Annotated in this window: 112 protein-coding genes and 5 pseudogenes (2 of these 117 only partly in view); 48 read left to right on the top strand and 69 right to left on the bottom strand. The window is 50.2% G+C overall.

Features of this window, described 5'->3' with window-relative positions:
• From pagD to msgA, 4 genes are all read left to right on the top strand, one after another.
• Positions 1-170: the 3' portion of a virulence protein PagD gene (pagD, locus tag ACE15A_RS09135; RefSeq protein WP_380913452.1), read on the top strand. 94 nt of this gene lie to the left of the window's left edge; only the last 170 of its 264 coding nucleotides appear in the window; its start codon lies beyond the left edge, outside the window; its stop codon occupies positions 168-170.
• A gap of 130 nt (positions 171-300) precedes the next feature.
• Positions 301-513, top strand: coding sequence for a cold shock-like protein CspH (cspH, locus tag ACE15A_RS09130; protein ID WP_023247953.1), 213 nt, complete (start codon positions 301-303; stop codon positions 511-513).
• Positions 514-1061: 548 nt separating this feature from the next.
• Positions 1062-1583: a ricin-type beta-trefoil lectin domain protein gene (locus ACE15A_RS09125; protein ID WP_023247952.1), complete on the top strand. Its 522-nt coding sequence runs from the start codon at positions 1062-1064 to the stop codon at positions 1581-1583.
• Positions 1584-1794: 211 nt separating this feature from the next.
• Positions 1795-2034, top strand: a complete 240-nt coding sequence (gene msgA, locus ACE15A_RS09120) for a virulence protein MsgA (protein ID WP_023247951.1) — start codon at positions 1795-1797, stop codon at positions 2032-2034.
• 92 nt (positions 2035-2126) lie between these two features.
• Here the strand turns inward: msgA and ACE15A_RS09115 are convergent, their stop codons facing one another.
• Complete coding sequence (locus ACE15A_RS09115) at positions 2127-6281, bottom strand: S6 family peptidase (protein ID WP_064055912.1); 4155 nt, start codon at positions 6279-6281, stop codon at positions 2127-2129.
• Positions 6282-6902: 621 nt separating this feature from the next.
• Positions 6903-7088, bottom strand: a complete 186-nt coding sequence (locus ACE15A_RS09110) for a hypothetical protein (protein WP_129382406.1) — start codon at positions 7086-7088, stop codon at positions 6903-6905.
• Positions 7089-7636: 548 nt separating this feature from the next.
• Here ACE15A_RS09110 and ACE15A_RS09105 point away from each other — a divergent pair.
• The 5 genes from ACE15A_RS09105 (at position 7637) to ACE15A_RS09085 (ending at position 14700) form a co-directional block, all read left to right on the top strand.
• Positions 7637-8389, top strand: coding sequence for an SDR family NAD(P)-dependent oxidoreductase (locus ACE15A_RS09105; RefSeq protein ID WP_023247949.1), 753 nt, complete (start codon positions 7637-7639; stop codon positions 8387-8389).
• 362 nt (positions 8390-8751) lie between these two features.
• A complete protein-coding gene (gene pliG, locus ACE15A_RS09100) occupies positions 8752-9153 on the top strand; it encodes a g-type lysoyme inhibitor PliG (protein WP_023247948.1) in 402 nt (133 codons plus the stop codon).
• A 543-nt stretch (positions 9154-9696) separates the two neighbouring features.
• Positions 9697-9987 (top strand): Bor family protein, encoded by a 291-nt coding sequence (locus ACE15A_RS09095; protein WP_023247946.1) that lies wholly within the window; start codon positions 9697-9699, stop codon positions 9985-9987.
• Positions 9988-10480: 493 nt separating this feature from the next.
• On the top strand, positions 10481-11428 hold the full coding sequence (locus ACE15A_RS09090) for an omptin family outer membrane protease (protein WP_023247945.1): 948 nt from the start codon (positions 10481-10483) through the stop codon (positions 11426-11428).
• 245 nt (positions 11429-11673) lie between these two features.
• Entirely contained in the window at positions 11674-14700 is a 3027-nt protein-coding gene (locus tag ACE15A_RS09085; protein WP_255135958.1) for an SET domain-containing protein, read from the top strand.
• Between the two features lie 10 nt (positions 14701-14710).
• On the opposite strand, the gene istB is transcribed toward ACE15A_RS09085, so the two are convergent.
• Entirely contained in the window at positions 14711-15508 is a 798-nt protein-coding gene (istB, locus tag ACE15A_RS09080; RefSeq protein ID WP_000544830.1) for an IS21-like element IS21 family helper ATPase IstB, read from the bottom strand.
• A complete protein-coding gene (gene istA / locus ACE15A_RS09075) occupies positions 15508-16680 on the bottom strand; it encodes an IS21-like element IS21 family transposase (protein ID WP_000952373.1) in 1173 nt (390 codons plus the stop codon). Before istA ends, istB begins: the two co-directional genes overlap by 1 nt.
• Before the next feature lie 101 nt (positions 16681-16781).
• Between istA and ACE15A_RS09070 the strand changes: the two are divergent.
• The 3 genes and pseudogenes from ACE15A_RS09070 to ACE15A_RS09060 all read left to right on the top strand — a co-directional run.
• Positions 16782-16985 (top strand): annotated as a pseudogene (locus ACE15A_RS09070) (SET domain-containing protein); the annotation flags it as partial.
• A 458-nt stretch (positions 16986-17443) separates the two neighbouring features.
• Complete coding sequence (locus ACE15A_RS09065) at positions 17444-17740, top strand: hypothetical protein (protein WP_023247943.1); 297 nt, start codon at positions 17444-17446, stop codon at positions 17738-17740.
• A 15-nt stretch (positions 17741-17755) separates the two neighbouring features.
• Positions 17756-18067 (top strand): E3 ubiquitin--protein ligase, encoded by a 312-nt coding sequence (locus ACE15A_RS09060; protein WP_023247942.1) that lies wholly within the window; start codon positions 17756-17758, stop codon positions 18065-18067.
• Between the two features lie 78 nt (positions 18068-18145).
• Here ACE15A_RS09060 and ACE15A_RS09055 read toward each other — a convergent pair.
• A pseudogene (locus ACE15A_RS09055) lies at positions 18146-18220 on the bottom strand (isocitrate dehydrogenase); the annotation flags it as partial.
• 62 nt (positions 18221-18282) lie between these two features.
• On the opposite strand from ACE15A_RS09055, the gene ACE15A_RS09050 reads away from it, so the two are divergent.
• Complete coding sequence (locus tag ACE15A_RS09050; protein ID WP_219914862.1) at positions 18283-18381, top strand: hypothetical protein; 99 nt, start codon at positions 18283-18285, stop codon at positions 18379-18381.
• A gap of 271 nt (positions 18382-18652) precedes the next feature.
• On the opposite strand, the gene ACE15A_RS09045 is transcribed toward ACE15A_RS09050, so the two are convergent.
• The 4 genes from ACE15A_RS09045 to ACE15A_RS09030 all read right to left on the bottom strand — a co-directional run bounded on the left by ACE15A_RS09045 (position 18653) and on the right by ACE15A_RS09030 (position 22176).
• Positions 18653-19720 (bottom strand): acyltransferase, encoded by a 1068-nt coding sequence (locus ACE15A_RS09045; RefSeq protein WP_157720645.1) that lies wholly within the window; start codon positions 19718-19720, stop codon positions 18653-18655.
• 347 nt (positions 19721-20067) lie between these two features.
• The gene (locus tag ACE15A_RS09040) at positions 20068-21186 is read right to left on the bottom strand and encodes a hypothetical protein (RefSeq protein WP_053509480.1); all 1119 of its coding nucleotides are present in this window, start codon (positions 21184-21186) and stop codon (positions 20068-20070) included.
• A gap of 19 nt (positions 21187-21205) precedes the next feature.
• The gene (locus ACE15A_RS09035; protein ID WP_137330539.1) at positions 21206-21562 is read right to left on the bottom strand and encodes a hypothetical protein; all 357 of its coding nucleotides are present in this window, start codon (positions 21560-21562) and stop codon (positions 21206-21208) included.
• A gap of 14 nt (positions 21563-21576) precedes the next feature.
• On the bottom strand, positions 21577-22176 hold the full coding sequence (locus ACE15A_RS09030) for a hypothetical protein (protein WP_137330540.1): 600 nt from the start codon (positions 22174-22176) through the stop codon (positions 21577-21579).
• A gap of 143 nt (positions 22177-22319) precedes the next feature.
• On the opposite strand from ACE15A_RS09030, the gene ACE15A_RS09025 reads away from it, so the two are divergent.
• On the top strand, positions 22320-23348 hold the full coding sequence (locus tag ACE15A_RS09025) for a WavE lipopolysaccharide synthesis family protein (protein ID WP_023247937.1): 1029 nt from the start codon (positions 22320-22322) through the stop codon (positions 23346-23348).
• A gap of 32 nt (positions 23349-23380) precedes the next feature.
• On the opposite strand, the gene ACE15A_RS09020 is transcribed toward ACE15A_RS09025, so the two are convergent.
• The 12 genes and pseudogenes from ACE15A_RS09020 to icd form a co-directional block, all read right to left on the bottom strand.
• Positions 23381-24238 carry a glycosyltransferase gene (locus tag ACE15A_RS09020; protein WP_023247936.1) on the bottom strand — a complete coding sequence of 286 codons (858 nt, stop codon included), beginning with the start codon at positions 24236-24238 and terminating at the stop codon, positions 23381-23383.
• Positions 24235-24990 (bottom strand): ABC transporter ATP-binding protein, encoded by a 756-nt coding sequence (locus ACE15A_RS09015; RefSeq protein WP_023247935.1) that lies wholly within the window; start codon positions 24988-24990, stop codon positions 24235-24237. The genes ACE15A_RS09020 and ACE15A_RS09015 overlap by 4 nt, the downstream gene beginning before the upstream one ends.
• Positions 24991-24992: 2 nt before the next feature.
• Positions 24993-25730: an ABC transporter permease gene (locus tag ACE15A_RS09010; protein ID WP_283956624.1), complete on the bottom strand. Its 738-nt coding sequence runs from the start codon at positions 25728-25730 to the stop codon at positions 24993-24995.
• Between the two features lie 54 nt (positions 25731-25784).
• Positions 25785-26489, bottom strand: a complete 705-nt coding sequence (locus tag ACE15A_RS09005; protein WP_023247933.1) for a glycosyltransferase family 2 protein — start codon at positions 26487-26489, stop codon at positions 25785-25787.
• A complete protein-coding gene (locus tag ACE15A_RS09000) occupies positions 26486-28030 on the bottom strand; it encodes a phosphotransferase (protein ID WP_023247932.1) in 1545 nt (514 codons plus the stop codon). The genes ACE15A_RS09005 and ACE15A_RS09000 overlap by 4 nt, the downstream gene beginning before the upstream one ends.
• A complete protein-coding gene (locus ACE15A_RS08995; RefSeq protein WP_023247931.1) occupies positions 28027-28401 on the bottom strand; it encodes a capsule biosynthesis phosphatase in 375 nt (124 codons plus the stop codon). The genes ACE15A_RS09000 and ACE15A_RS08995 overlap by 4 nt, the downstream gene beginning before the upstream one ends.
• A 12-nt stretch (positions 28402-28413) precedes the next feature.
• A complete protein-coding gene (locus ACE15A_RS08990) occupies positions 28414-29208 on the bottom strand; it encodes a hypothetical protein (protein WP_129382405.1) in 795 nt (264 codons plus the stop codon).
• Between the two features lie 27 nt (positions 29209-29235).
• Positions 29236-29551: pseudogene (locus tag ACE15A_RS08985) on the bottom strand (NAD(P)-binding protein); the annotation flags it as partial.
• Positions 29541-29678 (bottom strand): hypothetical protein, encoded by a 138-nt coding sequence (locus ACE15A_RS08980; RefSeq protein ID WP_164984571.1) that lies wholly within the window; start codon positions 29676-29678, stop codon positions 29541-29543. The pseudogene ACE15A_RS08985 and the gene ACE15A_RS08980, both read right to left, overlap by 11 nt.
• 159 nt (positions 29679-29837) lie before the next feature.
• Positions 29838-30578 (bottom strand): transport protein, encoded by a 741-nt coding sequence (locus ACE15A_RS08975; protein WP_070804689.1) that lies wholly within the window; start codon positions 30576-30578, stop codon positions 29838-29840.
• A gap of 518 nt (positions 30579-31096) precedes the next feature.
• Positions 31097-31663: a tyrosine-type DNA invertase gene (locus ACE15A_RS08970; RefSeq protein WP_000824704.1), complete on the bottom strand. Its 567-nt coding sequence runs from the start codon at positions 31661-31663 to the stop codon at positions 31097-31099.
• A gap of 437 nt (positions 31664-32100) precedes the next feature.
• Complete coding sequence (gene icd, locus ACE15A_RS08965) at positions 32101-33351, bottom strand: NADP-dependent isocitrate dehydrogenase (protein ID WP_000444464.1); 1251 nt, start codon at positions 33349-33351, stop codon at positions 32101-32103.
• A 171-nt stretch (positions 33352-33522) separates the two neighbouring features.
• Here icd and rluE point away from each other — a divergent pair, with 171 nt between their 5' ends.
• The 8 genes from rluE to ACE15A_RS08925 all read left to right on the top strand — a co-directional run bounded on the left by rluE (position 33523) and on the right by ACE15A_RS08925 (position 41372).
• Positions 33523-34176, top strand: coding sequence for a 23S rRNA pseudouridine(2457) synthase RluE (gene rluE, locus ACE15A_RS08960; protein ID WP_023248266.1), 654 nt, complete (start codon positions 33523-33525; stop codon positions 34174-34176).
• Positions 34177-34185: 9 nt separating this feature from the next.
• Positions 34186-34647 carry an NUDIX hydrolase gene (locus ACE15A_RS08955; protein WP_053509495.1) on the top strand — a complete coding sequence of 154 codons (462 nt, stop codon included), beginning with the start codon at positions 34186-34188 and terminating at the stop codon, positions 34645-34647.
• 53 nt (positions 34648-34700) lie between these two features.
• A complete protein-coding gene (gene mnmA, locus ACE15A_RS08950) occupies positions 34701-35807 on the top strand; it encodes a tRNA 2-thiouridine(34) synthase MnmA (RefSeq protein WP_053509497.1) in 1107 nt (368 codons plus the stop codon).
• An 86-nt stretch (positions 35808-35893) separates the two neighbouring features.
• Positions 35894-36535 carry a high frequency lysogenization protein HflD gene (gene hflD, locus ACE15A_RS08945; protein ID WP_053509585.1) on the top strand — a complete coding sequence of 214 codons (642 nt, stop codon included), beginning with the start codon at positions 35894-35896 and terminating at the stop codon, positions 36533-36535.
• Between the two features lie 3 nt (positions 36536-36538).
• The gene (gene purB, locus ACE15A_RS08940; protein WP_023248262.1) at positions 36539-37909 is read left to right on the top strand and encodes an adenylosuccinate lyase; all 1371 of its coding nucleotides are present in this window, start codon (positions 36539-36541) and stop codon (positions 37907-37909) included.
• A 126-nt stretch (positions 37910-38035) separates the two neighbouring features.
• On the top strand, positions 38036-38707 hold the full coding sequence (gene phoP, locus ACE15A_RS08935; protein WP_053509587.1) for a two-component system response regulator PhoP: 672 nt from the start codon (positions 38036-38038) through the stop codon (positions 38705-38707).
• Entirely contained in the window at positions 38707-40170 is a 1464-nt protein-coding gene (phoQ, locus tag ACE15A_RS08930) for a two-component system sensor histidine kinase PhoQ (RefSeq protein WP_053509499.1), read from the top strand. The genes phoP and phoQ overlap by 1 nt, the downstream gene beginning before the upstream one ends.
• Positions 40171-40250: 80 nt before the next feature.
• On the top strand, positions 40251-41372 hold the full coding sequence (locus tag ACE15A_RS08925) for a cupin domain-containing protein (RefSeq protein WP_053509501.1): 1122 nt from the start codon (positions 40251-40253) through the stop codon (positions 41370-41372).
• A 131-nt stretch (positions 41373-41503) separates the two neighbouring features.
• On the opposite strand, the gene pepT is transcribed toward ACE15A_RS08925, so the two are convergent.
• The gene (pepT, locus tag ACE15A_RS08920; protein ID WP_053509503.1) at positions 41504-42730 is read right to left on the bottom strand and encodes a peptidase T; all 1227 of its coding nucleotides are present in this window, start codon (positions 42728-42730) and stop codon (positions 41504-41506) included.
• A gap of 250 nt (positions 42731-42980) precedes the next feature.
• Between pepT and potA the strand changes: the two genes are divergently transcribed.
• Genes potA through potD form a run of 4 tightly spaced genes read left to right on the top strand, consistent with a single transcriptional unit; the run spans position 42981 to position 46805 of the window.
• On the top strand, positions 42981-44117 hold the full coding sequence (gene potA / locus ACE15A_RS08915) for a spermidine/putrescine ABC transporter ATP-binding protein PotA (protein WP_023248258.1): 1137 nt from the start codon (positions 42981-42983) through the stop codon (positions 44115-44117).
• Positions 44101-44958, top strand: a complete 858-nt coding sequence (gene potB, locus ACE15A_RS08910) for a spermidine/putrescine ABC transporter permease PotB (RefSeq protein WP_023248257.1) — start codon at positions 44101-44103, stop codon at positions 44956-44958. Before potA ends, potB begins: the two co-directional genes overlap by 17 nt.
• Entirely contained in the window at positions 44955-45734 is a 780-nt protein-coding gene (potC, locus tag ACE15A_RS08905) for a spermidine/putrescine ABC transporter permease PotC (protein ID WP_053509505.1), read from the top strand. Before potB ends, potC begins: the two co-directional genes overlap by 4 nt.
• Before the next feature lie 24 nt (positions 45735-45758).
• Positions 45759-46805, top strand: coding sequence for a spermidine/putrescine ABC transporter substrate-binding protein PotD (gene potD, locus ACE15A_RS08900; protein WP_023248255.1), 1047 nt, complete (start codon positions 45759-45761; stop codon positions 46803-46805).
• 84 nt (positions 46806-46889) lie between these two features.
• Here the strand turns inward: potD and cobB are convergent, their stop codons facing one another.
• From cobB to lolC, 5 genes are read right to left on the bottom strand one after another with little or no spacing between them, the layout of a single operon-like run.
• On the bottom strand, positions 46890-47711 hold the full coding sequence (gene cobB, locus ACE15A_RS08895) for a Sir2 family NAD+-dependent deacetylase (RefSeq protein ID WP_023248254.1): 822 nt from the start codon (positions 47709-47711) through the stop codon (positions 46890-46892).
• A 17-nt stretch (positions 47712-47728) separates the two neighbouring features.
• Complete coding sequence (nagK, locus tag ACE15A_RS08890; RefSeq protein WP_023248253.1) at positions 47729-48640, bottom strand: N-acetylglucosamine kinase; 912 nt, start codon at positions 48638-48640, stop codon at positions 47729-47731.
• A gap of 28 nt (positions 48641-48668) precedes the next feature.
• Complete coding sequence (lolE, locus tag ACE15A_RS08885) at positions 48669-49913, bottom strand: lipoprotein-releasing ABC transporter permease subunit LolE (RefSeq protein ID WP_023248252.1); 1245 nt, start codon at positions 49911-49913, stop codon at positions 48669-48671.
• Positions 49913-50614: a lipoprotein-releasing ABC transporter ATP-binding protein LolD gene (gene lolD, locus ACE15A_RS08880; RefSeq protein WP_001033714.1), complete on the bottom strand. Its 702-nt coding sequence runs from the start codon at positions 50612-50614 to the stop codon at positions 49913-49915. Before lolD ends, lolE begins: the two co-directional genes overlap by 1 nt.
• Positions 50607-51806, bottom strand: coding sequence for a lipoprotein-releasing ABC transporter permease subunit LolC (gene lolC, locus ACE15A_RS08875; RefSeq protein ID WP_053509506.1), 1200 nt, complete (start codon positions 51804-51806; stop codon positions 50607-50609). Before lolC ends, lolD begins: the two co-directional genes overlap by 8 nt.
• Positions 51807-52143: 337 nt before the next feature.
• Here lolC and mfd point away from each other — a divergent pair, with 337 nt between their 5' ends.
• Both mfd and ACE15A_RS08865 read left to right on the top strand, forming a co-directional pair.
• Complete coding sequence (gene mfd, locus ACE15A_RS08870) at positions 52144-55590, top strand: transcription-repair coupling factor (protein ID WP_129382403.1); 3447 nt, start codon at positions 52144-52146, stop codon at positions 55588-55590.
• A gap of 147 nt (positions 55591-55737) precedes the next feature.
• Positions 55738-56703 (top strand): L,D-transpeptidase family protein, encoded by a 966-nt coding sequence (locus ACE15A_RS08865; protein ID WP_023248249.1) that lies wholly within the window; start codon positions 55738-55740, stop codon positions 56701-56703.
• A 164-nt stretch (positions 56704-56867) separates the two neighbouring features.
• Here ACE15A_RS08865 and bhsA read toward each other — a convergent pair whose 3' ends face one another.
• Positions 56868-57125: a multiple stress resistance protein BhsA gene (gene bhsA / locus ACE15A_RS08860; RefSeq protein WP_023248248.1), complete on the bottom strand. Its 258-nt coding sequence runs from the start codon at positions 57123-57125 to the stop codon at positions 56868-56870.
• Positions 57126-57365: 240 nt separating this feature from the next.
• Between bhsA and ACE15A_RS08855 the strand changes: the two genes are divergently transcribed.
• Entirely contained in the window at positions 57366-58001 is a 636-nt protein-coding gene (locus tag ACE15A_RS08855; RefSeq protein WP_023248247.1) for a TetR/AcrR family transcriptional regulator, read from the top strand.
• Positions 58002-58074: 73 nt separating this feature from the next.
• Here ACE15A_RS08855 and ACE15A_RS08850 read toward each other — a convergent pair whose 3' ends face one another.
• From ACE15A_RS08850 to hinT, 8 genes are all read right to left on the bottom strand, one after another.
• A complete protein-coding gene (locus ACE15A_RS08850) occupies positions 58075-58614 on the bottom strand; it encodes a glycine zipper 2TM domain-containing protein (RefSeq protein ID WP_001043449.1) in 540 nt (179 codons plus the stop codon).
• A gap of 178 nt (positions 58615-58792) precedes the next feature.
• The gene (gene ndh / locus ACE15A_RS08845; protein WP_023248246.1) at positions 58793-60097 is read right to left on the bottom strand and encodes an NADH-quinone dehydrogenase; all 1305 of its coding nucleotides are present in this window, start codon (positions 60095-60097) and stop codon (positions 58793-58795) included.
• 246 nt (positions 60098-60343) lie between these two features.
• Positions 60344-60886 (bottom strand): alpha/beta hydrolase YcfP, encoded by a 543-nt coding sequence (gene ycfP / locus ACE15A_RS08840; RefSeq protein ID WP_023248245.1) that lies wholly within the window; start codon positions 60884-60886, stop codon positions 60344-60346.
• Positions 60887-60910: 24 nt separating this feature from the next.
• On the bottom strand, positions 60911-61936 hold the full coding sequence (nagZ, locus tag ACE15A_RS08835; protein WP_023248244.1) for a beta-N-acetylhexosaminidase: 1026 nt from the start codon (positions 61934-61936) through the stop codon (positions 60911-60913).
• Positions 61937-61946: 10 nt separating this feature from the next.
• The gene (thiK, locus tag ACE15A_RS08830) at positions 61947-62771 is read right to left on the bottom strand and encodes a thiamine kinase (protein WP_064055753.1); all 825 of its coding nucleotides are present in this window, start codon (positions 62769-62771) and stop codon (positions 61947-61949) included.
• Positions 62752-63390 carry a penicillin-binding protein activator LpoB gene (gene lpoB / locus ACE15A_RS08825; RefSeq protein ID WP_023248242.1) on the bottom strand — a complete coding sequence of 213 codons (639 nt, stop codon included), beginning with the start codon at positions 63388-63390 and terminating at the stop codon, positions 62752-62754. Before lpoB ends, thiK begins: the two co-directional genes overlap by 20 nt.
• Positions 63391-63403: 13 nt before the next feature.
• Complete coding sequence (locus tag ACE15A_RS08820; protein WP_023248241.1) at positions 63404-63778, bottom strand: YcfL family protein; 375 nt, start codon at positions 63776-63778, stop codon at positions 63404-63406.
• 2 nt (positions 63779-63780) lie between these two features.
• A complete protein-coding gene (gene hinT / locus ACE15A_RS08815) occupies positions 63781-64140 on the bottom strand; it encodes a purine nucleoside phosphoramidase (RefSeq protein WP_023248240.1) in 360 nt (119 codons plus the stop codon).
• Between the two features lie 341 nt (positions 64141-64481).
• Between hinT and fhuE the strand changes: the two genes are divergently transcribed.
• A complete protein-coding gene (gene fhuE / locus ACE15A_RS08810; RefSeq protein WP_053509513.1) occupies positions 64482-66656 on the top strand; it encodes a ferric-rhodotorulic acid/ferric-coprogen receptor FhuE in 2175 nt (724 codons plus the stop codon).
• A 141-nt stretch (positions 66657-66797) separates the two neighbouring features.
• Here fhuE and ptsG read toward each other — a convergent pair whose 3' ends face one another.
• The 14 genes from ptsG to yceD all read right to left on the bottom strand — a co-directional run bounded on the left by ptsG (position 66798) and on the right by yceD (position 79450).
• On the bottom strand, positions 66798-68231 hold the full coding sequence (gene ptsG, locus ACE15A_RS08805; RefSeq protein ID WP_023184882.1) for a PTS glucose transporter subunit IIBC: 1434 nt from the start codon (positions 68229-68231) through the stop codon (positions 66798-66800).
• Positions 68232-68525: 294 nt separating this feature from the next.
• Positions 68526-69323: a metal-dependent hydrolase gene (locus tag ACE15A_RS08800; RefSeq protein WP_023248238.1), complete on the bottom strand. Its 798-nt coding sequence runs from the start codon at positions 69321-69323 to the stop codon at positions 68526-68528.
• Positions 69324-69333: 10 nt separating this feature from the next.
• Positions 69334-70338, bottom strand: a complete 1005-nt coding sequence (holB, locus tag ACE15A_RS08795; RefSeq protein WP_023248237.1) for a DNA polymerase III subunit delta' — start codon at positions 70336-70338, stop codon at positions 69334-69336.
• Positions 70335-70976, bottom strand: a complete 642-nt coding sequence (gene tmk, locus ACE15A_RS08790; protein ID WP_053509515.1) for a dTMP kinase — start codon at positions 70974-70976, stop codon at positions 70335-70337. The genes holB and tmk overlap by 4 nt, the downstream gene beginning before the upstream one ends.
• Entirely contained in the window at positions 70966-71988 is a 1023-nt protein-coding gene (gene yceG / locus ACE15A_RS08785; RefSeq protein ID WP_053509517.1) for a cell division protein YceG, read from the bottom strand. The genes tmk and yceG overlap by 11 nt, the downstream gene beginning before the upstream one ends.
• Positions 71989-71990: 2 nt before the next feature.
• Positions 71991-72800, bottom strand: coding sequence for an aminodeoxychorismate lyase (gene pabC / locus ACE15A_RS08780; protein WP_053509519.1), 810 nt, complete (start codon positions 72798-72800; stop codon positions 71991-71993).
• Between the two features lie 123 nt (positions 72801-72923).
• Positions 72924-74165: a beta-ketoacyl-ACP synthase II gene (gene fabF / locus ACE15A_RS08775; RefSeq protein ID WP_023248234.1), complete on the bottom strand. Its 1242-nt coding sequence runs from the start codon at positions 74163-74165 to the stop codon at positions 72924-72926.
• Between the two features lie 85 nt (positions 74166-74250).
• On the bottom strand, positions 74251-74487 hold the full coding sequence (gene acpP, locus ACE15A_RS08770; protein WP_000103754.1) for an acyl carrier protein: 237 nt from the start codon (positions 74485-74487) through the stop codon (positions 74251-74253).
• Between the two features lie 277 nt (positions 74488-74764).
• Positions 74765-75499 carry a 3-oxoacyl-ACP reductase FabG gene (gene fabG, locus ACE15A_RS08765; RefSeq protein WP_000007236.1) on the bottom strand — a complete coding sequence of 245 codons (735 nt, stop codon included), beginning with the start codon at positions 75497-75499 and terminating at the stop codon, positions 74765-74767.
• Positions 75500-75511: 12 nt separating this feature from the next.
• Positions 75512-76441: an ACP S-malonyltransferase gene (fabD, locus tag ACE15A_RS08760; protein WP_053509521.1), complete on the bottom strand. Its 930-nt coding sequence runs from the start codon at positions 76439-76441 to the stop codon at positions 75512-75514.
• A 15-nt stretch (positions 76442-76456) separates the two neighbouring features.
• Entirely contained in the window at positions 76457-77410 is a 954-nt protein-coding gene (fabH, locus tag ACE15A_RS08755; RefSeq protein ID WP_023248232.1) for a beta-ketoacyl-ACP synthase III, read from the bottom strand.
• Positions 77411-77489: 79 nt separating this feature from the next.
• Entirely contained in the window at positions 77490-78569 is a 1080-nt protein-coding gene (gene plsX / locus ACE15A_RS08750) for a phosphate acyltransferase PlsX (protein ID WP_001518286.1), read from the bottom strand.
• Between the two features lie 134 nt (positions 78570-78703).
• Positions 78704-78877 (bottom strand): 50S ribosomal protein L32, encoded by a 174-nt coding sequence (gene rpmF, locus ACE15A_RS08745; protein ID WP_000290727.1) that lies wholly within the window; start codon positions 78875-78877, stop codon positions 78704-78706.
• Positions 78878-78928: 51 nt separating this feature from the next.
• Positions 78929-79450: a 23S rRNA accumulation protein YceD gene (gene yceD / locus ACE15A_RS08740; RefSeq protein WP_053509523.1), complete on the bottom strand. Its 522-nt coding sequence runs from the start codon at positions 79448-79450 to the stop codon at positions 78929-78931.
• A gap of 197 nt (positions 79451-79647) precedes the next feature.
• Between yceD and ACE15A_RS08735 the strand changes: the two genes are divergently transcribed.
• The gene (locus tag ACE15A_RS08735) at positions 79648-80232 is read left to right on the top strand and encodes a nucleoside triphosphate pyrophosphatase (protein WP_023248230.1); all 585 of its coding nucleotides are present in this window, start codon (positions 79648-79650) and stop codon (positions 80230-80232) included.
• A 108-nt stretch (positions 80233-80340) separates the two neighbouring features.
• On the opposite strand, the gene rluC is transcribed toward ACE15A_RS08735, so the two are convergent.
• Complete coding sequence (rluC, locus tag ACE15A_RS08730) at positions 80341-81294, bottom strand: 23S rRNA pseudouridine(955/2504/2580) synthase RluC (RefSeq protein ID WP_023248229.1); 954 nt, start codon at positions 81292-81294, stop codon at positions 80341-80343.
• Between the two features lie 573 nt (positions 81295-81867).
• Here rluC and rne point away from each other — a divergent pair.
• Positions 81868-85071: a ribonuclease E gene (gene rne / locus ACE15A_RS08725; protein WP_053509525.1), complete on the top strand. Its 3204-nt coding sequence runs from the start codon at positions 81868-81870 to the stop codon at positions 85069-85071.
• A gap of 257 nt (positions 85072-85328) precedes the next feature.
• Here rne and flgL read toward each other — a convergent pair whose 3' ends face one another.
• The 11 genes from flgL to flgB form a co-directional block, all read right to left on the bottom strand.
• Positions 85329-86282 carry a flagellar hook-associated protein FlgL gene (flgL, locus tag ACE15A_RS08720; RefSeq protein ID WP_053509527.1) on the bottom strand — a complete coding sequence of 318 codons (954 nt, stop codon included), beginning with the start codon at positions 86280-86282 and terminating at the stop codon, positions 85329-85331.
• Between the two features lie 14 nt (positions 86283-86296).
• Positions 86297-87958 carry a flagellar hook-associated protein FlgK gene (gene flgK / locus ACE15A_RS08715; protein ID WP_129382402.1) on the bottom strand — a complete coding sequence of 554 codons (1662 nt, stop codon included), beginning with the start codon at positions 87956-87958 and terminating at the stop codon, positions 86297-86299.
• Between the two features lie 64 nt (positions 87959-88022).
• Positions 88023-88973, bottom strand: coding sequence for a flagellar assembly peptidoglycan hydrolase FlgJ (gene flgJ / locus ACE15A_RS08710; protein WP_023248225.1), 951 nt, complete (start codon positions 88971-88973; stop codon positions 88023-88025).
• Positions 88973-90070: a flagellar basal body P-ring protein FlgI gene (locus ACE15A_RS08705; RefSeq protein ID WP_023248224.1), complete on the bottom strand. Its 1098-nt coding sequence runs from the start codon at positions 90068-90070 to the stop codon at positions 88973-88975. Before ACE15A_RS08705 ends, flgJ begins: the two co-directional genes overlap by 1 nt.
• Positions 90071-90081: 11 nt before the next feature.
• Entirely contained in the window at positions 90082-90780 is a 699-nt protein-coding gene (flgH, locus tag ACE15A_RS08700; RefSeq protein WP_023248223.1) for a flagellar basal body L-ring protein FlgH, read from the bottom strand.
• 56 nt (positions 90781-90836) lie between these two features.
• Positions 90837-91619, bottom strand: a complete 783-nt coding sequence (flgG, locus tag ACE15A_RS08695) for a flagellar basal-body rod protein FlgG (RefSeq protein WP_000625851.1) — start codon at positions 91617-91619, stop codon at positions 90837-90839.
• A 13-nt stretch (positions 91620-91632) separates the two neighbouring features.
• Positions 91633-92388, bottom strand: a complete 756-nt coding sequence (locus ACE15A_RS08690; protein ID WP_129382401.1) for a flagellar basal body rod protein FlgF — start codon at positions 92386-92388, stop codon at positions 91633-91635.
• 20 nt (positions 92389-92408) lie between these two features.
• Entirely contained in the window at positions 92409-93626 is a 1218-nt protein-coding gene (gene flgE / locus ACE15A_RS08685) for a flagellar hook protein FlgE (protein WP_053509529.1), read from the bottom strand.
• 26 nt (positions 93627-93652) lie between these two features.
• Positions 93653-94351, bottom strand: coding sequence for a flagellar hook assembly protein FlgD (gene flgD / locus ACE15A_RS08680; protein WP_023248220.1), 699 nt, complete (start codon positions 94349-94351; stop codon positions 93653-93655).
• 11 nt (positions 94352-94362) lie between these two features.
• On the bottom strand, positions 94363-94767 hold the full coding sequence (gene flgC / locus ACE15A_RS08675) for a flagellar basal body rod protein FlgC (protein WP_023248219.1): 405 nt from the start codon (positions 94765-94767) through the stop codon (positions 94363-94365).
• Between the two features lie 3 nt (positions 94768-94770).
• Positions 94771-95187 (bottom strand): flagellar basal body rod protein FlgB, encoded by a 417-nt coding sequence (flgB, locus tag ACE15A_RS08670; protein ID WP_023184862.1) that lies wholly within the window; start codon positions 95185-95187, stop codon positions 94771-94773.
• A 157-nt stretch (positions 95188-95344) separates the two neighbouring features.
• Between flgB and flgA the strand changes: the two genes are divergently transcribed.
• The 3 genes from flgA to flgN all read left to right on the top strand — a co-directional run bounded on the left by flgA (position 95345) and on the right by flgN (position 96816).
• Positions 95345-96004: a flagellar basal body P-ring formation chaperone FlgA gene (flgA, locus tag ACE15A_RS08665; protein WP_023248218.1), complete on the top strand. Its 660-nt coding sequence runs from the start codon at positions 95345-95347 to the stop codon at positions 96002-96004.
• Positions 96005-96095: 91 nt separating this feature from the next.
• Entirely contained in the window at positions 96096-96389 is a 294-nt protein-coding gene (flgM, locus tag ACE15A_RS08660; protein WP_023248217.1) for a flagellar biosynthesis anti-sigma factor FlgM, read from the top strand.
• 4 nt (positions 96390-96393) lie between these two features.
• Positions 96394-96816, top strand: a complete 423-nt coding sequence (gene flgN / locus ACE15A_RS08655; protein ID WP_000197544.1) for a flagella biosynthesis chaperone FlgN — start codon at positions 96394-96396, stop codon at positions 96814-96816.
• A gap of 82 nt (positions 96817-96898) precedes the next feature.
• Here the strand turns inward: flgN and murJ are convergent, their stop codons facing one another.
• From murJ to rimJ, 4 genes are all read right to left on the bottom strand, one after another.
• Positions 96899-98434, bottom strand: a complete 1536-nt coding sequence (murJ, locus tag ACE15A_RS08650; RefSeq protein ID WP_023248216.1) for a murein biosynthesis integral membrane protein MurJ — start codon at positions 98432-98434, stop codon at positions 96899-96901.
• A gap of 301 nt (positions 98435-98735) precedes the next feature.
• Positions 98736-99659 (bottom strand): Gfo/Idh/MocA family protein, encoded by a 924-nt coding sequence (locus tag ACE15A_RS08645; RefSeq protein ID WP_053509531.1) that lies wholly within the window; start codon positions 99657-99659, stop codon positions 98736-98738.
• Position 99660: 1 nt separating this feature from the next.
• Positions 99661-100308 (bottom strand): YceH family protein, encoded by a 648-nt coding sequence (locus tag ACE15A_RS08640; protein ID WP_023248214.1) that lies wholly within the window; start codon positions 100306-100308, stop codon positions 99661-99663.
• Positions 100309-100347: 39 nt separating this feature from the next.
• Positions 100348-100932: a ribosomal protein S5-alanine N-acetyltransferase gene (rimJ, locus tag ACE15A_RS08635; RefSeq protein WP_000468203.1), complete on the bottom strand. Its 585-nt coding sequence runs from the start codon at positions 100930-100932 to the stop codon at positions 100348-100350.
• A gap of 236 nt (positions 100933-101168) precedes the next feature.
• On the opposite strand from rimJ, the pseudogene mdtH reads away from it, so the two are divergent.
• From mdtH to ACE15A_RS08585, 10 genes and pseudogenes are all read left to right on the top strand, one after another.
• Positions 101169-102377, top strand: a pseudogene (gene mdtH, locus ACE15A_RS08630) (multidrug efflux MFS transporter MdtH).
• A 63-nt stretch (positions 102378-102440) separates the two neighbouring features.
• A complete protein-coding gene (gene grxB / locus ACE15A_RS08625) occupies positions 102441-103088 on the top strand; it encodes a glutaredoxin 2 (RefSeq protein ID WP_023248212.1) in 648 nt (215 codons plus the stop codon).
• Positions 103089-103212: 124 nt separating this feature from the next.
• Positions 103213-103774, top strand: a pseudogene (locus tag ACE15A_RS08620) (lipoprotein).
• Between the two features lie 104 nt (positions 103775-103878).
• Positions 103879-104925 (top strand): dihydroorotase, encoded by a 1047-nt coding sequence (pyrC, locus tag ACE15A_RS08615; protein ID WP_053509535.1) that lies wholly within the window; start codon positions 103879-103881, stop codon positions 104923-104925.
• A gap of 73 nt (positions 104926-104998) precedes the next feature.
• Positions 104999-105244, top strand: coding sequence for a DNA damage-inducible protein I (dinI, locus tag ACE15A_RS08610; RefSeq protein WP_001217763.1), 246 nt, complete (start codon positions 104999-105001; stop codon positions 105242-105244).
• Between the two features lie 290 nt (positions 105245-105534).
• Positions 105535-105789 carry a biofilm formation regulator BssS gene (bssS, locus tag ACE15A_RS08605; RefSeq protein WP_000414441.1) on the top strand — a complete coding sequence of 85 codons (255 nt, stop codon included), beginning with the start codon at positions 105535-105537 and terminating at the stop codon, positions 105787-105789.
• A gap of 111 nt (positions 105790-105900) precedes the next feature.
• Entirely contained in the window at positions 105901-107019 is a 1119-nt protein-coding gene (gene solA / locus ACE15A_RS08600) for an N-methyl-L-tryptophan oxidase (RefSeq protein ID WP_053509537.1), read from the top strand.
• A gap of 40 nt (positions 107020-107059) precedes the next feature.
• Positions 107060-107173: a YceO family protein gene (locus ACE15A_RS08595; protein ID WP_001253281.1), complete on the top strand. Its 114-nt coding sequence runs from the start codon at positions 107060-107062 to the stop codon at positions 107171-107173.
• 262 nt (positions 107174-107435) lie between these two features.
• Entirely contained in the window at positions 107436-108008 is a 573-nt protein-coding gene (locus ACE15A_RS08590; RefSeq protein WP_023246049.1) for a cytochrome b, read from the top strand.
• Complete coding sequence (locus ACE15A_RS08585; RefSeq protein WP_064055754.1) at positions 108005-108580, top strand: YceI family protein; 576 nt, start codon at positions 108005-108007, stop codon at positions 108578-108580. Before ACE15A_RS08590 ends, ACE15A_RS08585 begins: the two co-directional genes overlap by 4 nt.
• Positions 108581-108631: 51 nt before the next feature.
• On the opposite strand, the gene ACE15A_RS08580 is transcribed toward ACE15A_RS08585, so the two are convergent.
• Complete coding sequence (locus ACE15A_RS08580) at positions 108632-109684, bottom strand: rhodanese-related sulfurtransferase (protein WP_064055755.1); 1053 nt, start codon at positions 109682-109684, stop codon at positions 108632-108634.
• 219 nt (positions 109685-109903) lie between these two features.
• Here ACE15A_RS08580 and ACE15A_RS08575 point away from each other — a divergent pair, with 219 nt between their 5' ends.
• The 3 genes from ACE15A_RS08575 to ACE15A_RS08565 all read left to right on the top strand — a co-directional run bounded on the left by ACE15A_RS08575 (position 109904) and on the right by ACE15A_RS08565 (position 112643).
• Entirely contained in the window at positions 109904-110824 is a 921-nt protein-coding gene (locus ACE15A_RS08575) for a Kdo(2)-lipid IV(A) acyltransferase (protein ID WP_023246047.1), read from the top strand.
• Positions 110825-110972: 148 nt separating this feature from the next.
• Positions 110973-112187: a multidrug efflux MFS transporter MdtG gene (gene mdtG, locus ACE15A_RS08570; RefSeq protein WP_053529980.1), complete on the top strand. Its 1215-nt coding sequence runs from the start codon at positions 110973-110975 to the stop codon at positions 112185-112187.
• Positions 112188-112268: 81 nt separating this feature from the next.
• Positions 112269-112643 (top strand): MysB family protein, encoded by a 375-nt coding sequence (locus ACE15A_RS08565; RefSeq protein ID WP_023246045.1) that lies wholly within the window; start codon positions 112269-112271, stop codon positions 112641-112643.
• On the opposite strand, the gene ACE15A_RS08560 is transcribed toward ACE15A_RS08565, so the two are convergent.
• Positions 112644-112871 carry a YceK/YidQ family lipoprotein gene (locus ACE15A_RS08560; RefSeq protein ID WP_023246044.1) on the bottom strand — a complete coding sequence of 76 codons (228 nt, stop codon included), beginning with the start codon at positions 112869-112871 and terminating at the stop codon, positions 112644-112646.
• A 97-nt stretch (positions 112872-112968) separates the two neighbouring features.
• A protein-coding gene (mdoH, locus tag ACE15A_RS08555; RefSeq protein WP_023246043.1) for a glucans biosynthesis glucosyltransferase MdoH crosses the window boundary here: on the bottom strand, positions 112969-115343 show its 3' portion. The gene runs 169 nt beyond the window's last position; the window shows 2375 of its 2544 coding nt (coding positions 170-2544); the start codon falls outside the window, past its right edge; the stop codon is at positions 112969-112971.

Raw genomic sequence — 115343 nt, 5'->3', positions numbered from 1 at the left:
CATGGGAAATTTTTATCTACGATTTTGGTAGTAAGACCCCGCAACCACCTGCAAATACCGATAAAAAGCAAACCAGGAAAATCAGTTCACCGTCCTGCTCTACTACAAAACCCATGATGCCCACGCCAATTAACGGATCTAAAAAAGAGAATACTTTCTCCAGAAAGTAATGCCATTATTTGCGATGGTGTCAATAGACTACTTTTAGCCGTCCAGAAATCTTTATTGCTATTAAATATAGCTGGTATTATTTTTCCTGACGTGTATAGTGCGCCTCGTTATCCCCTTTAAGGAATTTGTTTGTCTCGTAAAATGACAGGAATTGTCAAAACTTTTGATTGTAAGAGCGGTAAAGGTCTCATCACCCCCTCCGATGGCCGTAAAGATGTTCAGGTCCACATTTCAGCATGTAACCAACACGAAGCAGAAGCGCTTATCCCAGGTATACGCGTTGAGTTCTGTCGTATTAATGGCCTCCGTGGACCTACTGCCGCCAACGTTTATCTTTCATAATTCATAATTCTGCATTTTTTCAGAAAAAGTGAATAAGGTCGTTATGGCCCGGGCGTTCGGCTGTTTATTTAAGGTGTCTGGCTGATAGTGCTAATCGTTCATATTATACGTTAGAAATTAATGAACTACCTTTACTTTTGCCTGATCATAAGCACATACATATAGCTCCGTAGTCTGGAATGAAATTTTGCTTAAAAATACCGCAGGATATCGTCATTGACAAAAATCTAAAGGGTTTATTTTATCAGTGATATCCCACCCCCTCTTTTATCGCATATCGGATGTCAGCAAATCCTCTCGCGTTGTTTAACGCAGAGAAATGTACAACCGTTTTCCGCTGTGATAACATTTAATATTACAACAGTATCCAATGCTATATACCTATCGTCGTCTGAGTTGCTTCCTGGTTGACTGCGTGCAATTAACCGAATTATTTATGTAAGTCTATCAGAATTCTCTCTATTGCCACCTCGACACCAGGTGATATCCAGTGGGTATAAACCACTTAATATAGTTATAACACTATTTATTTTTAGGGTAATAATTGAATGGCATTACTTTCAGGAAAAACCACTCTGGTTCTCTGCCTCTCCTCTATTTTATGTGGGTGTACGACTAACGGCTTACCCGCCCCTTATAGTATTAATTTATCGTTCCCGGTCATTACACAAAACCAGATTAATTCCGGCGGTTATTACATAAATGATGCGGAACAGATTCGGACAACAGATGGTTTGTGCCTTGATGCTGGCTCAGAGCAACAGAATCATTTGACGCTGCAGGAGTGTAAACATGTGCAATCTCAGCTTTTCTCATTTCACCGCGACAAAATCACGCATGGTGAGAAATGCCTGGATGCTGCGGGACAGGGTACGAAAGAAGGCACGCCAGTCATTCTTTATTCATGCACGGGTAATGATAACCAGCGCTGGTTCACAGATGATAACAACATTAAGGGGAAACAGAGCCGAAAATGCCTGGGCACGAATAGCATTATTGTCAGAAAAGGCGACCCGGTTGTATTGGCCGATTGCGATTTCAGCCGCGCCCTGGAATTTACCATCAGGTAGCAGGTACCTACAGGATACCTCCGTGAAAACAGAGCGGCTAACGTCATAGCACAGCAACAGGTTGGCAGCTTTCACTTTTATGTTCTGTTAATTTAATTTGATGTCCGCACCGTTAACCACCATCAGGATGACAAAACGGTGGCCAGACCTTGACACTGGTTATATACCCAGTTTAAATACTGTTTATCTAACCAGTAAAAAGGAAATGGCGATGTTCGTCGAACTCGTTTATGACAAGCGAAACGTTGAAGGCCTGCCGGGGGCACGAGAAATTATCCTTAATGAACTCACAAAGCGCGTACACCGGCTCTTTCCCGCGGCACAAGTGAAAGTTAAACCAATGCAGGCAAACGCATTAAACAGTGACTGTACAAAAACCGAGAAAGAACGGCTGAACCGTATGCTGGAAGAGATGTTTGAAGAGGCCGATATGTGGCTGGTTGCAGAATAACTATTTTTCGCCCCCTGCGAAAGTACAGTATGTCCGGGAAAAAACAGCGCCCTAAGGCGCTGTTTGTGAGGATATAACGCAAACGCCGCCACTCAGAACATATAGCGGAAGTTAGCGTTTATGGCATGATCAACATTATATTTGCCAAATGCCGACTGCTCCAGTTCCAGACCAAAACGGACATTGTCCTTCACCTGCGCATTCAACCCCACGTTGTACAGCATTCTGCTGTCCTTTTTACCGGTAAAACGTTTCTCTCCGGATGCATCGCGTAGCGCCGTCTCGCCATTGGCCACCAGGTCAAACTGATAATCCACGCCAGTACGGGCCGTAACGCTCCAGTCCTTTCCACTGAACGTTTTCCCCAGAGCCACGCCTGTACGCCCTATCAGCGGATTATAGGTCTTGCTACGCATCGACACATCCATGCCGTTATCATTCCATTTCAGCGTCGTTCCGGACACGGTTCCGTATACCAGTTCCGCCTGTGGCTCAATGTACAAACTTTCTGTCAGGTGGTAGCGATATCCGCCCTCCAGACCGGCATACCATGAGTGTGTACCGTAATTCCGTTTGCCCAGACCAGCAAATCCGGCATTATAGTCATTATCATGGTGGATATACTTACCGATAACGTCCATATATATCCCCGAATCAAACATCACAGATGCGTACAACCCACCGCCGAGCGAATGCGTGTCGCCGCTATAGGCCCGACCGCTGGCGCTGCTATCGGTATAACTCATCAGGACACCGGTGAATAAGTCAGCCTCTGACAATCGGTGTTTTTTATCAAACCCCGTTTGCAAATGGGTGTAGCGATCAGAATATCCGGCGTCACCGGTTCCGGCGCCGTTCATGATACGTACCCACATCCCATCCTCGCCCTGAGTATCACGCAGATCCCCCATACGCTTATTCAGATTATTCACTTCGGTCATGAAGTTTTTATATCCCATGCCCATAAAGCTGTTGGCCGACGTGGCTGACCCTTTGTCCGGCGCGGATTTAAACCCGTCCAGTACCCACTGTATTTTGCCATCCTGCTCTGTTGTGTGCAGGGTCGGCGTCACCAGACTAAAACCGGTCACCCGCTCTGCGGCCTTAAACATCGCTGGATTTGTCCCCGCCGGGGCGCTGACCAGTGGAATATTCAGGGATTCTTGCCCGGACGGTTTTTTCAGGAAGTTCACAAACAGGGTGTTGTCCCGACCCTCTGCTTTCTGGTTCACTACAATCTTGTCACTGTCCTTCAGGTCCGTTCTGAGTGCAAAAGCAGACTGGCTGGCCTGTAATGTGTCGGTAGTCAGAGTGTGAAATCCGCGCCCGGTAAAGCCGGCCAGCGACCGGGTCATACTCAGTGCCCCTATACGAGAATCACCAGGCATCTGCCACTGCGTATCCGTCATCGCCATTCGCCCTTGCGGGGCGCTGACATTACCCGAATAAACATTACGAAAGCCATTGAACAGACTGTACATCATCTGCTCTTCCAGGGGCAGATTATCCGCCAGGGCGACATTTTCACTACTGCCAATGGTAATACCTGCATCACCCTCTGCCCGGATATCGCCGGTAACAAAGGTGTAAGGAGAGAACTGTAGTTCACTCGCGGCGCCCAACTGATAACCCGCGCCATAATTGGTGGAATAAAACGCCGGACTCATCTGTCCGGATTGGCTACCTGCAGGCGCGCCTGCCAGACTCAGCGTAGCGGCTGGTCCGACAATAACGTCTGAATCACTCCACCACCCCCCGGTGGCGGTCAATCGAGCCCCCTCCTGAAGAGTCAGTGACGTGTTGCCGAACCGGCTGTAATCATCCAGCTTCGCATGACGCGAGGAAACGGTGACGACGCTATCCTGACTTTGGATACTGCCAGTGAAAATTTCACGTACGTCCAGAGTTGACTGCTTGCTAAGCGTCACTTTCCCGACATAGCGGCTCATGTCCGCCTCCTGTCCGGCAACCGAGGTTCCCTTTTGTGGCGTCACTTTTGTGCCATTCCCGTCATTCAGGTCGATATACAAATTTGGCGTACCCAACGTCACGGACGAATGAACAGCCTCAATATCCCCATTCAGCGACGCGTTTCTGGCCAGGCCGAAATCGGTATTGTTCAGCAACAGCGTTTTCAGACGAAATGTCCGGTTCTCCCAGTCAGGCTGATCAAAAGACGTGGGTTGATTTCTGACAGAATCATCACCAAGGGATTTTAGTTTATCAGTCAACCATTTACCGTTATAAGCATGGATAACTGGATGGCCCTGGAACGTCAGTTGACCACCAGATTGCATCAACTTGCCATCTGGCGTATCTATATTGCCGTCAAAAATAAGGCCGCCGTTACTGTGAGAGGTATCAATATTAAGATGAATATTGCCAGTGATATTACCGTGATAAATTCGATCATCGACAGGACGCCGTGATTTTACCCGCTCAACGGCCTGCGTCTCATTGTGTCCAACATACTCCCAACTGTCGTTGTCTGACTGATTGACAGGATAATATCCATATCCTTTTTTCTTCTGGATAAAATAATCCACTGTATGGGCGTAAGGGTTATTATATTTATACAATAACCCGGCAGCACCGCCGGAAGATTTATTTTTATCCCAGTCATTAATAGTCACCGTCATGTCCGTGAGGGGCTTAATTGAAACTGTGGCAAAGGTATCGCTGGTATTAATGATGTCCGCACCATTATCCGCGGCGTTAACTTTATGAAAAGTGACGTCATTGCCATTGACATCAAGCCGGCCTCCCCTGAAGCCCCAGCTAATGTTATCAGGATTCACCTGTCGGCTGTCGGTAAGAACCACCGTGGGTCGGCCACTGGCGATATTCACCGAACTGAAGGCCTGAACATTTCCGTCCTCATCCGGACGCTGAGCCAGAATAACTGTACCATCCCCAACCTTCAATCCGCCCGGGTTAATACCAGTACCATTGACCTTTAGCACGCCCTCGCCGACCTTATGCAAGTTGTCGCCCTGAACCCCGTTCACCTGCCAGTTCACCTCTGCATCCCGGGTAATATCCAGACCTGCGCCCTTCCAGGTGGAACCGTTCGTGGTGAATACCGTATAATTATGGTTAAAGGACAGCGCCCCCGCGCCCTGGTTAACCGTGTCTTCCAGTACAATCTGACCGTCAACACCATTGAATACCAGATTTTTACCCGCATTCAGGTTGGCGCCTTTCTGGCCATGCATCTGATAGACAGTCTCTTGCTGGGTAAGCGTTCCTGTACCATCTGTCGAGTCAAACGCCCAGCGCAAGGGGCCTTGTCCGGCCATAAAAGTTACTGGCGCATCGGTATCGTCCTGAATGGCCTGATTTACAAAATTCGCATCAACCACTGCCCAGTTAGTGCCGCCGCCGCCGCCGGAACTATCCACCCCGACAATGACCCACTTTTGTAAAACAGAATCATAGGCGAATAAAGGTGAACCACTATCACCACTGCGTGGGTGTGTTCCCATCGGCCCCTGCGCCAGGCTATACAACTGGTTATTGGTATTGGTACTGATCATCTTGCCCTGATCATAAGACCCCAGTGAGCCCGCCGTTCCGCCGGTCAGATAACTGTATGCGCCGGAAATTGAGGTGATATGGCCATTTGTATCTCTAATTTCCTGGGTTCCGGACCCTACCCGGTAAAATGCGGGATAACGATTTTTATCACTATAAGCGCCAGACACCATCCCCGACTGTGTCATCAAAGAAGGCTCGACTTCTGTGACTAATTTATTTAAACGTGGGGCATGAAAATCTCGTCCAGGCTGATTATTCCTGTCAACAAGACGATACCCATTCTCGCCATCACCAAAACTGACACTCTGATAGCCGCCATTATGTTTTACGCTCACGATATACTGTGGCGAAACAAGTGTGGCAACCGCTGACTGATGATTGGCACTGCTGAAATCGGGCATTGGAACATTATTCAAATAGCCAATAACCGCGCCTGTTTTGCTGTAAATAGGGATATTCATACTGCCTGGCGTAAATTGCCCTTTATTCTCCGCAAAATCTCTTATTGTCTGGTAGGGGATATCATACCTGACGACTGAGGCCAGCGATGTAATTGAATATCCTAAAAAAAGGGTGTTAATAATAACTGATGGAATAAATTTTTTTATCAGACCTGTGCGAGAAGATTTTTTTACATGAGTTGCCAGTTCTGAAACAGGCACAAGAGCACCTTGTCTGACACTATACTTCAGAGCGTATATTTTATTCATGGATAATCCCTGTATATTTTATTATACAATACGAGTTGGATGTCAGTCCTGACATTAGAAAACGTACCAGCTATAAAAATGATTGGCAATAGAATACCATAAATGAAAAATATTTTTTTACATTCGTAAGTTTTTACTTTCGAAAATATATCACACACTACCAAAAATGGTAGTAAATAGAGTTTGCATTAAAGCACTCGATTTACCACATCGCCACAGACAAAAAAATCTCATAAAATAAAATCACCGAAATACTGTTTCATCAAAAAACACATACCTGGAAGATAATATAGTTCTGGTTTTCCGATCCCAGTACATATTTCATAAATCGCCACAGTACCAGCCCCAATAACGACCTGATGCTCTTCGTTTTTGGCAAGCCACTCGGCCAGGACACGCGAGTGCCGATGGACATAATGTAAAAGAAGAGAATAATAAACGGTGGCAGACTTCCTCAGCAGGAGGCGCTATGCGAAGTATCGGGGCCGCCATTCATTTGCGCTCACCGGCAAGTAATAGCGTCTCCCCGACTTCAGCCGAATGAAGAAACGTCGCCGTCGGACAGGCTGAAGTACTTTTTGAGGCTGAAAACACTGGCATCTCCGGGACAGCAGGATAACCTCACCGCAGACGAATGCCCGGAACCGGTGAAACCATCTGCACGATTGCCTCCGGTAAAAGCAGCACCCCTTCCCCTGTCACACTTTCATTGAGCGACCAGGAATAGTATTCGACACAACCTCCGGAAAGTGCTGGCGTGACCCGACGAGTTTGATTACGGGCCAGATTATCGGTATTTTGAGTCAAGTGAAGTGCTACGCTCAGTGCAGGTTAAGGAACCTTCTACTTTATTCACCCCCACCCCAGAATAAGAGTAAAAGAGATATTTCCTTGCCATAGCGATATAATGACTCCGTTGATAAAGAATTTACTTCTCATTATAAGCAATGGCCCACATTAGTTTATCAAGCAGCAATTTCTCATACAACGCACACCAATAGCACAAATATATAAAAACGTTGTTCTGAATAAATTTTATGGCTTGTATATTTGATAGCGCTAACCTTTAGCCATCACATAATATTACTTTTAAATATTTTCAATCAATTTCTAGAAACTATTCTTAGCGTTACTAAAACTTATCATCTTGTTGCAATATAATTTACATATAAATATAGAAAACATTAAAGCCATCCGGTATTTTCATCTATTTTTTCACAAAAAAAAGCATTTATCACAATATATAACCCCATGCTTACACATTAATAACAATAAATCAACCACTTATAAATCCTTGATATCTGGTTAGATAGGTTTACGTTGTATTTTTCATTATTGTTCATGAGGTATTCGGTATGTCTGCAAAAACAATTGTGATCACTGGAGCACTTTCTGGTATTGGCGAGGAATGTAGCTACCAGTTTGCATATGAAAAATATAACCTTATTTTTTCAGGACTAGATATTAAACAAGGTGAGGCATTGCAAACAAAACTGCGGAAAGTCCACCCTCAGTGCCATTTTATCATGGCGGATGTAACTGACGAAAAGCAGGTTATAAATCTGATAAAGTTCACCATAAAAATATATGGAAGAGTTGATGTAGTGATCAACAGCGCAGGAACAGAAGGCCATCCCTCAACGCACGAAAACACCACTGTTGATGATTTTCATCATGTATTTAATACTAATGTACTTGGAACTCAGCTTGTAATGAAACATGCCTTACCCATTATGTGTAAACAGTGCTTTGGTAGTCTGATAAATATCTCCTCACGAGCCGGGCAAGCAGGTGTTTCCGGAGGGGGTATTTATGCTGCCAGTAAACATGCTGTTAACGGACTAACCCGCTCTGCGGCATTAGAGGTTGCAGCTAAAGGCGTTAGAGTAAATGCTATTGCACCGGGCCCTGTAGATACAGATTTATTCGATCGCTTTGTTGGGCGCGACAAGGTGAAAAAGGCAGCCTTTCTCAACAGGATGCCTTCCGGAGAAATCATAACTACAAAAGAAATTGCTGGTATAGCGTTATTTTTGGCTTCTGATACTGCCCGCTCTATCATAGGTCAGATAATTACTGTAGATGGCGGCTATTCAGTTGGAATATAAAAAACTTCCGCTTCTCACTAAGGATTAAAAATTAGTTTTTATACAACCTGCACATCTGATCATTTTTAGTTTAAAATTCGCATAACCCATGAAGTATACAGATTACAACTCAGTACTATAAAACGATTCAGATAAAACAAAGCCAAAACAAAACGCATTCCGATGAAATTATATATCAAGGCATCCATATCATCAGGGATACATCTATCCTTATCATCACCTTCAAAAGTCCTTAATTCTCCTGACGATGGGAATAAGTTACTCACTTAATGCTCCGAAACGACGGCAAGGCTCTGGATCACTACGACATATTGTTATAGTATAACAAAGCTTCATGCTAATCCTGATGGAGAAACTGACATATGAAAAGCAAGCGCATCGGTAAAGCCGTTTTTCTTTTAGCTCTCCTAACCTCAACGTGTTTTGCTGCTGGTAAGAACGTAAATGTCGAGTTCAATAAAGGACATTATAGTGCCCAATACTCAGGAATAATAAAGGGATACGATTACGATACCTATAAGTTTCAGGCCAAAAAAGGACAACAGCTCCATGTCAGTATTTCGAATGAAGGCGCAGATACTTACCTGTTCGGGCCCGGGATAAGCGACTCAGTTGATCTTTCCAGATACTCACCAGCACTTAGTGATAGCGGACAGTACACGCTCCCCGCATCCGGTCACTATGAACTGAGAATACTTCAAACGCGCAATGATGCCCGTAAAAACAAAGCTAAAAAATACAGGGTCAGTATTCAGATAAAGTAGACATGAATCCAGCGGCGTCACTCCCGTCATAACCTGGCTCCGACCGGGTATACCGATGACAATTGTGCAAAATTAAGCGGAGAAGATCATCAAATGAAAATCAGAAAAATATTCGCCATATCATTGGCTGCCTCATCGTTTAGTTGCCTGGCGTTCAAAGCGCCGCCCAACGTGACATCCACGACTCCTGATAAAGTTAACGCTCTCGAAAGTAAGATTCTGGGCAGCTTTTACAGTCAGCATGGCACTCTACCGCAGGTAACTATCCTTGGGACGTGTGACGCCTCCCCCGTTCCTGGTTGCTCATGCCCATTCTGCACAATGCTCCGTAGCCATATACGATAATGAGCTATGTGCCTGAACTGACATTCCCGGTAATACAGGAATACCCAGCCCCTTGAGCCGGGCCCCTCGTATGCTGGCCTCAATCAAATGATAAAAATTATCATTTCCAATCATAAAAGAATTGTATATAATCCCCTTCCGTTACAAACGGACAGACTAAAAATGACTCGATTGACATTATTACCATGGAGGTAATTTATGATTAAGACTGTATCCGCTTTTGCGCTGGTACTTCTCCTCTCAGGTTGCGCTCAACAAACATTTAAAATGAGTTCTGAACCCGTTGCCTCACCCAAAAAGGTTATCACCCATCATTTCTTTATTTCAGGACTGGGGCAGAAAAAAACCGTTGATGCCGCTGCAATCTGCGGTGGCGCAGATAAAGTGATGCGTACGGAAACCCAGCAAACCTTTGTGAACGGCCTATTAGGTTTTGTCACTCTTGGAATTTACACGCCCCTTGAAGCCCGAGTGTATTGTTCAAATTAACCTTGTAGCCCGTGCTGGCGGGCTACTGAAGAAAAAACAAAAGCCATAAGTTAAAACAAAGGAATTAATTGAATGAAATATATTATTCTAATTTCTGTGCTTTTATTATCCGCGTGTTCCGGCCCTCGAGGAGTGACATGGGGAGTCACGCCAGCAAACTCTGATATATGTCCGTCAGGAAAATCATCCTCAGGAGAGTGCCGTTAGACACTCATTGCACACACTCGAACGCTACTAAGAAGTTCGATTTCCGCCTCGCTCATCATGTATATACGAGCCGACGAAGGAATAATGCACCATGGCAAAAGACACGCCGTATGACATCCCATGGTCATTTTGTCCATTGTTATACCTGACACATAATAGTCCATCAGCAAATCAACCCCCAATATTAAACAAAAGGTAAACAAAGCAGTGAGCCATTATTGACTAATTGATCTGGATAAAAAGAATATCTACCTGATAATTAACTATGACGAATGGAGTCATCTTTATGCGTTTAAAACTTCTGGGAATCGCTCTCACCGCCCCTGTGGCATTCAACTCTTTAGCCTCAACCGAATTCAATTTCCTTACCCCTGAAAAGGTAAGCACGGATATCAGTTTAGGAACGCTAAGTGGAAAAACAAAAGAACGCGTTTACGACCCAGCAGAAGGCGGGCGGAAAGTTAGCCAACTTGACTGGAAATACAATAACGCTGCAATTATTAAAGGTGCAATCAACTGGGATCTGATGCCATGGTTATCTGTCGGCGCTGCCGGATGGAGTACAATCGACAGCCGTGGAGCCAATATGGTTGATAAGGACTGGCAGGATGCCAATCACGCCGGAACATGGACAGATGAAAGTAGACATCCTAATACACGTCTTAATTACGCCAATGAATTCGATCTGAATGTTAAAGGCTGGTTTTTAAATGAGCCAGACTATCGACTTGGTCTTATGGCTGGCTACCAGGAAAGCCGTTACAGCTTCAATGCCACCGGGGGTACCTATATTTACAGCGAGAATGGCGGTTTCCGGAATGAAACTGGGGCATTCTCTGATGGAGAAAGAGGGATAGGCTATAAACAACAATTTAAAATGCCTTATATCGGTCTTACGGGTAACTACCGTTACGATAACTTTGAGTTTAGCGGCGCATTTAAATACAGCGGTTGGGTAAAGGCATCTGATAACGATGAGCACTATGCCAGGGCGCTCACTTTCCGTAGTAAAGTTAAAAACCAGAACTACTACTCTATTGCAGCAAACGCGGGTTACTATGTTACTCCTAACGCGAAAGTGTATGTTGAAGGAACATGGAATCGCATCACCAACAAAAAAGGGGATACTACGGTTTATGACCGCAGCGATAATACCTCTGAACACAGTAAAAACACCGCAGGTATTGAAAATTATAACTTTATGACCACTGTCGGTCTTAAATATACCTTCTAAACACGTTCGTCGGGCCACTCAGCCCGACGGCTTAAACGATTGATTATTCATTACGAATAAATCTACTTTTAAATCATTAGCGTCTGCGAATATCAAATAGCGACCTGAGGCTCCCCTTTTTGGCATAACCGACCAGGCTGGAGTACATGAGATCTGATGGTCATAATCTAAAAGCAAAAAATAATGAGCGATGGTAGCGTCCCCTTGTTAACCTTAAAACCAGATAAGCACCACCAGGAGGCGCTATGCGGGGTATCGGGGCCGTCACTCATCTTTCCTCACCGACAGGTAGCAGCGCCCCTTGCCCTGACTTCAGCGGGATGTGGAATAGCATCAGGGACTGGTTCTCACTGCCCGTTCAGGATGAGGCCGCACTGTGCTTTCACGTTTTTTATCAGCCGGATGAAGGAACGTCGCTGCCGGACAGGCTGAAGCACTTTTTAAGACTGAAGGCGCTGGCGTCTCCGGGACGGCAGGATAACTTCACCGCAGAGCGAATACTCGGTACCGGTGAAACCATCTGCATGATAGCCTCCGGTAAAAGCAGCGACCTTCCCTCCGTCACACTTCACCTGAGCGACCAGGAATGGCACACGGCGCAGCCTCAGGAAGCAGTAGCCCCGTTAGCAGAGGCAACAGAAAGCCCCGGAAGAGGCCCAACAGGCCCCCCCATTACACGTACGCAGATACAGACATGGCTGGACCTGCCGCAGGAGGCAAAAAGCGACGCTGGCGGCTGGAGAAAATGGGCCCAGGCGCAGGGGGTTACTCTCGGAAGTGCCGCACTCTATCTGACCAACACTGGGCTGACCCCCTATGGCAGGGAGCGATTACACCCTCCCAAAGAGAGAGGCCGCCCTATCACTGTCGGCCAGATCCAGACGTGGCGTGACCTCTCTGAGGAGGCGCGCAGTGCGGCGGGCGGCTGGGTAACATGGGCACAAGCCCAGGGGATCTCTATCACCAGCGCCAGAAAACATCTGACAAACATGGGACTGACATTCTATGGCATGGAACGGCTACAGCATCCTAAGGAGAGGGGGGCCCCCATCACTAAGGCGCAACTCCTGACGTGGTTTAACATGTCACAGGAAGAGCACAACAAAGCAGGCGGCTGGATAACATGGGCACAGACGCAGGGAATAGCAACCAGCAGCGCCAGGAGCTGTCTGACAAACACAGGGCTGACTACCCGCGGCATGGAACGACTGCAACTTCCCGAAAAGAGAGGGCTCCCCATCACGGACCGCCAAATTCAGGCATGGAAGGACCTGCCGCAGGAGAAGAAGCACGAGGCAGGCGGCTGGACTAAATGGGCACAGGCGCAGGAAATCTCTATCACCAGCGCCAAAAAATATCTAACAAATACCGGGCTGACCCCTCGTGGCATGGAGCTGTTACGGTCCTCCGGAGATAAAGTCGCTCCCATCACTGAGTCGCAGCTCCTGACGTGGCTTAACATGTCAGCGCAAGAACACAGCGAGGCAGGCGGCTGGATAACGTGGGCGCAGGCGCAGGGGATAACAACCAGCAGTGCCAGAAAATATCTGACAAACACCGGACTGACCCCCCGCGGCATGGAACGATTGCAGCACGCCGAAGAAAGGGGCCGCGCCATTACGGACAGACAAATTCAGGCATGGCGAGACCTACCGCAGGAGACAAAACTTGAGTCAGGTGGCTGGAAAGCATGGGCGCAGACACAGGGGATACCTCTCAGCAGTGCCGGAAACTTTCTGACAAACACCGGACTGACTCCCTTTGGTATAGTTCGTCTGCTGCCGCCCGAGGAAAGGGGGACTCCTATTACAAATGCACAAATTCAGGCCTGGCGGGATCTGCCGCAGGAAGCGAAAAAGGAGGCTGGCGGCCGAATAAAGTGGGCTCAGACGCAGGGGATAGCTATCAGAAGTGCCGAAAACTTTCTGACCAACACCGGACTGACTCTTTTTGGTATAGAGCGCCTGCTACCGCCAGAAAAAAGAGGAACGCCTATTACAAATGCACAGATTCTGGCGTGGCAGGAGCTGTCGCAGGAAGCAAAAAACGAGGCAGGCGGTTGCATAAAGTGGGCACAGGCTCAGGGGATAACCATCAGTAGTGCCTGCAGCTATCTGACAAACACAGGACTGACCCACCATGGCAGGAAACGGCTGCAGCCACCCGAAGAGAGGGGCTCGACCATCAGCCAGGCGCAACTCCTGGAGTGGTTTAATATGTCACAGGAAGAGCGCACAAAGACAGGCGGCTGGAGAAGATGGGCGGAGGCACGGGGAATAACCTTCAGAAGTGCCGAAACCTTTCTGACCAACAGCGGGCTGACCCTCTTTGGTATAGAGCGACTGAAACCGCCCGGAGAAAGAGGCGCTCCTATTACAAATGCACAGATTCGGACATGGCGGGACATGTCGCAGGAGGCGAAACGCGAGGCGGGAGGCTGGATAAAGTGGGCGCTGGCTCAGGGGATAGCCATCGGCAGCGCCAGTGGTTATCTGACAAACACAGGACTGAAGTATAATGGCATATTGCGACTGCAGCAGTCGCTGTCTGCTACCGTCACGAGTGACAGTCAACAAACATCGATGTCCGCAGGCGCAAGCGATGAGATAACCGCCAGCGTGGGTATCCTCCCGGAGCGCAGCGGGGAAAAACGGTCGCTTCCCTCGACCAAAGAGGATATCTCAGCCCCGCCGGCAAAACAGATCAAGAAAGAGGAAGACGCCGTGACCTGGCGAACACACCAGATAAACAATAACCTGCCCATTCTGCAGCACTGGCGTGACCCGACGATATCGGTGATGGCGCAGGCGGAAGGCAAGATTGAAACCTTGCAGGTTACACGGTGGGGGCCTCTTTTTAACCCATTACCCCGGCAGATAAAAGCCAGAATTAATCAGGATATTCGCTGGTTTCTGCAAAATGAAGGAAGTCATGATGCGCGAATGAATGCCATGATGTCCGTCGCTATTCCCCTTGATGACAGCGACGGTTACAGAGGGCGTACAGTCTACGCGCGAACCGATCTGGCGGCGTTTACCGTACTGGGCCCCTACTCCGGCCGCCTGCTGGACAGTGAAAAGGTACGGTGTGAATACGAAAAAGAATATGGGAAGGAAGCCGGTAATTATTATTTTGCCACGCGAAGCCAGGAACGCATTGTATCCGGCTTCCCGCAGGGAAATCTCCTCAGCCTGCTTAACAGTCCGGTATTTACCCATCGGATGTCAACGCCACGATGTTTGACCGTTATTTGCCATTTTCATGCCCGCTAAGATACTTTCGTTACTGATGCTGTCCGCTTTTCACCATTTCATCATCACTGATTGGCGTTGTGTTTTTGGTCAGCACTCCAGCTTTACGTTTCTCTTTTAACCGGTAACTCTCTCCTTTGATATTCAGCGTGGTTGAGTGATGTAGCAACCGATCCAGTATCGCTGTTGCCAGCACGTGATCTCCGAACATTTCTCCCCAGTCTGCGAACCCTTTGTTTGACGTCAGTATGATGCTCGCTTTTTCATATCGACGGTTCAGTAGCCGGAAGAACAGGCTGGCTTCCTCTCTGTTCATCGGCAGATAGCCTATTTCATCCAGGATCAACACCCGGGCATAACTCAGTTGCTGCAGCTGACGCTCCAGACGGTTTTCCTGTTTCGCTTTCATCAGTGTCGCGATCAGTCTGTCCAGTGGCATAAACAGTACCCGATGTCCCGCATCCACCGCTTTCACGCCAAGAGCTATGGCCAGATGAGTTTTTCCGACACCAGGAGGTCCCAGCAGGATCACGTTTTCGCTGCGCTCCACGAACGCCAGACCAGCCAGTTCCCGGACAACCTTACGGTCGATGCCCGGCTGGAAGGTAAAGTCGAACTGCTCCAGCGTTTTGACCCACGGCAGACGAGCCTGCTTCAGCCTGGACTCCATACCGCGCTGATGCCTGCCGTTCCATTCCTGCTGTAGCGCCATGCACAGGAACTCCCGGTAGTTCAGCTCTTTTTTAGCTGCCTGTTCCAGCAGGCTTTCAACGTGATAACTCAGATGCTCCATTTTCAGGCGACTCAGCAGGACTTCCAGCTCATGCATCACAACAGCTCCTCATAGGCACTCAGTGGTCGATGTTCCACCTGACTGACCTGCTGCCAGAGCGGGGCGTGATGCTCCGGCACTGTCTGCCAGCCAGACGATGCCGAACAGAGGCGATGTGAGGCCACCAGTTTCTCATTACTGTAGATCCGCAACTCGTCATCCAGCGATATTCGTATCGATACCGGCTGACCACACAGCGCTTCGGGAACGCTGTAACGATTACCACCAACCTCGATATAGCTGTCCCAGGACACATGGCGGATATCGAAGTAACTGGTATCGAAGTCCGTATCCGGTAACGGCTGCAGATGTTCCTGCTCCAGCGCGAAGCGCTGTTCCGGCGTTTCTTTGAACTGGCGAAGTTCCCGTTTGTCAGCCACATCGGCTATCCATTGCTCCAGTTGTTGATTAACATGAGTGAAGCTGTCGAACCTGCGGTACCGGACGAAGAAGTTCTCCTTGAGGTATTTCACCATTCGCTCAACCTTACCTTTTGTTCTGGCCCTGCGTGGACGGCATGCCCGTGGCAGGAAGTTATAGTGGTCGGCCAGCAACAGGAATCCGGAGTTGAACACGACTTTCCCGTTGTTATTCTTCAGCACCGCAGCCTTCTGGTTATCAACCAGCACCGTTTTCACACAACCACCGAAGTAGCGGAAGGCGCGAACCAGTGATTCGTAGGTATGCTCAGCATCCTGTTTTGGTGCTGCGAAGACATGGAAGCGGCGGGAGAACCCCAGCGTATTAACCGCAAAGTTAACTTTGCACCGTTGCCCGGCAACCTCCACCTCAACTTCGCCCCAGTCGTGCTGGAGCTGGTATCCAGGCTGAGTTTCGAAGCGAACTGTTCTTTTTGACGGACGCATTTTACGTTTGGGCTGGATGTAGTAACGCAGCATGGAACGTCCGCCCGTATAACCCATTGCCTTAATCTCCGCGAAGATAACCTCACTATTCCAGACATTCTCTGCCAGGCGCATGTCGATGTAATCCATAAACGGTTTCAGCTTAACCATTTTGTGGCGGGTCTTTCTGGCTGGCGGTTCAGGGTATTTGAGGTAGCGTCTGACCGTCCGTTCAGAGCAACCAATCTGAGTCGCAATATCGACAATGTACGCGCCCTGCTGGCGCATTTGCTTTATCATGTAAAAGTCCTCTCTGCTCAGCATGTTGATGTCCTTTCTGGTGTGAGAACCTTAAGGAAACAACATGTTGGGTGGAGCGGACAATCCAAATGGTGAATTACCGTCTTATATCACTGGCGCTGACACGGACGGCGGAAGCAGAAGTAAGACAGAACGTCAGCGCGGTGCTTGTCGGGAAGAATATCAACTTTTTCCTCACCACACGCGACGTCCACGCCGGGGATGAACTGTGGTTTGATTACGGGCCGGACTACCAGCATTTTGAGCCAGGTGAAACGCTACGCCCAACGCAGGTAAAGGAGGAGCCGCCTTCTTCGGAAGGAGAATAAAATATCCTTTTGCCACTCTTTGATTATCAAAACCCGGTGTTTGGTTTTGGGGAAGAGTATGCGGCACGCTGCAAGTGATTTTAAATGCCGTGTGTTATCTAGGGTTATTAGACACATTGTTGGCTTTTTTACGCCTGTTTTCTGTACGGGGAAAATGTGGGGAGTTATCCAGGAAAAAACCGCTACCCCGTTATTAACTACAATACATAAATTCAGCAATCACATCGCCGTACTAATGATCCAGAAAAAGGTCTTTTTTTGAGAGACAAAGGCCGTAAGTATAAGACATAGTATGTTTTTTATACTTAATGCAGACGAAATTATGTTTAACATAAACAACTTACGTTCTACTATCAGAACTGGGCTCCCCCTCCCCTCCAGCACAGAAACGCCGTCGCCGGAGGAAAGTTAGCACGTTTTTTTCTGAGGAAAACCAGACGGAAGCGTGGAATTGCCTGATGGAACTTTGTCCCCCTCAAGCAATAGTACCAGAAAATATCAGCAGTACGTTTAACCGCCTGAGAGAATTGGCTTTTCCGGCGCTGATGGACAACATTCAGAGCCACACAGAGGGATTAAATCAGGTTTGTATCCTGGATACAGACAGCCGAGAAGCGTTAGTACTCATCATTGAACCTAACCATTATACCATTACATGGGACGGGGTCACGATGATGTATAGCTATGATATCGCTCATCCACAGGCGGGTAGCGCTATTTCCGACACGGTGCTGTTGTCCTCGTTGGATAAGTGAAACTATCTGGTCCGAATGGCTGAAGACAAACAGTTTCGGGAATGGTTTACACTATGGGAACCATGGCATAAAGTCATTGAGCGGATAGCACCAGAAATCTGTACTGAAATTAGCACTGAGAAAAACCGAATTGTGGAGACAGGGGAATTCATCGCCCGCGTCAGCGATGAACTGAGGTTACCAGACAGAAGTGATGATATCGCGGTCGATGCAACGGCTGGCGTAAAAGTGATGAGGGAGCTCAACCTGCGCCTGTTCAACTCCGCGACTGAACGCGTGCTGGCTAAAACAGACCAGGAACATCTTTTGAAGCCACAATGGGCATAGTGAGTTCTCAGCCAGGTAAGAAGACCATAAAAAACGGGAGCCCACCGGCTCCCGTTCTTGTTTAACCCAGGTTCTGAATTACATGTTTTTGATGATTGCGTCGCCAGACTCACTACATTTCAGCAGCTTAGCGCCTTCCAACAGGCGTTTAAAAACATGTCGCGAAGCAACTATGTCCGCCACTACTACGTGGATTATGGGAATTAAAACAAAAAATACCGCCATTACCTTTTGCTACGCTCCGGCAAATCACAGTAATGATGGGGTTAGAATTTAGCTCTTTATGGTGGCTTATCATGGGTTTTTCCACATAGTAATTTACGGAAGTTCAACTTTCTAAGGTGATATTCAGGAGTATCTTCTGTAGGATTATATTTGGCGTAATAATTATTCATCTTCTTCCGTTGATAGAATTATTTCTTCTCTCCAGATCCGCAAAGGTGCTGAGCTGAAAATAACTTAAATTGAACGCTCTATATAAAAATGCAGGAGGGAGGGATAACCTACTCAAGCTGATTAGTCAGGTCATGATGCTGATGATCGCTAAATGTGAATGACTCAATTATACGGGATATTTACAATTTATTATGAAACAAATTTATTTTCCACTTTCGCATGAATAAAATACGCCAAAATCAGCACAAAGGGCAATGGCATAAAAACAACCAGAGATCTAGGGAGAATATTTAAATTTATCATCATTCCAATTATAAAATACCCAGCATACGAGTGACACAGATAAAGCGGATAACTGATATCACCTAAGAGTTTCAGACTTTTATTATATGATATTTTATCATTGATAGCATATAAAAATGCAAATACCACAATCGCTAAACCAAACCAACTAAATGTAGTTACTGTTGATATATAAAATGCAGGTCCTGCAAGATGCATCGTTATATATACAAACATATAAAACTGAAGTATAACTGCAAACACTAACCTTTTAATATCGATCCGCCCTCTCGCATAAAGAGAAAATGTCGTCCCAACCAACATAAAAGTGGTTAAATAAATAGCTTTTATTAAAAATCCGACATTTATAACCTTCAAGAAAACTGAAACTTTATCAATATGATGAGATAACCAGACTACTGATACGCTTAAAATAAGTGATAACAAAAGCACATCACTCAATGATATCTTTTCTTTCCTTCTAAAGAGGAAGGATATCCTGAAAAAAAATAACGTAGATAAATAAAATAATACTTCAATCGCAAGAGTCCAGGCTACTGGATCCATTGATATAGTATCTTTAACATACTGAGAAAGGCCCATACTAAAAATACTTAATATTTTGTCTAAACCGTAGTGATAGTCTTTCCCTGAATAATGAAAAATGCAGAACCCCAAGAATACAAAAAACAAATTAATGATACAAACAATAAAATATGTTGGGTATAGCCTAAAGAATCTTTTTTTAAGGAAAGTCGTTACAGTATACTTTTCAATTGAAATTGGAATTAAAAAACCACTAATTAAAAAGAATGTAGCGACACCAAAAATTGAAAGGAAGCCAGGAAACTCGACAGGAATAAAATCAAGTATAATTCTTGGAAAGCTTAAATTTTTCGCCTTAGGTATATTTAGTACAGATGAAATAAAGTCATTAGAAATAAAGAATGATGCTGTGTAATGTGAAAATAGCACACACAATGCGGCTCCTCCCCTCAAATAGTGAGCGAACAGAAACTTGTTATTCATAATTAATAAAATAATTCCCCATAAAAGTAATAGCGACAGCATTAAAATCCTATTCTAATAGGATTTTGGCCCAGATGATTTATGCATAGCATATAAGATATTAGCATTCGCAATTTCAGTATTTCTCCTTGATACCGAAGTTACAAATAATAGTTTTTATACTCAGCGATAATGGCTGGCGCTGGAGCAATTCCCGGCCCCTCAGATGCAGAAGACTGGTGCACAAACTGTATTCATTGAAGGCGGTAAAATTATCAACAAAAAGAAACCCAGTATAATTATTAAATACATTATTATCTGAATTTATTTAGGATGAAATTAACAGGTATCTTAACAATCACTCGGCATAGGCGATAAGCTAAAGACACTATATGTTTAATTTTCAAAACATCGAGATGATGATTTATAATATGTACCTCCCATCTGGTATCAGTCGCATCCAGTAAGCGATTTTTAATCGTTGCATTTATTCCGAAAGAGTGTTCTTGCGAGGAACAAAGAAAAACTGGCTGAATCAATTCAATTAATTTATTGTGATACTTCATGCGTCCATGATATTCAGAGCGCATCATCGTAATATGAAGCTTATCGAATAATTCTGCAATTCTCTGATAATTATCACGAGTTACAATTGCGCCAGCCATTTCCAAAACACCAAAATTCCCTTTAAATGTTTTATAGTATTTATCAAGATACCCTTCGTCTATGTTTTTCACAGCATCCAAAACATTGATAATATCATAACCATACTTTTCATTATTCAAGAAAATAAAAGCAAGATATGTCTGTATTTCAAATAGATTTTCTCCACAATTCAATTTCGCTTTTTTTACCAATGAAAAGATCCCGTCAAATGAATGAAACATATCATTCAGGATACTTTTGTCATAAACCCATACAAAGTGTTCTAAAAAATACTCATTAGGTTCAGTATCAAGCAATCGTGCTGTATTTTCTACAACTCCAGTCAGAAAAGGAGATGTAACTTTACGCTCAGATAAACGTGAATATGCCAGAAAAGGATTTGCAATAAAAGTCTCAATAATGTCAGAAACTCTTCCCGGCCTAATCATCATACTTTCTGAGTCTATAACTATAGAATACTGTTCTGGTATATGTGCAACAGTAAGAAGTTTTTTCAAAGTCTGATAAGAAAATTTACCATAATCATTTAATAACTCGATCGATGTTAAATCAATTCCATTCTTTTTTAGTAATGTATCAAATGAAAATATTGTAATATTGAGATTACTATACTTTGATGTTATATCATATAACTGATCTACGTTTTTTTCTTCTGTCGTGAAATATATATTTATCTCTTTATCTAAAAGATATACATCGAGACTTCTCAAATACTTTTCAATAAAAAAAAGATGTCCGTCAAATGTTGGTGTAATCAAAGCATACATGTGGAACCTTTTACTCCCTTTAGTTTTGATTTAAAATAGTTTTAGCAACGCGCTTCAAATAACGGATAAAAAGAGACCTAACAGGCAGATTTACTTGCTTAGTATTGCTATGTATATCAAGGCTGTCCTTCTGAGGTGGGAATGCCAAGAGTAATTCATTACTTACTTTTACAGTAGTAGAACGTAAAATTTCATATACAATATCTATTGTATTTACGGGAATTTTATTAGAAAGAGATAGATGATAATATAGTACTGTTTCCGGGTGACATACTGGCACACCAATTTTATTATAGAATGATAAATTCTCATACAGAGTTAATAATTTAATAATATTATCAAAGCTTGAGTATATAAATTGATCAGAAAAGACCACTGTATTCCATGGTATCAACTCACCTCGCTCAACATTCTTATAATAGCAAGCAAAGTATGGTTTAGGCTTTTCCCCAAACAAAAAGTTTCCGCCATGAGTCGGAACTGATATTTTTTTCTATCACATACAGAGAGATCGACTATATCGTAAAAAATTAGATCGGGACGAGTAATTAAAACTGATTCGTATTCGATATTGTTTTTTTCACAATAGCGATTAAGCATTTTTACTGAATTACTCATGTTCCAGTAAAGTGAATAAAATCTTTCAATAGGTAGAACCGGGCTAAATATATTTTTTGACTCTTCCATAAAGAAATTACGGTTATACTTATTGATGCTAAACTCAACAAGGAAATCCTCGTAAATACTTCTTAACAAACTTTCTGTTATTAAACCACCTTCTGAATCCCATTTTACAGCATTTTTATTTTTTTCATTGTTTACATTTTCCATATTAATGATATTCGATGTACCTTCATTTTCATAGCAAAAAATAAACAAATCAGCATTATTAACCATAAGTATATTCTTAATTAAATGTGGCGCAGTATCCTTAAATGTCCTCATGTAACCATATAATATAACTGCTGTTTTTTTCTTTATCGGATCCATTAACTAATCCCACCCTATTCCAAGTATTATAAAAATGCCGCACGCAAAGATATTTTTATTTTAACCTCAGCGATTCAGACTATAACTTGATTATTTCACAATGTTCACTTATATTGTTTTACAAATTACCCATGGAGTATAGCATGAATAAAATCAGTATAGTTATCGCTGGGCCAGCATATAGAGAATTTGATATTTATTACTCTATCAAGTTACTTCGAACTCATTTCCCCGAATCAGAGATTATTCTTAGCTCAAATGACCATTTACTATTAACACATGCTAACCGATTAGGCGTTTTTGATAAAATTGTTACTGTTGAAAATTCTGGGGAATTACCAAGCCTAAAATTTGAATCAGTGTCTGATAGAGGTCAACCTATTGTTTGCAATAACATAAACAAGCAAATAAAGACATCTCTCCACGGAATACTTGAAGCAAGCCATGATCTTGTATTAAAAATAAGAACCGATCAGATTTTGATGCAGAATCATATCATATCACTATGGAATTTAATAAAAGATATTCCTAACGATAATAAAAAAACAAAAGGTCGAATAATTACATCCAGCATTTTCTCAATAAACCCAAGATTTAGTGAGCGGATGCCTTATCATATAAGTGATATGCTTCAGTTCGGGTTTAAAGAAGACCTAATTCGGTACTATTCAGCGCCAGAATATCCTTTCGATTATTCTGTATGGTATGAAACTCACATATATGCTTCTCACAGCAATCGTAACGAAAATATTTTTCGTTCCAGGTATGCAGTAGAACAGTGGCTTACAATGAATTATATTTTTGGTGTTAATACGCCCTTTCCAATTAAATACCACAATGATATATCGCATAAAATCATCAAAGATTTTGAATATATCTTTCCTGATTTTTTTATTATCGCCCATCCAAAAGATATTTCACTTCGCGCATCTAAATTCAATTCAGCAATGAATTATGTCAATAATCAGTGCTATTCGACTTATGACTCATTGATGTTTTTGAAAGAAAAATACAAATTAAGCGAGCACATTCTAAGTAATTATAAAGCCATGGGGTTGAATAAAAAAATATATAAGCACTTAAATGCAATTCTTAATTCATATTTAATACATATAGTTATACGTCATTTACCAGTCAGTATACGGAAGTTTTTAAAGCGAATTTTACGTTGAGATCCATCTGGTCAATAAGCGTAAAAAATATATTACCGAAGTATAGAGTATAATTTTTTTACTATAAGTACGGGCATAAGTCTTATGATGAAATGCCCTAAGATATAGAGTACATTCTTGAGGAATCGTTCACGTCTGATTAAAATAAAACGGACTCTTTCATAAAACTCAGAGCATGCTTTTGTCAATCCTACTCGGCGCTTTAATGTTGACTCTGTGATTCTATAATCAAGCAGCACCATTTTAAGATTATGGAATCGATATCCTTGTAGGCATAATAAAAGCCAAAAAGATAAATCCTCTGATAGAACTGTATTTACAGGATACCTTAATCCTTTTTTAAAAATTGAAATATTAAACATAACAGTTGGGTGAATAAATGGAGTCATCCTGATTATATTTTTTTTAATATCATGATCACATTCATATTTATATATTATTTTATTATAAATACCAAATTCTCTACACCCGCCACCTAAAACATCAATATTTTTATTAGAATCCAAAAAATATTTTTGCAATTCAATTCTATTCAGCTTCGATACATCGTCAGAGTCCATCCTGGCAATGTATTCAAGATTAGGGTATGTTACTAATGCAAAATCTATTAGAGTGTTCATTGCCGAAGCCAGCCCTTCATTTTTTTCTCTTTTTAAGATAATAATTCTACGATCTGATTTCCCTAGTAAATTTATCAAATTTGAGATGTTGGTGCTAACAAATCCATCTATAAGTATCAACATCGCTAACTCACGATAAGACTGATTAAGAATACTTTTAATAGACAGGTACAATGGCAACTCTTTATCATTCTGATAAACCGAAAGCAAGACTGCAACTTTCGCTACAGTCTTATCAGCGATAGCGAAATCCACGCTAACCTCTATCATCCAAATTTTCTTGAGTTCACATAAAAGGTGTAAGCATCATCCACTGCCCCCACAAAGGCAATCTCACCTGCATTCAAAACAACACCCTTGTTACAAAAAGATCTCACATCATTTTCTGAATGAGATGACAATACCAATATGCCAACTGACTCAATTAACTCTTGTATTCTTTTTCTGGCTTTATCCATAAAATTAGCGTCCCCAGCACCAATTACCTCATCTAATAGAAGGATATCTGGTTTGACTGCTGTTGAAATTGCGAAAGCTAGCCGCACGGTCATACCTGATGAGTAAGTTCTGACTGGAAGATCTATAAAATCTGCTAACTCTGTAAAATCTATTATTTCTTCGCTAATAGTATTAATATATTTTTTGGGAAGCCCTAATAACATTCCTCGGGAGTAGATATTCTCTCTCCCTGAAGACTCGGGATTCATTCCTAAATTCATATCAAGCAAACTAGCAATACTGCCTTGGCTGCTAGCTTTTCCTGATGTGGGCTCATAAATCCCTGCCATAGTCTTTAACAAAGTAGACTTTCCAGCTCCATTATGCCCAATTAAAGCCAGACGATCTCCGTGCTTCAACTCGATATTTATGTCCTTCAGTGCATTAACGCTGATAGACTTAGCATTTGAAGAAATTTTCCCACCCGTTGTCAAACGAACAAAGTTAGCTTTCAGTGAGCGTGATTTTACATCAAAGATGGGATAACTCACTGAAACATTTTTGAGATTCAGATAAGCAGTCATTATTACACCCAGTACGAAATATTTTTTCTAGATTTAGCGAAGATTAAAAATCCAGCACATATATTGATAATTGAAAAAACTGTTATATAGACAATACTAGGATGCATAAAAGCAGTTGGAAAATCTACGGGCAGCAGAGGAGAACGGATGAAATCAATGAAATGGAAAAGCGGATTCCACTCAAGTAAAAATGCTTTTGAATGCATCGATTCCGTTGGAATCCACATAATTGGCGTAACCAGAAAACCTATTTGTAATACAGACATGACTATCTGGCGTAAATCCATGAAGCGAGTACAGAGACATGCCAATGTCAGTGATAAGAAGAACAGATTTATAGTTAAAATACTGAAACCAAATAAAGCCTTACTAATAGCATAAAAAGTACAAGTGCTATCAGAAAAAATCAGACAAACAACAAGAATCAACGCGTTATGTAAGAAAAAATATACATTTCTTATAATCGATTGGTAGATAAAAACACTTCTTTCTATTCTTATTTGCTTTATAAAGCTTGCACAAGCGATGAAAGAATCCGCTGATTCAATTACGGTCTGATTTATATAGCTCCATATTAAAAAACCTAGTGACAGATATAGAAGGTAATGTTTTATATCCTGGCTGAACAATGTCGAAAATACTATTGAAATAGATACTACATAGATGGCCGTACTAGCTGTTATCCAAAATGGTCCAAGCACACTGCGACGATAACGAATAATAATCTCTTGCCAGGCCATATAATTCCAGAACTGAATTTTTTCAGTCCCCCATAAATATCTAATAGAGCCAATTTAAACATTCGTTGCACCTAAAAAATCAATATATTCGGTTGGTGTCCCCATAAAGATATGATCATCGTGCTTAACTAACTTATACCGTACACGCATTCCTTTAGCGATCATAAAATTAAACATAGGTGCAATATAAAGTTCACGTGGATCACTCCGAATCAGCTCAATGTAAGCGTTAATAAATATTTCTTTATCTTTAAACCCGTACATACCATTTGAGCATAGATCAGATATTCGCTCTTTTTCAGTTGTACGCTCTACCAAAGTGGTATTACTTTTAGGCAGCGCAAAAGACCAGTGCTCTCCTTCCCCTTTAAACACTTCCAGGTAAGCATCATTCTCTTCAGTTGCAAACTCAAAATGTTTCTTATGGGTATCTATATTAAAGATAACGATAGGTTCATTATTAGGCACCTTATCCAAGGCCAGGAAAACCGTTTCTGCCTGACCGCGGGTTTCAGCAGTCAGAACAACGACTTCGTAGTCTTTAATTCCCATATGTTGCAGTTCAGCTTTAACAAACAGTGGTGTATCGTACACATCACGGCAGATAAAAATAAATTTTTCTGACTGATAGTACTGTTCAAAAGTTTTGACTGCCCACTCAAATAAGGTTTTATCGTGTGCTTTTAATTCATATTTGGGTTTAGTGTACCCTGCTTTAAAAAAACGGCTGCTGAGCCCAGCCATTGGGATAATAATCACTTAGTTAATTCCTTGTATAAATTAATCGCTGTTGCAACAAATGCCTGTTGTCTATTTGGGTGGTCATAATGCAAAGGCAGCATAGATAAAAATAGCGTTGCGGTTAAAGCCAAAATTTCCGTATAAGAAAAACTGGACGTTTCAAATTGTTTCTTAATTAGCTTAGTTAAATCTATGCTACTTTCCGGAAGCTCCAGAATCAACGTTTCACCGTCGTCCTGTATATGGAAGCGATCAGAAACAATATAGTCATATTTACCAATCGCGGAATGCAGAATTTTAGCCAGATCGTAGCGAATATCGCCATAAATGCTTAAATTGCCGTCAAAGTCGATACCGCGCGGGTCAATGACTTTGATATCATTTTTCTTGAAGTCATAAAGGATATTACTGAAGCAGAAATCCCCATGGACAAAGGATGAACGGGATTCAGGATTGATGGCTTTATGAATTTCTGCCAAAATCTCTTTCAGCATAAAATGGTTCCCTTCGGCATCCTTAACAACGTTGCCAAAACGGGGATTAGCCGCAATAAACTCATCCAGGCGAGTTTCATTTTTACTGATAAGAGATTTATAAAAATCTACTGAAGGCCCTGGGTTACGAATTTCATAGCTGCGCTCAATAAAATGGAAGCACGAATTAATTATTTGTCCCCAGATAGCCTGCGGATGATTGCCATAAACAAATAACTCAGTCAGTGTTGGGCTATAAAGATACTCCAGCTTGTAACAATAGCCGTTATCTTCTTCACCATGACTAATCAACATTGCTGCATAATATGCCATCTCTTCCGGCACATTACTGAACCAGTTCGCTTCCGCATGTAATTTCTTTTTTTTCTGTGAGCGTTTCTTTACAAAATATTTGTTAATTATAAGTTCGTTAAATGCCCGCTCAGTGGTCACTATTGTTTTAGAGTCATAGAAGGTGTTCAAGTGACCAAAATCCAGCCAATCGCTCCTGTGCTCTTGTACAAACTGGTTTGTTTCATTGTACTTAAAAAGGCTTTTCGTAAAGTCAAAATTGGTACTGATGAGGCTACGAATCAATAACTGCGGGTTGCCGATGCTGAGCACACCACAGAAAACGGCATCGCTGCTTTCGAAACCATCGTTTATCTTCATCCAGACATAGTTAAAATCTGAGCGAGCAGTATAGATCACATTTTTACCCATATTCTGCAAATTTACTGGGTTTCTTAATAATGTATCTCCGTAATAAATAATAACGCCATCATCGTCTTCCGCCGTACAGGCTGATGCCAGGCAAAACGCAATGGACTGACCAAGAGAAAAATTTTCATCAATCTGAATAATATTGATATTAGCTTCCGTCAGCGCCTGTTTATCCCAAGAGCCAATTGGGAAGTTTTTGGGTAGTGTCATGCAGATTTTTTCATCAGGATTTTCATTACGGATATTTTTAATTTGATAACTGTATAACCGCTTATTCCCAACAGGCAGAAAAGTAGGCGGAATTTCACCAAATTCAGCACGTAAATCTTGGTCGACATACTGTGCAGACAAAATTATAATCATTTTTCTTTCCTTAAAATCTCAACAATCTCATCATAGGAATAATTAATAAATTCACTGGGACGGATTGCTTTATCATCCACATAGAAGCCTTCATGACCACACCAAGGTTTACCCACATAAATTTCGTCGTAAGGAATGCTATTCACTTCAAGCCACTTAATAAGTATTGGCAGGGTGTTTTTATTAATCAACCCGATATTATTATTATAGGAATTCATATTACGGCTAGTATTCAATACAATCATGAAACCTTGTTCTTTATATTCTTTTAATTTAACAACAAGGTCTTTATTTACCAACGCATCTTCATAACCTCCAGGTCCTTTTCCCTTAGTTAAGGTCATATCAATATCAATAATAATTTTTTTCATAGCTGATAGTTCTTAATTAGTTCTGTAAAAAATATGCTTTGCTATTGTGCGTAGCATAATCATGGGGACCCCAGCGAAGCAGCGTAATTTAATATAGAGGTAAATTTGCTGCTTAAGCATATCTATAAGGCTTATACAATTTGAAAATGCTCTAGCCTTTTTATTAAGCTTATAAAAAGGCTGCTTAATAAACTTTGCTTTTGCCCCATCGTTAATTAAATGATAGATCATCAACTGATCACTGACATAAGAATGCTGGCTATCAAAAAAGATAGAACCTGCCATTGTCCGGCTAAAGATAATTTTTTGCAATGGAGCCAGCATGGGCTTACCAAAAAGAAAGTTTTTCTTTAGCACATATGTAAATGATTTACTAGCCAACTGCTTCGCGGAAGCATTCTCTTTAACGTTTCCCCAGTTATCGATGTAATAATCGTTAATATATATATCATTCCGACATGTTATATTTGGAAATTTATCAAGATTAATTTCATCACCAAAAAAATAGTATGAAAAAGTATCGAATTTTATATTTCCTTTGGCATATTGGATAATATAGCCCCAGTGATGAGTTCTGTTATAGCTTTGCTCAGGATTAATAACATAAATATTGTGATTTGAGTGAAAGAATGCCAGGCATTGCTTATAACTATCCACGTCCTGTATACTGACTAAAAAACCAAATTGCTGTGTTTTATAGCGCGACAACTCTTTTATTTTATTCAATAAATCATAATTCACTTCTTTTAAAGGCACTAAAAAAATATGTTTGTAATAATCAGGCATGTGATTTTCCGGCTGGGGCACAGCCCTCGCCGGCACCGTACTCTAAATCTGATTAATTGTATGAGAATTAATAAGCAATGAAAATATATTTCCGAGTGGTGTTGTTTTAAGCTTATTCACGTAAGATTTATTTACGTATGTTACTCATATAACTCCATTCAGTTTCATTATCAGTATGAAAAATATGAGGACCATAAACGTGCACCATGATACCCGTTTGCTCATCGCGGGCATCATAAGCGTTACCACCGATGTGTGAACGTTGATCAATAATATTGACTATATATCCCTGCTCAGCTAACTGGCGTGCAATTACTGCGCCTGAAAGACCAGCACCTACAATTAATATCTTATTACGCTTCATTATTTTTATCACTCTGTTCGCAGACACAGATAATGTTAAACAGTTTATCCAGAACCATTTTCAGTAATATCAGCAGGGTAAAATGAAATTTACTCAACGCATCCAGATAATTCCACGCTACCGCCACAGCGCGTAAGCCTTCGCACTGGTTACAAATTCATTAACGACACACGTTCCGCTGTATTTCCAGACAACGATGAATGCCATATTTCTTTGGCGTAAAATAAATTACTCAGAACGTAACAGAATGATTCTGAATACTGCGGGGCATAACCTGAACGCGCTGTCAGCGTAAATCCGATGCGTTACCTGCCCCGGCTTTTACCAAAGCAATCGGTTGATTGATGTCCGGATTGACATCCGGCATCCTTATTCTTACCGCATCAGGTAGCGGTACTCCTGCCGGTATATCCCAGCGTTGTTTCAGCGTTTGCTCCGCGAGCCAGACCTGCCTCACGCCGGTCCCCAGCATACGGGCCGTCATTTCCGGGCTACAGCCTGATAACAGTAATCCCAGCACCCGCCGCCCCTGTTTTGGCAGACGCTCTGACAGTAACCGGACCAGAGTGCGGCTGTTTATTTCCATCACCAGTTCCGGCACGCTCAACACGTTCTTCATCTCCTCCACGTAAGGCGATGTCTGTACTGATGACCACATGGCCAGCTCAGCCATTCTGGCCAGAACCCTTACCGGCATGGCGCATTTAATCAGCCTCAGATGGCGGAAGTAACCTTCCACACTGACGTCAACCGGTAAAAACGCGTTACTGCTGCAAAAAACCACTGTCCGCGGATAACGCTGAAAAACCTGTTGCCACAGTAAAAGCTGGGTTGATGGTCGTCCGGCGGATATCACCATCGCGCCTGGCCACCGGCGCAACCGATCCAGCAGCCCTTCTGGTGTCCTGAGACGAACGCTGTCTTCCACGCAAAGACCGCCGGTATCCGGAAACTGCGCAGGATTTTCTCCTGACTGACAAAACATAATCAGCCGGAGAGGCGGCAGTACCCTGGTTAACGTCTGCATATCAGTACGTCAGGACCTGGTACAGGCCGAACAGCGCTGCGACAGTGAATACCGTCAGCAGGATCAAAAATATTTTTGCTCCCGTGCTGTACCGGTACTTACCGGTGCGCCCCCGTCTGGTGGACATTCCTGCATATTCTTACGTCATCAGATTGTTCTCCTCAGGCTATTGCCAGCCCGGCAATGCGCAGCAACAGCAACAGCTTCGAATTGTGGAAACAAAATGTCCGCACCCTTTCGTGGGCCGGGAGCCATTCCATATCTGTATAAAAAATGACGTCTGGCCCCAGCCTGAACACAGCACTCTGACATCCTGCCCGGATTTGCTTTTCGGCTGCACAGGCCGTCAGCATCCCTGGCAATAAATTCCTCTGCCGCAGGGTAATTGCACCCTGAGCGGAGTACGAAAAGACCAGTGAAAAACATAGCAATCAGTTGATTTATATATTTATTCTGTAAGTCAGTTCGTCCCTGAACAGACCTCTCTTTGATTTAACAATATGAGTCAGAACGTACGGTCATACCCGGCGTTTTTTTCGCCATATTCCATGAAAGCGCCCGGCGTTACTTGCGGTGTATCTTACGGTGTGCTGGATATTCCTGTGTCCCAGATAGTCCTGTATGAGTCGTGTATCAATCCCTTTGTCAGCAAGGGCGTAGCCGCAGGCATGTCGCAGCATATGAGGATGTGGCGCTATCGTTAATTCGGCCAGCCGCCCTGCCTCACGGAGTATGTAAAAAAATTGTTGCCTGCTGAGCGGATGCCGCCGCAGCGACAGGAACAGCCAGTCTCCGTCAGCTCCTTTCTCAAGATACTTCCTGGCCCTGAGCCAGCTTTTCAGTACGTTATACTCATCAGGAAGGAGGGGGTGACACGTTGAAAAGCCATTTTTGAGGCGCCGGATATAAAGCTGTCTCCCTGCAAGATCAATATCTGATAAGCGCAGCCCCAGCAACTCACTGGCCCGGAAGCCATGAATAAACGCCATCAGGATTAAGCAGCGGTTTCTTTCCGGGAAGGGCATTCTGTCAGTCGCTGACAGCAGTTTTTCGATCTCTTCTTGCGTAAGATATTTTCTTTTCACTAATCATCCTCATCATAATCAAGTAAGAAATAATTTAAAAAGTTACTGATCTGATGAGCTTAATTTTTTATTGAAAAACCTCTATGAGGAAACATCTTAAAATCCAGTTAGTTATTATCATGACATCAGTGTTTTGACTACATAGATTATTGTGTTCTCCGTAACTTGGGTGGATTGTAACTATCCGGCATAATCAATCTGCCAACGAAGGAGAACGCTATGCGTAAAGCTCGTTTTACTGAGCAGTAAATTATCGCTGTGCTTAAGTCGGTTGAAGCCGGACGGACTGCTAAGGATGGTCTGTCACAAGACCTGTATCTCTGAAGCCACCTTGTACAACTGGAAGTCTAAATAGTGAGAAGTTGAAGGAAGATTTTCCGAAGCAACAAAAAACGGGAACGTTAAGTCCCCGTTTTTGTTTTTAACAATTATCGATATTACATATTCGCGATAATCGCGTCGCCAAACTCTGAACATTTCAGCAGCTTAGCGCCTTCCATCAGGCGTTCAAAGTCATAGGTCACGGTCTTCGCGGCAATCGCGCCTTCCATACCTTTAACGATTAGATCCGCCGCTTCGAACCACTGCATGTGACGCAGCATCATCTCCGCAGACAGAATAATGGAGCCTGGGTTGACTTTATCCTGGCCCGCATATTTCGGCGCAGTCCCGTGAGTCGCTTCAAACAGCGCACACTCATCACCGATGTTCGCCCCCGGTGCAATACCGATACCGCCAACCTGAGCCGCCAGAGCATCGGAAATATAGTCACCGTTCAGGTTCATACAGGCGATAACGTCGTATTCCGCCGGACGCAACAGGATTTGTTGCAGGAACGCATCGGCGATAACATCTTTAACTACGATCTCTTTACCCGTATTCGGATTCTTAATTTTCAGCCACGGACCGCCGTCGATAAGCTCACCGCCAAACTCGTCGCGCGCCAACTGGTAGCCCCAGTCTTTAAACGCGCCTTCGGTGAACTTCATGATATTGCCCTTATGCACCAGCGTGACGGAATCGCGATCGTTGGTAATCGCGTATTCAATCGCCGCGCGAACCAGACGTTTGGTGCCTTCTTCAGAACACGGTTTGATACCGATACCGCAGTGTTCCGGGAAGCGAATTTTCTTCACGCCCATCTCTTCGCGCAGGAACTTGATTACTTTCTCGGCGTCTGCAGAGTCAGCTTTCCATTCAATTCCGGCGTAAATATCTTCAGAGTTTTCACGGAAGATGACCATATCAGTCAGTTCCGGATGTTTCACCGGGCTTGGTGTGCCCTGATAGTAACGAACGGGACGCAGACAAACGTACAGGTCAAGCTCCTGACGCAGCGCCACATTGAGAGAGCGAATGCCGCCGCCAACTGGCGTGGTCAACGGACCTTTAATCGCTACACGGTAATCACGAATTAAATCAAGGGTTTCAGCGGGAAGCCAGACATCCTGGCCATAAACCTGTGTGGATTTTTCTCCGGTGTAAATTTCCATCCAGGAAATTTTACGCTCGCCTTTATAGGCTTTCTCGACGGCGGCATCGACCACTTTAAGCATGGCTGGAGTGACATCAACACCGATACCATCGCCTTCAATAAACGGGATAATCGGATTCTCAGGAACGTTGAGTTTGCCGTTTTGCAGGGTGATCTTTTTACCTTCCGCCGGAACAACTACTTTGCTTTCCATTCACCTCTCCTTCGAGCGCTTCTGGTTTGCTCGTCTGTCATCGCGCTGCATGTGCAATGGCGTCCTGCTGCACGACTGCGTTAGAGCAATTTTTTGTTAATGTTTTGTAATGAGCATGTCAATACTACCCTATTGTTTGCCGCCATGAAAGATACTCGTTATTGCGCTATAATGCGGCAATTAATAAGTTCTGAAAATACCATGCAAAAAACTTCTTTTAGAAATCACTACGTTAAGCGATTCAGCTCACGACAGGCATCTAAACCACGGAAAGAAAACCAGCCAAAACGCGTGGTTTTGTTCAATAAACCTTACGATGTGTTGCCACAATTTACGGATGAAGCAGGCCGCCGCACGTTAAAAGATTTTATTCCTGTGCAAGGCGTTTATGCCGCAGGCCGCCTGGACCGCGACAGCGAAGGACTTTTGGTGCTGACTAATGACGGCGCGCTACAGGCGCGTCTTACGCAACCGGGCAAACGTACCGGCAAGATTTACTATGTTCAGGTAGAAGGCATCCCGGATCACGAAGCGCTGCAGGCGCTTCGTACTGGCGTCACGCTCAACGATGGCCCTACCCTGCCCGCCGGTATTGAGATTGTCGCGGAACCGGACTGGCTGTGGCCACGCACCCCGCCGATTCGCGAACGCAAAAATATCCCTACCGCCTGGTTAAAAGTCACTTTATATGAAGGTCGTAACCGCCAGGTAAGGCGTATGACAGCGCATGTTGGTCATCCAACTTTGCGCCTGATACGTTATGCGATGGGAAACTATACGCTGGATAATCTTGCCAACGGTGAATGGCGGGATGCGACAGAATAAGGAAAAAACATGTTTAAACCACACGTGACCGTCGCCTGTATAGTACATGCCGAAGATAAATTTTTGGTGGTGGAAGAAACCATCAACGGTAAATCGTTATGGAATCAACCTGCCGGACATCTGGAAGCAGATGAAACGCTGGCGCAGGCCGCCGCGCGTGAACTGTGGGAAGAGACAGGCATTACGGCGCAACCACAGTGTTTTATCCGTATGCACCAGTGGATTGCGCCGGATAAGACCCCGTTCCTGCGCTTTTTATTTGCTATCAAGCTTGATCATATTTGCGCGACCGAACCCCATGACAATGATATCGATTGCTGCCGCTGGGTGAGTGCCGACGAAATTCTGAACGCGCCTAATTTACGATCTCCGCTGGTGGCTGAAAGCATTCGCAGTTATCAAACGGGACAACATTACCCCTTATCCATGGTGGGCGAATTTAACTGGCCATTTACAGAGGGTGTCAAGTAAAGGGCTGCGTGGTAGAATACGCCGCCTTGAAGTTCAATGTCGCGAGTATTCCAATGTCAGAAAGCCCAAAAAAAGTGATCGTCGGCATGTCCGGCGGTGTCGATTCCTCCGTTTCCGCCTGGCTGTTGCAACAACAGGGTTATCAGGTAGAAGGCCTGTTCATGAAGAACTGGGAAGAGGACGACGGTGAGGAATACTGTACCGCAGCAGACGATCTGGCTGACGCGCAGGCCGTCTGCGACAAGCTCGGCATTGAACTGCATACCGTCAATTTTGCCGCAGAATATTGGGATAATGTCTTTGAACTGTTCCTTGAAGAATACAAAGCAGGCCGTACGCCGAACCCGGATATTCTGTGTAATAAAGAGATCAAATTTAAAGCCTTCCTTGAATTCGCCGCAGAAGATTTAGGCGCCGACTATATCGCCACCGGCCACTACGTCCGTCGCGCGGATGTAAACGGCAAAAGCCGCCTGCTGCGCGGGCTCGACGGCAACAAAGATCAGAGCTACTTCCTCTATACGCTTGGTCATGAGCAGATTGCGCAAAGTCTGTTCCCGGTTGGCAAGCTGGAAAAACCGCAGGTGCGTAAAATCGCCGAAGATCTGGGGCTGGTAACCGCAAAGAAAAAAGATTCTACCGGTATCTGCTTTATCGGCGAGCGCAAATTCCGCGACTTTTTAGGGCGCTATCTGCCTGCGCAGCCGGGGAAAATCATTACCGTTGACGGCGATGAAATCGGCGAGCATCAGGGTCTGATGTATCATACGCTCGGTCAGCGTAAAGGGCTGGGAATTGGCGGCACCAAAGACGGTAGCGAAGACCCCTGGTATGTGGTGGATAAAGACGTTGAAAACAATGTGTTGATTGTCGCCCAGGGGCATGAACACCCTCGCCTGATGTCAGTAGGCCTCATCGCCCAGCAACTACATTGGGTTGATCGTGAACCGTTCACCGGCACCCTGCGCTGTACGGTAAAAACCCGCTACCGCCAGACCGATATTCCGTGCACGATTAACGCGCTGGATGACGATCGTATTGAGGTCATCTTTGACGAGCCGGTTGCCGCCGTTACGCCGGGCCAGTCCGCTGTCTTTTACAGCGGCGAAGTCTGCCTGGGCGGCGGTATTATCGAGCAGCGACTGCCGCTGACGGTCTGATTATTCAATACACAACATCATTCAAGTCGCCTCAAAGCGGCTTAAAAGATGAAGTGTATTTTATTTGATACAAGGAAGCAGTGATTGTGGCAAAGAATTATTATGACATCACCCTCGCGCTGTCTGGCATTTGCCAGTCGGCACGCCTGGTACAACAACTGGCGCACCAGGGGCACTGTGATGCCGACGCGTTGCACGTTTCACTCAACAGTGTCATTGATATGAATCCCAGCTCTACTCTGGGCGTGTTCGGCGGCAGTGAAGCTAACCTGCGTCTTGGTCTGGAAACGCTGCTCGGCGTGCTGAATGCCAGCAACCGACAAGGACTTAACGCCGAACTGACTCGTTATACACTTAGCCTGATGGTGCTGGAGCGCAAGCTGTCATCCGCCAAAGGCGCGTTGAATACGTTAGGCGATCGCATTAACGGCCTTCAGCGCCAGCTTGACCATTTTGATTTACAGTCAGACACGCTAATGAGCGCCATGGCGGGTATCTACGTGGATGTGATTAGCCCGTTGGGCCCGCGCATTCAGGTGACGGGCTCCCCGGCCGTACTGCAAAGCCCGCAGGTTCAGGCCAAAGTCCGCGCCTCGCTACTGGCAGGTATCCGCGCAGCCGTGCTCTGGCATCAGGTAGGCGGTGGTCGCCTACAGCTTATGTTTTCTCGTCATCGCCTGACGACTCAGGCAAAACAAATTCTTGCTCATTTAACCCCGGAGTTATGATCTATGGAATTATCCTCACTGACCGCCGTTTCCCCTGTCGATGGACGCTACGGCGATAAAGTCAGCGCGCTGCGCGGGATTTTTAGCGAATACGGTTTGCTGAAATTCCGTGTACAAGTCGAAGTACGTTGGCTGCAGAAATTAGCCGCGCACGCAGCGATCAAGGAAGTTCCTGCTTTTGCTGCCGACGCAAACGGTTACCTGGATACTCTCGTTGCAAACTTCAATGAAGAAGATGCTGCGCGCATTAAAACCATTGAGCGCACCACTAATCACGATGTGAAAGCGGTTGAGTATTTTCTGAAAGAAAAAGTCGCCGCGATCCCGGCGCTACATGCCGTTTCCGAGTTTATCCACTTTGCCTGCACCTCTGAGGACATTAACAACCTGTCACACGCGTTAATGCTCAAAACCGCGCGCGATGAAGTGATCCTGCCCTACTGGCGTCAGGTGATTAACGCGGTGAAAGATCTCGCCACGCAGTATCGCGACATTCCTCTGCTCTCCCGCACCCACGGCCAGCCAGCAACGCCTTCCACCCTGGGTAAAGAGATGGCGAACGTGGCATATCGTATGGAGCGTCAGTTTCGCCAGCTAAACCAGGTGGAGATCCTCGGTAAAATTAACGGCGCCGTAGGTAACTATAACGCGCATATCGCCGCCTATCCGGAAGTTGACTGGCATCAGTTCAGCGAAGAATTCGTCACCTCGCTGGGCATCCAGTGGAACCCCTATACCACCCAGATTGAACCGCATGATTATATTGCGGAACTGTTTGACTGTATCGCGCGCTTTAACACCATTCTGATCGACTTCGATCGCGATGTCTGGGGCTATATTGCGTTAAACCATTTCAAACAGAAAACCATCGCCGGGGAGATCGGTTCTTCCACCATGCCGCATAAGGTTAACCCCATTGACTTTGAAAACTCAGAAGGCAACCTGGGTCTGTCTAATGCGGTGTTACACCATCTGGCAAACAAACTGCCGGTTTCCCGTTGGCAGCGCGATCTGACCGACTCAACCGTCCTGCGTAACCTGGGCGTCGGCATCGGCTATGCGCTTATCGCTTATCAGTCTACCCTGAAGGGCGTCAGCAAGCTGGAAGTGAACCGCGATCGTCTGCTTGACGAACTGGATCACAACTGGGAAGTATTAGCCGAACCGATCCAGACCGTCATGCGCCGCTATGGTATTGAAAAACCCTATGAAAAACTGAAAGAATTGACCCGAGGCAAGCGTGTCGATGCCGAAGGAATGAAACAGTTTATTGATAGTCTGGCCCTGCCGGAAGCTGAAAAAACGCGCCTTAAAGCCATGACGCCGGCAAATTATATCGGTCGCGCCGTGACTCTGGTCGACGAACTTAAATAATGCGTGCCTCACCCTCTTTTCTTCAGAAAGAGGGTGACTATTTGTCTGGTTTATTAACTGTTTATCCCCAAAGCACCATAATCAACGCTAGACTGTTCTTATTGTTAACACAAGGGAGAAGAGATGATGCGCGTACTGGTTGTAGAGGATAATGCATTATTACGCCACCACCTGAAGGTTCAGCTCCAGGATTCAGGTCACCAGGTCGATGCCGCAGAAGATGCCAGGGAAGCAGATTACTACCTTAATGAGCACCTTCCGGATATCGCTATTGTCGATTTAGGTCTGCCGGATGAAGACGGTCTTTCCTTAATACGCCGCTGGCGCAGCAGTGATGTTTCACTGCCAGTGCTGGTGTTAACCGCGCGCGAAGGCTGGCAGGATAAAGTTGAGGTTCTCAGCTCCGGGGCCGATGATTACGTGACGAAGCCGTTCCACATCGAAGAGGTAATGGCGCGTATGCAAGCGTTAATGCGCCGTAATAGCGGCCTGGCCTCCCAGGTGATCAACATCCCGCCTTTCCAGGTGGATCTCTCACGTCGGGAATTATCCGTCAATGAAGAGGTCATCAAACTCACGGCGTTCGAATACACCATTATGGAAACGCTTATCCGTAACAACGGTAAAGTGGTCAGCAAAGATTCGCTGATGCTTCAACTGTATCCGGATGCGGAACTGCGGGAAAGCCATACCATTGATGTCCTGATGGGGCGTCTGCGAAAAAAAATACAGACCCAGTATCCGCACGATGTCATTACCACCGTACGCGGACAAGGATATCTTTTTGAATTGCGCTAATGAATAAATTTGCTCGCCATTTTCTGCCGCTGTCGCTACGGGTTCGTTTTTTGCTGGCGACAGCCGGCGTCGTGCTGGTGCTTTCTCTGGCGTATGGCATGGTTGCGCTGGTCGGCTATAGTGTGAGTTTTGATAAAACCACATTTCGTCTGCTGCGCGGCGAAAGCAATCTGTTTTATACCCTCGCTAAATGGGAAAATAATAAAATCAGCGTTGAGCTGCCTGAACATCTGGACATGCAAAGCCCAACCATGACGCTGATTTACGATGAAACGGGCAAATTATTATGGACGCAGCGCAACATTCCCTGGCTGATTAAAAGTGTTCAACCGGAATGGTTAAAAACGAACGGCTTCCATGAAATTGAAACTAACGTAGACGCCACCAGCACGCTGTTGAGCGAAGACCATTCCGCGCAGGAAAAACTAAAAGAAGTACGTGCAGATGACAATGATGCGGAAATGACCCACTCAGTAGCGGTGAATATTTATCCTGCTACGGCGCGGATGCCGCAGTTAACGATTGTGGTGGTCGATACCATTCCGATAGAGCTAAAACGCTCATATATGGTGTGGAGCTGGTTCGTGTACGTGCTGGCCGCCAATTTATTATTAGTCATTCCTTTACTGTGGATCGCCGCCTGGTGGAGCTTACGCCCTATCGAGGCGCTGGCGCGGGAAGTTCGTGAGCTTGAAGATCATCACCGCGAAATGCTCAATCCGGAGACGACGCGTGAGCTGACCAGCCTGGTGCGTAACCTTAATCAACTGCTAAAAAGTGAGCGTGAACGTTACAACAAATACCGCACGACCCTGACCGACCTGACGCATAGTTTAAAAACGCCGCTCGCGGTTTTGCAGAGTACGTTACGCTCTTTACGCAACGAGAAGATGAGCGTCAGCAAAGCCGAACCGGTGATGCTGGAACAGATCAGCCGGATTTCTCAGCAGATTGGCTATTATTTGCATCGCGCCAGTATGCGCGGTAGCGGTGTTTTGTTAAGCCGCGAACTACATCCCGTCGCGCCGCTGTTAGATAACCTGATCTCCGCGCTAAATAAAGTTTATCAGCGTAAAGGCGTGAATATCAGTATGGATATTTCACCGGAGATCAGTTTTGTCGGCGAGCAAAACGATTTTGTCGAAGTGATGGGCAACGTCCTGGACAACGCTTGTAAATATTGTCTGGAGTTTGTCGAGATTTCGGCTCGCCAGACCGACGATCATTTGCATATTTTCGTCGAAGATGACGGCCCAGGCATTCCCCACAGTAAACGTTCCCTGGTGTTTGATCGCGGTCAGCGCGCCGATACCCTACGACCAGGACAAGGCGTGGGGCTGGCTGTCGCTCGCGAGATTACGGAACAATACGCCGGGCAGATCATCGCCAGCGACAGTCTGCTCGGCGGCGCCCGCATGGAGGTCGTTTTTGGCCGACAGCATCCCACACAGAAAGAGGAATAAACATTTCTGTGCGTTCTTCCACGCATCTCGTTAAGCATCCGTTATAATCGGTGTCAGATACCAGCCTGCGGATACTTAACATGGAATACCAATTAACTCTTAACTGGCCCGACTTTCTTGAACGCCACTGGCAAAAACGTCCGGTGGTCTTAAAACGTGGGTTTACCAACTTTATCGATCCGCTCTCGCCGGATGAGCTGGCGGGGCTGGCGATGGAAAGCGAAATCGACAGTCGTCTCGTTAGCCATCAGGATGGCAAATGGCAGGTCAGCCACGGCCCTTTCGAAAGCTACGATCATCTGGGTGAGAGCAACTGGTCGCTGCTGGTGCAGGCGGTAAACCACTGGCACGAACCAACCGCCGCGTTGATGCGCCCGTTCCGCGCGCTGCCGGACTGGCGTATCGACGATCTGATGATCTCCTTTTCCGTTCCCGGCGGCGGCGTAGGCCCGCACCTGGATCAGTATGATGTGTTTATTATCCAGGGAACCGGTCGCCGTCGCTGGCGCGTGGGCGAAAAGCTGCAAATGCGTCAGCACTGCCCGCATCCCGACCTACTGCAGGTCGATCCGTTCGACGCCATTATTGACGAAGAACTGGAACCGGGCGACATTCTGTATATTCCGCCTGGATTCCCGCATGAAGGTTATGCCCTGGAAAACGCCATGAACTATTCGGTCGGTTTTCGCGCGCCCAATAGCCGTGAGTTGATCAGCGGTTTTGCCGATTACGTCCTGCAACGGGAGCTGGGCAACACATACTACAGCGACCCGAATATGCCGTCTCGCGAACATCCGGCGGATATCCTGCCGCAGGAGATGGATAAACTGCGCAATATGATGCTCGATTTGATCAATCAACCCGCGCATTTCCAGCAGTGGCTTGGCGAGTTTATCTCCCAGTCACGCCATGAACTGGATATCGCGCCGCCGGAGCCGCCGTATCAGCCTGATGAAATTTACGATGCCTTAAAGCAAGGCGAGGCATTGGTACGTCTCGGCGGGCTTCGCGTATTGCGTATCGGCGATGATGTCTATGCGAATGGCGAAAAAATAGACTCCCCGCACCGCCCCGCTCTGGAGGCGCTCGCCAGCCATATGGTACTGTCCGCCGACAACTTCGGCGCTGCGCTGGAAGACCCGTCTTTTCTCGCGATGCTGGCGGCGCTGGTGAACAGCGGATACTGGTTCTTCGAAGGATAAATTAACTGTAGCGCCGGATGGTGCTTCGCTTATCAGGCCTACAGGGTCAGCGATCCTGTAGGCCTGATAAGACGCGTTAGCGGCGTCATCTGACTTTGCGCCATCCGGCACTCAATCATCCGGCCGCAACATTACGGCTGCTTCGCCGTCAGCTCCGCAATACGTACAATCACCTGTACCGCTTTTTCCATCCCTTCCAGCGTCACAAACTCATGTTTACCATGATAGTTATATCCGCCAGTAAAGAGATTAGGACACGGCAGGCCCATAAACGAAAGCTGCGCCCCATCGGTACCGCCGCGAATCGGTTTCATCTCCGGCGTAATATGACAGTCGCGCATGGCCTGCTGGGCGATATCGAGAATATGCGGATACTCAACCACTTTGTCGCGCATATTGTAATAACTGTCTTCAATCACCAGTTCGATGTAGCAGTCCGGATGCAGCCCCTTACCGACTTTTTTGGCAATCTCCATCATTTTGCGTTTGCGCGCTTCAAATTGCTTACGGTCGAAATCGCGAATAATGTAATGCATGTCGGCCCGGTCAACGGTGCCCTTCATGCTGGCCAGATGATAAAACCCTTCGTAGCCTTCGGTGGTTTCAGGCGCTTCATCCGTCGGCACTTCCGCGTGAATCCTCGCCGCCAGCGACAGCGCATTGACCATTACGCCTTTCGCCGTACCGGGATGCACGTTATTGCCGACAATTTTGATATTCACCGAGGCGGCATTGAAGTTTTCAAACTCCAGCTCTCCCACGCCACCACCGTCGACCGTATAGGCCCACTGCGCGCCAAAGGCCTCAACGTCAAAGTGCTTCGCGCCTTTCCCTACCTCTTCGTCAGGCGTAAACGCCACTTTAATTTCGCCGTGGGGAATATTATTCCCTTTCAGCACCGCCAGCGCGGTCATGATCTCCGCAACACCGGCTTTATCGTCCGCACCCAGCAATGTCTTACCATCGGTAGTAATCAGCGTCTGTCCCAGCAATTGATGCAGTACCGGGAACATCACGGGTGACAACACCTCATCACCAATCCCTAATGCAATATCGCCGCCGCGGTAATTCTCGACAATCTGCGGGTTAACGTTTTTACCGCTGAAATCCGGAGAGGTATCCACATGGGAGATAAAACCAATGGCGGGAATATCACCCTCAACATTGGCCGGGAGCGTCGCCATCAACGTCCCTTTTTCGCTTAATGTAATGTTAACCAGCCCCATCTCTTCGAGCTGTTGTTTGAGCAAACGTAGTAACTTCCACTGTCCCTCAGTGCTGGGAACCTGCCGAACACCCGACTTTGATTGGGTATCCAGCGATACGTAGTGTAAAAAACGCTCAAGTAGTTTATCCATGCAGTCACCCTCACTTTTCGTGACAACATTATTCATAAGCAAGAAAAGACAAATATTGCGTCAGGTCACTTTTATCCCTGCAAACAAGAATATTTCACTTTGACACGCTTTCTGACTATAAAGCTAAGTCAGTAATTCGCAACAAGGATTGGCGATTACAGTGGTTTGCCGTAGAATGACCGCCCTCATTAAGAGTGATTAAGGTGGTTAACCACAAACCCCGCAGCGGTCAGCCATCCGTTGCGTCTACATGGGACAGAGTAAGAAATTGAATAAACAACCGCGTTCGCTTTCACCGCTGGTGCTTTTGTCGGGAATTAGCAAAAGTTTCGATGGCAAAGAGGTCATTTCGCAACTGGATCTGACCATTAACAACGGCGAATTCCTCACGCTGCTTGGCCCTTCCGGCTGTGGTAAAACAACCGTTCTTCGCCTGATTGCCGGTCTGGAAACCGTTGATGCCGGGCATATTATGTTGGATAACCAGGATATTACCCACGTTCCCGCCGAAAATCGTTATGTGAATACCGTATTTCAAAGCTACGCTTTATTTCCGCATATGACGGTGTTTGAAAATGTCGCGTTTGGCTTACGAATGCAAAAAACACCCGCTGCCGAGATAGCGCCTCGCGTAACCGACGCGCTGCGTATGGTGCAGCTTGAAGAATTTGCACAACGTAAGCCGCACCAGCTTTCCGGCGGACAGCAGCAGCGTGTGGCTATCGCCCGCGCGGTAGTGAATAAGCCTCGTCTGTTATTACTGGATGAGTCGCTCTCCGCGCTGGACTATAAATTGCGCAAACAAATGCAAAACGAGCTTAAAGCATTACAGCGTAAACTCGGTATCACGTTTGTTTTTGTCACTCACGATCAGGAAGAAGCGCTAACCATGTCCGATCGTATCGTGGTAATGCGTAATGGCGTTATTGAGCAAGACGGCACGCCGCGTGAAATCTATGAAGAGCCTAAAAATCTGTTTGTCGCTGGTTTCATCGGTGAAATTAACCGCTTTGACGCTACCGTCATTGAACGGCTTGATGAGCAGCGCGTCCGCGCCAATGTCGAAGGTCGGGAGTGCAATATTTACGTCAATTTCGCTGTCGAACCAGGTCAAAAGCTGAATGTACTGCTGCGACCCGAAGATCTACGCGTCGATGAGATCAACGATGATAACCACATCGAAGGGCTTATCGGCTACGTACGCGAGCGCAATTACAAAGGTATGACGCTGGAGTCGGTGGTTGAACTGGAAAATGGCAAAATGGTGATGGTCAGCGAATTCTTCAACGAAGACGATCCTGACTTCGACCATTCACTTGACCAAAAAATGGCCATTAATTGGGTAGAAAGCTGGGAGGTCGTACTGGCTGATGAAGAACACAAGTAAATTCCAGAATGTAGTGATTGTCACTATCGTCGGTTGGCTTGTGTTGTTTGTCTTTCTGCCCAACCTGATGATCATTGGCACCAGCTTTCTGACCCGTGACGACGCCAGGTTCGTCAAGATGGTCTTTACGCTGGATAACTATGCGCGCCTGCTCGATCCGCTCTATTTTGAAGTGCTTCTGCACTCTCTGAATATGGCGCTGATCGCCACCCTCTCCTGCCTGGTGCTGGGCTATCCTTTTGCCTGGTTTCTGGCGAAGCTACCGGAAAAGATACGCCCGTTATTGCTGTTTTTGCTGATCGTTCCTTTCTGGACCAACTCGCTGATCCGCATCTATGGGCTGAAAATTTTTCTGAGCACTAAAGGCTATCTCAATGAATTCCTGTTGTGGCTGGGTGTGATTGATACGCCGATTCGCATCATGTTCACCCCGAGCGCAGTTATTATCGGCCTGGTTTACATTTTACTGCCGTTTATGGTCATGCCGCTCTACTCCAGCATTGAGAAGCTCGATAAACCGCTACTGGAGGCCGCACGCGATCTCGGTGCCAGTAAAATACAAACGTTCATCCGCATCATTATTCCATTGACCATGCCAGGCATTGTCGCCGGTTGCCTGCTGGTGATGCTGCCGGCAATGGGACTGTTTTACGTCTCCGATTTGATGGGTGGCGCGAAAAACCTGCTGATTGGCAACGTGATTAAGGTGCAGTTCCTGAATATCCGCGACTGGCCGTTTGGTGCGGCCACCAGCATTACGCTGACCATCGTGATGGGACTGATGCTGCTGATTTACTGGCGGGCTTCCCGCTTGTTGAATAAGAAGGTGGAACTTGAATGATCGGTCGACTGCTGCGTGGCGGTTTCATGACTGCCATCTACGCGTATCTGTATATTCCCATCATTATTCTGATTGTGAACTCCTTCAACAGTTCGCGGTTCGGCATTAACTGGCAGGGCTTTACCACTAAATGGTACGAACTGCTGGTCAATAACGACAGTCTGTTGCAGGCCGCTCAACATTCGCTGACGATGGCGATTTTCTCAGCAACCTTCGCCACGCTAATCGGCTCGCTGACAGCGGTGGCGCTTTATCGCTACCGCTTTCGCGGGAAGCCATTCGTCAGCGGGATGCTGTTTGTGGTGATGATGTCGCCGGATATCGTGATGGCGATCTCCTTGCTGGTGCTGTTTATGTTACTCGGCATTCAACTGGGCTTTTGGTCGTTGCTATTCTCGCATATTACCTTTTGCCTGCCGTTTGTGGTCGTCACGGTCTATTCGCGCCTGAAAGGCTTTGATGTCAGAATGCTGGAGGCCGCAAAAGACCTGGGGGCCAGTGAGGTAACGATTTTACGTAAAATCATTCTGCCGCTGGCGATGCCAGCGGTGGCGGCGGGCTGGTTGCTGAGCTTTACGTTGTCGATGGACGATGTGGTGGTCTCGTCGTTTGTCACCGGGCCGGGCTATGAAATTTTACCCTTAAAGATTTATTCCATGGTAAAAGTCGGCGTTTCACCAGAAGTGAACGCGCTGGCGACCGTGTTATTGGTGCTGTCTCTGGTAATGGTCATTGCCAGCCAGCTTATTGCTCGTGATAAAACCAAGGGCCGGTAAGGCCCGTAATTCAGGGGACGTTAAATGAAAAAATGGTCACGCCACCTGCTCGCGGCGGGCGCCCTGGCGCTGGGTATGAGTGCCGCTCATGCCGATGACAACAACACACTCTATTTCTATAACTGGACTGAGTATGTACCGCCTGGACTGCTGGAACAGTTCACGAAGGAGACAGGCATTAAGGTTATTTATTCAACCTACGAATCGAATGAAACCATGTATGCCAAACTCAAAACCTATAAAGATGGCGCGTATGACCTGGTTGTTCCTTCTACATACTATGTCGACAAAATGCGCAAAGAAGGCATGATCCAGAAGATCGATAAGTCGAAATTAACCAATTTCCACAACCTCGATCCGGAAATGCTCAACAAACCGTTTGACCCCAATAACGATTATTCTGTTCCGTATATCTGGGGCGCAACGGCGATTGGCGTGAACAGCGATGCTATCGATCCAAAAACCATTACCAGCTGGGCTGACTTATGGAAACCGGAATATAAAAATAGCCTACTTTTAACCGACGATGCGCGAGAAGTATTCCAGATGGCGCTGCGCAAGCTGGGGTATTCCGGTAACACCACCGATCCGAAAGAGATCAAAGCAGCATATGAAGAGTTAAAAAAACTGATGCCAAACGTAGCGGCCTTCAACTCCGATAATCCGGCGAATCCGTATATGGAAGGGGAAGTCAACCTGGGGATGGTGTGGAACGGCTCGGCCTTCGTTGCTCGTCAGGCTGGCACGCCGCTGGAGGTCGTCTGGCCGAAGGAAGGCGGCATTTTCTGGATGGATAGCCTGGCTATTCCGGCGAACGCGAAAAATAAAGAGGGCGCGCTGAAGCTAATCAACTTCCTGCTGCGTCCTGACGTTGCGAAAGAGGTGGCGGAAACCATCGGCTACCCTACCCCAAACCTGGCGGCGCGTAAGCTGTTAAGCCCGGAGGTCGCCAATGATAAGTCGCTCTATCCGGATGCGCAAACCATCAGCAAAGGCGAGTGGCAAAACGATGTCGGCGACGCCAGCGCAATTTATGAAGAGTATTATCAGAAGCTAAAAGCCGGACGCTAATTCAGCCAAAGCGCCTATCTGGCCTACAGATGAACGTAACATGAATGTAGGCCGGATAAGCGCAGCGCCATCCGGCAAATAGAACTACAGACCTTTCAAGAGCTTATCAACAAATTCCGGCACGACCTGGCTTGCCGGGCCGTAGTGCTTCTCTTCAAACTCGCTACCGACCTGACTTGGCTCAAGATTCAGTTCCACCGTATGCGCGCCGTGCAGTTTTGCTTCATGCACAAAACCCGCAGCCGGATAGACATGACCGGATGTACCGATGGCGATAAAAATATCCGCCATCGACAGCGCCATATATATTTCATCCATGCCAAGCGGCATCTCGCCAAACCACACCACGTGCGGGCGTAGCGGCGCCGGGAACTGGCAGCAGTGACATTTATCTTCCGGCATCACATCACCGTTCCATTCCAGAATCTGGCCACTCTGCGAACAGCGCACCTTCAACAGCTCGCCATGCATATGAATGATGTTGCGATTACCCGCGCGCTCATGCAAATTGTCGATATTTTGCGTCACCAGCAAGAAGCGATCGCCAAGCGTCTCTTCAAGCCTCGCTAACGCCAGATGCGCCGCATTAGGTTGAATTTCCGACTGTTGAAGCTGCTGACGGCGGGCATTATAAAACGTCTGCACCAGCGCCGGATTGCGGGCGAATCCTTCCGGCGTCGCCACATCTTCAACCCGATGCTCTTCCCAAAGACCATCCGCCGCGCGAAACGTACGAATACCAGACTCTGCAGAAATTCCTGCACCTGTAAGGACTAATACTCTTGGGTTTTCCATCATTTCCGGCACCACTCTGTCTCTGAAAAAGATCCGCTGACGCAGACGTTCACGCAACAGACGTTTATTTTTACGAAAGCGGCTTAATCGATGAAACCGACGCGACTGCATAACAACCTCTTTTTTAATTAGTCGGTAAGATGTAAAAAAGCAGCGCCACGCATCCCACCGGCATCCCCATGCCGCGCACGCTCAATACGCGGAACGCGGGCAACAGGGAGGAGATGGCGCGGCAGTCTTTCCGCCAGTTGCGTTGTTATTGCCGTAAAGTTCGATAGTCCGCCTCCGATCACCAACAGGCAGGGATCGACAATCGTCAGTATATTCCCCAGACAAACCGCCAGTAAATCCAGATAGCGCTCAACATGCGCGTGCGCCTGTTCATCGCCCTGCTCCCACAAGGCGATAATCTCCGGTGCCTGTAGCGATTGATGATAATAATGCTGATATAGCCACGCAAAGCCACGCCCGGACAGATAATTCTCAATGCAACCCATCTGACCGCATCCGCAGCGGCGGAGAGGAAAATCAAATCCCATCAACGTTAGCGCGTCCACCGGCAAACGCATATGACCAAACTCGCCGGTGATATAGCTCTGACCGGTAATCGGCTTCCCATTTAGCACCAGACCGCCGCCGACGCCAGTGCCGAGGATAAGGCCCATAACCAAAGGGTATTGCGTGAATTCATCATCCCAGGCTTCGGATAAGGCAAAACAGTTAGCGTCATTGTCCAGACGCACATCGCGATCCAGACGGGCGCTGAGATCGGCGCGCAGTGGCTTACCGCTGGCCGCCGGAACATTCGCGGCGTACAGCGTGCCGTCTTCGGTTTCCGGCATACCGGGTATGCCAATCCCTACCGACCCTTTTACGCTAAATCGCTGGTCGGCTTCCGCGACCAGTTCGCACACGGCGTCTAAAAAGGCGCTATAGCCGGTATGGGGCGTGGGAACCCGTTTTTCCCACAGCAGCCGCCGCGTCGAATCAAATACGCCTAACGCAATCTTTGTCCCGCCAATATCAAACCCGTAATACATCACCGCTCCTTGTTTTTATATCCCGCGATTACTGGCCGCTCAATACTCGCGCAGGGTCAATGTTGCTCGCCCGCCGCGCCGGATACCAGCTCGCCAGTAAGCTTAACAACAACGCCGTGACCAGTACGTAAACAACGTCCAGCCAATGCAATTCGGATGGCAGGAAGTCGATAAAATAGATATCGCCGGACAAAAACTGATGCCCGATCGCCTTTTCAATCCCATTAATAATGGCAGTAAGCTGAAGCGAAACGACAACGCCGATCGCCACGCCAATCAAGCTGCCTAACAAGCCCGCCAGTAGTCCGTACCAAACGAAAATGGCACGAATTAAACCATCTTTCGCCCCCAGTGTTCTTAATACCGCAATGTCGCCGCTTTTGTCTTTTACCGCCATCACTAAGGTGGAAACGATATTAAAACAGGCCACGCCGATCACCAGAATCATCGCCAGATACATAATGGCGCGAATCATCTGGATATCACGATACATATAGCCGTAAGTGCCGATCCAGCTCTTAATGTAGACATAGCTGTTAGTCACCTCACCCGCGTCACGCACGAGTTTATTGGCGTTAAACACGTCATGGACCTTAAGCGCGATACCGGAAACGCTGGACCCCATATCCAGATACTGCTGCGCATCCTCAAGCGGGATCATGGCGAAGCTGTGATCGAGCTGGCCGCTCAGTTGCAGAATCCCGGTGACATGCAAACGCACGCGTTTGGGCTGGAGCAGCTTATGGTCGGCATTCGCATTGGGGATCATGATGGACACCCAGTCGCCCTGTTTCACTTTCAGCGCATCGGCGACACCTTTGCCAATAATGACCTGCTGCTCGCCCGCTTTGAAATGATCCCAGGCGTGATTTTGCACAAATGACGGTAGCGCGCTAAGCTGTTGCTCTTGCTTAGGGTCGACGCCTTTAACCTGAATGGCGCGCAAATTCGCCCCGCTCTCTACCAGGCCGGTAAAGTTGATATACGGCGCGGCGGCGGCAATGCCCGGCACCTTCTGCACTTTTGCCAGAGCTTCACGCCAGTTGGTCCACGGCTGATTGACGGCTTCAATCTCCCCGTGCGGCACCACCGCCAGAATACGATTATTCAGCTCGCGTTCGAAACCGTTCATCGCGCTTAAACCGACAATCAATACCGCTACGCCCAGCGCGATACCGATGGTAGAAATGACGGAAATGAGCGAAACCATACCGCCGCGCCGCCGTCCACGGCTAAAACGCAACCCAATTAACAATGATAAAGGCGACGCCATTACTCAGCCCCCATCAGGCTCAGTTCCGCCGTCAGGCGACCATCGCGCATCTCAAGCTGGCGGCTCATACGTTTCGCCAGTTGCAAGTCGTGAGTCACCACCAGAAATGCGGTTCCCTGCAGACGATTTAACTCGCCCAGAAGCTCAAAAATACTGTCGGCATTACGCGCATCCAGATTACCGGTCGGCTCATCCGCCAGCACCAGACGCGGGTTATTCACCAATGCGCGCGCTATCGCGACACGCTGGCGCTCACCGCCGGAAAGTTCCGAAGGCCGATGGGTTGCGCGATGTTCCAGCCCTACGGCGTGCAGCATTTCTCGCGCCCGCGCGTCAATCTCCGCCGGTTTCTTTTTGCCAATCAATAATGGCATCGCCACGTTTTCCAGCGCCGTAAAATCCGGCAGGAGATGGTGAAACTGATAGATAAACCCCAGTTTCTGGTTACGTAGTTCCGCTTTTGCCGCAGAAGAGAGTTTGCTCATCGGCTGGCCGCTAAAAATCACATCGCCGGAGGTGGGCGTATCCAGCCCGCCTAACAGATGCAGCAACGTACTTTTACCCGAACCGGAACTGCCGACGATCGCCATCATTTCACCTTCGCCGATACTGAAGCTGACATCGTGCAACACGTCTGTTTGTACGGTGCCTTCCTGATAGCGTTTGCACAGGTTGTCGCATTGCAACAGGATCTTATTCATAACGTAAAGCCTCAGCGGGTTGAGTGGCGGCAGCGCGCCAGGAAGGATAAAGCGTAGAAAGCAGCGCGATGGCCATTGCCACCAGCGCGATAACGATCACCTGTAACGGCTCTATCGCCACGGGCAACGCGGCGCCGTCCAGAAACGCGCCGATGACTGGCATCAGGTTATTCAGTTGGCTGGCAAGCAATGCGCCCAGCGCGGCGCCCAACAGCGCGCCGATAATACCGGCGCTGGCGCCCTGCACCATAAAGACCATCATAATTTGTCGGGGCGTCAGCCCTTGAGTTTGTAAAATCGCCACTTCGCCCTGCTTCTCCATGACCATCAGGCCCAACGAAGTAATAATGTTAAAAGCCGCGACCGCTACAATCAGACTCAGCAGCAATCCCATCATGTTCTTTTCCATGCGCACAGCCTGGAACAACTCGCCTTTGCGTTCGCGCCAGTCCTGCCACTTCGTGCCTTGCGGCAGCGTCTGCTGACTAAGGGTATCGACTTTCAGCGGTTCATCCAGCCATAGACGCCAGCCGGTAATATTGCCTGCCGGGTAGCGCATTAAACGCGACGCGTCCTGAATATTGACCAGCATTTCATAACCATCGACCTCGCTATTGGCGGCAAACGTGCCAATCACCGTAAACAGACGCTGGCTGGGCAGGCGTCCCATTGGCGTAAACTGACTGGCAGATGGCACCATTAGCCGAATCTGATCGCCGCGGTTGACCCCTAACTGTCCGGCGAGCTGCTCGCCGAGGATGACATTATACTTACCCGGCTGTAGTTCGCTTTGCTTCACATTGACCAGATACGGCGTTAACGGATCTTTTTGCGCCGGATCGATACCCAACATCACGCCAACCGCAACGCTACGTGCGCTTTGCAGTACAACATCGCCCGTTGTCAGCGGCGCAATACGGTTAACGCCTTGCAGATTCACGGCTTTTTCCGGCATCTGATTCGGGTTAAGAGAGCCATGTTCAGCAGAGAGGATGGCCTGAGGCATCAGACCAAGAATGTTATTTTGCAGTTCGCGCTCAAAACCGTTCATCACCGACAATACCGTGACCAGCGCCATCACCCCCAGGGTAATGCCGATAGTGGAAAGCCAGGAAACGAAGCGACCGAAGCGATCTGCTGCACGCCCGCGCATGTAACGCAGGCCGATGAATAGAGCGACAGGTTGATACATGTAATCCGTCTGGTTGCTGTTAGCAAAGTCCCGAGTATATAAGCGAAAGCGGAATGCGTAAATGTCTGAACCGTAAGAGTTCGTCAGCGTTATTCTGAAAAATGCCGATAAATCAAGTCACTTATGCGTTCATACTTCACCTGTCCGGCGTGTTATCCGGCGGATTCAATTTGCTAATAGGCAACGATCGCGGATAATAAAGAACATTGCTTATCAGTCATATGCCCCTGAATACCTGAGCCCTTCATGCTGTTCCGGCGCGCAGCCAACCATGAAGCAGCCTGAAGGATGACGCGTAGAGTGCGGCGTAAAACAAAAAGAGATACTGACAACCGTTATGCCTGAAAAACAACGTTACACGCTGCCGACAAAAGCGGGCGATCAGCGCCAGTTGGGCGAGCTTACCGGCGCCGCCTGCGCCACGCTGGTGGCGGAGATAGTCGAACGACATGCCGGCCCGGTGGTACTCATAGCGCCTGACATGCAAAATGCTCTGCGACTGCATGATGAAATCCGCCAGTTTACCGATCAGATGGTCATGAACCTGGCGGACTGGGAAACGCTACCGTATGACAGTTTCTCCCCGCATCAGGAAATTATCTCTTCTCGTCTGTCCACGCTCTACCAGTTGCCATCGATGCAGCGCGGCGTCTTGATTGTACCGGTAAACACCCTGATGCAGCGTGTTTGCCCACATAGCTATCTGCATGGTCATGCGCTGGTGATGAAAAAAGGCCAGCGGCTGTCCCGCGACGCTCTGCGCGCACAGCTCGACAGCGCCGGTTATCGGCATGTCGATCAGGTTATGGAGCATGGCGAATACGCGACGCGCGGCGCGCTGTTGGATCTCTTCCCGATGGGCAGCGAACAGCCTTATCGCCTCGACTTTTTTGATGATGAAATCGACAGCCTGCGTCTGTTTGACGCGGATACCCAGCGTACGCTGGAGGAAGTCGAGGCCATTAATTTGCTGCCCGCGCACGAATTTCCTACCGACAAAACCGCTATTGAGCTTTTCCGTAGCCAGTGGCGCGATACCTTTGAGGTAAAACGCGACGCCGAGCACATCTATCAGCAGGTCAGCAAAGGCACCCTGCCCGCCGGGATCGAATACTGGCAACCGCTCTTTTTCAGCGAACCGCTGCCGCCATTATTTAGCTACTTCCCCGCCAACACTCTGGTGGTGAATACCGGCTCGCTGGAAACCAGCGCCGAACGCTTTCAGGCCGATACGCTGGCGCGTTTTGAAAATCGCGGCGTCGATCCTATGCGCCCGCTTTTGCCGCCGGAAGCCCTTTGGCTACGAGTGGATGAGCTCTTTTCCGAGCTTAAACGCTGGCCTCGCCTCCAGCTTAAGACCGACCATCTGCCGGAAAAAGCCGCCAATACCAATCTCGGTTTCCAGAAATTACCAGATTTGGCTATCCAGGCGCAGCAAAAATCGCCGCTGGACGCGCTACGTAAATTCCTCGAATCTTTCAACGGCCCGGTGATTTTCTCGGTGGAAAGCGAAGGACGTCGCGAAGCGCTGGGGGAGCTCCTTGCTCGCATAAAAATCGCGCCGAAGCGGATTTTACACCTGGACGAGGCGCAGGATGCGGGACGCTATCTGATGATTGGCGCCGCGGAACATGGCTTTATCGACACCCAACGCAATCTGGCGTTGATTTGTGAAAGCGATCTCTTGGGTGAACGGGTCGCGCGTCGCCGCCAGGATTCCCGCCGCACGATCAACCCGGATACGTTGATTCGTAACCTGGCGGAGCTTCACGTCGGCCAACCGGTAGTGCATCTGGAGCACGGCGTCGGGCGTTATGCCGGCATGACCACTCTGGAGGCTGGCGGCATCAAGGGCGAATATCTGATGCTCACTTACGCCAATGACGCCAAACTGTACGTACCGGTCTCCTCATTACACCTGATTAGCCGCTATGCCGGCGGCGCGGAAGAAAGTGCGCCGCTGCATAAACTGGGCGGCGATGCCTGGTCGCGCGCCCGGCAAAAAGCGGCGGAAAAAGTGCGCGATGTGGCGGCGGAACTGTTGGATATTTATGCGCAACGGGCGGCAAAAGAGGGTTTTGCCTTTAAGCATGATCGTGAGCAGTACCAGTTATTCTGCGACAGCTTCCCGTTTGAAACGACGCCCGATCAGGCACAGGCGATTAACGCCGTATTGAGCGATATGTGCCAACCGCTGGCGATGGACAGGCTGGTGTGCGGCGACGTCGGCTTCGGCAAAACCGAAGTGGCGATGCGCGCCGCGTTCCTGGCGGTGGAAAACCACAAACAGGTGGCGGTACTGGTGCCGACTACGCTACTGGCGCAGCAACACTATGACAACTTCCGCGACCGTTTCGCCAACTGGCCGGTACGTATTGAGATGCTGTCCCGCTTTCGCAGCGCCAAAGAGCAGACGCAAATCCTGGCGGAAGCCGCCGAGGGTAAGATCGATATTCTGATCGGTACTCATAAACTGCTACAAAGCGATGTGAAGCTGCGCGACCTCGGCCTGCTGATTGTCGATGAAGAGCACCGTTTCGGCGTGCGCCACAAAGAGCGAATTAAGGCGATGCGCGCCGATGTCGATATTCTGACGCTCACGGCGACGCCGATCCCGCGGACGCTGAATATGGCGATGAGCGGTATGCGCGATCTTTCTATTATCGCCACCCCCCCTGCACGCCGTCTGGCGGTAAAAACCTTTGTCCGCGAATACGATAGCCTGGTGGTAAGGGAAGCGATTCTGCGTGAAGTTCTGCGCGGCGGTCAGGTTTACTATTTGTACAATGATGTCGAAAATATTCAGAAAGCCGCAGAGCGGCTGGCGGAACTGGTGCCGGAAGCGCGAATCGCCATTGGCCACGGGCAGATGCGCGAACGTGAACTGGAACGGGTCATGAACGATTTCCACCATCAACGTTTTAACGTGCTGGTGTGTACTACGATTATCGAAACGGGAATCGACATCCCCACCGCTAACACGATCATCATTGAACGCGCGGATCATTTCGGCCTCGCGCAGTTGCACCAGTTACGCGGCCGCGTAGGGCGCTCGCACCACCAGGCCTACGCCTGGCTGCTGACGCCGCACCCTAAAGCAATGACCACCGATGCGCAAAAACGGCTGGAGGCGATTGCGTCGCTGGAGGATTTAGGCGCCGGGTTTGCGCTGGCGACCCACGATCTGGAGATCCGCGGCGCGGGCGAACTGCTTGGCGAAGAGCAAAGCGGCTCAATGGAAACCATTGGCTTCTCACTCTACATGGAACTGCTGGAAAACGCCGTCGATGCGCTGAAAGCAGGCCGCGAACCGTCGCTGGAAGATCTCACCAGCCAGCAAACGGAAGTCGAGCTGCGAATGCCGTCGTTACTGCCGGATGATTTTATTCCGGATGTTAATACCCGGCTGTCATTCTATAAACGCATTGCCAGCGCTAAGAACGAAAACGAGCTGGAAGAGATCAAAGTGGAATTGATCGATCGCTTCGGCCTGCTGCCCGATCCGGCGCGTAATCTGCTGGATATCGCTCGCCTGCGCCAACAGGCGCAAAAGCTCGGCATCCGAAAACTGGAGGGTAACGAGAAAGGCGGAACGATTGAGTTCGCCGAGAAAAACCACGTTGACCCCACCTGGCTTATCGGGTTGTTGCAAAAACAGCCGCAGCATTTCCGTCTGGATGGCCCGACGCGCCTCAAGTTTATTCAGGATTTAAGCGAACGTAAAACGCGTATAGACTGGGTACGCCAGTTTATGCAGCAACTGGAAGAAAACGCTATTGCATAAGCGTCAGGCCGGGCGTCATTACCCTGCGTCCGGCCTAATCTTTACAAATTCTTTGCACTTCCCTGCAGTTCCAGACACAGCCAGCCGCCATAATTCTTATTTCCTCTTTTATAAAAATAACCACATAATAATCATGGGCTTATTATAATGTTCGAAAATACGCGACTCTCTCGCTGGTGGGCGTTGCTTGCGCTTACCGCGACCATCATGCTTGCTCTTCCCGCGCAGGCGAATACGTGGCCTCTTCCGCCTCCCGGCAGTCGACTGGTAGGGGAAAATAAATTCCATGTCGTCGAAGACGACGGCGGCTCGCTGGAGGCGATCGCCAAAAAATATAACGTGGGCTTTTTAGCCCTGTTACAGGCCAACCCCGGCATTGATCCTTACGTGCCACGCGCAGGCAGCGTGCTGACGATTCCGCTGCAAACGCTGCTACCGGACGCGCCACGTGAAGGTATCGTCATTAACCTCGCGGAATTACGGCTTTATTATTATCAACCGGGGAAAAATACGGTCACGGTCTACCCTATCGGGATTGGTCAACTGGGCGGCGATACCCTGACGCCAACGATGGTGACAACCATTTCGGATAAACGCGCCAATCCAACCTGGACGCCGACCGCCAATATTCGCGCCCGCTATAAAGCGCAAGGCATCGATCTCCCCGCCGTGGTGCCTGCCGGTCCCGATAACCCGATGGGGCATCACGCGATTCGTTTAGCGGCCTACGGCGGCGTCTATCTGTTACATGGCACTAATGCCGATTTTGGCATTGGTATGCGCGTCAGTTCCGGCTGTATCCGCCTGCGCGACGGTGATATAGAGACGTTGTTCCGTCAGGTCACGCCGGGAACCAAAGTGAATATTATCAATACGCCGATTAAAGCCTCGGTGGAGCCAGGCGGCGTGCGACTGGTGGAGGTTCATCAGCCGCTGTCTAAAAATATAGGCGACGATCCGCAGGTGCTGCCGATTGTGCTGAATGGCCCTATACAGACGTTTAAGGACGCGCCGCAGACCGACGCCGCGGTGATGGAACATGTTATGGAAGTGCGTTCCGGAATGCCGGTGGATGTAACCCGTCACCCGGAGACAAAACCGCAGTCGCTGTAAGCGTTACGGTATTTATAGGCCGGATAAGTAAAGCACCATCAGGCTGGTTTACGCCGGATAGCGGCATAACCGCCTTATCCGACCGACAAAAAAGCCTCGCGATACATCGCGAGGCTTTTTCTTTTTATTGTGGCAATCGCAGTGACATTAATGAGGGTTAATGCTTACTTGTAGATTACCGCCGTACCGTGAAGGGTATTCGGACCGGTGACAGAGGTAATACGAAAAGACTTCGCGCCCATCTCCTCCGCTTTCTGCGCCAGCTGATCTTCCAGCGATCCCAGATTTGTGCCGCCATTCGCAGAAATGGTACCAAACTTCTGTTGACCGTCTGGTGTTGCCTGGACTTCAACGGCGGCGAAACTGGCGAATGAGAGCGAACCAAGTACCACAGCAGCGATGAGGGTTTTTACGTTTTTCATAGTTATGACCTTTAGCAGATGAATGAGTGTCGCAAGCATTAACTTAACGATCGATAAATTAATCATAGATGTGATCTGCATCACGCGTCAATCTCTTTTTATAATGATCGTTATATAATTTATAAAGATGTTATTTTTCATGTGAATAGAATTGATGTATTTTTCTAATGAACACGCTGGAGCCAGAAGTCGTTTGTTTTTATAATAGAGATCCCCCCTTTAAACAGGTACAACGGCATCATGACAACGGATACCACGAGTTGCGCGAAGAAAAGCCGTGGCCGACCAAAAGTGTTCGACAGGGAAGCCGCGCTTGATAAGGCCATGACCCTCTTCTGGCAACACGGCTATGAAGCAACTTCGCTTGCCGATCTCGTAGAGGCTACCGGGGCGAAAGCGCCTACTCTCTATGCGGAATTCACTAACAAAGAAGGATTATTTCGCGCTGTCCTGGATCGCTACATCACTCGCTTTGCCTCAAAGCACGAAGCCCAGCTCTTTTGCGAAGAGAAAAGCGTGGAATGCGCGCTGGAAGATTATTTCACAGAAATTGCTGCCTGTTTTACCAGCACAGACACGCCGGCTGGCTGTTTTATGATTAATACGTCCGCCACCCTGGCCGCCTCCTCGCACAATATCGCCCGTACAGTAAAATCACGCCACGCCATGCAAGAGCAGACGCTCATTCAGTTTCTGCGTCAGCGCCAGGAGCGCGGTGAAATTCCGGCGTACTGTAACCCGCAGGCGCTCGCAGAATATATAAACTGTATTTTACAGGGAATGTCGATTAGCGCCCGTGAAGGAGCCACCTTCGAACAACTGATGCAAATCACGCGCACGACTCTGCGCATCTGGCCTGAATTGCTCAAACCCTGAACGACGCAGTTTCGGATAAAAAAAGCCCCTCAGCCTGAGCGAATGAGGGGCTAACTTGCAGAGTACAGCTTTTTTATGCTTTGTTATTCAGAACCAGTTGGCCATTGCCGTCGAGGGGAATTTGCGTTCCGGGGTCTTTATCCATGCGGATTTTGCCCTGCTGATCGCCAATTTTGTACGTCACGTCGTAGCCAAGCATCTTTTCAGATTTGTCATACACCGTCTTACAGCGTTGCTGCGTGGTAGTGTAAGTATCACTTTCCTGCATTGATCCCTGGATTTGGTTGCCAGCATAACCGCCGCCCAGCGCCCCGACGACCGTCGCCACATCTTTACCACGACCGCCGCCAAATTGATGTCCAATCACGCCGCCTGCTACTGCGCCAAGCACTGAGCCGGCGATACGGTTTTCGTCCTGGACCGGTCTGCGATGCGTGACGGTGACATTACGGCACTCCTGACGCGGCGTTTTTACCGTCTCTTTAATCGGTTTAGCCGATATCACCTGCGCATATTGCGGACCACGATCAAATACGTTGAGACTGGCTACTGCCGCCACGCCCAGCGCAGCCGCTACGCCAATCCCTATACCCGCCAACATTGATTTATTCACGGGAGTTCCTCCTTCGTTGCTATTGGTAACAATTTTGCAACCAGTATGCGAACAAAGCCAATCGGAATGAGGATGAAAAGTGTGGGATGAGACGGTAAATCTGAAGGATTCGGACAACTCCGAAGAAAGATACGGAGAAGCGCTCACCGGTGCGAACAACCGGTGAGCCGCAGAGAAATTAGTGCAGTTTCAGGCGCGGACGAATGACGCGGTTAATACTTCCCACCAGCATCATCAGGCCGGTTTTAAAGTATCCATGCAATGCTATCTGGTGCATACGGTATAACGAGATATACACGAAGCGGGCGATACGTCCTTCAATCATCATTGAACCGCGGGTCAGGTTCCCCATCAGACTACCAACGGTAGAGAAGTTGGACAGCGAGACCAACGATCCATGATCTTTATACTGATAGGATTTCAGCGGCTTGCCATTCATCTGCGCCAGAATGTTATTCATCGCGCAGGTAGCCATCTGATGCGCCGCCTGAGCGCGAGGCGGTACAAAGCCTCCCTCCGGACGTGCGCAGGAAGCACAGTCGCCAATCGCATAAATATCAGGATCGCGCGTGGTTTGCAGCGTCGGTTCCACCACCAGTTGGTTAATGCGGTTAGTTTCCAGACCGCCAATCTCTTTCATAAAATCTGGCGCTTTGATACCCGCCGCCCACACCATCAGATCGGCCTGAATATACTCGCCTTCTTTAGTATGCAGACCGCCTTCGTCGGCGCTGGTGACCATAGTTTGAGTCAGCACGCGAACGCCCAGTTTGGTCAGTTCATTATGCGCAGCGCTGGAGATACGCGGCGGCAACGCAGGCAGAATACGCTCGCCAGCCTCAACCAACGTCACGTTCAGCGCGTCGTTGGTCAGCCCCTTATAACCATAGCTATGTAGCTGTTTTACCGCATTATGCAGTTCAGCCGACAGCTCAACCCCCGTCGCACCGCCGCCAACGATGGCGATATTGACCTTACCGTTCGCTCCCAGATTAGCCGAATATTTGAGGAACAGGTTCAGCATCTCCTGGTGAAAACGGCGCGCCTGATGCGGGTTATCGAGGAAGATACAGTGCTCTTTCACGCCCGGCGTGTTGAAATCATTAGAGGTACTGCCCAGCGCCATCACCAGCGTGTCATACGCGATTTTGCGCTCCGGCACCAGCAGTTCGCCCTTTTCATCACGCAACTCGGCAATGGTGATGGTTTTTGCTTGCCGATCAATATCCATCACCGACCCCAGTTGGAACTGGAAACCATGATTACGCGCATGAGCCAGATAGCTCAGCGCATCCACGCCTTCGTCCAGAGAGCCAGTCGCCACTTCGTGCAGCAGTGGTTTCCACAGGTGGCTGTGATTTCTGTCTACCAGCGTGATTTTCGCTTTTTTCTTGCGCCCCAGTTTATGGCCTAACTGCGTCGCCATTTCCAGCCCGCCAGCGCCGCCACCGACAATCACGATCCTTTTTAATGGTGTAGTCAACGTGACCCCCTTAAATTTATTAACCAATTGTTAATTAAAAGTTATTGCCTTAGCCTTTAATTAACAACAAGTTACGTTATTGGACATTGGCTTCTAATATGAGAATAGCATGAACGGTGCATTGGTCATACCAAAATTGATGTGCATCAAGTTTTCATGCTGAAAAGATAGACAACCTGCGAGAATTGAGCATAAAAAAACCAGCCATAAGGCTGGTTATCCCGTTATCGATAATGCCGGATGGCGTTACCCCAGCGTTTTAAACGCTTTGATACGTTGCAAATGCGGCGAAATATTTTTAAATTTGTGAGTCTGTTCCTCATCCCACACAATTTCATAATACTGGTGAAGCGCTTGCGATGATCGTTGGCTGTCCAGCGCTTCGTCATGGCGCGAGAGGATCACCAGACAACGATCGCGATTTTTTTCGCGAAAGTTAGTCACGCACTTTGTGGCGATGTCCGCATATTCTTCCGGGCGATCGATTTTCCCCTCCATGTTTTCATAGGGGAAAAGGTTCGGGTTAAAGACCACCTGACGGATATCGCACAAAAAGCCAATCCGCTCCGCCCAGTAACCGCCCAGCCCCACGCCACAGATTAAAGGGCGATCGTCCACATTCAACTGCAACATTTTGTCCACTTCTTTCAGCAGATGCTGCATATCGTGCTTAGGATGCCGCGTACTGTAGCTTACCAGCCGGACATCCGGGTCGATAAACTGTAATTGCAACACTTTCTCATGGTTGCCCGGACTATTTGAATCAAAACCGTGTAAATAAATAATCATCTGGCACCCTCACGAAAACCCGAGTTAATGACCTGCTTTTTCTTCCTGCCAGCGTTCATGTAACTGGTTGAGCTGGGCGCTGGCTGTTTTCCAGCGCGCTGAGTCCATGAGCTCCCGGCGTGAAAATGAACCTTTATGATACAAACGTGTAACACGTTCTGCTTTGATCGGCGACAGATTATCCAGCACGCTGACTGCGCCTTTACGATTATTGCAGACCAGAATCATATCGCAACCCGCATCCAGCGACGCCTGAGCGCGCTCAGCATAGCTGCCCATAATCGCCGCGCCCTCCATAGACAGATCGTCGGAGAAAATGACGCCGTCAAAGCCCAACTCCTGACGCAGCACCGTTTTCAGCCAGTGCGGCGAACCGCTTGCCGGACGCGGATCGACAGCGCGGTAGATCACGTGGGCAGGCATAATCGCATCCAGCTTATTCTCGCTAATCAGCGTGCGGAACACCGACATATCTTTGCCGCGAATATCCGTTTCAGAACGTGGATCGCACGGCGTCTCTTTGTGGGAGTCCGCCGTGACCGCGCCGTGACCGGGGAAATGTTTACCGGTCGTTTTCATCCCGGCATCATGCATGCCGTCAATAAAGCGCGTCGCCATTGCCAACGCTTTTGCGGGATCGGCATGATAGGAGCGCTCGCCAATCGCCGCGCTGATATGCCCGACGTCCAGCACTGGCGCAAAACTGATATCAATATCCATCGCGATCATTTCGCTGGCCATCAACCACCCCGCCTCCTGCGCCAGTCGTCCCCCCTCTTCCAGCCCATGTAGCGCAAAAAAAGATTGCGCCGCAGGCAGGCGGGTAAATTCTTCGCGGAAACGCTGTACGCGACCGCCTTCCTGATCGACGGCCACCACCAGATGGTTACGCGATGCCGCCCGAATCTGGCGCACTAATTCGCGCAACTGTTCCGGGTCATGGTAATTACGCGTGAACAGAATAAGCCCACCAACCCGCGGATGCGCCAGTATCTCACGCTCTTCCGCATCCAGCTCAAATCCTTCGACATCCAACATTACTGGGCCCACACTGCTCTCCTCATCCTTTCATACGTAGCTGGCGCCAGGTTTCATCGGCCAGCCTGATAAATTGTTGCTCGCCGGTTTGCCGCCAGCGGTATTCGAACCATCCTGCTTTCAGCATAATAACCCAGGGTTGCCATAACCGTATCTGCCGCCATAGCTGCCGCGCGTCGATTCGCGCGCGCGCGGCATAAGCGTTTGCCAGTTGTCGGTGCTGCCGTTCATCCTCAACCCATACCGCCGCCAGCTCCAGCGCAATATCGCCGTCGCCGGCATACTCCCAGTCAATCAGTCTCAGTCCGGCGGGCGTTAATACTATATTGTCGCCATGGACATCCATATGCACAGGCGCAAGCCGCAGCGGGCGGGGTTCACCGTTTTTTTGCAACTGTTTGAGCCGCCGCAACCAAAACGGTGTACGCCTCGCCGGATCGCAACACACCCAGTACTGCGCCAGCAGTGGCGATAGCGCGATACGCCAGCCAAAACGCGGCTGTTGATGCAAATGATACAGTAAGGCCGCCAGCTCGTCGGCATCCGGCAGAGCGGAATTTACCGCGCCATGCAGATATTCTACCGCCATCCAGCCTGACGTATAAAAAAGCGCTCGCGGCGCAAGACTGACCGGCAACCGGGATAAGGCTCGGTAATGACGTAAAAAATAGGCTTGTGGAGCGTCAGGATCGTGATGACGGCGCAAGACGATACGATGCGTATCGTGGGCAATAATACAGCTCCCGCCGCTTAGCCCCTGCGATACGGCGGCGACGGGACGATACAGTGGAAAATAGCGCGACAGGATCTCGTCGCGCGTTAAGGAATTATTGTTGTTGGACCGCACCTTTACCTGACCAGATTATCTCGCCAGTTTGCACCAGCATTAACTGCATCTGTAATGCAGGCGCGTTAACATTACCGGATGCGCTGGAGTAGAGCACATATTGCGCCCCGACATTGCGCGCGATACCGATCGCTTTACTGCGTGTTCCCAGACTATCCTGCGGAGACAACCCTAACTGCTGTTTTGCCATCGAGAGTTGCTGTACGGAGACCAGCGTAAATTTACCATTGTTAGCCAGCGCATGACGTAATGTTTCGGTTGCCTCGTTCGCATTTAACGACCCATTCGTTCGGTTATTCACGCTGTCGACAAGCAATACGCTTCCGGCCGTCACGCCATCAGCCTGCAACATTTTGCTGACCAGCGGTTGCATCGCGCCGTTCCAGTCATAGTGGCGCACCTTAGGCGCTGGCTGGCCCGTTTGATCTTCATGTTCGATCGGCCCCGGTTGCTGGGGAATCGTCGGTACAGACGGCACAACAGGAGGCTGCGGCGGCTGTGCAGGTTGTTCTGGCGCTGGTTTGACCTCTTCAACTGGCGCAGGCTCGCGTTGCGCCATACACCCGGAGAGAAATATCGCCAGCGCTGCGATTGCGGCGTAGCGATGCATTTTTGTCATCAAAGTTCACTCCTCACAAATAAAGATAAAGCCTGACCTTATGCGCCCCCAGATAATTGGCGCTGCCAAATAGCGTTACCGACGAACGCGCGGGTATGGTTACGCTACGCGGCGCCTCCAGCGGATGCATCTCCAGCCCCCGTGCGTCATACCAGTAGAACCGATAATGAACGGTAATGGGCTCTTGCCTTTCGTTATAGACGCGTGAAGAGGCTGATGGGTGGATATCAGACGCCGTCAGTTCAGGCTGCTCGGCGGTGACGCCCGCCGCCAGAACCGTGGACTCCATCACCAGCGACTGCGCGTCGCTTACCGGAATTTCAGGGTGTGACCGGCAGCCGGTAAGCAGCAGCAAGCCCAGAGAAACCGCGATGCATCCTTTGATCATACTTACAAGCCTTTATGCGCTAGCATCGGACCAAGCGGGCGACCGCCCAGCAGATGCATATGGATATGATAGACCTCCTGGCCCCCATGACGGTTGGTATTCATGATTAAACGATACCCATCTTCGGCAATGCCTTCCTGTTCGGCGATTTTCGCCGCCACGGTGATCATCCGACCTAACGCCTGTTCATGTTCCGCCGTCGCGTCATTGACGGTTGGGATCAGGATATTAGGAATAATCAGAATATGCGTAGGCGCCTGCGGTGAAATATCGCGAAATGCGGTGACCAGATCGTCCTGATAAACGATATCCGAAGGGATTTCACGACGAATAATTTTGCTGAATATAGTTTCTTCTGCCACGACGTTTTCCTTTTTCATAATAGCCCTTGCGGCGCACATGCTACGCCGAGCCATACTGCGAGTATAGAGTATGAGCGAGTTACCGACGCTCTTTCAACTTTAACCCACGATTTATTAAGCGAAAAATGCCTACATGCCGGACTTGCCGCCATATCCCCCTGCCATGACGCCTTCGTACGCTTAAAAAATATTTTCAGATTCACGGTTTATACTGTTTTACACACTTAATACAAATGCGTATATTTCTCATTTGCATTTTTATGCGCATTAATTGACAAAGAATGAAAAGGTTCAACGTTTTACGTCCTGAACTTACTCCAATAACAAGCAAGGATTTTCAGATGTCTTTCACTCAATACCGCCGGGATAAACACATTCAGTCTACCGCCGCACCATCGTTGTTAGCCATGGGTATTGCGATGGCGTTTATGCCTGCCGCCTTCGCGGCTGAGGATACTGTTATTGTCGAGGGCGCGACGACCATTGACGCCGTAAACCGCGAAGAACAGGATTACAGCGTGAAAACGACCGCAGCGGGCACCAAAATGCCGATGACACAACGCGATATTCCACAGTCGGTCAGTATTGTCAGCCAGCAACGTATGGAAGACCAGCAGTTGCAGACCCTGGGCGAGGTAATGACCAATACGCTGGGGATCAGCGGAAGCCAGGCCGACTCCGATCGCATCAGCTATTACTCCCGCGGGTTTGAAATTGATAACTATATGGTTGACGGTATTCCAACGTATTTTGAGTCCCGCTGGAATCTTGGCGATGCGCTAACGGATACCGCGCTGTATGAGCGCGTGGAGGTGGTTCGCGGAGCGAATGGGCTGATGACCGGAACCGGTAATCCCTCCGCTTCGATCAATATGATCCGTAAACATGCCACCAGTCGGGAATTCAAAGGTAACATCTCAACAGAATACGGTAGCTGGAATAAGCAGCGTTACGTCATGGATTTGCAAAGTCCGCTCACCCCAGACGGCAACGTCCGTGGGCGCATCATGGCGGGTTATCAGAATAATGATTCCTGGCTGGACCGCTATAACAGTGAGAAAACGTTCTTTTCCGGAATTGTCGATGCCGATCTGGGGGCAACCACTGGCCTTTCAGCCGGTTATGAATATCAAAAAATTGATGTCAACAGTCCAACCTGGGGCGGTCTGCCGCGCTGGAACACCGATGGCAGCAAAAACAGCTATGACCGCGCGCGCAGTACCGCCCCGGACTGGGCTTATAATAACAAAGAGATTAATAAATTCTTCGTCACGCTTAAGCAGCGTTTTGCCGAAAGCTGGCAGGCGACCCTGAATGCGACCCATACCAAGGTCAAGTTCGACAGTAAAATGATGTATATTGATGCCTTAGTGGATAAAGAGACAGGCGCTCTGGCGAGTCCTTACGGCGCAAGCTACCCCGTGGTCGGCGGTACTGGCTGGAACAGCGGCAAGCGCAAAGTAGATGCCATAGATCTCTTTGCCGATGGCGCTTATGAGCTGTTTGACCGTCAGCACAACATGATGTTTGGCGGGAGTTATAGTAAGCAAAATAACCGCTATTTCAGCGCCTGGGCGAACGTCTTCCCGGACGACATTGGCAACTTCAGCACCTTTAATGGTAATTTCCCGCAAACCAACTGGGCGCCACAAAATCTGGCGCAGGACGATACCACGCATATGAAATCGCTGTATGCCGCCACGCGCATTTCACTGACCGACCCGCTGCATCTGATTCTTGGCGCTCGCTATACCAACTGGCGTGTTGATACTCTGACCTACAGCATGGAGAAAAACCATACCACGCCGTATGCCGGGCTGATTTATGATATCAACGACAACTGGTCCGCTTATGCCAGTTATACCTCTATCTTTCAGCCGCAGAATAAACGCGACAAAGCGGGCCAATATCTGGCTCCGATTACCGGTAACAACTATGAAGCGGGACTGAAATCCGACTGGATGAACAGTCGTCTCACCACTACGTTGTCTGTGTTCCGCATTAAGCAGGATAATGTCGCTCAGGCGACCACTATTCCCATTCCTGGCAGTAACGGGGAGTTCGCCTGGAAACCTACTGACGGAACGGTGAGCAAAGGCGTCGAATTTGAAGTGAACGGCGCAATCACCGATAACTGGCAGATGACTTTTGGGGCCACCCGTTATATAGCCGAGGACAACGAAGGTAACACCGTGAACCCTAATTTGCCGCGCACCAGCGTGAAGTTATTCACCCGCTATCGTCTGCCGGTGATGCCGGAACTGACCGTCGGCGGCGGCGTGAACTGGCAGAATCGGGTTTACAAAGAGACCACTACTCCGTATGGCACTTTCCGCGCCGAACAGGGCAGCTATGCGCTGATCGATCTGTTTACCCGCTATCAGGTGACGAAAAATTTCTCCGTACAGGGAAACATTAACAACCTGTTCGATAAAACCTACGACACCAATATTGATGGTTCCATTGTTTACGGCGCGCCGCGTAACGTGAGCCTCACCGCCAATTATCAGTTCTGACAGACTGCCGGATGGCGACATAAATGCCTTATCCGGTCTCCCCCTGTAGGCCTGATAAACGCAGCGCCATCAGGCAATGTAAAACGCCATTAAAAAAGGCAGCCGAATGGCTGCCTTAGTTCTCCCCAACATCATTACTGCTTAGCTGTTACGGATGTACTCATCCATTTCCGTTTTCAGGTTATCGGATTTCGTACCGAAAATAGCCTGAACGCCGGAACCTGCGACCACAACGCCCGCCGCGCCCAGTTTCTTCAGGCCAGCCTGATCCACTTTCGCTACATCGGCCACGCTCACGCGCAGACGCGTGATACAGGCATCCAGGTTGGTAATGTTCTCTTTACCGCCAAACGCCGCCACCAGAGCTGGTGCCATTTCGCTGGTCGCGCCCGCTTTTGCATCATCAGTGGAGTCTTCACGACCCGGCGTTTTCAGATCCAACGCTTTAATCAGCACGCGGAACACGGTGTAGTACACAATCGCATAACCGGCACCAACAATCGGGAACAGCCACAATTTGCTGCTGTTGCCGGACAGCACGATAAAGTCGATCAGACCATGGGAGAATGAGGTACCGTCACGCATCCCCAGCAGAATACAGATCGGGAATGCCAGACCTGCCAGAATCGCGTGAATAATGTACAGGATCGGCGCCACGAACATGAAGGAGAACTCGATAGGCTCGGTGATACCGGTCAAAAACGAGGTCAGCGCGGCGGAAATCATGATACCGCCCACTTTCGCGCGGTTTTCCGGTTTAGCAGAGTGCCAGATGGCAATGGCCGCCGCCGGCAGACCGTACATTTTGAACAGGAAACCGCCGGATAGCATACCCGCCGTCGGGTCACCCGCCATATAGCGCGGAATGTCGCCGTGGAATACCTGACCCGCTGCGTTAGTGTACTCACCGATCTGCATCTGGAAAGGAACGTTCCAGATATGGTGCAGACCAAACGGCACCAGACAGCGCTCGATGAAACCGTAAATACCAAACGCCACAACCGGATTCTGGTAAGCCGCCCACTGCGAGAACGCCTGGATAGCTGTACCGATTGGCGGCCATACGAAAGACAGCACTACACCGGTAAAAATAGCGGCCAGACCCGAAATGATCGGCACGAAGCGCTTACCCGCAAAGAAGCCCAGATACTCAGGCAGTTTGATACGGTAGAAGCGGTTAAACATATACGCTGCGATCGCACCTGAGATAATACCGCCAAGCACACCCGTATCAGCAAGGTGCTTTGCGGCGATCTCTTCAGCAGGTAAATGCAGAACCAGCGGCGCAACCACAGCCATGGTTTTCACCATGATGCCATACGCCACTACCGCAGCCAGAGCCGAAACGCCGTCGTTGTTGGTGAAGCCTAATGCCACGCCGATAGCAAAAATCAGCGGCATATTGGCAAAAACAGATCCGCCCGCTTCCGCCATAACGTGCGATACAACGGCTGGCAGCCAGCTGAAGTTAGCGGAACCGACACCCAGCAGGATACCTGCGATAGGGAGTACGGATACCGGCAGCATCAGCGATTTACCGACCTTTTGCAGGTTAGCAAATGCATTCTTAAACATAATTGAGAGTGCTCCTGAGTATTTGTGCTTTTCTACGTTCTCACGCATTGGCGAGGGGGGAGAACCCCGCCGTGGACAGGACATCTAAGTGCCCTTTTATTTATTACACAGAGTAAAATAAATACGTCTGATTTTGTTTGACGGCTATCACGTTTCAGCGCCAGATAGCCTAAAAAGTATCACATTCTGACAAAATAGGTTTCTGAATGTTTCTATAAGCTCGTTCACCGCCCATTTTGTGGCGGTGAACTTTACGCGTATTGCTTATTAATTACGAGCTTTAAAAAAACTCGTTTAACGGATAGATGACAGGCGAGACGCGTCGATATGGAACAAGCGAGCAAAGTTATCGGTGGTGATCTGCGCCAGTTCTTCAACGGCAACCCCTTTCAATACCGCCATATATTCTGCGACGTCGCGTACCATCGCAGGCTGGTTCTCTTTACCGCGATGCGGCACCGGAGCCAGATAAGGAGAATCGGTCTCTACTAATAAACGATCCAGCGGCACATAACGCGCCGCATCACGCAGTTGTTCGGCATTACGGAACGTTACGATGCCGGAAAAAGAGATATAAAATCCCAGATCCAGCAATTTGCCGGCCGTTTCTCTGTCTTCTGTAAAACAGTGTAGTACGCCGCCGCAATCCGTCACCTTTTCTTCGCGCAGGATAGCCAGCGTATCGGCACGCGCGTCGCGAGTATGCACAATCACCGGTTTTTTCAATTCACGACCAATCTGGATATGATGAATAAAAGACGCCTGCTGGCGTACTTTGGTCTCAGGCGTGTAAAAGTAATCAAGCCCGGTCTCACCCATCGCCACCACATCGTCTTCTGCGGCAAGGAGGCGCAGCGCTTCTACGTCATACGCTTCATCCTGATTTAACGGATGCACGCCGCAGGAAAAAACCACGTTATCGCGCTTGCCCACCAGCTCGCGCATATGGCGATACCCCGGCAGCGTCGTCGCCACCGCTAAACAGAACTTCACATCGCGCGCGGCGGCTTTCGCCAGCACATCGTCCACGTCCTTATGCAAAGATTGATAATCCAGGCCATCAAGATGGCAGTGTGAGTCGACTAAAAACATGATGTCTCTCTCAAAGATGAGGAACAGGCAACAGGGCGCCTGGTTGCAGGTAATGCTCGATGCGGAGAATGAGATCGGTTAATACCAGTTCGCGGTTTAATCCGGTCACATGAAGTAATTGTTCACGACAATGGCAAACATCGTTCAGGATTGCCTGAATACGCGCCGGGGATAGCAGCCCCGCCAGCGCGGCAACAACCGCGTCCGTATCAACATTGGCCAGATACGACGCGCCGTGCTGACGTTTAAGCGCGTCTACCAGCAGCGTAGCCAGCCAGTGCAGGCGCGCCGGGGCTTGCTCATGATTGAGCGCCGTTAATAACGCATACCAGTCGCCCGTATGCAAACTGTCCATTAACGCCTGACACAGCGCCTCACGCTGCGCCCAGCGTTCAGACTGCAACAGCGCCAGCGCGGCGCCGGGCGACCCCGCGCTCAGGCGCAACGCCGCGAGTAATGCTTCTTGTGACGATGTCACTTCTCGTGACAACCATGACATCGCATAAGATTCGGACGGCGGCGCCAGATGATGCAGCCGACAGCGGCTACGTAATGTCGCCAACAGACGAGCCGGCTCCGGGCTGGCAAGGAAAAACCAGGTTTGCTCCGGCGGCTCTTCCAGCGTTTTTAGCAACGCATTGGCGGCGGCGTCGGTTAATAACGCCGCATCCGCAATCCACACCACCTTCGCGCCGCCCAGACGGGAGTGCTCGTACAATTTCTCGCTAACCTCGCGTACCGCATCTACGCCGAGGCTGCTTTTTCCTTTATCCGGCGTCAGCGTGTAATAGTCCGGATGCGTGCCAGCCTGCATAAGCTGACAGCCACGGCAATGCCCACAGCTTTTGTGGCCCTCAGGCTGCTGGCATAACAGATAACGGCTCAGCGCATAACTCAGCGCCTCGTCTCCCATGCCAGCTAAGGCTTGAATCAGTAGCGCATGGTGCCCACGCCCCGCCTGGTAACTTTCTACCAGTTTTTCATAGGCGGGCCGTAACCATGGATACCATTTCATGCCGCTTGCTCCTGCACCCACTTCGTCACCGTGGCGCGAATGTCGCGCATGACGGCATCCAGCGGCTGGGTCGCGTCAATCGTGCGGATACGCGAGTCTTGCGCCGCCAGTTCCAGATAGCGCACGCGGGTCCGTTTAAAAAAATCAAAAGATTCCTGCTCAATGCGATCCAAATCGCCGCGCGCTCTGGCGCGTTTTAGCCCGACTTCCGGCGTGACATCCAGATACAGCGTCAGGTCAGGACGAAAATCGCCCAGCACGGCATCGCGTAGCGTCGCCAGCATGGTTTGATCGATGCCGCGCCCTCCTCCCTGATACGCCTGGGTCGAAAGATCGTGGCGATCGCCGATCACCCATACGCCTTGCGCCAGCGCGGGTTTAATTACCGTTTCGACGAGCTGTACGCGAGCAGCGTAAAACATCAGCACTTCCGCTTTATCGGTAATCACTTCGTCACCTACCGATCGGATATCCAGCACCAGACTTCTTAGTTTTTCGGCAAGCTGCGTACCGCCCGGTTCGCGGGTAAAAATCATATTGCGAATACCCAGTTGCTCAAGGGTCTCCACCACCACGTCGCGCGCAGTGGTTTTTCCGGCGCCTTCCAGGCCCTCGATGACGATATAATTACTGCCCATTTTTTTCCTTAAGCACTTTCAGGTACTCCTGCACTGACCGATTATGGCTGGCAAGATTGGTGTTAAACGTGTGGCCGCCTTTACCGTCGGCGACAAAATAGAGATACGGCGTTTTCGCCGGATGTGCCGCCGCTTGCAATGACGCTTCGCTGGGCGATGCAATCGGTCCTGGCGGCAGCCCGGTTATGGTATACGTGTTATAAGTCGTCGGCTTTTCCAGATCCGCACGCGACAATTTACCATTATAACTCGCCCCCATCCCGTAAATCACGGTGGGATCGGTCTGAAGGCGCATACCGATTCTCAGGCGATTAATAAAAACCGATGCCACCTGATCGCGTTCTCCCGGGACAGCCGTCTCTTTTTCAATAATTGAGGCCATTGTCACCAGTTGGTTCTGATCTTTATAAGGCAGCCCCTCGGCCCGGCCTTTCCAGACAGTATCGACAGCCTTCACCATCTTTTGGTGCGCTCGCTTGAGAATAGCGACATCGCTGGTGTTGGCGGTGTACATCCAGGTATCGGGCCAGAACCATCCCTCCACCCATTCCGGGTGCGCAAGCTTTAATGCCTGAGCGACGGTGGCGTAATCATCATCCGGCAACGTATGGCGGATATACGGCGCTTCTCGTAACTGTTTGAGGTAGTCGCTAAGACGCATCCCTTCCACAAACCGCAACGGGAATTGCGCCTCTTTTCCGCTCTCCAGCAGCTCAAGCATCTCCCGTACGGTCATACCCGGCGTAAAACGGTAGGTTCCCGCTTTAAAGTGCGATAACTCAGGCTCAACACGCAGCAGCCACTGCAATACCCGAGGGCGATTAATGATTTTTTCATCATAAAGCTGGTCGCCAAGCGCCAGCCGTCCCGTTCCCGCCTTGAGCGTAAAGATAGTCTCGTCTTTAATAAGTAACGTGCTGTTCGCCAGATGGCGAACCTTCCACATCCCCACGCCTGCGGCAATACCCAGCACAACCAACAGCAGAAGGAAAACGCCTGACAATTTTTTCATAACTAATTCGGATGCTCACAAAATGGGGCTAAAAATTGAAACAGTGTTCGCGAAGAATACGACGCGCCGTCATAGGCGCGTATGGGAATAATCGGCATTAGCGCGTTGCAGATGATGACCTCATCCGCCTGCCTGACCGCCTCCTCTCTCGCCTGTACTTCGAGGATCTGGAAAGGGGACTGCGTCAGTTTGCGCAAACAAAATTGCCGCATAATACCGTTCACCCCTGCCTGATCCAGACGCGGCGTAGAAACAATGTCGCCTGTACGCCAGAACAAATTAGCCGCACAGCATTCCGTAACCCATCCCTCGCTGTCAAGAACCAGCGCCTCATCGGCGTCCGTCCGCTCAAGATGAGAGCGAATTAACACCTGTTCCAGGCGGTTCAGATGTTTTAATCCGGCAAGATAGGGGTTACGCCCAAGGGGGACAGGGCTAAGCGTAAGAGCAATGCCTTGCTTGCGCCACTGAGAATAATAAGCGGGATAAGCAGAAACGGAGAGGATCCGGGTAGCTGCCTGACAATTCATGGCGCTGTATCCCCTGCCACCGCTACCACGACTAATGATCACTTTCAACACGCCTGAATCATGCCCTACGGCCAACATCGTCATTTCTTGCCGCAGGGTCGCCCAATGGCTAAAAGAGATTCGTAATTTTTCACAGGCAACCTGCAAACGTTGGAGATGCGCTTCCAGATGACAAATGTTGCCGTCAACAATACGTGCGGTCGTAAAGCTGCCGTCGCCGAACTGCGTCGCCCGGTCGCTTACAGCAAGCTTATCCTGCTCATGGCCATTAATTAAAAACATAGTGGCTCCTTATCCGTAGCCTGCTAGTGTGGCAGGATGAATAACACAGAACAAGGGGTGACATGCCTAATAAAAAAGGCCCGCTAAGCGGACCTTTTCAGTAATGTCTGCCTCTGGCATTACTTAGATCTTTTTAAAGATCAAGGAACCGTTAGTACCGCCAAAGCCAAAGGAGTTACACAGAGCGTACTCCAGTTTTCTTACCTGTCGCGCTTCGTGCGGCACGAAGTCCAAATCGCAACCTTCATCCGGGTTATCCAGGTTAATGGTCGGCGGAATGGCCCGATCGCGCAGCGCCAGAACAGAGAAAATAGACTCTACTGCGCCTGCGGCGCCCAACAGATGGCCGGTCATCGATTTGGTCGAACTCACCATCACTCGGCTTGCGGCATCGCCAAAGACCGACTTAACCGCCTGCGCCTCGGCTTTGTCGCCCGCTGGCGTCGACGTGCCGTGCGCGTTGACGTAGCCAATCTGAGCAGGCTCAATAGCAGCATCACGTAACGCGTTAACCATCGCCAGCGCAGCGCCTGCGCCATCTTCCGGCGGCGACGTCATATGGTAAGCATCGCTGCTCATACCAAAGCCGACGATTTCGGCATAGATTTTCGCACCACGCGCTTTTGCATGTTCGTACTCTTCAAGCACCAACATACCGGCACCGTCGCCCAGTACAAAACCATCGCGCTCTTTATCCCACGGGCGGCTGGCCGCCTGTGGATTATCGTTGCGGGTAGACAGTGCGCGCGCCGCGCCAAAACCGCCTACACCCAGCGGCGTACTGGCTTTTTCAGCGCCACCCGCCACCATCGCGTCCGCATCGCCATAGGCGATGATACGCGCGGCATGACCAATGTTATGCACGCCTGAAGTACAGGCAGTTGCAATAGAGATGCTTGGCCCACGCAGGCCATACATGATAGTCAGATGGCCTGCTACCATGTTAACAATCGTCGACGGGACGAAGAACGGGCTGATCTTACGCGGTCCGCCTTTTACCAGCGAACTGTGGTTTTCTTCAATCAGACCGAGACCACCGATGCCGGAGCCGATAGCGGCGCCAATACGGCTTGCGTTCTCTTCCGTCACTTCAAGGCCAGAATCCTGCATGGCCTGAACGCCAGCGACAATTCCATATTGAATGAAGGCATCCATCTTGCGCTGTTCTTTACGCGAGATAATGTCATCACAGTTAAAATCCTTTACTAAGCCAGCAAATTTCGTTGCATAGGCGCTAGTATCGAAATGGTCGATCAGGCTGATGCCACTCTGACCGGCAAGGAGAGCTTTCCAGGTAGACTCTACGGTATTGCCGACAGGAGACAACATGCCCAGTCCGGTCACAACTACACGACGCTTAGACACGGTTGTCCTCCAGGGAGGGAAAATGATTCTAGTGGGACAAAAAGATAAAACTCAGGCGGTCGAACGACCGCCTGGAGATGTTCACTTACGCCTGGTGGCCGTTGATGTAATCAATGGCAGCCTGAACGGTGGTGATTTTCTCAGCTTCTTCGTCCGGAATCTCAGTATCAAACTCTTCTTCCAGAGCCATTACCAGCTCAACGGTGTCAAGAGAATCTGCGCCCAGGTCTTCAACGAAAGAAGCATTGTTGGTAACTTCTTCCTGCTTAACGCCCAGCTGTTCGCCGATAATTTTCTTAACGCGTTCTTCGATAGTGCTCATACTCTTAAATTTCCTATCAAAACTCGCTTTCGCGATGGTTTTCGTAGTGTATAAAATGTTGAAAAATTTGCAACTAAATCCCGGCAGGTCTTACCACGATTTTACGTTATTTTGCGGCCATTCACCCTAATAACGCAAATATTTTTCTACACGTCTTTTTTCAGGCTGACTCATCGTTGGCTGCGTCCTCTTACTCCGGTCACATAGTAATCTATGCTCCCGGGCTTCTCGGTCTTGCCGCCTTGATTCAACCAGAATAATTTTGTGTATCCCGTGATTAAACCATATACATTCCGCCGTTGACGTGCAGAGTTTCACCAGTGATGTAACTCGCTTCATCAGAGGCTAAAAATGCAACCGCACTGGCGATTTCCTGAGCGCCGCCGAGGCGACCCGCAGGCACCTGCGCCAGGATACCCGCACGCTGATCGTCAGACAGCGCACGCGTCATGTCCGTTTCAATAAAACCCGGAGCCACAACATTGACAGTAATACCACGGGACGCAACTTCGCGCGCCAGTGATTTACTGAAACCGATCAGACCCGCTTTCGCCGCAGCGTAGTTTGCCTGACCTGCATTTCCCATGGTACCAACCACAGAACCAATAGTGATAATGCGACCACAACGCTTTTTCATCATAGCGCGCATTACCGCTTTTGACAGACGGAAAACGGATGATAAATTGGTTTCGATAATATCGTTCCACTCATCATCTTTCATTCGCATCAACAGATTATCACGAGTGATACCGGCATTATTAACCAGGATATCCACTTCACCAAATTCTGCGCGAATATTTTCCAGAACAGATTCAATAGATGCAGGATCGGTCACATTCAACATCAAACCTTTCCCGTTGGCACCTAAATAGTCGCTAATGTTCTTCGCACCATTTTCACTGGTTGCAGTCCCGATAACTTTCGCGCCGCGGGCAACGAGAGTCTCTGCAATTGCGCGGCCTATGCCACGACTTGCACCAGTCACCAGCGCAATCTTTCCTTCAAAGCTCATGGTTTTCCTCTTTTATTGCGTAAGTGCCGCAGACAGCGCCGCCGGCTCGTTCAGCGCCGACGCTGTCAGGGTGTCGACAATACGTTTCGTCAGACCAGTGAGGACTTTACCTGGACCCACTTCATAAAGATGTTCAACGCCCTGCGCCGCGATAACTTCCACGCTCTTCGTCCACTGTACCGGATTGTACAACTGGCGAACCAGCGCATCGCGGATAGCGGCAGCATCGGTTTCACATTTCACGTCAACGTTGTTCACTACCGACACCGTTGGCGCGCTAAAGGTAATTTTGGCTAATTCAACCGCCAGTTTCTCTGCCGCTGGTTTCATCAGAGCGCAGTGCGACGGCACGCTCACCGGCAGCGGCAGCGCGCGTTTCGCGCCAGCGGCTTTACAAGCTATGCCCGCACGTTCTACCGCCTCTTTATGCCCGGCGATAACCACCTGCCCCGGCGAGTTAAAGTTAACCGGAGAAACAACCTGGCCTTCGGCAGCTTCTTCACAGGCTTTAGCAATAGAAGCATCATCCAGACCGATGATCGCAGACATGCCGCCGGTGCCTTCCGGAACCGCTTCCTGCATGAATTTACCACGCATTTCCACCAGCCGAACGGCATCAGCAAAATTGATGACGCCAGCACAAACCAGCGCGGAATATTCGCCCAGGCTGTGCCCTGCCATTAACGCAGGCATTTTACCGCCCTGCTGCTGCCAAACGCGCCAAAGCGCGACGGAAGCGGTCAATAACGCTGGTTGCGTCTGCCAGGTTTTATTCAGTTCTTCCGCCGGACCTTGCTGGGTGAGCGCCCACAGATCATATCCCAGAGCCGCAGAAGCTTCAGCAAACGTTTCTTCTACGATAGGGTAATTTGCCGCCATTTCGGCCAACATCCCTACGCTCTGAGAACCCTGACCGGGGAACACAAATGCAAATTGTGTCATGTTTAAATCCTTATACTAAAAACGAATCAGCGCGGAGCCCCAGGTGAATCCCCCCCCGAAGGCTTCAAGCAATACCAGTTGGCCAGCTTTAATTCGCCCGTCACGCACGGCTTCATCCAGTGCGCACGGGACAGAAGCCGCGGAGGTATTACCGTGTCTGTCCAGCGTGACGACAACATTGTCCATCGACATGCCGAGTTTTTTCGCTGTCGCGCTAATGATACGCAGGTTAGCCTGATGCGGCACCAGCCAATCGAGTTCTGAACGATCCAGGTTATTGGCCGCCAGCGTCTCATCGACAATATGCGCCAGCTCAGTGACAGCCACTTTAAAGACTTCATTGCCCGCCATCGTCAGGTAAATCGGGTTATTCGGATTTACGCGATCGGCATTCGGCAGGGTCAGTAATTCACCGTAACGGCCATCGGCATGAAGATGGGTGGAGATGATACCCGGTTCTTCAGAAGCGCTCAGTACGGCCGCGCCTGCGCCATCGCCGAAAATAATGATCGTACCACGATCGCCAGGATCGCAGGTGCGGGCTAATACATCGGAACCGACCACCAGCGCGTGTTTAACCGCGCCGGATTTAACGTACTGGTCGGCAATGCTTAACGCGTAGGTGAAACCTGCGCACGCTGCCGCGACATCAAACGCCGGGCAACCTTTAATACCGAGCATACTTTGAATCTGACATGCCGCGCTTGGAAATGCATGCGTTGCTGATGTGGTAGCCACCACAATCAAGCCAATTTGGTCTTTATCGATCCCCGCCATCTCAAGCGCGCGATTCGCAGCGGTAAAGCCCATCGTCGCGACAGTTTCATTTGGCGCGGCGATATGGCGTTCACGAATACCTGTACGAGTGACAATCCACTCGTCAGAGGTCTCAACCATTTTTTCCAGATCGGCGTTAGTCCGCACTTGTTCGGGCAGATAGCTGCCAGTACCAATAATCTTCGTATACATGTACGCTCAGTCACTTTTCGGTTATATACCGTTACCTGTAAACGTCTGGCACGCTGGCGGCGCCGGGAACACAGCGTTATTATCTGTGCGCCCGCAGGTTTACGCCTTTGCCATCGTCCAGCGGTTCAAATCCGGCTGGGTATACAGATTCCAGGCGAGCGGCAATTCGCTGAGGAACTTGTCGCTGCACCGCCTGCACTGCCTGTTCAATCGCGACTGCAAATGCTCGCTGATTGGCTGCACCATGACTTTTTATCACCGTGCCACGCAATCCTAACAGACAGGCGCCATTATACTGGTCGGGGTTGAGGTGACTGAATCGCCTCGTCAGGCTTTTTTGTAACCAACGTTTTAATAACAGCAGCCACCACGACCGTTTTTTCCCCTCGCCCTGTGATTTCAGCAGTGAAAGGAACATTCTGACAACACCTTCCATCGTTTTAAGTGTGACATTGCCTGTAAAGCCGTCACACACCAGTACATCGGTTTTTCCCGTCAGTAATTCATTCGCCTCAAGGTAGCCGATGTAGTTGATGGTTGGGACTGTTTTTAGCATTAAAGAGGCTTCGCGAATACTGTCGAGGCCTTTGGTTTCTTCTTCCCCGATATTGAGTAGCGCCACGCGGGGATTTTTGATCCCGACGACCTCTTCCGCCAAAACGGCGCCCATCACGGCAAACTGCACCAGCATGGTACTGTCGCAATCGACGTTGGCACCCAAATCAAGCACTACCGTTTTGCCCTTTTGCTGATGCGGTAATACCGTCACCAACGCCGGACGCTCAATCCCCTCAAGAGGCTTGAGCAATAATTTCGCCAGCCCCATCAGCGCCCCGGTATTACCGGCGCTAACGCAAGCTTCGGCTCGGCCTTCTTTCACAAGCTCCAGGGCCACACGCATGGATGTCCCGCGACTGGCGCGGATCGCCTGCGAAGGCCGGGCATCACTGGCAATAACTGACTGTGCAGGGATAATCTGCAGACGCGAACGTTGTTCAAAGTCAGCTTTGGCAAGTAATGGCGTGATAATATCGGGATTCCCGACTAAAAGAAGAGTGAGCTGCGAATTAGCGTTCAGTGCCTGCAATGCTGCAGGCACCGTCACGGAAGGGCCAAAATCGCCCCCCATGACATCTAACGCCAGGGTTAGACGTGTCAAGGTATCGTCGCTGCCTGGTTCGGTGTTTCTCCGCTTACGCGGAGAAATCCTCACTAAGCTTTATCACGCTTGTACTCTTCGGCTTTTACACCACAGGCGCACCTGTGATGCAAAAGGCATTGAGTAACGCGCGATTACTTAGCGATGACCTTACGGCCGCGGTAGTAACCGTCGGCAGTGATGTGGTGACGCAGGTGTTTTTCACCAGAAGTTTTGTCTACAGACAGGCTGGTGACTGCGGTCAGAGCGTCATGGGAACGACGCATGCCACGTTTGGAACGAGTTGGTTTATTCTGTTGTACGGCCATGGACCTTACTCCTCAATTACGGTTTATCCCTGCGTCCGCGGGGAAGACCTATTACTTACGCTTTAAGCTGGCTAATACGGCAAATGGGTTTGGCTTTTGCGCTTCATCAGGCAGTTCGCCAAAGACCATGTCCGCCTCGGACACTTCACAGTGTTCAGAATCATGCACCGGAACTACTGGCAAGGCGAGGATGATTTCATCTTCAACCATTGCAAGCAGATCGATTTCGCCGAATTCGTTTACCTCAATCGGCTCATACGATTCCGGCAGTGCTTCAGCCTGCTCGTCGGAACGAACAGGGCTAAAACAATACGTTGTGTGAACCTGATGGGTAAACGGTTTCCCGCAACGCTGGCATTCGAGCGACACCGTAACTACCGCATCGCCGGTTAAAACGGCGAGACGCTGGTTATCGATAGCGAACGACATGGAGCATTCCACATCACTGTCCACACTGACTACGGATTCGACGACGCGCTCAACCTGATCGGGGGTATAGATACCCTGGTAATCAAGGCGTTTTTGAGCGGTACGAACCGGATCAAGAGTCAGGGGTAATTTTACCTTTTGCATAGGGCGCGCATATTAACTTCGTAACGTCATATAGTCAAAGAAAAAGGCAGCCTGCGGTTGCCTTTTGCCAATAATTCGCACACATTGCGGGTTATAGACTTATTTTCGCTCAAGACGAGTCAGTATGACAGGCTTGAAGACCGAAGAGCATAGTTTAAGATGGCTCTCATCATTACGCTATATCTGAGGGAAAAAATATGCCCCGCCTCATCCTTGCGTCTACCTCTCCCTGGCGTCGCGCGCTGCTGGAAAAACTGACTATTCCTTTCGAATGCGCCGCGCCGGACGTTGATGAAACCCCTATGCCGGGCGAAGCGCCGCGTCAGTTGGTGTTACGTCTGGCACAGGCTAAAGCGCAATCGCTCGCCGCGCGTTTCCCGAATCATTTGATTATTGGCTCCGATCAAATTTGCGTTCTGGACGGTGAAATTACCGGCAAACCGCTGACGGAAGAAAAAGCGCGTCAGCAATTAGCCAAAGCCAGCGGAAATATTGTGACGTTTTATACCGGACTGGCATTGTATAACTCCGCCTCCGGACACTTACAAACCGAAGTGGAGCCTTTTGACGTTCATTTTCGCCATTTAAGCGAAGTGGAAATAGACGACTATGTCCGCAAAGAGCATCCGCTGCACTGCGCGGGAAGTTTTAAAAGCGAAGGTTTAGGCATTGCATTATTTGAACGTTTAGAGGGCCGCGATCCGAATACGCTGATCGGATTGCCGCTTATTGCCCTGTGCCAGATGCTCAGACGGGAAGAGATGAACCCGCTTAACGCATAGTCGGAGAAGTTTGTAGCACTGTAGGCCTGATAAAGACACGCAAGCGTCACCATCAGGCACTTTCTTACCGGATAACGCTGTAAGCAGCTTATCCGGTCTACAAACGCGTCAGGCAGGCTTACGTAATACCTGTAAACACCGTTTAAGCTGGTCATCCATTGGCGCTTCAATGCGCAATACGTCGCCTGTCCCCGGATGGGTGAATTTCAGCGCGGCGGCATGAAGAAATAGACGCGATAATCCCGTACCCGCCAGTTGCTTATCAAATTCCCGATCGCCGTAGCGATCGTCGAACGCAATAGGATGACCGGCATATTGGGTATGCACGCGAATCTGATGCGTACGGCCCGTTACCGGGCTACAGCGCACCAGCGTGGCGAACGCATAGCGCTCTTCCACCTTAAAGCGGGTTTCTGACGGTTTGCCTTCCTGGCTCACGCGAACAATGCGCTCACCGCTTTGCAGAATGTTCTTTAATAACGGCGCCTGCACGCTTTTGACGTGCGATTGCCACTGACCGCGCACCAGCGCCAGATAATCTTTTTGCATTCCCTTCTCGCGCAGTTGCTCATGCAGCGAACGCAGCGCGGAGCGTTTTTTCGCCACCAACAGCACGCCGGAGGTATCGCGGTCGAGACGATGCACCAGTTCCAGGAATCGCGCTTCCGGACGCAACGCCCGTAACCCTTCGATGACGCCGAAACTTAACCCGCTCCCGCCGTGTACGGCGGTGCCGGAAGGCTTATTCAGCACCAGAATATGGTCGTCTTCATACAAAATGACGTCAGCCAACGCCGCCACTTTTTGTAAATGCGGCGACACGGCCTCTTCTTCGCGTTCAGCAACGCGAACCGGCGGAATGCGGACTTCATCGCCCGCTTCCAGCTTGTATTCCGGTTTGATGCGTTTTTTGTTCACCCGCACCTCGCCTTTACGCAAGATGCGATAAATCATACTTTTTGGTACCCCTTTCAGTTGGGTGCGCAAAAAGTTGTCAATGCGTTGCCCCGCTTCGTCAGCGGCGATGGCAACAATTTTTACGGATGGCGTTTCTGTTTTCATGGGGGGCGATTCTAAATAGCCTGCGAGATTCGCGCCACACATTTTTCTATGCTTATATTAACGTCTACGCCAGCGGATGAACATTTTTCACTGCGGTTTTGCTGGTTATTAAAGCGATCGGCTCGCGCTGGTGAAAAAACTGTGAGTAAGCGGGTGATAAATGGTAAAAGTCATCTTGCTATAACAAGGTTAGCAGTGGAATAATGATGCGGTTTCCGCACCGAAACTTGTTAAAACAAAAAGTTTAGCGGAATAACCCATTTTGTCTGACCGATCATCAACGCAGCAATGGCGTAAGACGTATTGATTTTTCAGACAGTTAGCGGGCTGCGGGTTGCAGTCCTTACCGGTAGATAGGATCTTCTCTGGAGAGTAATGCCCAGGCTGCTTCCCTGATAATTGCGCTGTGTTTCCGTATGAAATACAGGCAACCGACACTCTGCGCCTCTTTGAGCTGACGATAACCGTGAGGTTGGCGACGCGAAATAGTCACGAGGCCATCGGTTCATGCCCGGTAAGGCGTCACCATGCCCGCAGCTTAGTCGTCAACGTAAGAATAATGAGTAAGTTACGATGAAAAGAATGTTAATCAACGCGACTCAGCAGGAAGAGTTGCGCGTCGCCCTTGTAGATGGGCAGCGTCTGTACGATCTGGATATAGAAAGCCCCGGACACGAGCAGAAAAAAGCAAACATCTATAAAGGCAAAATTACCCGTATTGAACCGAGCCTGGAAGCGGCTTTTGTTGATTACGGCGCAGAACGTCACGGTTTCCTCCCGTTAAAAGAAATTGCCCGCGAATATTTCCCCGCTAACTACAGCGCTCATGGTCGCCCGAACATCAAAGATGTGTTACGTGAAGGCCTGGAAGTCATTGTTCAAATCGATAAAGAAGAACGCGGCAACAAAGGCGCGGCGTTAACCACCTTTATCAGTCTGGCGGGCAGCTACCTGGTTTTGATGCCGAATAACCCGCGCGCGGGTGGTATTTCCCGCCGCATTGAAGGTGACGATCGTACCGAGTTAAAAGAAGCGCTGGCCAGCCTGGAGCTCCCTGAAGGAATGGGGCTTATTGTGCGTACCGCGGGCGTGGGTAAATCCGCAGAAGCGTTGCAGTGGGATTTAAGCTTCCGCCTGAAACACTGGGAAGCCATTCAGAAAGCCGCTGAAAGTCGTCCTGCGCCGTTCCTGATCCATCAGGAAAGCAACGTCATCGTACGCGCGTTTCGCGATTATCTGCGTCAGGATATCGGTGAAATCCTGATCGACAACCCAAAAGTGATGGAAATGGCGCGTCAGCATATCGCCGCGTTGGGCCGCCCGGATTTTACCAGCAAAATTAAGCTGTACACCGGTGAAATCCCGTTGTTCAGCCATTACCAGATCGAATCGCAGATCGAATCGGCATTCCAGCGTGAAGTGCGCCTGCCGTCCGGTGGCTCCATCGTCATTGACAGCACCGAAGCGTTAACCGCCATCGATATCAACTCCGCTCGCGCAACTCGCGGCGGCGATATCGAAGAAACCGCGTTCAACACCAACCTCGAAGCGGCCGACGAGATTGCCCGCCAACTGCGTCTGCGCGACCTGGGCGGCCTGATCGTTATCGACTTTATCGATATGACGCCGGTACGTCACCAGCGCGCGGTAGAAAACCGCCTGCGTGAAGCGGTGCGTCAGGACCGGGCGCGTATTCAGATTAGTCATATTTCCCGCTTCGGCCTGCTGGAGATGTCTCGTCAGCGCCTGAGTCCGTCGCTGGGCGAATCCAGCCATCACGTGTGTCCGCGCTGTAGTGGTACCGGCACCGTGCGCGATAACGAATCTCTGTCGCTGTCTATTCTGCGCCTGATTGAAGAAGAAGCGCTGAAAGAGAATACGCAGGAAGTCCATGCCATTGTTCCGGTGCCGATCGCCTCTTATCTGCTTAACGAAAAGCGGACGGCAGTTAACGCTATTGAGACGCGTCAGGATGGCGTCCGCTGTGTCATCGTCCCGAACGATCAGATGGAAACGCCGCACTATTCCGTGCTGCGCGTACGCAAAGGGGAAGAAACGCCGACCCTGAGCTACATGCTGCCGAAACTGCACGAAGAAGCGATGGCGCTGCCTTCTGAAGAAGAGTACGCCGAGCGTAAACGCCCGGAACAGCCTGCGCTGGCGACGTTCGCTATGCCAGATGTGCCTCCGGCGCCGACGCCTGCCGAACCGGCGGTTAGCGTCGCCACGGCGAAAAAGGACAATGTTACCGCCGCGCAGCCTGCACAGCCGGGTCTGTTTAGCCGTTTCCTTAACGCACTGAAACAACTGTTCAGCGGTGATGAAGAGACGAAAACCGTCGAAAAAGCCGCGCCGAAAGCGGAAGAAAAACCGGAACGTCAGCAGGATCGTCGCAAGCCTCGGCAGAACAACCGTCGCGATCGCAACGAACGCCGTGACACCCGTGATAACCGTGCCGAGCGTGATGGCAGCGAGATCCGCGACGATAATCGTCGTAACCGTCGCCAGGCACAGCAGCAAAATGCAGAAGCGCGCGATACCCGCCAGCAGGAAACGGCGGAAAAAGCGAAAACCGGCGATGAGCAGCAACAGACGCCGCGTCGCGAACGCAACCGCCGCCGCAATGATGACAAGCGCCAGGCGCAGCAGGAAGTAAAAGCGCTTAACCGCGAAGAGCAGCCTGTCCAGGAGACCGAACAGGAAGAGCGCGTTCAGCAGGTTCAGCCGCGCCGTAAGCAGCGTCAGCTTAATCAGAAAGTCCGCTTTACTAACAGTGCGGCGGTTGAAACGGTTGACACGCCAGTCGTCGTCGACGAACCGCGCCCGGTTGAAAACGTTGAACAGCCCGTTTCAGCGCCGCGTACCGAACTGGCGAAAGTCGATTTACCGGTCGTTGCCGATATCGCAACGGAGCAGGACGATAGTGTAGAACCTCGCGATAATACTGGCATGCCGCGTCGCTCCCGCCGTTCTCCGCGCCACCTGCGCGTAAGCGGTCAGCGTCGTCGTCGCTATCGTGACGAACGCTATCCGACACAATCGCCGATGCCGTTAACCGTCGCCTGCGCGTCGCCGGAAATGGCATCCGGTAAAGTCTGGGTCCGCTACCCGATTGTTCGTCCTCAGGAAACGCAGGTTGAAGAGCAGCGTGAAGTGGAACTGGCGCTGCCACAAGCTGTCGTCCCTGAACAGCAGGTTATCGCTGCGACCGTGGCGTTCGAACCAGAAACGTCGGTACAGGCAGTAGAAAATGTTGCCGTTGAGCCGCAGATCGTCGCCGAACCACAGGCACCAGAAGCCGTCGATATCGAGACAACGCATCCGGAAGTGATTGCCGCGTCGGTTGATGAGCAGCCGCAACTGATTGCCGAAAGCGATACGCCGGTGGCGCAAGAGGTTATTGCTGACGCCGAACCAGCAGCAGAAACCGCCGACACGTCCATTACGGTTGCTGAAAACGTGGCTGAGGTTGTCGTTGTCGAGCCAGAAGAAGAGACAAAAGCGGAAGCGGCTGTTGTGGAGCACACGGCAGAAGAAACCGTTATCGCACCGACCCAGGTAGAGAAAAAGACGCAGGATGTTGTCTGCGTTGACGATCATAACCACGCCAGCGCGCCAATGACGCGTGCGCCAGCGCCGGAATATGTGCCGGAAGCCCCGCACCATAGCGACTGGCATCGCCCTTCCTTCCACTTTGAAGGTAAAGGCGCCGCAGGCGGACACAGCGCCACGCGTCACGCCAGCGCTCCGGCGACACGTCCACAGCCGGTAGAATGAGGTAACCGCTGATACAAAGCCGACCACCAGGTCGGCTTTTTTATGCCCCTTGCAGGGCAGTGCATCAGGGCAACGCATCCCCCCATGGCGTCTTTTAGTCACTCAAGGCGCTTACGAAATCGGACTGGATAATAAACCGTACGGATGGCGTCGCTACGGGCGCGACAGTATAACGACTAAAAAAATGCCCGCGCCGGGGTGGATGGCGCGGGCAGACAAAACATATCCAGTTTCGTGATATGTTTCAAAAAGAGATGTTACCGGTTCAACTGGAAAAGCGACATTCCCTGCATATCGGTAAACGTTTTATAGGAGGCCTGTAATGCCGCCTGTTGCATCACGTAGGAGGAGATGGCCGAGTTCCAGTCCACATCCACCAGATTGCTCATCTGCAGCTTCTGCCCCAGCGCACGGTCACTTCCCAGGGCATCCAGCGTACTGAGTTCGCTCAGTTGCGTCCCCAGTTCCGCACGAACGGTCAGGACATTATTAAGCGAGTTTTTTAAGCCGCGATTCGTTTTATCAATGGCGGCGGCAGCCTTTTCTTTTTCCACATCATTGCCTTTCACCGGCGTTTTGAGCGCTGCAATCGCCGTATCAAGCATGACAAACAAATTCTTTTCAGAGTCCGTGCCATCAGGTTCCGGCACTGCATTGCTGGTAAGGCTATTAAAAATTTGCGCTCCCGTATGGCCAATCACCATCGTGCGTGCGGAATCCACCTGCTGGGTAACACTTTTCTCACCGCCATGGTAATTCCCCGTCGCCTGATCGAAAGGCGCCGCTTCCGTTTTATACCCGGCGAAGATATAGCGACCATTACCGTCAGTACTGTTTGCCAGGTTCATCAACTGATCGCGGATACCCTGTAAATCCGTCGCCAGCGAAGCGCGGTCATCGTCGCTTAACGTGCCGTTTCCGGCATAGACAATTTTTTCCTGTGCGGTTTGAATCGCCGTCGTCACCTGACTGAGTACGCTTTCTTCCAGCGAAACTTTTTGGGTGGCAAAAGTACGCGCCAGGGCGTACTGGCTATTCTGTGCCTGCGCCTGGGAGAGCACCACCGCCTGCGACGCGGCGATCGGATCGTCAGATGGATTGATAACGCGCTTACCGCTAGACATCTGCTCGCCCAACTTCATCCATTCGGACTGAGAGTTAGTGATGCCGCTCATATTTTGCTCATACATCATCTGGGTACTGATACGCATGTCATCCTTCTCCCTTAGCGAATGTTCAGTAACGCATCAAACAGCGCGTTCGCGGTCTGCAATACTTGCGCATTCGCCAGATAATACTGCTGATAACGCTGCAAATTGCCATACTCTTCGTCTAGATTAACGCCGGAAACCGACTGTTGCTGCTTATAAAGCTGTTTAACCACATTCGCCTGCGTGGTGCTGCTGGTTTTCAGCGTTGACGTTTTGTTACCCACATCGCTGACCAGCGTGGCGTAGGCATCGTTAAAGGTTTTGTTGCCGCCCACTACCTTGCTGTTTTGTAAGTCCAACAACGCCTGGCCATTGCGGTTATCGCTATCGCCGGTATCCACATCAGGATCGAGTTTTGACTCGGCAGCCATCGCAATCTCGGCTTCATTCGTCACTTTAACTTTCATGTCGACGATAGCATTACTGACCGGCTTCAGAAGGAAACTGTCGTTCTTCTGCGCGCCGGTGCCCACCGTCACTTTCAGACCGTCAATCTCCAGTTTTCCGTCAACATCTTTTGTCGCCGTGAAGGTGGTGTTATCCGCCAGGCGAGTAACCTTCCAGTCTGTACCGTCAAAAACAATCTGATAATCCGTCGCCTGAACCTTCGTGCTATCGACCACCTCAGCGGTTAACGATACCGTTTTATCCGCATTATTACTGTTGCTATACACCACCGGCGAGCCAATGCCAAAGAAGTCTTTCCCTTTATTGCCGTCAGCGTCATAACCTTTGGTATGCTGCACGTTGAATGCATCGGCAAATGCCAGCGCCAACTGGCCCAGTGTATTACGAGTCTGATCCAGATCCTGAGAGCGGAACGTCAGTAGCCCGCCGAGCGAGCCGGTATTCAGCAACTTTTCTGGAATTTCGATGTTACCTGCGGCCTCATCGACATAAGCGACAGTCGTTCGTGTCGGGTCGGCGCTGGAGGGTACTGCCGCCAACTGACGCGCCGTCGAACCCTGCACCAGCGTATAGCCATTGGCCATCGTCAGGTTATAGGTGCCGCCGTCCTGTACGCTCACCTCGACGCCAACAATCTTGTTAAGCTCGCTGACTAACTGGTCACGCTGATCGAGCAGGTCGTTCGGCGATGCGCCCGCGCCTACGCCCGTCAAACGGGAGATTTGATCGTTCAGGTTAGCTATCTGCTTAGCATAATTATTGATTTGCGCCACACTGGAACTAATCGCGATATTGACCTGTTTATCCTGATCGCGCAGATACTGATCGGTGGTTTTGAACTGGTTTACCAGCCCTTCCGCTTTACCAATCAACGCCTGACGCGCCGCAGGATCTTCCGCGTTACTGACTAACGTTTGCAGACTGGTAAAAAAGCTCTGCAACGAGCCAGACAGTGAGCTGGATTTATCGGCCAGCAAGTTGTCGATTTTCGACATTTGTGCATAGCGCGTGCTCAATCCACTACTCTGGTTTTGCGCGCCGCGTAGCTGATTGGTGATAAACGCATCATATTCACGCTGTACGCCGGAAACGTAAACGCCATTACCTATCCAGCCGCCAGACCCTAACGTACTGTTTGCCTGCGCCAGAATAGTTGTCTGCCGGGTATAACCCGCAACGTTATAATTGTTGATGTTATTACTGACCGTACTTAACGCGGCCTGCGCGGCGTTAAGCCCGCTCATGGCGTGATTAATCAAGCTGGACATGATGGTTCCTTTTAATCCTTCAATACTCGTTGTTATCGGCAGCTACTGTGTGGACTTGAGCAATTTAAAAGAGATTATCGAGATTCGCGCTGTAGGTTTTGCTGACCTTTTCGCTCATCGCTTTTAACTGCTGAATCATGCTGGTTAATTTACGCGCGTAATTCGGGTCGGTAGCGTATCCGGCGTTTTGCAAGGCCACGGCACCCTGCTCCGCCGTGGCGGCGGTGGTCACAGCGGCGTAGCGTGGATTACGTGTTAACAGCGCGACATAATCCGATAACGCCTCCAGATACGAGCTATAAACGCGGAATTTCGCTTTCACTTTTTTCGCTTCGCCGTTTTCGTATTCGGTGGTGGTGATTTCCGTCACCGGTCCTTTCCAACTGGCGGTAGCTTTCACGCCAAACACGTTATAACTGGGTTCGCCGTCCTCCCGCAGGATTTGCCGCTGCCCCCAGCCGGACTCCAGCGCCGCCTGCGCCAGAATCAGATGATGCGGCACCCCGCTTTGTTCGCTGGCCAGCCGCGCCGGGAGCGAAAGCCGGGCCAGAAAGTCTTTACTGTCACCGGAGAGCGGTTCGTCGCTGCTGTCCGGCGTTTTCGGCATCGCCTTGCGCACCAGTTGGGTCAGTGCCTGATTTTGATAGCTGTTTACCGTTTCCAGTGAGAATTTAAGCGGTACTTGCGGGGCGTCATCCGCAGGCATCGTTTGCCCGCTGGTCATCTGTTTAACCATCATATCCGCCAGCCCCAGTCCCTTGCCGGCGGTCATCTGCTGGGCGATCTGCTGGTCATACATGCTGGTATACAGACGCGTCTGATCGCTGCTGAATAAGCCATCTTTGGGTAAAGCCTCGCGCATACTTTTCAGCATCATCTGAACAAACATCCCTTCCACCTGACGGGCCACCGGACGGATATTCGCCGCCGGGTCCTGGCCCGCTTTCGCTTTGAGTTCGTTCAGAGATTGCGCATCCCAGGCCGCGCTGGCCAACAATTTACCGTCACCAATCATTAGATAATTTCCAATTTGGCGCGTAGACAGCCCGCGCTCTGCATGGACTGCAAAATCGACATCAGATCTATCGGCGTCGCACCAAGCGCATTTAGCGCGCGCACTACGTTGTTCAAATTGGCGCTGGAACGAATGCTTTGTAACGATCCGCCGCTCTGGCGCAAATCTATTTGAGTCTGTGGCGTCACCACGGTCTGGCCGCCACCAAATGGCGTATTAGGCTGGTTAACGTTGAGCTGGCGGTTGACCGTCACTGACAAATTGCCCTGCGCCACGGCGCAGCTATCCAGCGTGACTTCCCGATTCATGACCACCGAACCAGTACGCGAGTTGATCACGACTTTTGCATCCTGCGGCGTCACGTTAACTTCCATATTTTGAATGTCCGCCAGAAAACGCACCTGCGAGCTATTGCCGCTGGGTACGCGTACCTGTACCGTTCGCGCATCAAGCGCAGTGGCGCTGCCGTAACCGCGGGCGCGATTGATAGCGTCGGTAATTTGCTGCGCCATCGTAAAATCTTCGTCGTTCAATTGCAGATTAATGGTGTTGCCAGCGCCGAACTGACTCGGCAGCTCGCGTTCGATAATCGCGCCGTTAGTGATGCGCCCGCCGTTAAGCTGGTTAACCTGCACGCTACTGCCGCCTGCGGAAGCGCCCGCACCGCCGACCAGAATATTCCCCTGCGCCAGGGCATACACCTGGCTGTCCACTCCTTTTAATGGCGTCATTAATAATGTCCCGCCGCGCAGACTTTTAGCGTTCCCCATTGAGGAAACAACGACATCAATCGTTTGTCCCTGTCGCGCAAAAGGCGGATACGACGCCGTCACCATCACCGCCGCCACGTTTTTTAACTGCATGTTGGTGCCGGTAGGGACCGTAATCCCCAGTTGTGACAACATGTTATTGAGCGTCTGGGTGGTAAATGGCGTCTGAGTCGTCTGGTCGCCCGTACCGTCCAGCCCGACCACCAGCCCGTAGCCGATCAGCGAGTTTTCCCGCACGCCCTGGACACTGGTCAGATCCCGGATACGCTCGGCGTGCGCCAGAGTGGTAACCAGTGCCAGAACGATTCCTGCAAGAGCTTTAAACACATACACCTCGCTTACATCGGCGACAAATTAAGGAAGAAACGTTGCAGCCAGCCCATATTTTGCGCTTCGTTAATATAGCCGTTACCGACATATTCAATCCGCGCATCCGCTACCTGTGTCGAGGGTACGGAGTTGCTGCCGCTGATGGTGCGTGGATTTACCACGCCGGAGAAGCGGATGAATTCCGTTCCCTGATTAATCGCGATCTGTTTTTCACCCACGACGTGTAAATTGCCATTAACCAGAACCTGATCGACGGTCACGGTCAGCGTGCCGCTAAAGGTATTGCTGGCATTCGCGCCGCCTTTACCGTTAAAAGAGTTGCCGCCTGAGGCCTCCATATCTGCGCGGGAATTACCGAATAATCCCTGCAGATAACGCGGTACCGTATCAAAACCAAAGCTGGTTTTGCCGTCGCGGCTGGCATTTGCCGACGAACTTTTACTGGCGCTGACGTTTTCCTGTAACACAATCGTGAGCGTATCGCCGATATTACGCGGTCGACGATCTTCAAAAAGCGGCTGATAGCCATAATTAATCGGCTGCGCAGACTGAAATATAGAGCCATTCGCCACTGGCACCGGGCCCGGAATCGGCTGCGCCGTGGTCGCCCCCTGCACGAGCGGCCTGGAGGGTATCCAGGCGCATCCTGTCAGCGTCGCGACCACCAGGGCCATTAATGGGTAAGCGTGAAGCGCGTATTTTTGCATTACCTTCATCTTCAAAATCAGGGAGCCGGTGGCGTCTTCACCCCACCGGCGACCCCTTAGAGTTGCGTCAGTTTCTGCAGCATCTGATCGGTCGTCGATACTGCTTTACTGTTAATTTCATAGGCGCGTTGAACCTGAATCATGTTCACCAGCTCTTCCGCCACGTTAACGTTCGACGTTTCGACATACCCTTGATACAACAGCCCCGCGCCGTTGAGCCCCGGCGTACTTTCGTTCGGCGCGCCGGACGATTGCGTTTCGATATAGAGATTCTCGCCGATGCTTTCCAGCCCGGTGTCGTTCATAAAGGTAGTCAGATTAAGCTGCCCGACCTGAACCGGCGCGGCCTGCCCCTGCTGGGTCACGCTTACCACGCCGTCGCGGCCAATCGTGATGCTTAACGCGTTGGCCGGAATGGTAATTGCCGGCTGCACCTGAAAACCGCCCGCCGTCACCAGTTGGCCGTTCTGGTCCACCTGGAAGGAACCATCGCGAGTATAGGCTGACGTACCGTCCGGCAGCATGACCTGGAAAAAGCCCTGCCCTTTAATCGCCACATCTTTACTGTTGTTGGTCTGCGACAGGTTACCCTGGCTGTGCAGACGCTCCGTGGCGACCGGACGCACGCCGGTACCGATTTGCAGCCCGGAAGGCAGCGTCGTCTGCTCGGACGACTGCGCGCCCGGCTGGCGGATGGTCTGGTACAACAGATCTTCGAATACCGCGCGCTGACGCTTAAAACCATTGGTACTGACGTTTGCCAGGTTATTGGCAATCACATCCATATTGGTTTGCTGCGCGTCCAGGCCGGTTTTGGCGATCCATAATGAACTGATCATAAAATGTCCTGTATTAACTCATCGACAGCAGTTGGTTAGCTCGCCCTTCGTTTTCATCAACGCTGGTGATAACCTTCATCTGCATTTCAAAACGACGTGCGTTGGCGATCATGTCGGTCATGGCTTCAACTGGCTTAACGTTACTGCCCTCCAGTACGCCCGACATAATGCGAATAGATGGATCGGCGGCCAGTACCGCCCCGCGTTCGGCCTGTGCGTCGGCGGTAAGGCGGAATAAACCATCATCGCTCCGCTGTACCTCATTGCCCTCCGCTTTGACCAGCTTCAGTCGCCCAACGGGCGCCACCGTGTTCGGCGGGTCGCCGGGGTTGAGCGCGGAGATCGTGCCGTCTGCCGCAATGGTGATTTCCGACCCTTCAGGAACGGTAATCGGGCCGCCTTCTCCGATAACCGGATGTCCCTGAATGGTTAACTGTCCAGTCGGGCCCACCTGGATATTCCCGTTACGGGTATATCCTTCAGCACCGTCCGCCGCTTGCACTACCAGCCAGCCGTCCTGCTGTAGTGCGACATCCAGCGGGCGGGAGGTGTAGTCCAACTGGCCTGGGGTCATATCCGCCCCCGGTGTCGACGCCATAACCAATGTGCGCGTCGCTAAAGAGAGGCCATCAACGGGCACCGCGCGTAGCGCATTGAGCTGCGCGCGAAAACCCGGCGTTGAGGCGTTAGCCAGGTTGCTGGCCGTTACCGCCTGCTGGTTAAGCGTCTGACTGGCCGCCCCCATGGCGGTATAAATTGCGTGATCCATTAAGCTATCCCGTCAGGCGCTTAGCGCAGGTTAACCAGAGTATTGAGGATCTGGTCCTGGGTTTTAATGGTCTGCGCATTCGACTGGTAGTTACGCTGCGCGACGATCATATTCACCAGCTCTTTACTCAAATCCACGTTAGAGGCTTCCAGCGCGCCATTCGTCAGCTTACCGAAGTTGCCGGAACCGGCGGTTCCCAACAGCGCTACCCCGGAAGCCTGCGTCGCCGCCCAGACGTTATCGCCCTGGGATGCCAGACCTTCGTTGTTGGCGAAGTTAGCCAGCACAATCTGCCCCAGCACCTGTTCCTGCTCGTTGGAGTAGTTCCCTACCACGGTGCCGTCGTTGTTAATCTGGTAGCTCACCAGATCGCCAGGCTTATAGCCGTTCTGATTAGTGGCGACGATGTTGTTAGCCCCGGTGTTCTGCTGCATGGAGTTAAGGAAGCTGAGGGAGAATGTGGCCGCCGTCGCGCCATTAATCGTACCGGTAGTGATGTTAACCGTACCGCCGGATTGCAGGATCCCGTTTTCATTAAACACCAGCGTTGTAGAAGCCGCCGTTGGCACGGCGGCTGTCGGATCGCTGCTGTCATGGGTGTACACAGCCCATTCATTATTTTTAGTAGAGCTTTTAACAAAATAGACGTTCATGTCATGGGCATTACCCTGGCTGTCATAAACGGTGACGGTCCCTTTTTTGTTATACGAATCCGCATCACTCACGCTAAAGGGCGTTTTAGACGGTACAGGGTCCGTTGAGTTCAGGTTGATCTGCATTGACGCGGTGGTGGTCGATTTCGCCGCCATCAGCGTGTTCGGAATGGTGATCGGCGCAGGATTCGCCCCCTGCTGAATAGTCGGCGGCGTACCGGTGGCCGGATAGCCGGTCAACTGCATCCCCTGCATATTGACCAGATTACGGTTCTCGTCCAGTTTGAACTGGCCGTTGCGGCTATAGAAAACGGAACCATTGCTGTCCACCAGGCGGAAAAAACCGTTCTGGCTAATCGCGACGTCCAGCCCGCGACCGGTGTTCGTTGTCGTACCGTCGGTAAAATCCTGGGTAATCCCCGCTACTTTTACGCCCAGCCCCACTTTTGAACCAGCGAACATATCGGCAAACGATGCCGTACCGGATTTAAAGCCATAGGTGGCGGAGTTGGCGATGTTATTACCGATAACATCAAGGTTGGTGGCCGCGGCGTTCAGGCCGCTAACCGCTTGAGAAAAAGACATGACTGACTCCTGATAAGTGTAAGGGCTTAGATTATTTGCCGAACTTCGTCGAGTGTGGTGGTGCCGTAGGTACCGAGATCCAACAGGTTGCCGTTGCTGCCCTTCGTCACGCCCTGCACCAGAGCGAATTGCAGCGGTTGCGCTACCAGTTGTGTCCCGCCATTACTGGCGGTAATCGCAATGTTGTAAGAACCATTCGGTACCGCTGTTCCGTCCGTTTGCTTACCATCCCAGGTAAAGGTATGTACCCCGGCTTTCAGCTCGCCGATCTCCAGCGTACGTACCACCCGACCATCTTTATCGGTAATGGTTGCCGTCACTTTGTCCGCGGGTTGTTGCAATTCCACGCCAAACGGCGTTGTGGACGTAACGGCCCCTTCTTCCGCGCCTTTACCCGCCAGAATTGTGGTGCCAGGCACCATAACGCCATGTCCAATCAGCGTGGTCGCCTGTAGCGACTGACTATTGTCGATTTGCCCGGAAATAGCCCCCAGCGTCGTATTCAGTTTTTCAATGCCGCTCACGGTACTGATTTGCGCCAACTGTGTAGTTAACTCATTATTTTGTAAGGGGTTAGTCGGGTCCTGATTCTTCAATTGCGCGACCAGCAAGGTCAAGAAACTGCTTTGCAGATCGGCAGCATTGCTTCCAGTCATCGAACCGCTGCCGGTCGTCGTTTTGACGCCCGTGTTGGTCGGATCATTCATATTTACGGCAATAGACATACGCGCCTCCTTTACTGGCCTAATGTCAGCGTTTTAAGCATCATGCTTTTTACGGTATTCAGGACTTCGACGTTTGCCTGATAGCTGCGCGAGGCTGACATCGTATTGACCATTTCGCCGACCACATCGACGTTGGGCATTTTGACGTAACCGTTAGCGTCCGCCAGCGGGTTGCCTGGCTCATAGACCAGCTTTTCCGGTGCCTGGCTTTCAATCACGCTGGCGACCTTTACCCCGCCAGTGGCCTGACCCGGCGAGGCGTCCACCTGAAAAACCACCTGTTTGGCGCGATAAGGCTGACCGTCTGGTCCGGTGACGCTATCCGCATTCGCCAGGTTACTGGCCGCAACGTTCAACCGCTTGGACTGTGCGGTAAGCGCCGATCCGGCGATATCAAAAATGTTTAACAGCGCCACGAATTAGTTTCCTCCCTGTAGCACATTCATCATGCCCTTGAGTTGGCTACCCAGAACGGTAAGCCCCATCTGATATTTGAGACTGTTATCCGCAAACTGCGTACGTTCCCTGTCCATATCCACGGTGTTGCCATCCAGAGAAGGTTGATCGGGGACGCGGTAAAGCAGATCCACTGCGGGAGAAGAGACCGCCTGGGCGGGAATATGGTGAGAGGAAGTCAACGTCAACGAGACGCCGCCGGTTTCTTCCCGTCCGCGCACCATCACTTTTTTTAACTCACTGGCAAAATCAATATCGCGCGCCTGGTACCCCGGCGTATCGGCATTGGCGATATTCGCCGCTAATATTTCCTGACGTTGCGCGCGCAGATTTAGCGCTTCCTGCTGAAATCGTAAGGCGGCATCGAGCCTGTCGAGCATATCTCCTCCGCAAATGACAAAATTCAGCCGACAGCTTAAATCTCTTCACGCGCGCGTTATCGCCGGAATAAACGCAAAATGCGTCGCTATTTATTGCGTTGATGCTTGCTTCACACGGGTAGAATCCTGTCATTACATCAACCAGGGGGAGGTAACTATGCAAACGGTAAAACGAGGATTCGCCGTGGCGGCTTTGCTATTCAGCCCCCTGGCAATGGCGCAGGACATCAACGCCCAGTTGACAACGTGGTTTTCCCAGCGTCTGGCTGGCTTCAGCGATGAGGTCGTTGTAACGCTCCGTTCACCGCCTACTCTGCCGCCGAGCTGTGAACAGCCAACCTTCAGCATGACAGGCAACGCGAAGCTATGGGGTAACGTCAACGTGGTGGCGCGCTGCGCCAATGAAAAACGTTATTTGCAGGTGAGTGTGCAGGCGACCGGCAATTATGTCGCCGTTGCCGCGCCCGTCGCGCGCGGCGGAAAATTGACGTCGACCAACGTCACGTTAAAACGTGGCAGGCTGGATCAGTTACCGCCGCGGACGGTACTGGATATCCATCAGATTCAGGATGCCGTCAGTTTGCGTGATCTCGCTCCCGGGCAGCCAGTGCAGCTTACGATGATACGTCAGGCCTGGCGCGTCAAAGCGGGTCAACGAGTACAGGTCATCGCCAATGGCGAGGGTTTTAGCGTCAATGCGGAAGGTCAGGCAATGAATAATGCCGCCGTCGCGCAGAATGCGCGCGTGCGCATGACATCGGGTCAAATCGTGAGTGGAACCGTCGATTCTGATGGGAATATTCTTATTAACCTATAATTGTATAAAGATTTTGTCGCGGCTGCCGATGAGATATTCAACCATGATGGTAGCTGGCCGCTACAACGTAACCCTCGATGAGGATAAATAAATGAGCATTGACCGTACCTCACCTTTGAAACCCGTTAGCACTGTCCAGACGCGAGATACCAGCGACACGCCGGTACAAAAAACGCGTCAGGAAAAAACGTCTACCGCGACGAGCGCCAGCGTAAAGTTAAGCGACGCGCAAGCGAAGCTCATGCAGCCAGGCACCAGCGATATTAATATGGAACGCGTCGAAGCATTAAAAACGGCTATCCGTAACGGCGAGTTAAAAATGGATACGGGAAAAATAGCAGACTCGCTCATTCGCGAGGCACAGAGCTACTTACAGAGTAAATAAGCGTATGACTCGTTTGTCAGAAATACTTGACCAGATGACCGCCGTCCTGAATGACCTGAAGACGGTGATGGATGCAGAACAACAACAGCTTTCCGTAGGCCAGATTAACGGCAGCCAGCTACAGCGTATTACAGAAGAAAAAAGCTCGTTGCTGGCGACGCTGGATTATCTGGAACAACAGCGCCGTCTGGAGCAGAATGCGCAGCGTAGCGCAAACGATGACATTGCGGAGCGCTGGCAGGCGATTACCGAAAAAACGCAGCATCTGCGCGACCTCAACCAGCACAACGGCTGGCTGCTGGAAGGGCAAATAGAGCGTAATCAACAGGCGCTGGAGGTACTGAAACCGCACCAGGAGCCTACCCTATACGGGGCTAACGGCCAGACTTCCGTCTCTCACCGCGGCGGTAAAAAAATTTCTATCTAATCATTGCCGGATGGCGACGTTGCGCCTTTCCGGCCTGAATGCTTTGTAGGCCTGATTAGCGCAGCGCTATCAGGCACTGAATTTACGCTGTCCGGCGTACAAACTCTTTCACTTTAAAGCCCAGCACGGCAAGCGCAGCGAAATAGGCCGCAATACCCGCGATCACTACCGCCATCAAACGCAGCAAACGCCATAACATAGACCCTTGCGACCACTCCGGCATAATATGCAACACGCCGAACAGCACGGCGGCCATCACCAGTACGGAAATGATCAGACGCGTCAGAAACCACATCCAACCCGGTTGTGGCGTAAAGATATTCTGTTTGCGCAGTTGCCAATATAACAGAGACGCATTGAGACATGCCGCCAGCCCAATAGAGAGCGATAGCCCGGCGTGTTTCAGCGGTCCAATAAACGCCAGGTTCATTAACTGGGTCATAATTAACGTCACTATGGCGATTTTCACCGGCGTTTTAATATCCTGGCGAGAATAGAAGCCCGGAGCCAGCACTTTTACGACGATCAAGCCAATCAGTCCCACCGAATAGGCGATTAACGCCCGCTGCGTCATCGCCGCATCAAAGGCGGTGAATTTACCGTACTGAAATAGCGAGACCGTCAGCGGCTTCGCCAGAATGCCTAACGCTACCGCGCTCGGCAACGCCAGTAAAAAACACAGACGCAGCCCCCAGTCCATCAGGCGACAGTACTCATCATGATTGCCGCTGGCAAAGCTTTTCGACAATGACGGCAACAGGATGGTCCCCAACGCCACGCCCAACACGCCGGACGGGAACTCCATCAACCGATCGGCGTAGTACATCCATGAGACCGAGCCGGAGGCCAGAAACGAGGCGAAAATCGTATTGATGATAAGGGAGATCTGACTGACAGAAACGCCCAAGATCGCTGGTCCCATCTGTTTGACCACCCGCATCGCCCCGGTATCGCGAAAGTTAATGCGCGGCAACACCAGCATACCGATCTTTCTCAAATACGGAAGTTGATACACCAGTTGCAGCACGCCGCCGACGGTGACTGCCCAGGCTAACGCCAGCACCGGCGGATTAAAGTATGGCGCGGCGAATAACGCAAAACCGATCATGCTGATATTAAGAAATGTCGGCGCAAAAGCGGGAATAGAGAAGCGATTCCAGGTGTTGAGAATGGCGCCAACCAGCGAAGCCAGCGAGATCAGCAGAATATAGGGAAACGTAATCCGCAGCAGTTGCGTCGTCAGCGCGAATTTATCAGCAGTATCGGCAAAACCCGGCGCGGTTACCATAATGACCCACGGGGCGGCCAGCATACCGGCCACCGTCACGACGGCTAACGCCAGCGTCAACAGGCCGGAAACGTAAGCGACAAAGATCCGCGTCGCCTCTTCACCCTGCTTGCTCTTATATTCCGCCAGGATCGGCACAAAAGCCTGAGAAAAAGCGCCTTCGGCAAAGATTCGGCGTAGTAGATTGGGAAGTTTAAACGCCACAAAAAAGGCGTCGGTCGCCATTCCTGCGCCAAAAATTCTGGCGACAATCGCATCACGGGCAAAACCCAAAACGCGTGAAAACATAGTCATCGAGCTGACGGCAGCCAGCGATTTCAATAAATTCATTTCTTTTGTATTCCAGACCCTGGCGTAAAACTCCTGTATGGCTGATCCATCGACCGGATAACGCATTTCTGCCGTATCCGGCTGTATCACCGCGCCTGACGGCGACGTTAAAATGTCTTATCAGGCCTACAGACTCCCCACGGTTTGCCATTATTCACTGTGAAAAGAGGTATTATGTAGAGTGGGCATATATACCCGTCATACTTCGAGGTGCATGTGCGTTGGCTTTCCTGCAACTCGAATTATTTAGGGTATAGTACCTGGATTACGATGAATTACTACCGCCAGATGTTACAGAGGATTATTCGCTGATGGCGTCCCGCCACAGCGCCTCCACGACGCGCTGGGCCAGAATCGCCTGATCCCCAGCCGTTTCCGGAACCGTCTGATTTTGCACGCAATCAATGAAATGCCGTGCGCATCCGACAAAACCACGCTGTTCAAGCGTCGTTTGCCAGCCCGGAATGGGTTTGATGAGAATACCTTGCCCGCGCTCTTCGCGCCATTCACGCATATCCGTCACGTCATACAGCCCGCCGTCGGTGACGGCCAGGACCGATTCACGCTGACTTCCGGCGCGCCGGTGCATACTGGTGGTAATTTGTAGTTTGTCGGCTGAAAAATGATGTTCCGCATAGCGCATTTCGCCGGACTCGCTGGTGAGTAACGTGCCGCTGGCCAGGCGCGCCTCACCGCCCGCCAGCCACAGAGCGGTATCCACGACATGCAGATAGTCATCGAGCAAAGTAAAACGTAAGTCGTGCGGCCCGACGCTATCGGTACGATGTTTATCCATACGCAGTGACGCCGCGGCACCGAGGCACGTTTTCAGCTCGCGGTACAGCGGCGCAAAACGGCGGTTAAAGCCAACCATCAGCGTCAATTTTTTTTGCGCCGCCAGCGCCACCAGCCGCTCGGCATCACGTAAATTTTCCGCCAGTGGTTTATCCACGCAGACATGGACGCCGACGTTGAGAAGTTCGCTGACCACGGCATAATGGCTTGCGGTGCTGGAGTGGACGAAGACCGCATCACAGCCGGACGCTAAATTCGCCAGCGAATCCACATATGGTATGCGCCAGCTTTCGCAGATACGTAAGGCTTTATCCCGCGAGGGAGACCAGGCGCCCTGTAACGTCCATCCGGCGGTGTGGGTTAATACCGGCAGCCAGGCCTTCTGCGCAATACCGCCTAATCCGACAATGCCAATCCGTAATGTTCTCACATTACTCTCCCAGGTGAGCTAACAAAGAATCCAGCCGCTGCTTTAACTCCGCCACTTCGCTTTCCAGCGCTTCGACGCGCGACTGAAGATCGCCCGACGTGCTTTCCGGCGCAGGCGTCTGGAGAGACAGTTCATCGACGTCGCCGCAAAAAAGGTGCATATAGCGGCTTTCACGCTTACCCGGTTCACGCGCCAGACGGATGACATACGGGCCATCCTCACGGCTGGCAAGCCGCTCCAGCGTGGATTCAACTTCCGCCATGTCGCTGAATTCATGCATCCGCGACGCCCGGCTGCGCAACTCGCCGGGCGTTTGCGCACCGCGCAGCAGCAGCGTGGTGACAAGCGCCACTTCCGCCGCGCTAAGTTTCAGGTCGCCAAACTCGGAATTACAGAAACGCTGTTCATATTTTGTGACGCGATTGCCAAACCCGCTGACCGTACGTAAGAAATGGCGTTTTACCAGGTTATCGAGCTGTTCCTGTACCGCCTGTTCCGTCAGGTTCATCACCGGTTCACGGTTAGTTTTCTGGTTGCAGGCCGTCACCACGCCGTTAACGGAGAGCGGATACTGTTCCGGCGTTGTTACCTGCTTTTCCAGCAGACAGCCAATCACTCGCGCTTCAGTGGCGGTTAATTCATATTTCATCGTTTTCTCCCTTTCGCTTTCACTCGCCCGGTAAGCCGCTCAACGTCCTGGCGTCCATTCCGGCGTCGTTAATGCCGTCAGTACATGATCGCGCCATTGTCCATCAATCAACAGGTAATCTTTCGCATAACCTTCTTTCTCAAAACCAAGCCGCGCAAGCAGCGCGCCGCTACGTTTGTTGTGCGGCATATAGTTCGCCATGATACGGTGGATATGCTGAGTGCGCTGCATATAGCGAATCGCAGCGGTTAAGGCTTCAAACATCAGCCCCTGCCCCTGCCACTTCTGCGCAATGGAATAGCCCAGATAGCAGGCATGAAAAGAACCGCGCACCACATTGGAAAAATTCGCCACGCCGATAATTTCTTTTTCTTCCGGATCAAGCAGCGCGAAATAGAAGGCGGAGCCCTGTTTGTGAAATTCACCGATCATTCCCAGACGCGCCTGCCACCCTGAAGGATAACAATGACTTTCATCTCGGACCGGCTCCCACGGTTTTAAAAAATGACGATTTTCCGCGTAATAATCGGCCAGACGCCAGGCATCACGCTCATGCACTAAACGCACCACCAGACGGTCGGTGGTTAAGCGCACTTTTGGCACGTTACTGCGATAGCCAAACATTCTATACTTACTCCTTCCTGTAACGTCTTCAGCACGCCAGTAACCTTACTATACCTGCGCAACCAGGCTCTGTGAAAAGCGCAAATCGTCATTTTTTGAATTGCTGCCACATTTTGATGAAAACTCTCGATTAAAAAGGACTTTTGATAAAAAAATATTGTCCCGCTAACGGTAGGAAAAAACAAAACGCAGCCGCAGAATAGTAGACGCTCATCTTTTGTTTCCCGGGAGGGGAAATGTCGCGCGTCTCGCAGGCGAGGAACCTGGGTAAATATTTTCTTCTCATCGATAACATGTTAGTAGTGCTGGGTTTTTTCGTTGTCTTCCCGCTCATCTCCATTCGCTTTGTCGATCAAATGGGGTGGGCTGCGGTGATGGTAGGGATCGCGCTCGGCCTGCGCCAGTTTATTCAACAAGAACTGGGCATTTTTGGCGGCGCCATTGCCGATCGCTTTGGCGCGAAACCGATGATTGTCACCGGTATGCTGATGCGCGCCGCAGGCTTTGCCACCATGGGCATCGCGCATGAGCCCTGGCTCTTATGGTTTTCCTGCATTCTTTCCGGTCTCGGTGGTACGCTTTTCGACCCGCCGCGCTCAGCGTTGGTGGTCAAATTAATCCGCCCGGAGCAACGGGGCCGCTTCTTCTCTCTGTTGATGATGCAGGACAGCGCGGGCGCGGTGATTGGCGCGCTGCTGGGAAGCTGGTTGCTACAATACGATTTTCGCCTGGTCTGCGCGACGGGCGCTATTTTGTTCATATTATGCGCCATTTTCAACGCATGGTTGCTTCCGGCCTGGAAGCTATCAACGGTCAGGACGCCGGTGCGAGAAGGAATGCGCCGCGTCATGAGCGATAAACGGTTTGTCACCTACGTGCTGACGCTGGCGGGCTATTACATGCTGGCGGTACAAGTCATGTTAATGCTGCCGATTATGGTAAACGATATCGCCGGTTCGCCTGCTGCCGTGAAATGGATGTACGCTATCGAGGCATGTCTCTCGCTGACGTTGCTCTACCCGATTGCTCGCTGGAGCGAAAAGCGTTTTCGGCTGGAGCATCGGCTGATGGCCGGTTTGTTCGTCATGTCGCTGAGCATGATCCCCATCGGGATGGTAGGCAATTTACAGCAGCTTTTTACGCTTATTTGCGTTTTCTACATCGGCTCGGTTATCGCCGAACCGGCGCGCGAAACGCTCAGCGCGTCGCTAGCAGACGCACGGGCGCGGGGAAGCTATATGGGCTTTAGTCGTCTGGGATTAGCCATTGGCGGCGCGATTGGTTATATCGGCGGCGGCTGGTTGTTTGATGTGGGTAAAGCGCTTGCGCAGCCTGAACTACCGTGAATGATGCTCGGTATTATCGGCTTTATCACCTTTTTAGCTTTAGGCTGGCAATTTAGTCATAAGCGCACGCCGCGCCGTATGCTGGAACCCGGCGCCTGATTTGATACCTGCCGTTATCTCCTCCATACTGGTCAGGAACCGACAGTCAAATGGAGGAGAAACGTGAAGCTTTATATTTACGATCATTGCCCTTTCTGCGCTAAAGCCCGCATGATTTTCGGCCTGAAGAACATCCCCGTTGAACTTAACGTGTTACAAAATGACGACGAGGCGACGCCCACCCGGATGATTGGTCAAAAGATGGTGCCCATCCTGCAAAAAGATGATAGCCGCTATCTTCCTGAAAGTATGGATATTGTACATTATATCGACAACTCCGACGGTAAACCGCTGTTGACCGGGAAACGCAATCCTGCCATTGAAGAGTGGTTGCGCAAAGTTAACGGTTACGTTAATCAGTTACTGCTACCGCGATTTGCAAAATCCGCTTTCGATGAATTTTCTACCCCTGCGGCGCGCCAGTATTTTATCCGCAAAAAAGAAGCCTCATCCGGCAGTTTTGACAACCATCTAGCCCACTCTGCCGGACTGATTAAAAAGATCGGCGATGATTTACGCTCGCTGGATAAACTTATCGTACAGCCTAACGCCGTTAACGGCGAATTATCAGAAGATGATATTCATCTGTTTCCGCTTCTGCGTAATCTGACGCTGGTCGCCGGTATCCACTGGCCGACGAAAGTCGCGGACTATCGCGATAATATGGCGAAGCAGACGCAAATTAATTTACTCTCCTCAATGGCTATCTAACGCCCGCCAGGCGGCACCCCTCTCTTGCCGCCTTTTTCAGCTTTTTCTACTGGCGTCATGTCCGCTGGCGCGACATGCTGCTTTATGTCAGGATTAGGGCACAGGCAACATGTTGAGGAACGCCATGAAAAAGTTTTTTTTTGCCGCTGCGCTCGTAGTTAGCGAGCCTGTTAGTGGGTTGTAATCAACTTACGCAATACACCATTAGTGAACAAGAAATTAATCAAGCGCTTGAAAAACGGAATAATTTCTCAAAAGATATTGGTCTGCCCGGCATTGCCGACGCGCATATCGTACTGACTAATCTTGCCAGCCAGATTGGTCGGGAAGAGCCTAATAAAGTCACCCTCACTGGCGATGCCAGGCTGGATATGAATTCCCTCTTCGGCAGTCAAAAAGCGACGATGAAGCTCAAGCTAAAAGCTCTGCCGGTCTTTAATAAAGAAAAAGGCGCCATCTATCTTCAGGAGATGGAAGTAGTAGACGCCACCGTGACGCCGGAGAAGATGCAATCTGTGCTACAAACGCTCCTGCCCTATTTAAATCAGTCTTTACGTAACTACTTTAACCAGCAGCCCGCTTACGTGTTGCGTGAGGACAGTAGTAAAGGCGAAGCGTTAGCGAAGAAATTCGCGAAAGGTATTGAAGTTAAACCTGGTGAAATCGTTATTCCTTTCACCAATTGATATCGGAGGGCGCGCTCGCGCCCTTTTTTTTACGTGCAAACGAAAACGTTTCCGCTTATCCTTTGTTTCCGGCAAAAAGACTATTCATCAGCCGGAGCTTATTAATGACTGCACCATCCCAGGTTTTAAAGATCCGCCGCCCGGACGACTGGCACATTCACCTTCGCGATGGCGACATGTTAAAAACGGTCGTACCCTATACCAGCGAAATTTATGGCCGCGCTATCGTGATGCCAAACCTGGCGTCCCCCGTTACGACTGTTGATGCGGCGATCGCCTACCGCCAGCGTATTCTCGATGCGGTGCCCGCCGGGCATGATTTCACGCCGTTAATGACCTGCTATTTAACGGATTCGCTCGATGCCGATGAACTGGAGCGTGGTTTCCATGAAGGCGTGTTTACTGCGGCTAAGCTTTACCCGGCCAATGCCACCACTAACTCCAGTCATGGCGTAACGTCAATCGACGCTATCATGCCGGTACTGGAGCGGATGGAAAAACTTGGAATGCCATTGCTGGTCCACGGTGAGGTGACCCATGCGGATGTTGATATCTTCGATCGCGAAGCGCGTTTTATCGACACCGTAATGGAACCGCTACGCCAGCGTCTGACCGCGCTTAAAGTGGTCTTTGAACATATCACGACCAAAGATGCCGCGCAGTATATACGTGACGGCAACGACTACCTGGCGGCGACCATTACGCCCCAACATTTAATGTTTAACCGTAATCATATGCTGGTCGGCGGCATTCGTCCTCACTTGTACTGTCTACCGATTCTGAAACGCAATATTCACCAGCAGGCGTTACGCGAACTGGTCGCCAGTGGTTTTACGCGCGCCTTCCTGGGGACGGATTCAGCACCGCATTCGCGTCATCGTAAAGAGACCAGTTGCGGATGCGCCGGTTGTTTCAACGCCCCCTCCGCCCTTGGCAGTTATGCCGCCGTGTTTGAGGAAATGAACGCGCTGGCGCACTTTGAGGCCTTCTGTTCACTGAATGGCCCGCAATTCTATGGTCTGCCGGTGAATGAGGGCTGGGTGGAACTGGTACGCGATGAACAACAGATACCGGTAAATATCGCGCTGGCTGATGATACGCTGGTGCCTTTTCTGGCGGGTGAAACAGTACGCTGGTCAGTAAAAAAATAAAAAATGCGCTTACCTGTTGCTATATATTGCATTTAACTGTATATATATCCAGTATATTCAGCAGGGGGTCATTATGCGTATTGAAGTCACTATAGCCAAAACGTCACCTCTGCCTGCCGGTGCGATTGATGCGCTGGCGGGCGAACTCTCCCGCCGTATTAGCCATCATTTTCCTGAAAATTTGGGTAACGTCACCGTGCGTTACGCTACCGCTAACAACCTGTCCGTTATTGGCGCATCAAAAGAGGATAAAGAACGCATTAGCGAGATTCTCCAGGAGACCTGGGAGAGCGCTGATGACTGGTTCATCAATGAATAAAAAATGATATGCAGTGATGTAAGTTTTGCCGGGTCGCCCCGGCTTTTTTATTTGCGCAACTGATGAATATTTCGCCTGACCCTCAAAATAATTGCACAACATCCTAAAAAAATATGAATAAACTGTCGCTTTATTGTTCATATAATTCTTAAAAAGAGAAATTTATCCTCCCGTCTCTTTAAAAACACAGTGAATAGCCTTATTAATTGGTATACTGAAGTTGCTTCAGAAGAAAAACACGCATTGAACCTCGAGAACCGTTGTCTTATAACACGTACCAGGGGGGCATGATGGAAAAGAATAATGAAGTCATTCAGACCCATCCGCTTGTTGGATGGGATATCAGCACCGTCGATAGCTATGATGCGCTGATGCTGCGTTTACACTACCAGACCCCAAATCGTCCGGAACCGGAAGGGACTGAAGTTGGTCAAACGCTCTGGTTAACGACAGATGTAGCCAGGCAATTTATTTCGATATTAGAAGCCGGCATCGCCAAAATAGAATCAGGCGATTACCAGGAAAATGAGTATCGTCGCCATTAGCGTGACGCGCTCCCCTCTCTCAGGCACCGTAAGGTGCCTCACTTATTTCCGGCTTGTATATCTCAGCGCAGTTATTTACCCTGAAATCATCGCGATAGCAGAGAGAAGCTGATGAAATACGACCTTATTATTATCGGCAGCGGTTCGGTTGGCGCCGCCGCTGGTTATTACGCCACCCGCGCCGGGCTAAAGGTCCTGATGACCGATGCGTATATGCCGCCTCATCAACAGGGCAGCCATCACGGCGATACCCGTCTTATCCGCCACGCTTATGGTGAAGGCGAAAAATATGTCCCACTGGTGCTTCGCGCCCAGGCGCTTTGGGATGAACTCTCCGCGCACAATGAAGAGTCTGTTTTCGTCCGCTCCGGCGTCGTTAACCTCGGCCCGGCCGATTCCGCTTTCTTAGCCAACGTCGCGCGAAGCGCGCAACAGTGGCAATTGAACGTCGAGCGCCTGGACGCGACGGCCCTAATGACGCGCTGGCCGGAAATTCGCGTACCCGATAATTATATCGGGCTGTTTGAAGCTGACTCCGGTTTCCTGCGCAGCGAATTAGCCATTACCACATGGCTTCGTCTGGCCCGAGAGGCAGGCTGCGCACAGCTATTCAACTGCCCGGTAAGCCATATTCACCATGATGATAACGGTGTGACGATAGAGACGAGTGAAGGCCGCTACCACGCCAGTAAAGCGCTGATTAGCGCGGGCACCTGGGTAAAAGCGCTGGTGCCGGAACTGCCCGTTCAGCCCGTACGCAAAGTCTTTGCCTGGTTTCAGGCCGATGGACGTTACAGTGCTAAAAACTGCTTTCCGGCCTTTACCGGCGAAATGCCCAACGGCGATCAATATTACGGTTTCCCGGCGGAGAATGATGAGTTAAAAATCGGCAAACACAATGGCGGACAGCTAATACAGACTCAGGAAGAGCGCAAGCCCTTTGCCGCCGTTGCCAGCGATGGCGCAGAAGCATTTCCTTTCCTGCGTAACGTACTGCCGGGGATCGGCGGTTGTTTATATGGGGCGGCATGTACCTATGATAATTCGCCGGACGAGGATTTTATTATCGATACGCTGCCTGGCCATGAGAATACGCTTGTCATCACTGGACTCAGCGGACATGGTTTTAAATTCGCCCCGGTGTTAGGAGAAATCGCCGCGGATTTTGCGTTGGAAAAAACGCCCTCCTTTGATCTGACGCCGTTCCGGCTTTCCCGTTTTAGCCAATAATTTGTCGGCCTCATAAAGGGGCCGTTTATTAAGGTAAGCTATGCGTCGTCTATTTCATTTTCTGATGAATAATATTCGCGAGCATTTCATGCTTTACGTTATTCTTTGGTCGCTGCTGGCGGTTATGGATATCGTTTATCTCTTTTTCTTCTGATTTCTTATCATTGACGTTAACTGACATTTCATGAAAGTTCCTCACTTTTTATTTCATGACGTTGAAGCACAACAATGATGCCAGTTCCTCCCGTAGTGCGGTTATCGGGGTGAAATATCTCGAAACTTCTGAAGCTGAATCGCAAACAACATCAAAATTATTGAAATAAAAATAAATATCATTCAGATTCTTATTTATCAGTTGCATTCAGCGCTTTTCCACGCCATTTTCATTCTCTCGTGAAATATTCATTGGTGTGTTTATGCAATTTAAAAATACTCCACAGCGCTATGGCATGGTTTCCGCCGCGCTCCACTGGCTGACCGCCCTGGTGGTCTATGGCATGTTTGCGTTAGGTTTATGGATGGTCACGCTCAGTTATTACGACGGCTGGTATCACCAGGCGCCGGAATTACATAAAAGTATTGGCATGTTACTGATGATGGCGCTGATCGTGCGTATTATCTGGCGGCTTTATTCTCCACCGCCCGTTGCGTTGGCCAGCTATTCCCGTTTAACGCGCGCTGGTGCCGCTGCTGGTCATCTCCTCCTGTATCTCCTGCTCTTTGCGATCGTCATTAGCGGCTACCTGATTTCCACCGCCGACGGTAAACCGATTAGCGTCTTTGGCTGGTTTGAGATTCCGGCAACGCTTACGGACGCGGGAGCGCAGGCTGACATCGCCGGAACGCTGCATCTGTGGTTTGCGTGGTCGCTGGTCATTATCTCGCTCTCGCATGGGGTAATGGCGCTAAAACACCATTTCATCGATAAAGACGACACTCTGAAACGTATGACAGGAATGTCGTCATCTGACTATGGAGCTCAAAAATGAAAAAAAAACTGCTGGGATTCACCCTCGCATCCTTGTTATTCACGACCGGTTCCGCCGTGGCGGCGGAGTATAAAATTGATAAAGAAGGCCAACATGCGTTCGTAAATTTCCGTATCCAGCATCTGGGCTACAGTTGGCTATACGGCACCTTTAAAGATTTCGACGGCACGTTCACTTTTGATGAAAAAAATCCGTCGGCAGACAAAGTGAACGTGACTATTAACACCAATAGCGTCGACACTAACCATGCCGAACGAGACAAACACCTGCGCAGTGCGGAATTTCTTAATGTTGCGAAATTCCCGCAGGCAACCTTCACCTCTACCAGTGTGAAAAAAGAGGGCGATGAACTGGATATTACCGGCAATCTGACGCTCAATGGCGTAACAAAACCGGTGACGCTGGAAGCGAAACTGATGGGCCAGGGCGACGATCCGTGGGGCGGTAAGCGCGCGGGCTTTGAGGCCGAAGGAAAAATTAAGCTGAAGGATTTCAATATGACTACCGATCTCGGCCCGGCGTCGCAAGAGGTGGAGCTTATCATCTCAGTAGAAGGCGTTCAGCAGAAGTAACGCCTGGCGAAATGCCGGATTGCGGCCTTTACGCCGCTATCCGGCAAAATATTACTCTGCCGGATCGGGAATGCTCAGTTTGCTATTAAGCCGACCACGCGATTTATTAAAAATTTTGTTGCCGTTCTCGCGACCCGCGCGACGTCGGCGCTGTTCCTCCTCCGGCAAGGTCAACTCTTCACAGCATTGTTCGCTACAGCAGCCGTTAAATTTACTGGCGCACTGCGGACACTGGATAAACATCAGATGGCAACCGTCGTTTTTGCAGTTGGTATGGCTATCGCAGGGCGCGCCGCACTGATGGCAATGCGCGATAACCTCATCCGAGATTCGTTCGCCCATTCGCTCATCAAACACAAAGTTTTTGCCGATAAAGCGAACGGGAAGCCCCTGCTCGCGCGCGCGACGGGCGTACTCAATGATGCCGCCCTCAATATGCCAGACTTTATTAAAACCGTTGTGTTTCATCCAGGCGCTGGCTTTCTCACAACGAATACCGCCGGTACAGTACATCACTATCTTTTTATCAGCATGTTCCCGCAGCATTTCAACCGCTTTTGGCAACTGTTCGCGAAACGTATCCGCCGGGATTTCCAGAGCATTTTCGAAATGGCCGACTTCATATTCATAGTGGTTGCGCATATCAATAAAGACCGCGTCAGGATCGTCCAGCATCGCATTAACATCTGCCGCCTTCAGATAATCGCCGACATTACTGGCGTCAAAACTCGGATCGTCAATACCGTCAGCGACGATACGGTCGCGGACTTTCATACGCAGCACCCAAAATGACTTTCCGTCATCCTCCAGCGCGATATTTAAACGCAGCCCGTCCAGCGCGGGATCGAACGCATAAAGCTGTTGACGAAACGTCTCTACCTTACTTTGCGGCACGCTGATTTGCGCATTGATGCCTTCATGCGCCAGGTAAACACGGCCAAAAACGCCCAACGCCGTAAACACCTGATACAACGCGTCCCGCGTCTGTTGCGGTGAGGCGATAGTAAAATATTTATAAAAAGAAATTGTCGTACGTGGCTCGCTTTCCGCCAGCATTTTGGCTTTCAGCTCGTCATTAGAAATGCGGTTGTGTAACACTGGCATGGTGTACGTATCCTGCAATCAGCAAAAAATAAAGTGGGCAGGCATGATAAAGCAAGCCTCGCCAATTTACATCCACACATTTTGCGCTACATTTCTTGCTCCACACTAAACAATTAACAACAATTGTCGATTTAATCGCCACTCTCCTGCTCCATATTTTTGCTCAACGCAAAAAGATGCGAGAATACGGGGAATTGTTCGTTGAAAGACAGGATAGAAATGACGAAGTTGCCTAAGTTCTCCGTGGCTTTACTGCACCCACGTTATTGGTTAACCTGGTTGGGTATAGGCGCGCTTTGGTTGGTCGTGCAACTCCCCTACCCGGTCATCTATAAATTGGGTTGCACATTGGGTCACCTGGCTCGACGCGTAATGAAGCGCCGCGCGAAAATCGCCTATCGCAACCTTGAATTATGCTTTCCGGAAATGAGCGCGCAGGAACGCCACACCATGGTGGTCAAAAACTTTGAATCCGTCGGCATGGGCGTGATGGAAACCGGCATGGCCTGGTTCTGGCCCGATCGGCGAGTGACCCGCTGGATGGAAGCGAGTGGTCTGGAGTATATCCGTGAAGTTAAGGCGCAGGGGCTCGGGTTCATTCTGGTAGGAATACATTTCCTTACCCTTGAGTTTGGCGCCCGCATGTTTGGTATGCATAATCCGGGTATCGGGGTTTATCGGCCAAATGATAATCCGTTGCTCGACTGGTTGCAGACCTGGGGGCGCTTACGCTCCAATAAATCGATGTTGGATCGCAAAGATCTGAAAGGCATGGTTAAGGCATTGAAAAGCGGTGAATTAATCTGGTATGCACCGGATCACGATTATGGCCCACGCGCCAGCGTATTTGTGCCGTTATTCGCCGTCGATCAGGCCGCCACGACCTCCGGTACCTGGATGCTCGCGCGCATGTCTAAAGCCTGTATTATCCCCTTCGTGCCTCGCCGTAAACCTGATGGGAAAGGCTACGAACTGATCATTCTTCCTGTGGAATATTCGCCTCCGCTGGAAAGCGCAGAAGCAACTGCCGCGTGGATGAATAAGATTGTTGAGCAGTGCATTATGATGGCGCCAGAGCAGTATATGTGGCTGCATCGCCGCTTTAAAACCCGCCCTGAAGGCGTACCGTCACGCTATTGACAGGATTGCAGCCGTCAGGCTGCAATCTTTCCCCTCTTTTAGCTTTAAAAGCTCCCCACATTGCGAGGCTGGTAAGGTCGGCGCATAATTAGTACGCTCATAATTAAATTGATGATAGCGCAAACCGCGCATCATACTGTGGAACGCTATGTCACCCTCTGATGTCCCCATAAACTGGAAACGCAATCTAACCGTTACCTGGCTGGGCTGTTTTTTAACCGGCGCGGCATTCAGTCTGGTCATGCCTTTTCTTCCTCTCTACGTTGAGCAACTCGGCGTAACAGGCCATAGCGCGCTGAACATGTGGTCCGGGCTGGTCTTTAGTATTACGTTCCTCTTTTCAGCTATCGCGTCCCCTTTTTGGGGCGGTCTGGCGGATCGTAAAGGGCGTAAGATCATGCTGTTGCGTTCCGCTCTCGGCATGGCCATTGTGATGCTGTTAATGGGCATGGCGCAAAATATCTGGCAGTTTCTGATCCTCCGCGCGTTATTAGGCCTGCTGGGCGGATTTATTCCCAACGCCAATGCGCTGATCGCCACTCAAGTGCCGCGCCACAAAAGCGGCTGGGCGTTAGGGACGCTCTCTACTGGCGGCGTCAGCGGCGCTCTGCTTGGCCCACTTGCGGGTGGTCTGCTCGCCGACCATTACGGCCTTCGCCCGGTCTTTTTTATTACCGCCAGCGTTTTGTTTATCTGTTTTCTGCTCACCTTCTTTTTTATTCGCGAGAATTTCCAGCCGGTGAGCAAAAAAGAGATGCTTCACGTTCGGGAAGTGGTCGCCTCGCTAAAAAATCCCCGCCTGGTGTTAAGCCTGTTTGTTACCACGTTGATTATTCAGGTGGCGACCGGCTCTATAGCGCCCATCCTGACGCTCTATGTGCGTGAACTCGCGGGAAATGTCAGTAATATTGCGTTCATTAGCGGGATGATAGCTTCCGTTCCCGGCGTAGCGGCACTACTTAGCGCTCCTCGCCTCGGTAAGCTCGGCGACAGAATTGGCCCGGAAAAAATCCTTATCGTCGCACTGATTATTTCCGTACTGCTGCTGATTCCAATGTCTTTTGTGCAAACGCCGTGGCAGCTCGCGCTATTGCGGTTTCTGCTTGGCGCGGCAGATGGCGCGTTACTGCCAGCCGTACAAACCCTGCTGGTTTACAACTCTACCAACCAAATAGCCGGGCGCATATTCAGTTACAACCAATCTTTCCGCGATATCGGCAACGTCACCGGCCCTTTAATGGGCGCCGCAATTTCCGCGAGCTATGGCTTCCGCGCCGTATTCTGCGTCACGGCAGGCGTCGTGTTGTTCAATGCTATCTATTCATGGAATAGCTTACAACGGCGCAGACTGGCAACAGAATGATTTTTGCGCTTTCATACTTGCAATATCGCAGAATCAGCTATTCTTTCCCTAAATACCTCATCAAATCAAAGGGAGATACTGATGACCATGTATGCCACGCTGGAAGAAGCTATCGATGCAGCCCGGGAAGAATTTCTGGCTGACCATCCAGGCCTCGAACAAGATGAAGCGAATGTGCAGCAGTTCAACGTTCAGAAATATGTACTGCAGGATGGGGACATCATGTGGCAGGTCGAATTTTTCGCCGATGAAGGTGAAGATGGAGAATGTCTGCCTATGCTGAGTGGTGAAGCCGCGCAAAGCGTGTTTGACGGTGATTATGATGAGATAGAAATCCGTCAGGAATGGCAGGAAGAGAATACATTGCATGAATGGGATGAAGGGGAATTTCAGCTTGAACCCCCGCTTGATACTGAGGAAGGCCATACCGCGGCGGACGAATGGGATGAGCGTTAATTACTCATAAGGCCCGTGGTGGATATCGAGCGGCAGTAGCAGTGTATCGAAGATCAGTGAAAAAGGCAGATCGACGATAGTGATATAGCGCCATGCGGAATCACGCATATCCCACTGCACGCCTGGATAATACTGGTTGCCGTGTCCCTGTCCGGGGATCGTTCTGCTGATAATGCTGCCGCAGCCGCTCAGCGCAATCACCATTATGCTCACCGCGAATATACGCACCTGATACCTCATTTCAGTATAAAAATACCGGCATCACGCCGGTATTTTTCACATTATCCCAGGCCTGATAAGCGTTGCGCCATCAGACCTGAAAACCTTATCCCGCTGACGATGTTCGTCCCTGCAACGCCTGCGGATTCAGGACGAGAGACTGATAATGGTTTACCCAGGAAGAGTATCTCTCCGGCGCATTCCAGACCCGATAGTGTAAACGCGCCATCGTCACCGGATCGCTGAGCAAAACCAGACGCCGATCGCGGTTCAGTTTCTCCGGCGTTTCGTTTAGCGCCTGCTCCACATGACGATCGCGGGCTATTTCCAGCACCTTACTGGCGCGGTGACGCGCGGTGGCCATCGCGGTCGCCAGCGCATTAAGCGACGGGTTAAATACCGCATGCATAAAGCCATCGTCCAGAATACGGCGGCGATTCATCTCCAGATATTTATCGGTATCGACCAACACCTGAGGCGGCGAATACTCTTCCGGGATCAGGAACAGCTTCCAGCGTTTGGTACGCAATCCTACCGTTGAACGACTGGAGATCACCGAAACAAATGGCGACAGAATCAGCGAAAAGACAATCGGCGCCAGCCAGAACAGAAAGCGTAAATCCAGCCACGCCATACCCACAGCCCAGACTAGCCCCAGCAGCAGTTGAGAGCCGTGGCGCATAAAGGCCTCTCCCCACGGCGTAGAATCATCGTCGCGTTGCGGTGAGTTCCAGACCACTTCCCAGCCGAGAAACGCGCTGACCACAAATACTGTATGAAACAGCATACGCACCGGCGCCAGCAACACGGAGAACAGCACTTCCAGCAACAGCGACAGCGTAACGCGCCAGAAACCGCCATACTCTTTGGTGCCTTTACACCAGATCAGCATAATACTGAGCAGCTTCGGCAGGAACAGCAGCACCATCGTGGACGCAAACAGCGCGATTGCCAGTTCTGGACGCCACTGCGGCCAGACCGGAAAAAGCTGGCGCGGCTGAAGGAAATATTGCGGCTCCGTTAACGCATGAACGACTTGCAGAGCGGTAGAAAGCGCGAGGAACATAAACCACAACGGCGCAGACAGATATGACATCACCCCCGTCAGGAACACGGCGCGATGCACCGGGTGCATTCCTTTCACCAGGAACAAACGAAAGTTCATCAGGTTGCCGTGACACCAGCGGCGGTCGCGTTTAAGCTCATCCAGCAGGTTTGGCGGCAGCTCTTCATAGGAGCCGGGCAGATCGTAAGCGATCCAGACGCCCCACCCTGCCCGACGCATCAGCGCCGCCTCCACAAAGTCGTGGGAAAGAATCGATCCGGCGAACGAACCTTCTCCCGGCAGCGGCGCCAAAGCGCAGTGCTCAATAAACGGCTTCACGCGGATAATGGCATTGTGCCCCCAGTAGTGCGACTCCCCCAACTGCCAGAAGTGCAGCCCGGCGGTAAACAGCGGCCCATAGACACGGGTCGCGAACTGCTGACAGCGGGCATACAGAGTGTCCATCCCCGACGCTTTCGGCGAGGACTGGATAATCCCGGCGTTTGGATTCGCTTCCATCAGGCGCACCAGACCGCTCAGACACTCGCCGCTCATCACCGAGTCCGCATCCAGCACCACCATATAGCTGTACTGATTGCCCCAGCGGCGGCAAAAATCGTCAATATTGCCGCTCTTACGTTTCATGCGGCGGCGGCGGCGGCGATAAAAAATTTGCCCTTCGCCCTGCACTTCCGCGATAAGCTCCATCCAGGCCTTTTGCTCCGCCACGCAGATATCCGGGTTATAACTGTCGCTGAGAATATAGACGTCAAAATGTGCGGCGTTGCCCGTGGCTTTAACGGACTCCCAGGTCGCGCGCAGACCGGCGAAAACGCGGCTAACGTCTTCATTGCAGATAGGCATGATCAGCGCCGTCCGGTGTTCCGGATTGAGGGGCTCATCGCCTACCGTAGACGCGGAGATGCTGTACTTATCGCGCCCGATAAGCAGTTGCAGAAAGCCCATCAGCGCCGTCCAGAATCCGGCTGACACCCAGCAGAACAGCACAGCAAACAGAATCAGGATACCGGTTTGCAGCACGTAGGGCAGGAGCTGCATAAAAGAGACCCAAATATCCTGCCCCACCATATCCATAGGATTGATTAGCGCCCATCCCTGATAAGGCAGAATGGTCTTCATATACCAGGTCGCGACGACCGTTTGCGCCAGAGTCAGAATTAACAGAATATAGCGGCGTATGGTGCCGACGGTACGCCATTTTTGCTCGCTCGCCTGCTCTTCTTTTGTCAGACGAGAAACATAGCGCGGCGTTACATCCCGCCCACGCAGGCGATCCCAGAAACGGCCAACCGGGTTGGTTCGCCAGGGATCGGGAAACATCGAAGAGCGCGTCGCTTTTGGCATGGCCTGCAACTGATCGCGCCCTTCATCATCTTTAATTAGCTGCCCCTGCGCCAATGAATCCGGCCAGGCGT

The sequence above is a fragment of the Salmonella sp. HY31 genome (assembly GCF_042604575.1).
Taxonomy (GTDB): Bacteria; Pseudomonadota; Gammaproteobacteria; order Enterobacterales; family Enterobacteriaceae; genus Salmonella; species Salmonella diarizonae.
The sequence above is the reverse complement of the archived record's forward strand: the minus strand, read 5'-3'. Positions and strand labels throughout refer to the sequence as shown.

Coding starts and splice junctions, on each gene's coding strand:
- lpoB (WP_023248242.1), bottom strand. CDS start 63,390: ATGACAAAAATGCATCGCTACGCCGCAATCGCAGCGCTGGCGATATTT.
- dinI (WP_001217763.1), top strand. CDS start 104,999: ATGCGTATTGAAGTCACTATAGCCAAAACGTCACCTCTGCCTGCCGGT.
- lolC (WP_053509506.1), bottom strand. CDS start 51,806: ATGTATCAACCTGTCGCTCTATTCATCGGCCTGCGTTACATGCGCGGG.
- ACE15A_RS09060 (WP_023247942.1), top strand. CDS start 17,756: ATGGCTGAAGACAAACAGTTTCGGGAATGGTTTACACTATGGGAACCA.
- ACE15A_RS08640 (WP_023248214.1), bottom strand. CDS start 100,308: ATGAAATATGAATTAACCGCCACTGAAGCGCGAGTGATTGGCTGTCTG.
- potD (WP_023248255.1), top strand. CDS start 45,759: ATGAAAAAATGGTCACGCCACCTGCTCGCGGCGGGCGCCCTGGCGCTG.
- flgA (WP_023248218.1), top strand. CDS start 95,345: ATGCAAACGGTAAAACGAGGATTCGCCGTGGCGGCTTTGCTATTCAGC.
- ACE15A_RS09030 (WP_137330540.1), bottom strand. CDS start 22,176: ATGGATCCGATAAAGAAAAAAACAGCAGTTATATTATATGGTTACATG.
- flgM (WP_023248217.1), top strand. CDS start 96,096: ATGAGCATTGACCGTACCTCACCTTTGAAACCCGTTAGCACTGTCCAG.
- ACE15A_RS08590 (WP_023246049.1), top strand. CDS start 107,436: ATGCAATTTAAAAATACTCCACAGCGCTATGGCATGGTTTCCGCCGCG.
- ACE15A_RS08865 (WP_023248249.1), top strand. CDS start 55,738: ATGTTCGAAAATACGCGACTCTCTCGCTGGTGGGCGTTGCTTGCGCTT.
- solA (WP_053509537.1), top strand. CDS start 105,901: ATGAAATACGACCTTATTATTATCGGCAGCGGTTCGGTTGGCGCCGCC.
- potB (WP_023248257.1), top strand. CDS start 44,101: ATGAAGAACACAAGTAAATTCCAGAATGTAGTGATTGTCACTATCGTC.
- flgD (WP_023248220.1), bottom strand. CDS start 94,351: ATGTCTATTGCCGTAAATATGAATGATCCGACCAACACGGGCGTCAAA.
- rluC (WP_023248229.1), bottom strand. CDS start 81,294: ATGAAAACAGAAACGCCATCCGTAAAAATTGTTGCCATCGCCGCTGAC.
- ACE15A_RS09020 (WP_023247936.1), bottom strand. CDS start 24,238: ATGATAGAGGTTAGCGTGGATTTCGCTATCGCTGATAAGACTGTAGCG.
- pepT (WP_053509503.1), bottom strand. CDS start 42,730: ATGGATAAACTACTTGAGCGTTTTTTACACTACGTATCGCTGGATACC.
- ACE15A_RS08690 (WP_129382401.1), bottom strand. CDS start 92,388: ATGGATCACGCAATTTATACCGCCATGGGGGCGGCCAGTCAGACGCTT.
- msgA (WP_023247951.1), top strand. CDS start 1,795: ATGTTCGTCGAACTCGTTTATGACAAGCGAAACGTTGAAGGCCTGCCG.
- nagK (WP_023248253.1), bottom strand. CDS start 48,640: ATGTATTACGGGTTTGATATTGGCGGGACAAAGATTGCGTTAGGCGTA.
- ACE15A_RS09065 (WP_023247943.1), top strand. CDS start 17,444: ATGGAACTTTGTCCCCCTCAAGCAATAGTACCAGAAAATATCAGCAGT.
- ACE15A_RS08975 (WP_070804689.1), bottom strand. CDS start 30,578: ATGCAGACGTTAACCAGGGTACTGCCGCCTCTCCGGCTGATTATGTTT.
- rne (WP_053509525.1), top strand. CDS start 81,868: ATGAAAAGAATGTTAATCAACGCGACTCAGCAGGAAGAGTTGCGCGTC.
- ACE15A_RS09085 (WP_255135958.1), top strand. CDS start 11,674: ATGCGGGGTATCGGGGCCGTCACTCATCTTTCCTCACCGACAGGTAGC.
- ACE15A_RS09040 (WP_053509480.1), bottom strand. CDS start 21,186: ATGTATGCTTTGATTACACCAACATTTGACGGACATCTTTTTTTTATT.
- ACE15A_RS08955 (WP_053509495.1), top strand. CDS start 34,186: ATGTTTAAACCACACGTGACCGTCGCCTGTATAGTACATGCCGAAGAT.
- ACE15A_RS09015 (WP_023247935.1), bottom strand. CDS start 24,990: ATGACTGCTTATCTGAATCTCAAAAATGTTTCAGTGAGTTATCCCATC.
- icd (WP_000444464.1), bottom strand. CDS start 33,351: ATGGAAAGCAAAGTAGTTGTTCCGGCGGAAGGTAAAAAGATCACCCTG.
- istA (WP_000952373.1), bottom strand. CDS start 16,680: ATGCTGAGCAGAGAGGACTTTTACATGATAAAGCAAATGCGCCAGCAG.
- rluE (WP_023248266.1), top strand. CDS start 33,523: ATGCGGCAATTAATAAGTTCTGAAAATACCATGCAAAAAACTTCTTTT.
- mdtG (WP_053529980.1), top strand. CDS start 110,973: ATGTCACCCTCTGATGTCCCCATAAACTGGAAACGCAATCTAACCGTT.
- ACE15A_RS09095 (WP_023247946.1), top strand. CDS start 9,697: ATGATTAAGACTGTATCCGCTTTTGCGCTGGTACTTCTCCTCTCAGGT.
- ptsG (WP_023184882.1), bottom strand. CDS start 68,231: ATGTTTAAGAATGCATTTGCTAACCTGCAAAAGGTCGGTAAATCGCTG.
- yceD (WP_053509523.1), bottom strand. CDS start 79,450: ATGCAAAAGGTAAAATTACCCCTGACTCTTGATCCGGTTCGTACCGCT.
- bssS (WP_000414441.1), top strand. CDS start 105,535: ATGGAAAAGAATAATGAAGTCATTCAGACCCATCCGCTTGTTGGATGG.
- ycfP (WP_023248245.1), bottom strand. CDS start 60,886: ATGATTATTTATTTACACGGTTTTGATTCAAATAGTCCGGGCAACCAT.
- ACE15A_RS08565 (WP_023246045.1), top strand. CDS start 112,269: ATGACCATGTATGCCACGCTGGAAGAAGCTATCGATGCAGCCCGGGAA.
- bhsA (WP_023248248.1), bottom strand. CDS start 57,125: ATGAAAAACGTAAAAACCCTCATCGCTGCTGTGGTACTTGGTTCGCTC.
- ACE15A_RS09025 (WP_023247937.1), top strand. CDS start 22,320: ATGAATAAAATCAGTATAGTTATCGCTGGGCCAGCATATAGAGAATTT.
- lolD (WP_001033714.1), bottom strand. CDS start 50,614: ATGAATAAGATCCTGTTGCAATGCGACAACCTGTGCAAACGCTATCAG.
- flgL (WP_053509527.1), bottom strand. CDS start 86,282: ATGCGTATCAGTACCCAGATGATGTATGAGCAAAATATGAGCGGCATC.
- flgN (WP_000197544.1), top strand. CDS start 96,394: ATGACTCGTTTGTCAGAAATACTTGACCAGATGACCGCCGTCCTGAAT.
- ACE15A_RS09105 (WP_023247949.1), top strand. CDS start 7,637: ATGTCTGCAAAAACAATTGTGATCACTGGAGCACTTTCTGGTATTGGC.
- flgH (WP_023248223.1), bottom strand. CDS start 90,780: ATGCAAAAATACGCGCTTCACGCTTACCCATTAATGGCCCTGGTGGTC.
- acpP (WP_000103754.1), bottom strand. CDS start 74,487: ATGAGCACTATCGAAGAACGCGTTAAGAAAATTATCGGCGAACAGCTG.
- flgK (WP_129382402.1), bottom strand. CDS start 87,958: ATGTCCAGCTTGATTAATCACGCCATGAGCGGGCTTAACGCCGCGCAG.
- fabG (WP_000007236.1), bottom strand. CDS start 75,499: ATGAGCTTTGAAGGAAAGATTGCGCTGGTGACTGGTGCAAGTCGTGGC.
- fabH (WP_023248232.1), bottom strand. CDS start 77,410: ATGTATACGAAGATTATTGGTACTGGCAGCTATCTGCCCGAACAAGTG.
- rimJ (WP_000468203.1), bottom strand. CDS start 100,932: ATGTTTGGCTATCGCAGTAACGTGCCAAAAGTGCGCTTAACCACCGAC.
- yceG (WP_053509517.1), bottom strand. CDS start 71,988: ATGAAAAAATTGTCAGGCGTTTTCCTTCTGCTGTTGGTTGTGCTGGGT.
- ACE15A_RS08820 (WP_023248241.1), bottom strand. CDS start 63,778: ATGATCAAAGGATGCATCGCGGTTTCTCTGGGCTTGCTGCTGCTTACC.
- phoQ (WP_053509499.1), top strand. CDS start 38,707: ATGAATAAATTTGCTCGCCATTTTCTGCCGCTGTCGCTACGGGTTCGT.
- ACE15A_RS09115 (WP_064055912.1), bottom strand. CDS start 6,281: ATGAATAAAATATACGCTCTGAAGTATAGTGTCAGACAAGGTGCTCTT.
- pliG (WP_023247948.1), top strand. CDS start 8,752: ATGAAAAGCAAGCGCATCGGTAAAGCCGTTTTTCTTTTAGCTCTCCTA.
- ACE15A_RS08855 (WP_023248247.1), top strand. CDS start 57,366: ATGACAACGGATACCACGAGTTGCGCGAAGAAAAGCCGTGGCCGACCA.
- flgG (WP_000625851.1), bottom strand. CDS start 91,619: ATGATCAGTTCATTATGGATCGCCAAAACCGGCCTGGACGCGCAGCAA.
- flgB (WP_023184862.1), bottom strand. CDS start 95,187: ATGCTCGACAGGCTCGATGCCGCCTTACGATTTCAGCAGGAAGCGCTA.
- tmk (WP_053509515.1), bottom strand. CDS start 70,976: ATGGGCAGTAATTATATCGTCATCGAGGGCCTGGAAGGCGCCGGAAAA.
- ACE15A_RS08580 (WP_064055755.1), bottom strand. CDS start 109,684: ATGCCAGTGTTACACAACCGCATTTCTAATGACGAGCTGAAAGCCAAA.
- phoP (WP_053509587.1), top strand. CDS start 38,036: ATGCGCGTACTGGTTGTAGAGGATAATGCATTATTACGCCACCACCTG.
- flgE (WP_053509529.1), bottom strand. CDS start 93,626: ATGTCTTTTTCTCAAGCGGTTAGCGGCCTGAACGCCGCGGCCACCAAC.
- mfd (WP_129382403.1), top strand. CDS start 52,144: ATGCCTGAAAAACAACGTTACACGCTGCCGACAAAAGCGGGCGATCAG.
- fhuE (WP_053509513.1), top strand. CDS start 64,482: ATGTCTTTCACTCAATACCGCCGGGATAAACACATTCAGTCTACCGCC.
- pabC (WP_053509519.1), bottom strand. CDS start 72,800: ATGTTTTTAATTAATGGCCATGAGCAGGATAAGCTTGCTGTAAGCGAC.
- ACE15A_RS08800 (WP_023248238.1), bottom strand. CDS start 69,323: ATGTTTTTAGTCGACTCACACTGCCATCTTGATGGCCTGGATTATCAA.
- cobB (WP_023248254.1), bottom strand. CDS start 47,711: ATGCAGTCGCGTCGGTTTCATCGATTAAGCCGCTTTCGTAAAAATAAA.
- ACE15A_RS09125 (WP_023247952.1), top strand. CDS start 1,062: ATGGCATTACTTTCAGGAAAAACCACTCTGGTTCTCTGCCTCTCCTCT.
- istB (WP_000544830.1), bottom strand. CDS start 15,508: ATGCATGAGCTGGAAGTCCTGCTGAGTCGCCTGAAAATGGAGCATCTG.
- rpmF (WP_000290727.1), bottom strand. CDS start 78,877: ATGGCCGTACAACAGAATAAACCAACTCGTTCCAAACGTGGCATGCGT.
- potA (WP_023248258.1), top strand. CDS start 42,981: ATGGGACAGAGTAAGAAATTGAATAAACAACCGCGTTCGCTTTCACCG.
- mnmA (WP_053509497.1), top strand. CDS start 34,701: ATGTCAGAAAGCCCAAAAAAAGTGATCGTCGGCATGTCCGGCGGTGTC.
- flgJ (WP_023248225.1), bottom strand. CDS start 88,973: ATGATTGGTGACGGTAAATTGTTGGCCAGCGCGGCCTGGGATGCGCAA.
- potC (WP_053509505.1), top strand. CDS start 44,955: ATGATCGGTCGACTGCTGCGTGGCGGTTTCATGACTGCCATCTACGCG.
- ACE15A_RS08925 (WP_053509501.1), top strand. CDS start 40,251: ATGGAATACCAATTAACTCTTAACTGGCCCGACTTTCTTGAACGCCAC.
- pyrC (WP_053509535.1), top strand. CDS start 103,879: ATGACTGCACCATCCCAGGTTTTAAAGATCCGCCGCCCGGACGACTGG.
- ACE15A_RS09000 (WP_023247932.1), bottom strand. CDS start 28,030: ATGATTATAATTTTGTCTGCACAGTATGTCGACCAAGATTTACGTGCT.
- lolE (WP_023248252.1), bottom strand. CDS start 49,913: ATGGCGTCGCCTTTATCATTGTTAATTGGGTTGCGTTTTAGCCGTGGA.
- purB (WP_023248262.1), top strand. CDS start 36,539: ATGGAATTATCCTCACTGACCGCCGTTTCCCCTGTCGATGGACGCTAC.
- murJ (WP_023248216.1), bottom strand. CDS start 98,434: ATGAATTTATTGAAATCGCTGGCTGCCGTCAGCTCGATGACTATGTTT.
- ACE15A_RS08585 (WP_064055754.1), top strand. CDS start 108,005: ATGAAAAAAAAACTGCTGGGATTCACCCTCGCATCCTTGTTATTCACG.
- ACE15A_RS09010 (WP_283956624.1), bottom strand. CDS start 25,730: ATGGCCTGGCAAGAGATTATTATTCGTTATCGTCGCAGTGTGCTTGGA.
- ACE15A_RS08735 (WP_023248230.1), top strand. CDS start 79,648: ATGCCCCGCCTCATCCTTGCGTCTACCTCTCCCTGGCGTCGCGCGCTG.
- ACE15A_RS09090 (WP_023247945.1), top strand. CDS start 10,481: ATGCGTTTAAAACTTCTGGGAATCGCTCTCACCGCCCCTGTGGCATTC.
- ACE15A_RS08595 (WP_001253281.1), top strand. CDS start 107,060: ATGCGTCGTCTATTTCATTTTCTGATGAATAATATTCGCGAGCATTTC.
- holB (WP_023248237.1), bottom strand. CDS start 70,338: ATGAAATGGTATCCATGGTTACGGCCCGCCTATGAAAAACTGGTAGAA.
- ACE15A_RS08575 (WP_023246047.1), top strand. CDS start 109,904: ATGACGAAGTTGCCTAAGTTCTCCGTGGCTTTACTGCACCCACGTTAT.
- ACE15A_RS08995 (WP_023247931.1), bottom strand. CDS start 28,401: ATGAAAAAAATTATTATTGATATTGATATGACCTTAACTAAGGGAAAA.
- fabD (WP_053509521.1), bottom strand. CDS start 76,441: ATGACACAATTTGCATTTGTGTTCCCCGGTCAGGGTTCTCAGAGCGTA.